The organism is Flavobacterium defluvii (genome assembly GCF_900129555.1).
Classification (GTDB): Bacteria; Bacteroidota; Bacteroidia; order Flavobacteriales; family Flavobacteriaceae; genus Flavobacterium; species Flavobacterium defluvii.
On record NZ_FQWC01000006.1, the window covers coordinates 173,015 to 288,357 of the forward strand.

Annotated in this window: 95 protein-coding genes, 2 tRNA genes and 1 pseudogene (2 of these 98 running past the window's edge); 75 read left to right on the forward strand and 23 right to left on the reverse strand. The window is 33.4% G+C overall.

Annotated features, from left to right (window positions below; translation table 11 throughout):
• From BUC29_RS14380 to tnpA, 6 genes are all read right to left on the reverse strand, one after another.
• Positions 1-726, reverse strand: partial view of an MFS transporter gene (locus BUC29_RS14380; protein ID WP_244160832.1) — the 5' portion only. It extends 411 nt beyond the left edge of the window; only the first 726 of its 1,137 coding nucleotides appear in the window; it begins with the start codon at positions 724-726; its stop codon lies off the left edge, out of view.
• Positions 727-930: 204 nt separating this feature from the next.
• Positions 931-1,278 (reverse strand): cupin domain-containing protein, encoded by a 348-nt coding sequence (locus BUC29_RS14385; protein ID WP_073416871.1) that lies wholly within the window; start codon positions 1,276-1,278, stop codon positions 931-933.
• Between the two features lie 49 nt (positions 1,279-1,327).
• Entirely contained in the window at positions 1,328-2,197 is an 870-nt protein-coding gene (locus tag BUC29_RS14390) for a sugar phosphate isomerase/epimerase family protein (protein ID WP_073416872.1), read from the reverse strand.
• A gap of 29 nt (positions 2,198-2,226) precedes the next feature.
• Positions 2,227-2,757 carry an NADPH-dependent FMN reductase gene (locus tag BUC29_RS14395; protein ID WP_073416873.1) on the reverse strand — a complete coding sequence of 177 codons (531 nt, stop codon included), beginning with the start codon at positions 2,755-2,757 and terminating at the stop codon, positions 2,227-2,229.
• 1 nt (position 2,758) lies between these two features.
• The gene (locus tag BUC29_RS14400) at positions 2,759-3,658 is read right to left on the reverse strand and encodes an archaemetzincin (RefSeq protein ID WP_073416874.1); all 900 of its coding nucleotides are present in this window, start codon (positions 3,656-3,658) and stop codon (positions 2,759-2,761) included.
• A gap of 21 nt (positions 3,659-3,679) precedes the next feature.
• On the reverse strand, positions 3,680-4,141 hold the full coding sequence (gene tnpA, locus BUC29_RS14405; RefSeq protein WP_073416875.1) for an IS200/IS605 family transposase: 462 nt from the start codon (positions 4,139-4,141) through the stop codon (positions 3,680-3,682).
• A gap of 730 nt (positions 4,142-4,871) precedes the next feature.
• Here tnpA and trmD point away from each other — a divergent pair.
• From trmD to uvrB, 13 genes are all read left to right on the forward strand, one after another.
• Positions 4,872-5,552: a tRNA (guanosine(37)-N1)-methyltransferase TrmD gene (gene trmD, locus BUC29_RS14410; RefSeq protein WP_073416876.1), complete on the forward strand. Its 681-nt coding sequence runs from the start codon at positions 4,872-4,874 to the stop codon at positions 5,550-5,552.
• Positions 5,553-5,767: 215 nt separating this feature from the next.
• Positions 5,768-6,118: a 50S ribosomal protein L19 gene (gene rplS / locus BUC29_RS14415; protein WP_073416877.1), complete on the forward strand. Its 351-nt coding sequence runs from the start codon at positions 5,768-5,770 to the stop codon at positions 6,116-6,118.
• A 286-nt stretch (positions 6,119-6,404) separates the two neighbouring features.
• On the forward strand, positions 6,405-8,627 hold the full coding sequence (locus BUC29_RS14420; protein WP_073416878.1) for an NADP-dependent isocitrate dehydrogenase: 2,223 nt from the start codon (positions 6,405-6,407) through the stop codon (positions 8,625-8,627).
• A 134-nt stretch (positions 8,628-8,761) separates the two neighbouring features.
• Positions 8,762-11,143 (forward strand): TonB-dependent receptor, encoded by a 2,382-nt coding sequence (locus tag BUC29_RS14425; protein WP_073416879.1) that lies wholly within the window; start codon positions 8,762-8,764, stop codon positions 11,141-11,143.
• A 35-nt stretch (positions 11,144-11,178) separates the two neighbouring features.
• Positions 11,179-12,000 (forward strand): DUF4249 domain-containing protein, encoded by an 822-nt coding sequence (locus BUC29_RS14430; RefSeq protein ID WP_073416880.1) that lies wholly within the window; start codon positions 11,179-11,181, stop codon positions 11,998-12,000.
• A 9-nt stretch (positions 12,001-12,009) separates the two neighbouring features.
• Positions 12,010-12,492: a GyrI-like domain-containing protein gene (locus tag BUC29_RS14435; protein WP_073416881.1), complete on the forward strand. Its 483-nt coding sequence runs from the start codon at positions 12,010-12,012 to the stop codon at positions 12,490-12,492.
• 45 nt (positions 12,493-12,537) lie between these two features.
• On the forward strand, positions 12,538-12,984 hold the full coding sequence (locus BUC29_RS14440; RefSeq protein WP_073416882.1) for a DinB family protein: 447 nt from the start codon (positions 12,538-12,540) through the stop codon (positions 12,982-12,984).
• A gap of 94 nt (positions 12,985-13,078) precedes the next feature.
• A complete protein-coding gene (locus BUC29_RS14445; RefSeq protein WP_073416883.1) occupies positions 13,079-13,741 on the forward strand; it encodes a thiamine diphosphokinase in 663 nt (220 codons plus the stop codon).
• Positions 13,742-13,847: 106 nt separating this feature from the next.
• Positions 13,848-14,798, forward strand: coding sequence for a 23S rRNA (adenine(1618)-N(6))-methyltransferase RlmF (gene rlmF / locus BUC29_RS14450; protein WP_073416884.1), 951 nt, complete (start codon positions 13,848-13,850; stop codon positions 14,796-14,798).
• A gap of 176 nt (positions 14,799-14,974) precedes the next feature.
• Entirely contained in the window at positions 14,975-15,634 is a 660-nt protein-coding gene (locus tag BUC29_RS14455; RefSeq protein ID WP_073416885.1) for a DUF3800 domain-containing protein, read from the forward strand.
• 126 nt (positions 15,635-15,760) lie between these two features.
• On the forward strand, positions 15,761-15,991 hold the full coding sequence (locus BUC29_RS14460) for a uroporphyrinogen decarboxylase (protein WP_073416886.1): 231 nt from the start codon (positions 15,761-15,763) through the stop codon (positions 15,989-15,991).
• An 87-nt stretch (positions 15,992-16,078) separates the two neighbouring features.
• On the forward strand, positions 16,079-17,020 hold the full coding sequence (locus tag BUC29_RS14465) for an alpha/beta fold hydrolase (protein ID WP_073416887.1): 942 nt from the start codon (positions 16,079-16,081) through the stop codon (positions 17,018-17,020).
• A gap of 261 nt (positions 17,021-17,281) precedes the next feature.
• Complete coding sequence (uvrB, locus tag BUC29_RS14470) at positions 17,282-19,273, forward strand: excinuclease ABC subunit UvrB (protein WP_073416888.1); 1,992 nt, start codon at positions 17,282-17,284, stop codon at positions 19,271-19,273.
• On the opposite strand, the gene BUC29_RS14475 is transcribed toward uvrB, so the two are convergent.
• Positions 19,270-19,671 carry an excinuclease ABC subunit B gene (locus tag BUC29_RS14475; RefSeq protein WP_073416889.1) on the reverse strand — a complete coding sequence of 134 codons (402 nt, stop codon included), beginning with the start codon at positions 19,669-19,671 and terminating at the stop codon, positions 19,270-19,272. The genes uvrB and BUC29_RS14475 overlap by 4 nt on opposite strands.
• Before the next feature lie 52 nt (positions 19,672-19,723).
• On the opposite strand from BUC29_RS14475, the gene BUC29_RS14480 reads away from it, so the two are divergent.
• Genes BUC29_RS14480 through BUC29_RS14490 form a run of 3 tightly spaced genes read left to right on the forward strand, consistent with a single transcriptional unit; the run spans position 19,724 to position 22,050 of the window.
• Positions 19,724-20,518, forward strand: a complete 795-nt coding sequence (locus BUC29_RS14480) for an alpha/beta hydrolase (RefSeq protein ID WP_073416890.1) — start codon at positions 19,724-19,726, stop codon at positions 20,516-20,518.
• Between the two features lie 14 nt (positions 20,519-20,532).
• Positions 20,533-21,543: a dipeptide epimerase gene (locus tag BUC29_RS14485; RefSeq protein WP_073416987.1), complete on the forward strand. Its 1,011-nt coding sequence runs from the start codon at positions 20,533-20,535 to the stop codon at positions 21,541-21,543.
• Between the two features lie 42 nt (positions 21,544-21,585).
• Positions 21,586-22,050 (forward strand): DUF1456 family protein, encoded by a 465-nt coding sequence (locus BUC29_RS14490; RefSeq protein WP_073416891.1) that lies wholly within the window; start codon positions 21,586-21,588, stop codon positions 22,048-22,050.
• A 344-nt stretch (positions 22,051-22,394) separates the two neighbouring features.
• Here the strand turns inward: BUC29_RS14490 and sucC are convergent, their stop codons facing one another.
• A complete protein-coding gene (sucC, locus tag BUC29_RS14495; protein WP_073416988.1) occupies positions 22,395-23,588 on the reverse strand; it encodes an ADP-forming succinate--CoA ligase subunit beta in 1,194 nt (397 codons plus the stop codon).
• Between the two features lie 415 nt (positions 23,589-24,003).
• Here sucC and gltB point away from each other — a divergent pair, with 415 nt between their 5' ends.
• The 15 genes and pseudogenes from gltB (at position 24,004) to abc-f (ending at position 41,155) form a co-directional block, all read left to right on the forward strand.
• Positions 24,004-28,521, forward strand: a complete 4,518-nt coding sequence (gltB, locus tag BUC29_RS14500) for a glutamate synthase large subunit (RefSeq protein WP_073416989.1) — start codon at positions 24,004-24,006, stop codon at positions 28,519-28,521.
• Positions 28,522-28,692: 171 nt separating this feature from the next.
• On the forward strand, positions 28,693-30,147 hold the full coding sequence (locus tag BUC29_RS14505; protein ID WP_073416892.1) for a glutamate synthase subunit beta: 1,455 nt from the start codon (positions 28,693-28,695) through the stop codon (positions 30,145-30,147).
• Between the two features lie 368 nt (positions 30,148-30,515).
• Positions 30,516-31,742, forward strand: a pseudogene (gene lysA / locus BUC29_RS14510) (diaminopimelate decarboxylase); the annotation flags it as partial.
• A gap of 277 nt (positions 31,743-32,019) precedes the next feature.
• Positions 32,020-32,334, forward strand: a complete 315-nt coding sequence (locus BUC29_RS14515; RefSeq protein WP_073416894.1) for a GIY-YIG nuclease family protein — start codon at positions 32,020-32,022, stop codon at positions 32,332-32,334.
• Between the two features lie 194 nt (positions 32,335-32,528).
• Positions 32,529-33,158, forward strand: a complete 630-nt coding sequence (locus BUC29_RS14520; protein ID WP_073416895.1) for a hypothetical protein — start codon at positions 32,529-32,531, stop codon at positions 33,156-33,158.
• 202 nt (positions 33,159-33,360) lie between these two features.
• Positions 33,361-33,744 (forward strand): hypothetical protein, encoded by a 384-nt coding sequence (locus BUC29_RS14525; protein WP_073416896.1) that lies wholly within the window; start codon positions 33,361-33,363, stop codon positions 33,742-33,744.
• A 78-nt stretch (positions 33,745-33,822) separates the two neighbouring features.
• Entirely contained in the window at positions 33,823-34,182 is a 360-nt protein-coding gene (locus BUC29_RS14530) for a hypothetical protein (RefSeq protein ID WP_073416897.1), read from the forward strand.
• 456 nt (positions 34,183-34,638) lie between these two features.
• Entirely contained in the window at positions 34,639-35,088 is a 450-nt protein-coding gene (locus tag BUC29_RS14535; RefSeq protein WP_073416990.1) for a hypothetical protein, read from the forward strand.
• A 211-nt stretch (positions 35,089-35,299) separates the two neighbouring features.
• Positions 35,300-36,487: a hypothetical protein gene (locus tag BUC29_RS14540; RefSeq protein ID WP_073416898.1), complete on the forward strand. Its 1,188-nt coding sequence runs from the start codon at positions 35,300-35,302 to the stop codon at positions 36,485-36,487.
• A 137-nt stretch (positions 36,488-36,624) separates the two neighbouring features.
• Positions 36,625-36,951, forward strand: coding sequence for an ArsR/SmtB family transcription factor (locus tag BUC29_RS14545; RefSeq protein WP_073416899.1), 327 nt, complete (start codon positions 36,625-36,627; stop codon positions 36,949-36,951).
• Positions 36,941-37,441, forward strand: coding sequence for an SRPBCC family protein (locus BUC29_RS14550; protein ID WP_073416900.1), 501 nt, complete (start codon positions 36,941-36,943; stop codon positions 37,439-37,441). Before BUC29_RS14545 ends, BUC29_RS14550 begins: the two co-directional genes overlap by 11 nt.
• A 28-nt stretch (positions 37,442-37,469) precedes the next feature.
• Entirely contained in the window at positions 37,470-37,973 is a 504-nt protein-coding gene (locus BUC29_RS14555) for an SRPBCC family protein (protein WP_073416901.1), read from the forward strand.
• Positions 37,974-38,057: 84 nt separating this feature from the next.
• A complete protein-coding gene (locus tag BUC29_RS14560; RefSeq protein ID WP_073416902.1) occupies positions 38,058-38,927 on the forward strand; it encodes an alpha/beta hydrolase in 870 nt (289 codons plus the stop codon).
• Positions 38,928-39,368 (forward strand): hypothetical protein, encoded by a 441-nt coding sequence (locus tag BUC29_RS14565; protein ID WP_073416903.1) that lies wholly within the window; start codon positions 38,928-38,930, stop codon positions 39,366-39,368.
• A gap of 197 nt (positions 39,369-39,565) precedes the next feature.
• Positions 39,566-41,155: a ribosomal protection-like ABC-F family protein gene (gene abc-f / locus BUC29_RS14570; RefSeq protein ID WP_073416904.1), complete on the forward strand. Its 1,590-nt coding sequence runs from the start codon at positions 39,566-39,568 to the stop codon at positions 41,153-41,155.
• A 107-nt stretch (positions 41,156-41,262) separates the two neighbouring features.
• On the opposite strand, the gene BUC29_RS14575 is transcribed toward abc-f, so the two are convergent.
• Both BUC29_RS14575 and BUC29_RS14580 read right to left on the reverse strand, forming a co-directional pair.
• The gene (locus BUC29_RS14575) at positions 41,263-42,798 is read right to left on the reverse strand and encodes a YifB family Mg chelatase-like AAA ATPase (protein WP_073416905.1); all 1,536 of its coding nucleotides are present in this window, start codon (positions 42,796-42,798) and stop codon (positions 41,263-41,265) included.
• A 78-nt stretch (positions 42,799-42,876) separates the two neighbouring features.
• Entirely contained in the window at positions 42,877-43,851 is a 975-nt protein-coding gene (locus tag BUC29_RS14580) for a Gfo/Idh/MocA family protein (protein WP_073416906.1), read from the reverse strand.
• A gap of 317 nt (positions 43,852-44,168) precedes the next feature.
• On the opposite strand from BUC29_RS14580, the gene BUC29_RS14585 reads away from it, so the two are divergent.
• Positions 44,169-45,485 carry an ammonium transporter gene (locus tag BUC29_RS14585; RefSeq protein ID WP_073416907.1) on the forward strand — a complete coding sequence of 439 codons (1,317 nt, stop codon included), beginning with the start codon at positions 44,169-44,171 and terminating at the stop codon, positions 45,483-45,485.
• 333 nt (positions 45,486-45,818) lie between these two features.
• Here the strand turns inward: BUC29_RS14585 and BUC29_RS14590 are convergent, their stop codons facing one another.
• The 3 genes from BUC29_RS14590 to BUC29_RS14600 all read right to left on the reverse strand — a co-directional run bounded on the left by BUC29_RS14590 (position 45,819) and on the right by BUC29_RS14600 (position 50,735).
• On the reverse strand, positions 45,819-47,906 hold the full coding sequence (locus BUC29_RS14590) for a protein-disulfide reductase DsbD family protein (protein ID WP_208610049.1): 2,088 nt from the start codon (positions 47,904-47,906) through the stop codon (positions 45,819-45,821).
• Complete coding sequence (gene tilS, locus BUC29_RS14595; protein WP_073416908.1) at positions 47,906-49,216, reverse strand: tRNA lysidine(34) synthetase TilS; 1,311 nt, start codon at positions 49,214-49,216, stop codon at positions 47,906-47,908. Before tilS ends, BUC29_RS14590 begins: the two co-directional genes overlap by 1 nt.
• A 232-nt stretch (positions 49,217-49,448) precedes the next feature.
• A complete protein-coding gene (locus tag BUC29_RS14600; protein WP_073416909.1) occupies positions 49,449-50,735 on the reverse strand; it encodes an anthranilate synthase component I family protein in 1,287 nt (428 codons plus the stop codon).
• A 172-nt stretch (positions 50,736-50,907) separates the two neighbouring features.
• Between BUC29_RS14600 and BUC29_RS14605 the strand changes: the two genes are divergently transcribed.
• Both BUC29_RS14605 and BUC29_RS14610 read left to right on the forward strand, forming a co-directional pair.
• Positions 50,908-51,801: a DUF4349 domain-containing protein gene (locus tag BUC29_RS14605; protein WP_073416910.1), complete on the forward strand. Its 894-nt coding sequence runs from the start codon at positions 50,908-50,910 to the stop codon at positions 51,799-51,801.
• Between the two features lie 206 nt (positions 51,802-52,007).
• Complete coding sequence (locus BUC29_RS14610; protein WP_073416911.1) at positions 52,008-52,382, forward strand: DoxX family membrane protein; 375 nt, start codon at positions 52,008-52,010, stop codon at positions 52,380-52,382.
• A gap of 50 nt (positions 52,383-52,432) precedes the next feature.
• Here BUC29_RS14610 and BUC29_RS14615 read toward each other — a convergent pair whose 3' ends face one another.
• The 3 genes from BUC29_RS14615 to BUC29_RS14625 form a co-directional block, all read right to left on the reverse strand.
• Positions 52,433-52,975, reverse strand: coding sequence for a lipocalin family protein (locus BUC29_RS14615; RefSeq protein WP_073416912.1), 543 nt, complete (start codon positions 52,973-52,975; stop codon positions 52,433-52,435).
• A gap of 162 nt (positions 52,976-53,137) precedes the next feature.
• On the reverse strand, positions 53,138-54,541 hold the full coding sequence (gene lpdA / locus BUC29_RS14620) for a dihydrolipoyl dehydrogenase (protein ID WP_073416913.1): 1,404 nt from the start codon (positions 54,539-54,541) through the stop codon (positions 53,138-53,140).
• A gap of 396 nt (positions 54,542-54,937) precedes the next feature.
• Positions 54,938-55,396 (reverse strand): Lrp/AsnC family transcriptional regulator, encoded by a 459-nt coding sequence (locus BUC29_RS14625; RefSeq protein ID WP_073416914.1) that lies wholly within the window; start codon positions 55,394-55,396, stop codon positions 54,938-54,940.
• Positions 55,397-55,732: 336 nt separating this feature from the next.
• On the opposite strand from BUC29_RS14625, the gene BUC29_RS14630 reads away from it, so the two are divergent.
• On the forward strand, positions 55,733-56,977 hold the full coding sequence (locus BUC29_RS14630; protein ID WP_073416915.1) for an aminotransferase class I/II-fold pyridoxal phosphate-dependent enzyme: 1,245 nt from the start codon (positions 55,733-55,735) through the stop codon (positions 56,975-56,977).
• A 283-nt stretch (positions 56,978-57,260) separates the two neighbouring features.
• On the opposite strand, the gene BUC29_RS14635 is transcribed toward BUC29_RS14630, so the two are convergent.
• Together BUC29_RS14635 and BUC29_RS14640 are read right to left on the reverse strand one after the other, a co-directional pair.
• Positions 57,261-57,713 (reverse strand): hypothetical protein, encoded by a 453-nt coding sequence (locus BUC29_RS14635; RefSeq protein WP_139260518.1) that lies wholly within the window; start codon positions 57,711-57,713, stop codon positions 57,261-57,263.
• A gap of 48 nt (positions 57,714-57,761) precedes the next feature.
• Positions 57,762-59,693: an amino acid permease gene (locus BUC29_RS14640; protein WP_073416917.1), complete on the reverse strand. Its 1,932-nt coding sequence runs from the start codon at positions 59,691-59,693 to the stop codon at positions 57,762-57,764.
• Positions 59,694-60,096: 403 nt separating this feature from the next.
• Between BUC29_RS14640 and BUC29_RS14645 the strand changes: the two genes are divergently transcribed.
• Entirely contained in the window at positions 60,097-61,257 is a 1,161-nt protein-coding gene (locus BUC29_RS14645) for a Gfo/Idh/MocA family protein (protein WP_073416918.1), read from the forward strand.
• Between the two features lie 125 nt (positions 61,258-61,382).
• On the opposite strand, the gene BUC29_RS14650 is transcribed toward BUC29_RS14645, so the two are convergent.
• The gene (locus BUC29_RS14650; RefSeq protein ID WP_073416919.1) at positions 61,383-64,292 is read right to left on the reverse strand and encodes an FAD-binding and (Fe-S)-binding domain-containing protein; all 2,910 of its coding nucleotides are present in this window, start codon (positions 64,290-64,292) and stop codon (positions 61,383-61,385) included.
• 198 nt (positions 64,293-64,490) lie between these two features.
• On the opposite strand from BUC29_RS14650, the gene BUC29_RS14655 reads away from it, so the two are divergent.
• Complete coding sequence (locus BUC29_RS14655; RefSeq protein WP_073416920.1) at positions 64,491-65,303, forward strand: mechanosensitive ion channel family protein; 813 nt, start codon at positions 64,491-64,493, stop codon at positions 65,301-65,303.
• 387 nt (positions 65,304-65,690) lie between these two features.
• A complete protein-coding gene (locus BUC29_RS14660; RefSeq protein WP_073416921.1) occupies positions 65,691-65,924 on the forward strand; it encodes a hypothetical protein in 234 nt (77 codons plus the stop codon).
• 105 nt (positions 65,925-66,029) lie between these two features.
• Here BUC29_RS14660 and BUC29_RS14665 read toward each other — a convergent pair whose 3' ends face one another.
• The 3 genes from BUC29_RS14665 to BUC29_RS14675 all read right to left on the reverse strand — a co-directional run bounded on the left by BUC29_RS14665 (position 66,030) and on the right by BUC29_RS14675 (position 68,148).
• Positions 66,030-66,485, reverse strand: a complete 456-nt coding sequence (locus BUC29_RS14665) for a hypothetical protein (protein WP_073416922.1) — start codon at positions 66,483-66,485, stop codon at positions 66,030-66,032.
• Between the two features lie 149 nt (positions 66,486-66,634).
• Positions 66,635-67,591: a DUF3137 domain-containing protein gene (locus BUC29_RS14670; RefSeq protein WP_073416923.1), complete on the reverse strand. Its 957-nt coding sequence runs from the start codon at positions 67,589-67,591 to the stop codon at positions 66,635-66,637.
• Complete coding sequence (locus BUC29_RS14675) at positions 67,591-68,148, reverse strand: LemA family protein (RefSeq protein ID WP_073416924.1); 558 nt, start codon at positions 68,146-68,148, stop codon at positions 67,591-67,593. The genes BUC29_RS14670 and BUC29_RS14675 overlap by 1 nt, the downstream gene beginning before the upstream one ends.
• Before the next feature lie 205 nt (positions 68,149-68,353).
• Between BUC29_RS14675 and BUC29_RS14680 the strand changes: the two genes are divergently transcribed.
• From BUC29_RS14680 to BUC29_RS14770, 19 genes are all read left to right on the forward strand, one after another.
• Positions 68,354-69,562: an anhydro-N-acetylmuramic acid kinase gene (locus BUC29_RS14680; RefSeq protein WP_073416925.1), complete on the forward strand. Its 1,209-nt coding sequence runs from the start codon at positions 68,354-68,356 to the stop codon at positions 69,560-69,562.
• 127 nt (positions 69,563-69,689) lie between these two features.
• A complete protein-coding gene (locus BUC29_RS14685) occupies positions 69,690-71,261 on the forward strand; it encodes a glycoside hydrolase family 10-like protein (RefSeq protein ID WP_073416926.1) in 1,572 nt (523 codons plus the stop codon).
• Positions 71,248-72,573, forward strand: a complete 1,326-nt coding sequence (locus BUC29_RS14690) for an MFS transporter (RefSeq protein WP_073416927.1) — start codon at positions 71,248-71,250, stop codon at positions 72,571-72,573. The genes BUC29_RS14685 and BUC29_RS14690 overlap by 14 nt, the downstream gene beginning before the upstream one ends.
• Positions 72,574-72,594: 21 nt before the next feature.
• Positions 72,595-72,936 carry a tetratricopeptide repeat protein gene (locus BUC29_RS14695; RefSeq protein ID WP_056203709.1) on the forward strand — a complete coding sequence of 114 codons (342 nt, stop codon included), beginning with the start codon at positions 72,595-72,597 and terminating at the stop codon, positions 72,934-72,936.
• A gap of 29 nt (positions 72,937-72,965) precedes the next feature.
• Positions 72,966-73,853, forward strand: coding sequence for a hypothetical protein (locus BUC29_RS14700; RefSeq protein ID WP_139260520.1), 888 nt, complete (start codon positions 72,966-72,968; stop codon positions 73,851-73,853).
• Positions 73,854-73,879: 26 nt separating this feature from the next.
• The gene (locus tag BUC29_RS14705; RefSeq protein WP_073416929.1) at positions 73,880-74,329 is read left to right on the forward strand and encodes a GNAT family N-acetyltransferase; all 450 of its coding nucleotides are present in this window, start codon (positions 73,880-73,882) and stop codon (positions 74,327-74,329) included.
• 2 nt (positions 74,330-74,331) lie between these two features.
• Positions 74,332-75,945: a glycoside hydrolase family 3 protein gene (locus BUC29_RS14710; RefSeq protein WP_073416930.1), complete on the forward strand. Its 1,614-nt coding sequence runs from the start codon at positions 74,332-74,334 to the stop codon at positions 75,943-75,945.
• A gap of 123 nt (positions 75,946-76,068) precedes the next feature.
• On the forward strand, positions 76,069-76,707 hold the full coding sequence (locus tag BUC29_RS14715; protein WP_073416931.1) for a peroxiredoxin: 639 nt from the start codon (positions 76,069-76,071) through the stop codon (positions 76,705-76,707).
• Positions 76,708-76,956: 249 nt separating this feature from the next.
• Positions 76,957-77,265 carry a thioredoxin family protein gene (locus tag BUC29_RS14720; protein WP_007805605.1) on the forward strand — a complete coding sequence of 103 codons (309 nt, stop codon included), beginning with the start codon at positions 76,957-76,959 and terminating at the stop codon, positions 77,263-77,265.
• A 108-nt stretch (positions 77,266-77,373) separates the two neighbouring features.
• Positions 77,374-77,631, forward strand: a complete 258-nt coding sequence (locus tag BUC29_RS14725; RefSeq protein ID WP_008462029.1) for a DUF6952 family protein — start codon at positions 77,374-77,376, stop codon at positions 77,629-77,631.
• A gap of 386 nt (positions 77,632-78,017) precedes the next feature.
• The gene (gene tpx / locus BUC29_RS14730) at positions 78,018-78,515 is read left to right on the forward strand and encodes a thiol peroxidase (RefSeq protein WP_073416932.1); all 498 of its coding nucleotides are present in this window, start codon (positions 78,018-78,020) and stop codon (positions 78,513-78,515) included.
• Positions 78,516-78,528: 13 nt separating this feature from the next.
• The gene (locus BUC29_RS14735) at positions 78,529-78,903 is read left to right on the forward strand and encodes a diacylglycerol kinase family protein (protein WP_073416933.1); all 375 of its coding nucleotides are present in this window, start codon (positions 78,529-78,531) and stop codon (positions 78,901-78,903) included.
• Positions 78,904-78,916: 13 nt separating this feature from the next.
• A complete protein-coding gene (locus tag BUC29_RS14740; RefSeq protein ID WP_073416934.1) occupies positions 78,917-81,367 on the forward strand; it encodes a DNA translocase FtsK in 2,451 nt (816 codons plus the stop codon).
• A gap of 7 nt (positions 81,368-81,374) precedes the next feature.
• Positions 81,375-82,067: an outer membrane lipoprotein periplasmic chaperone LolA1 gene (locus tag BUC29_RS14745; protein WP_073416992.1), complete on the forward strand. Its 693-nt coding sequence runs from the start codon at positions 81,375-81,377 to the stop codon at positions 82,065-82,067.
• 8 nt (positions 82,068-82,075) lie between these two features.
• Positions 82,076-83,533, forward strand: a complete 1,458-nt coding sequence (locus tag BUC29_RS14750; RefSeq protein WP_073416935.1) for an LptF/LptG family permease — start codon at positions 82,076-82,078, stop codon at positions 83,531-83,533.
• Positions 83,534-83,535: 2 nt separating this feature from the next.
• Entirely contained in the window at positions 83,536-84,666 is a 1,131-nt protein-coding gene (gene ribB, locus BUC29_RS14755; protein ID WP_073416936.1) for a 3,4-dihydroxy-2-butanone-4-phosphate synthase, read from the forward strand.
• A 1-nt stretch (position 84,667) separates the two neighbouring features.
• Positions 84,668-85,066: an acyl-CoA thioesterase gene (locus tag BUC29_RS14760; protein WP_073416937.1), complete on the forward strand. Its 399-nt coding sequence runs from the start codon at positions 84,668-84,670 to the stop codon at positions 85,064-85,066.
• Positions 85,067-85,217: 151 nt separating this feature from the next.
• Positions 85,218-85,302: transfer RNA gene (locus BUC29_RS14765), tRNA-Ser, on the forward strand.
• 141 nt (positions 85,303-85,443) lie between these two features.
• Positions 85,444-85,528: transfer RNA gene (locus BUC29_RS14770), tRNA-Ser, on the forward strand.
• A 181-nt stretch (positions 85,529-85,709) separates the two neighbouring features.
• Here the strand turns inward: BUC29_RS14770 and BUC29_RS14775 are convergent.
• Positions 85,710-86,393 (reverse strand): S24 family peptidase, encoded by a 684-nt coding sequence (locus BUC29_RS14775; protein ID WP_073416938.1) that lies wholly within the window; start codon positions 86,391-86,393, stop codon positions 85,710-85,712.
• Between the two features lie 264 nt (positions 86,394-86,657).
• On the opposite strand from BUC29_RS14775, the gene BUC29_RS21560 reads away from it, so the two are divergent.
• The 18 genes from BUC29_RS21560 to BUC29_RS14860 all read left to right on the forward strand — a co-directional run.
• The gene (locus BUC29_RS21560; protein WP_167369540.1) at positions 86,658-86,795 is read left to right on the forward strand and encodes a hypothetical protein; all 138 of its coding nucleotides are present in this window, start codon (positions 86,658-86,660) and stop codon (positions 86,793-86,795) included.
• Entirely contained in the window at positions 86,788-87,066 is a 279-nt protein-coding gene (locus BUC29_RS14780; RefSeq protein WP_073416939.1) for a hypothetical protein, read from the forward strand. The genes BUC29_RS21560 and BUC29_RS14780 overlap by 8 nt, the downstream gene beginning before the upstream one ends.
• Positions 87,067-87,093: 27 nt before the next feature.
• Positions 87,094-87,810 carry a DUF3164 family protein gene (locus tag BUC29_RS14785; RefSeq protein ID WP_073416940.1) on the forward strand — a complete coding sequence of 239 codons (717 nt, stop codon included), beginning with the start codon at positions 87,094-87,096 and terminating at the stop codon, positions 87,808-87,810.
• Between the two features lie 122 nt (positions 87,811-87,932).
• Positions 87,933-88,133 carry a hypothetical protein gene (locus BUC29_RS14790; RefSeq protein WP_073416941.1) on the forward strand — a complete coding sequence of 67 codons (201 nt, stop codon included), beginning with the start codon at positions 87,933-87,935 and terminating at the stop codon, positions 88,131-88,133.
• Positions 88,134-88,532: 399 nt separating this feature from the next.
• Complete coding sequence (locus tag BUC29_RS14795) at positions 88,533-88,778, forward strand: hypothetical protein (protein ID WP_073416942.1); 246 nt, start codon at positions 88,533-88,535, stop codon at positions 88,776-88,778.
• Between the two features lie 318 nt (positions 88,779-89,096).
• Positions 89,097-89,384, forward strand: coding sequence for a methyl-accepting chemotaxis protein (locus BUC29_RS14800; RefSeq protein ID WP_073416943.1), 288 nt, complete (start codon positions 89,097-89,099; stop codon positions 89,382-89,384).
• The gene (locus BUC29_RS14805) at positions 89,381-89,839 is read left to right on the forward strand and encodes a CHAP domain-containing protein (protein WP_073416944.1); all 459 of its coding nucleotides are present in this window, start codon (positions 89,381-89,383) and stop codon (positions 89,837-89,839) included. The genes BUC29_RS14800 and BUC29_RS14805 overlap by 4 nt, the downstream gene beginning before the upstream one ends.
• Before the next feature lie 20 nt (positions 89,840-89,859).
• Positions 89,860-90,357 (forward strand): hypothetical protein, encoded by a 498-nt coding sequence (locus BUC29_RS14810; RefSeq protein ID WP_073416945.1) that lies wholly within the window; start codon positions 89,860-89,862, stop codon positions 90,355-90,357.
• A gap of 28 nt (positions 90,358-90,385) precedes the next feature.
• On the forward strand, positions 90,386-92,545 hold the full coding sequence (locus BUC29_RS14815; RefSeq protein WP_073416946.1) for a hypothetical protein: 2,160 nt from the start codon (positions 90,386-90,388) through the stop codon (positions 92,543-92,545).
• The gene (locus BUC29_RS14820; RefSeq protein WP_073416947.1) at positions 92,545-96,063 is read left to right on the forward strand and encodes a hypothetical protein; all 3,519 of its coding nucleotides are present in this window, start codon (positions 92,545-92,547) and stop codon (positions 96,061-96,063) included. Before BUC29_RS14815 ends, BUC29_RS14820 begins: the two co-directional genes overlap by 1 nt.
• A gap of 18 nt (positions 96,064-96,081) precedes the next feature.
• Positions 96,082-96,606, forward strand: a complete 525-nt coding sequence (locus BUC29_RS14825; RefSeq protein ID WP_073416948.1) for a hypothetical protein — start codon at positions 96,082-96,084, stop codon at positions 96,604-96,606.
• Between the two features lie 420 nt (positions 96,607-97,026).
• On the forward strand, positions 97,027-98,061 hold the full coding sequence (locus tag BUC29_RS14830; protein ID WP_073416949.1) for a hypothetical protein: 1,035 nt from the start codon (positions 97,027-97,029) through the stop codon (positions 98,059-98,061).
• 486 nt (positions 98,062-98,547) lie between these two features.
• On the forward strand, positions 98,548-105,906 hold the full coding sequence (locus BUC29_RS14835) for a hypothetical protein (RefSeq protein ID WP_073416950.1): 7,359 nt from the start codon (positions 98,548-98,550) through the stop codon (positions 105,904-105,906).
• A 14-nt stretch (positions 105,907-105,920) separates the two neighbouring features.
• Positions 105,921-111,695 (forward strand): vWA domain-containing protein, encoded by a 5,775-nt coding sequence (locus tag BUC29_RS14840; RefSeq protein WP_073416951.1) that lies wholly within the window; start codon positions 105,921-105,923, stop codon positions 111,693-111,695.
• 85 nt (positions 111,696-111,780) lie between these two features.
• On the forward strand, positions 111,781-112,932 hold the full coding sequence (locus tag BUC29_RS14845; protein ID WP_073416952.1) for a gp53-like domain-containing protein: 1,152 nt from the start codon (positions 111,781-111,783) through the stop codon (positions 112,930-112,932).
• Positions 112,933-112,955: 23 nt separating this feature from the next.
• Positions 112,956-113,324: a phage tail assembly chaperone gene (locus BUC29_RS21185; RefSeq protein ID WP_084538658.1), complete on the forward strand. Its 369-nt coding sequence runs from the start codon at positions 112,956-112,958 to the stop codon at positions 113,322-113,324.
• A gap of 54 nt (positions 113,325-113,378) precedes the next feature.
• Positions 113,379-114,245 carry a DUF5977 domain-containing protein gene (locus tag BUC29_RS14855; RefSeq protein ID WP_073416953.1) on the forward strand — a complete coding sequence of 289 codons (867 nt, stop codon included), beginning with the start codon at positions 113,379-113,381 and terminating at the stop codon, positions 114,243-114,245.
• A 4-nt stretch (positions 114,246-114,249) separates the two neighbouring features.
• Positions 114,250-115,343 carry the 5' portion of a DUF5977 domain-containing protein gene (locus BUC29_RS14860; protein ID WP_073416954.1) on the forward strand. It continues 58 nt past the right edge of the window, so only the first 1,094 of its 1,152 coding nucleotides appear in the window; the start codon lies at positions 114,250-114,252; its stop codon lies off the right edge, out of view.

The following is a 115,343-nucleotide window of genomic DNA, read 5'->3' on the forward strand; positions in this document are numbered from 1 at the left end:
ACCAACAATTCCGAACAAACCAATTGTAGCACTATTAAAATGAAAAGGTTCTCCGGAAAGCAGTAAAACCATTGTGGTCCAGAAAGCTCCAAACTGAGCGAAGCTGAAAACATTGATTGCCGTGGCTTCGCGTAAAACAGGCTGTGTTTTTATAAGAGTAAAAAGAGATTGAATTAACTGTCCGTAAGTTCCCTGAAATTGAGGTTTATTTACGGGGAATTTACTCTGAATTACAAAAAAGATTAAAAGACAAATCCCGGCAGCGATATAAAACATTGATCTCCAGCCAAGAACTTCTCCAATAAATCCGCTTAAAGTTCGCGAAAGCAAAATTCCAACTAAAAGACCACTCATAATAGTTCCTACAACTTTTCCGCGTTGTTCAGGCGCGCTCAACGAAGCAGCCAAAGGCAGAATAAGCTGCGGAACAATCGAAGTAACTCCAATAAGCAGTGAAGCAATTTGTAAAACAAGAAAACTTTTTGCTGTAGCTGCAATTAACAATGCAATTACTGTAGCAAAAGTGGTCATTAAAATTTGTTTTTTTCGCTCTATTTTATCGCCAAGCGGCACCATAAAAAACAATCCGATTGCATAACCGGCCTGAGTTAAGTATGTTATGGTTCCGGCGCTAGCTTCGGGAATTTTAAATTCGTTGGCAATTAAAACAATCAAAGGCTGGCAGTAATAAAGATTTGCAACTATAAGACCAGTGCAAACTGCCATAAACAGGACGTTGGTTTTAGATAAATTCATTTTGCAAAAATACCATCAATATTTAATCTAAACTTATAATTTAAGTAATTTTTTCAATGAAATCCGTATAAATCCGCGTCTTCGCAATAGCGAATCCGTTTAATCAGCGTCAATTTTAGAACGCGGGTGACGCAGATTCGCTATTGCGAAGACGCGGATATTTACTGATTTTATTTATTTTAAGAAATCTTCTCTTGCCGGACTAAAAACATCTGTCAGCATACCCTCTTCTAAACAGACAACACCATGAATGGCGTGAGGCGGAATGTAAAAACTATCGCCTTCTTTTAAAGTTTGCGTAACACCGCTTATCGTTACATCAAATTTTCCGCTTGCAATATACGTTACCTGAGAATGATAATGTTCGTGTAAAACGCCAATTCCCCCTTTTTCAAAATAAACATTTACAAGCATGATTTTATCATCAAAGGCAAGGATTTTTCGTTTAATTCCTTCTCCAACAATTTCCCATTCGATTTCGTTTCCTTTAATAAATTCTTTACTTGTTTTAATATTCTGCATGACTTTAAAATTGATTTTTACAAAAATAAGATATTATGATGATTCTGTTTTAGATCAGGTTTTTTGAAATAAAATCAGCACTTGTTTTTATGGATTCAAAAGAATTTCCAGCATAATTATTTTCCTGTTCTACAAAAAAGTGAACCATTCCCGATTGTTTAATTTCTTTGAAAAAAGGCTTAAAATCAATTAATCCTGCACCTATTTCTGTATTTAAAGCCTGATTTGATTTGTCCATATCTTTTACGTGCCACATTTTAAAACGCCCCGGATTTTCTTTAAATAATTTTAGCGGATCATTTCCTGAACGTACAACCCAGTATAAATCTAATTCAAAATAAACGAGATTTTTATCGGTTTCATTTAATAAAATTTCATAACCGGTAATTCCCTCCTGGTTTTTAAATTCGAAATCGTGATTATGATAAGCCAGTTTTAATCCCGCTTCTTTGCACATTTTTGCTGCCTGATTTAATCGAGAAGCAATCACTTTAAAATTTTCGATACTTCTAAAAGGTTCATCGACCCACGGAACTGTTAAAAATTCATGTTTTAGAATCTTTGCTGCTTCAATTGCCGCAATAAGTTCAACAGTGTTTCCGTCATATAAAAAGCTCCCTAAATTATAATGTCCGCTTACCGCTTTTAAATTGTTTTCGTCTAAAATCTTTTTCAATTGAACCGGAGACAATCCCCAAAACTGATCTTTTATAGAAAAACCATACGTCTCAACATTTGTATATCCTGATGCAGCAACTTTTTCTAAAGTCTGTTTTACATTTTTCGGAAGTTCCTCGCGTAATGTATACAACTGCAAACCTATTTCTTTTTTATTCATAGAAAATGCTAATGATGGTAAAGCCAAAACAGCCGTCGCCACCAGACTTGTGTTTATAATAAAGTTTCTTCTTGTAACCATTTGATCTGAATTTTAGAAAAGTAAATCTACTATAAAAATTGATCCTCAAAATTATTAATGAAATTTTGAAGCGCAATTTCTGTTTCTTCGTTTATAATATTTCCGTCAGCATCTATTTTTCCGCGAATACCCTGAATTAAAAGCTGTGTATTATCGTCAAACTTTGCTTCAAGGGTTTTCATAATCAGCAAAAGCTGCTCGTGTCCCATTTCTCCAGAAGCCGAAGCAGTAATTAATCCAGTTTTTTTATTTGAAAATATTGTTGTTGAAACGCACCATTCTAAAGCATTTTTCAAACTTCCCGGCAGGCTGAAAACATATTCCGGCGTACAGATTATAATTCCGTCGGCTTCTATTATTTTATTTCTGAATAAAGTTATTTCTTTCGGAGGATTTTCTGTGTCTAAATCAGGATTAAAATGTGGAATTTTATCTAAATCTTCAAAAATTTCAACTTCAAAATCCGATTTTATATATTGTGAAATATGTTTCAGAATCTTAAAATTACTCGATTTTTTTCTTGTACTGCCTGTTATGGCAAATATTTTTATCGCTTTCATTTTATTGAATAACTGAAATATCTTTTTTCATTGAATCAAATTCTTCGATTAGGTTATTTCTTTTAAAAAAATTCTCTAAATCTGTCAATCTCTTTTTATTATCATATTGTATGCAGGAATTTAATTTTCTTTGGCATACAGAACATAATCTTATTGTACTTCTATCCGTTTCAGATAAACTGTTGGTTCCATTCATTACACAATCAGCGTTAATACAATGATGCAGACCAAACATGTGCCCAATTTCGTGAGAACTTGTTTTAAGCAATCTGGATAAACATAAATTGAAATTTTCGGCAGTTAGTTCACCATCCTGAAATCTGTAAATTGAACTTACTCCTACTTTATCTCTATAAGATGCTAAACCAAAAACATAATTCCATTCTGGTTTAGGATATAAATCCAATTCAGAAAGTCCCATTAAAGCAATTCTGTTTTGAGGATTTTCTTCTTTCAAAACATCGTTTAAAAGATATCCGGCTAATAATTGTTCATGTCCTTCTGTAGACATTCTTCTTGCTGAATTTGGCACTATATCATTAGAAATAGGTTCCAATGTTTTTGTTTTTAATTGGAAAAAGAGCTCTAAATATTCATTAACAAGCTGAATTTGTTTCTTTTGAAGAGCATTAAAATTTCCAATTGGTTTTATGTAAATAATATTCTCCTCTTTAGTCGGAACAATGTGTTTAGATCTATAATATTGTTCAAAAGTCTGCTCGTTTTCTTTATGCGAAAACAACCAATCTCCATACGTTGGCTCTCCTAATTTTGCATCATTAATTTTAATTTGCTTAAAATAGGATGCTTCTTCTGGAATTGTTTTTGGTGGTTCTTTCGTTTTTTCTTTGTTACAGGAACAGAATAATATAAGGATTAGAATCGTGGTTATTTTTTTCATTTATTTTTGGAAGTACAATAGTTAAATTAATTCCTTAAAAATAAACTTTTCATCATAATCAACTTCAAATTTTTCGAGAAAGTTGATATATTCTTCTTTAAAGGTTTTCTTTTTATGATGTTCTTCCTGATTATCTATATAACCAGCAACTGCGCTTAATTGAGATTTACTGTATGAAAATGCACCATATCCTTCCTGCCATTCAAAATGAATTTTAGTTAACTTATTTTCGTTTATCCATTTCGATGAATTTTGCTTTATACTTTTCATCAATTCAGATATTGATTGTACGGGTCTTATTCCAATCAAAATATGAACGTGGTCAGAAACACCGTTGATCGCTAAAACCTTATGATTATTGTTTTTGATAATTCCGGAGATGTATTTATATAAATCATTTTTCCAGTTTGTGTCTATAGATGCTTGTCTATATTTTACTGCAAAAACAAAATGTATATGAATTTGCGTGTAGGTGTTTGCCATGATTGTATGTAGTCCCTACGGGACATTTTTTCTTGAATATTAATTTATTTTTCTATCGATATTTTATTCCTAACGGAATATCTTTTGATCGTTTTCAAATATATCAAAAAGAAAGAATATTCTTTCTTTTTTTTAAATAGAATTGTATAGTCCCTAACGGGACATTATGAACGTTGATCTACTTTTTTCTACCGATATATTATCCCTAACGGGATATTATCTTATTGATTTTAATTGGAATTTATTAAAATGGAATCACGGCAGAAAGTTCCGTTAGGGAACATAATATCGGTAGCAATATTTTATTCAAACACATTATTTGTCCGCTAGGGACTATACTATAGATTTGAAATAAAAATTTCGATTTACAATTTTACCAAATCAAAAAATTGTTCCGCTAGGAACAAAATATCGGTAGAAAAGATTTCTGACCAAATTTATTTGTCCCATAGGGACTACAATAACAAAAAATGCATTTCACGATTCATCAAAACAAAAAGTTCCGCAGGAACAAAATATCGGTAGAAAAATTTTGACCAAATTTATTTGTCCCGTAGGGGCTACAATAACAAAAAATGCATTTCACGATTCATCAAAACAAAAAGTTCCGCTAGGAACAAAATATCGGTAGAAAAATTTTGACCGCGCAGATTTTTTGTCCCGTAGGGACTATACATTTTACATCTTCATTTTTAACTTTGTATCTTTGCACCAAATTATTGAAGAAAAAATGCGAATTGACATTATTACACTTTTACCGGAATTACTAAGAAGCCCTTTTGAAGCATCAATTATGAAACGTGCCATTGACAAAGGATTAGTAGAAGTACATTTTCATAACCTGCGTGATTATAGCACAAACAGACAAAAAAGTGTAGATGATTATCCGTTTGGCGGCGGCGCCGGAATGGTGATGACAATTCAGCCTATTGATGATTGTATTACGCACTTAAAAAGTCAGCGTGAATATGACGAAATCATATATATGTCTCCTGACGGTGAAACTTTAAACCAAAAAATGGCCAACAAAATGTCGATGTATGAAAACATTATTATTTTATGCGGACATTATAAAGGTGTTGATCAGCGTGTGAGAGATCATTTTATTACTAAAGAAATTTCGATTGGCGATTATGTTTTATCAGGAGGAGAATTAGGCGCTTTAGTGCTATCTGATGCTTTAATTCGTTTAATTCCTGGTGTTTTAAGTGACGAGACCTCAGCATTAACCGATAGTTTTCAGGACAATTTACTTTCAGGACCTATATATACAAGACCTGCAGACTACAAAGGATGGAAAGTTCCCGAAGTTTTAACCAGCGGACACGCTGCCAAAATTGATAAATGGCGTGAGGATGCCGCATACGAACATACAAAAAACAGACGTCCGGATTTACTGGAAGGACAATAAAATTTTGTTTCAAGTTTAAAGTTATTTTTGTTTCAAGTTAAAACTCTCGATAGCAACAACTTTAAACCTGAAACTTGAAACAAAACAAACCAAAAATAATTTTCAATTTATAATTCATAATTTATAATTATTTTTTACATTTGCACCCGAATTAGACCAACCTCTGGCGAAATACGTGAATGTTGCTCTAAATAAACTATAATCATAAAATTATCATGGCAGATTTATTAAAGTTCGTTCAAAACGAATTCGTTGCTAAAAAAGATTTCCCAGATTTCGGAGCTGGAGACACTATCACGGTTTTCTACGAAATTAAAGAGGGTGAAAAAACAAGAACTCAGTTCTTTAAAGGAGTTGTTATCCAAAGAAGAGGTTCTGGAACAACAGAAACTTTCACAATTCGTAAAATGTCTGGAGCAGTTGGTGTAGAGCGTATCTTCCCAGTTAACTTACCAGCTTTACAAAAAATTGAAATCAATAAGAAAGGTGCTGTACGTAGAGCTAGAATTTTCTACTTCAGAGAACTTACTGGTAAAAAAGCTAAGATTAAAGATAAAAGAAGATAATCATTTATCTAATTGTTACAAAAAACTCGTTTCATACCATTTGAAACGAGTTTTTTTTATGCCTTTTTTGTTCAGAGTATTAAAACTGTAATTTTTTAATAGCAAAATCATCGATTTGACAATTTAAAGAGCACGAAATAACAATCTGATAATTCATTCATTTAAAAGTAAAACTACACCGTTTTCGGACTGTTTTTATTATATTTGCTCCGCTCTTTTTTTGAGCTCACAAATACCTTTTACATCGCCATTCTTGTGACGACACGATTATAAAAAAAAAGAAAAAATGACACAGAATTCAAAAATTTTTTACACCTTAACTGATGAGGCGCCATTATTAGCGACTTATTCTCTATTACCTATTGTTCAAGCTTTTACTTCTACAGCTGGTATTGCTATCGAAACCAGAGACATCTCTTTAGCAGGAAGAATTTTATCTAACTTTCCTGAGTCTTTAACAGATGCTCAAAAAACAGGCGATGCTTTGGCAGAACTTGGTCAATTAGCAACTCAGCCAGAAGCTAACATTATCAAATTACCAAACATTTCAGCATCTGTACCGCAATTAAAAGCTGCTATTGCTGAATTACAATCTCATGGTTATAATGTTCCAAATTATCCTGAAGATCCGCAAAACGATGTTGAAAAGGAAATTAAAGCAAAATATGCAAAAGTATTAGGTTCTGCTGTAAACCCGGTTTTACGTGAAGGAAACTCTGACCGTAGAGCGCCAAGGGCTGTTAAAAACTTTGCAAAAGCTAATCCACACTCAATGGGTGCATGGTCTGCTGACTCAAAAACTAAGGTGGCTTCTATGTCAGGCGGTGATTTCTACGGAAGTGAAAAATCACTTACTGTTGCTGAAGCAAATGATGTAAAAATTGAATTCGTTGCTAAAGACGGAACTACAACTGTCTTAAAAGCAAGTACTCCGCTTAAAGCAGGCGAAATTATCGATAGTTCTGTTTTAAGTGTAAATAAATTAAAAGCTTTCGCTGCTGATGTTATTGCAGAAGCTAAAGCTGCAGGAGTTTTACTTTCTGTACACTTAAAAGCTACAATGATGAAAGTTTCTGATCCAATTATCTTTGGCGCTATCGTTGAAGTATACTTTGCAGATGTTTTCAAAAAATACGCATCTTTATTCGCTGAATTAAACGTTGATACCAGAAACGGTTTAGGCGATATCTACGCTAAAATTGCCGGAAGACCTGAGCAGGCAGAAGTTGAAGCTGCTATCGATCAGGCAATCGCAAACGGACCAGCTTTGGCAATGGTTAATTCTGATAAGGGAATTACAAACTTACACGTTCCTTCAGACGTAATTGTTGATGCTTCTATGCCGGCAATGATTCGTACTTCTGGTCAAATGTGGAACAAAGAAGGAAAAGCTCAAGATACATTCGCAGTTATTCCAGATAGATCTTATGCCGGAGTTTATACAGCAACTATCGATTTCTGTAAAAAACACGGTGCTTTTGATCCTAAAACAATGGGAAGTGTTCCTAACGTTGGATTAATGGCTCAAAAAGCAGAAGAATACGGATCTCACGACAAAACTTTCCAAATGAAAGCTGACGGAGTTGTTCGTGTTGTTGATACAAACGGAAATGTTTTAATGGAACAAAACGTTGAAGCAAACGATATTTTCAGAATGTGTCAGGCAAAAGACGCTCCTATTCAGGACTGGGTTAAACTAGCTGTAAACAGAGCTCGTTTATCTGATACTCCTGCAGTTTTCTGGTTAGACGAAAACAGAGCGCACGACAGAGAATTGATCGTAAAAGTTCAAAAATACCTTAAAGACTACGATACTACAAACTTAGATATCCGCATCTTAAATCCAATTGCTGCAACTGAATTTACTTTAGACAGAATTATCAAAGGTTTAGATACTATCTCTGTAACTGGAAACGTTTTACGTGATTACTTAACAGATTTATTCCCAATTTTAGAGTTAGGAACTTCTGCAAAAATGTTATCTATCGTTCCGTTAATGAACGGTGGTGGATTGTTCGAAACTGGTGCTGGAGGTTCTGCTCCTAAACACGTTGAGCAATTTACAGAAGAAGGTTATTTACGTTGGGATTCATTAGGAGAATTTTTAGCTCTTGGTGCTTCATTAGAACATTTAGGACAAACTTTAAACAACTCTAAAGCAATTGTTTTATCTGAGACTTTAGATCAGGCAAACGATAAATTCTTAGCAAACGATAAATCTCCTGCTCGTAAAGTGGGTCAAATTGACAACCGTGGATCTCATTTCTATTTAGCTTTCTATTGGGCTCAGGCTCTTGCTGCTCAAACTAAAGATGCTGAATTAAAAGCGATCTTTACTCCAATAGCTGCAGAGTTTGAAGCAAACGAAGCTAAAATCGATGCTGAATTAATTGGTGCGCAAGGAAAAGCTCAAAACATTGGCGGATACTATCAGCCAACACCAGAGCTAGTAAGCAAAGCAATGCGTCCTAGTGAAACATTTAATTCTATTATTGCTAAAATCAAATAACGCATAGCGTTTTTATAAATATGAAAAGGACAACTCACAAGGTTGTCCTTTTTTTATTCTTAACTTATGTTTAACAAAAGTTCGCCCGTAATATTTAGCAAGAATTAGTATCTATGTATATCAAAACCAGCACGATGATTCTAAAAAAAATCAGTTTTTTTCTAATTATTATCTTTACGACTTTAAATTCTTTTTCTCAGGAAAAATTTACGCTAAGCGGTACCATAAAAGATTCTAAAAATAATGAAACCTTAATTGGTGTCAACATTTATATGCCGACATTAAAAATCGGAACTACAACAAACGAATACGGTTTTTATTCTATTACGCTTCCAAAAGGCGAACATCAAATTGAAATCAGTTATGTTGGTTATCAAACTATTCAGCAAACTATTTTTTTAAATCAAAACACCAAGAATAATTTTTCTATCAGCGAAAGCGGTGAAGAACTTCAGGAAGTTGTGATTACAGATAATAAAGGAAAAATAAATATCAAATCGCCCGAAATGAGCGTGAACAAACTCTCTATTTCAACCATTAAAAAAATGCCCGTAGTTTTAGGTGAAGTCGATGTTTTAAAATCAATATTATTACTTCCGGGAGTTACGAATGCTGGCGAAGGCGCATCGGGATTTAATGTTCGCGGCGGCGGCGCAGACCAAAATTTAATTTTGTTAGACGAAGCAACAATTTTTAATTCATCGCACGTTTTTGGTTTTTTCTCGGTTTTTAACCCGGATGCCATCAAAGATTTAAAATTGTATAAAGGCGGAATTCCGGCACGTTTTGGAGGAAGGGCATCTTCGGTTTTGGATATTTACCAAAAAGACGGAAGCAGTAAAGATTTTCATGTAAACGGTGGAATTGGTTTGGTTTCGAGCCGACTTTTGATTGAAGGTCCAATTGTAAAAGACAAAGGTTCTTTTTTAATTGGTGGAAGAGGATCTTATGCCCATTTATTTTTAAAACTATCCGAAAAAAACAAAGATAACTCGGCGTATTTCTATGATTTGAACGCAAAATTGAGTTATAAATTAAATGACAATAACAATTTGTATTTATCGGGATATTTTGGCCGTGACGTTTTTAGCTTAAATAAAAGTTTTACCAATATTTACGGAAATTCCACTTTAAACCTGCGTTGGAATCACCTGTATTCTGATAAACTTTTCTCCAATTTATCTCTGATTTACAGCGATTATTATTATGGCCTCGACTTGGATTATGTTGGTTTTAAATGGGATTCGGGAATTCAAAACTATAATATCAAATACGATTTCAAACATTATATTTCAGATAAATTTAAACTTAATTATGGTGTAAACGGAATATACTACGATTTTAATCCGGGAACCATTATACCTAGTAATAATGAATCAGGAATTAATCCGGATCAATTAGACAAAAAATACGCATTTGAACCTTCAGTTTATTTAGATGCCGAAAATCAGCTTTCGAAAAGAATAACACTCGCTTATGGATTACGATACAGTTTATTTTATCGTTTAGGTTCTTCGACCATAAATTATTACGACAATAATAGTCCGGTTATTTTTAATACCGATATGCAGATTTATGAAAAAGGAACACCAACTTCAACAAAATATTTTGGCAAAAACAAAGTAATTCAGGATTATAATAATCTCGAACCCAGACTTTCTGTTTCTTACCAATTAAATAACGATCAGTCTATAAAAGCGAGTTATAATCGAATGGCGCAGTATCTGCAGTTAATTTCAAACACCTCATCTCCTACTCCGCTTGATGTCTGGATGCCGAGTGATAATTACATTAAACCACAAATTGCAGATCAGGTGGCGCTGGGATATTTCAGAAATATTAAAGATGGTGCCTATTCTCTTGAAGTTGAAAGTTTTTACAAAAAAATTCAAAACAGACTCGATTATATTGACGGGGCTGATTTAATTGCCAATAATGCCATCGAACAAGTTATTTTAAACGGAAGAATGCGCGCTTATGGTTTAGAAATTATGCTTAAGAAAAACGAAGGCAAATTTAACGGCTGGGTTTCATACACGTTATCAAAATCGGAACAGCAGACTCCGGGAAGAACTCCTGAAGAAACCGGAATCAACAACGGAGAATGGTACAGTTCTGCTTACGACAAAACACATAATTTAGCCATAACATCGGCTTATAATTTAAACGAAAAATGGTCTTTTGGAGCTAACTTCGCTTTGCAGTCAGGTCAGCCGGTTACATATCCAAACGGACAATATGAGTATTTAGGAATCACGGTTCCGAGTTATGGTCTGCGAAATGAAAATCGTCTTCCTGCTTATCATCATTTAGATGTTTCTGCAACTTTAACACCAAGAAATAATAAAGACCGAAAGTGGAAAGCTGAATGGGTTTTTAGTATTTACAATTTATACAACCGCAGCAATGCAGCCTCAATTAATTTTAGACAAAATGCTGATACAGGATTAAATGAAGCCGTTCGATTATCAATCTTCGGAATCGTGCCTGCCGTTAGTTATAATTTCAAATTTTAAAATTCATTTCTGTAAAGAAAATAAAAAGATATATCATGAAAAAAGCAATCGCATTAATGGTTTTATTTATATCGGTTTTCTCCACAAGTTGTGAAGATGTTGTTGATGTTGATTTGGATACTGCTCCTCCAAAATTGGTTATAGAAGCAGCTATAAGCTGGCAAAAAGGTACTACCGGAAAACAGCAATCTATAAAGTTAACTACCACAACAGGTTATTTTCAGGAAAAAATTCCAACTGTTTCCGGAGCTGTAATATATATTCGAAATAGCGAAAACCAACAATTTAATTTTACCGAAGTTCAAAAAACAGGACGCTACATCTGCAATAATTTTGTACCAAAAATTGACGAAACCTACACTTTAACAGTAGTGAGCGGCGGAAATACTTATACAGCAGTCGAAACTTTAAAATCTGTTGCACCGATTACACGAATTGAACAAAATAACGAAGGTGGATTTACCGGAGAAGATATAGAAGTAAGGGCTTATTATAATGATCCAGCCGATGCAGATAATTACTATTTGTATAAATATGTTTACTCAAATAAAGTAACATCAAATTTTTATGCCGATGAAGATAAGTTTTTCCAGGGAAATGAATTCTTTAGTGTTTCTGACGATGATGAATTGAAACCCGGAGATGAAATAGAAATAACACATTATGGAATTTCAAAACAATACTACAACTATATGAATATTTTAGTAAGTATTGCCGGAAGTAATGTTGGCGGACCTTTTCAATCGCCGCCGGCAACTGTAAGAGGAAATATCATCAATACAACTGATAAAGCAAATTATCCGCTTGGTTATTTTTCGCTTAGCGAAAGTGTGACTCAAAAATTTAAAATTCAATAAATTAAAAAAATGGAAGCCAGAATTGAAACTTTAGCAGAGAAAAAACTAATAGGAAAATATATTGAAATGTCTTTTACAGAAAACAAAACATTTCAGCTATGGAGCGGTTTTATGCCAAAACGCAAAGTGATTCGAAATACAGTTAATGATAATTTGTATTCGCTGGAAGTTTTCTCTAATGGGCATTTTGATAATTTCGATCCAAATAAAACATTTCAAAAATGGGCTGCTGTAGAAGTGCAGAATTACGAAGATGTGCCAGATGAAATGGAAACTTTACTTATTCCTGATGGTTTATATGCAGTTTTTATACATTACGGCCCTGCATCAGAAGGACATAAAACCTATCATACAATTTTTGCAGAATGGCTTCCTAATTCGAAATATACTGTTGATGACAGGCCGCATTTTGCGGTAATGGATCATAAATATAAAAAAGACGATCCTGATTCTGAAGAAGAAATCTGGATTCCGATAAAAAATAGAGATTAATTCCCTCCCGCGCAATATTCTTCTTAACTTACAGCTAAAAAAACAATGGTAATCGAAACCTTAAAAACGCTTTTAAACAGGGATTTAAATAAACTTAAATTTGAAATCGAATCATACGAATTTGAAAAACAAATTTGGGCAGTTGATAAAAACATTTCAAATTCTGCAGGAAACCTCTGTCTTCATTTAATTGGAAATCTGAATACTTATATTGGCGCAGAAATTGGAAAAACAGGATATATCCGAAATCGTCCTTTAGAATTTTCTCTAAAAGATATTTCAAAATCAGAATTAATCGAGAAGATTGAAAACACCATTATTGTTGTAAATAATGCACTTAACACTTTAAAAGAAGAAGATCTTAATGCTATATATCCGCAAATTGTTTTCGAAAAAGAAATGACAACTGGATTTTTCTTAATTCATCTTTCTACTCATTTAGCTTATCATCTAGGACAAATCAATTATCATAGAAGACTATTAGATTTTTAGTTTAAAGATTCCCAAAAAATCTAAAATCAGAAATCTAAAATCTAAAATCTACAATGGTAAACCGTACCTTTGCACAACATTCAAAAAAACTCACATGTCATCACACCATATAGTTCGCGACGATCAGGAACCCGCTTTAATAATTGCAAACGGAGCAGCTTGTGATCCTGAATTATTAGGACAGTTATTAGAATGGTCGCCGCTGGTAATTGTATTAGATTCGGCTATAGAAAGAGTTATTGAACTGGGTATTAAAGTCGATGTTTTATTAGGAGATTTTGACAGAGGTTTTGATCCCGAAATCTATAAAACTTCACAATATCCTCTAGAAATTGTTCACACACCAGATCAGGACAAAACTGATTTAGAAAAAGCTTTTGATTATTTAGTCGATAGAAAAATTCCTGCCGTAAACGTAGTTTGGGCAACCGGAAAACGTGCCGATCATACGATTACCAATCTTACCAATATTGTTCGTTACCGCGATTTACTTAAAATTGTAATTCTCGACGATCATTCAAAAATATTTTTACTGCCAACGAAATTCGAAAAATGGTATACGGCAAAAACGCCAATTTCTTTAATTCCAATTGGTGTTGTAAACGGAATTTATTCTACCAATTTAAAATATCCTTTGCAAAATGATACCTTAACAATGGGCTACAGAACCGGAAGTAGTAATTCTGTAGAAAATGATGGTTTGGTAACCATTAACCATAGAAACGGTGATTTGTTATTAATGGAATGTTTTGATTAAAGAGCTATAAGCTTGGTTTATATTGTAGAACCGGATTTCAATCCGGTTTACGCAAAGATTTATTTCCAAAAATGGAATAACTATCTTTGCACAGAAATTAATAAAAATGAAAGCAGAAAACAATTCCCAAAAAGACAATTTACATCCAAGAAATCTTCATCGTTCCCGATATGATTTTGAACTTCTTATATCAAATTGTCCAGATTTAAAAGCTTTTATTTCCATCAATAAATACGGAGTCGAAACCATTGATTTCAGTAATCCGCTTGCTGTAAAAACTTTAAACAAAGCTTTATTGCAGACTTATTACGACATTCAAAACTGGGATATTCCCAAAAATTATCTTTGTCCGCCAATTCCAGGACGTGCAGATTATATCCATTATATAGCTGATTTATTAGCAGAAACAAACAACAATCAAATTCCGAAAGGAAATTCTGTTATGGGATTAGATATCGGAACAGGTTCAAATTTGATTTATCCGATATTAGGAAATTCAATTTATAAATGGACTTTTGTTGGAACTGATATTGACAAAAAAGCAATTGAAAACTGCAGCAAAATTATTGAAGCCAATTCGAAATTAACCGATGCAATCAGTTTACAACAACAGACAGAACCTCGTTTTATTTTCAAAAACATCATAATTCCTGAAGACCGATTTGCATTTACAATATGTAATCCGCCTTTTCATGCATTGGCAGAAGAAGCTAATAAAGGCACTTCCAGAAAAGTTTCGAATTTAAATCCAAAGGAAAAGAAAACTTCAAATCCGGTTTTAAACTTTGGAGGACAAAATACTGAATTGTGGTGCAATGGCGGTGAAATTGGCTTCATTACACAAATGATTTACGAAAGTGTAAAATATGCTTCACAGGTTTTGTGGTTTACAACTTTAGTTTCTAAAAAAGAAAATCTTTCTTCGATTTATAAAACATTGAAAAAAGTAAATGCTGTTGAAGTTAAAACAATAGAAATGTCACAAGGACAGAAAAACAGCCGTATTGTGGCGTGGAGTTTTTTAGATAAAGTGCAGCAAAAATCTTTTAAAATTTAATAATAATCTTACAAAATTAAATTTATTAATTTTTATTCTTATATTTGCACCATTAGATAGGTAATTCCTGAGTCAACGTGGCGGTGAAACATCTACCATAAATGTATTTTGAATACATCGTTTTTAGGGGCTATTTTTAAAATACCAAAGGGCTTCTTAGCCCTTTTTTTTATGGCATGAAAATATATATTGATGAAAGTGGTGATTTAGGCTGGAAGCTAGATAAACCAAACAGACATGGCGGCTCAAGTAAATTTATCACTATTACAGCTCTCATTATCTCTAATGAAGATGAAAAATATATTTCTCGCTTTCTCTCTGATATTTACAAAAAATATAATCTGACTCCCAATATTGAAAAAAAAGGAGCAAACTTTATTCCTGAACATTGTGCCTTTATTACTTCGCAAATAACGAATAAGATAATTTCAAAGAGTAATTCCTTTAAAATAATTTCAATTACAGTAAATAAATTAAAAGTTTTTGATTCGTTAAGAAAGGATAAAAATATCTTTTACAATTATGTCCTTGGATTGCTGCTTAAGCCTGAAATTATTCAATATGATAATGTAGAAATTGTTTTAGATAAAAGAACTATAAAGGTTAGTCATGGCCACAGTTTCCCAGATTACATAAAAACAGAAATCTGGGGAAGTGGAATAAATATAGATATTTCGTGTGAATTTGTAGAAAGTACACATAATAAAATGATATGGTTTGCTGATTGGTATGCAAATTTTATATGGAGACATCATGAAGACAATGAATCCAGTGCTTATGATATTCTGATAAATTTTGCGAAAGAGAGATTTTTAGAAAAGAAATTATATTTCTAAAGAACATTTATCATTTTCTACAAAAAAAAGAAATCAAGGCAATCCATATCACTGATTTTCTTTACAGTTCTTGATTTTATTATCTCGTTTTGCTACATTTAATATAAACTATTAAATATCAAGATCATGGCAGAATATATTGGTTATCTCGCATCTGTTTTTATTGTTGGAGGTTTTTTGTTGAAAGACCTTAAAACAATACGACTCATAAACTTATTCGGCTGCGTTTGTTTTGTAGTTTACGGCATCTTTTTGAAAGATTACAGAGATTTCAATCAATGGCTTTTACCGATTATAATTCCAAATGCAATTTTGTCTTTTGTTCAGATCTATCATTTGACTTCAAAAAAACCATAATATTATAATTATGATATTTTAAACCAAAATTTTGATAATTACTTGATTTACTATAATCGTAACTTTAAGCTTCAAAATTAGATTACGATGTTAAAATTATACTCCAGATTAGTTATTATTTTGTTCTTAGCTGCAAGCTGCTCTTCAACCAAAAAAGTGAAATTTGAAGATTATGTTTTTAAAACCAAAACTGAAGAACAAAAATATCAAACCGCTTACAACAAAGCTTTAAAACTTTGGGATATTCCTTATACCGAGGAAAATGTAAAAACAAGCTTCGGAACTGCGCATGTTATTATTGCCGGGCCAAAAAACGGAAAAGATTTAGTTTTACTGCACGGAATGGACGCCAGTTCTACAATGTGGTATCCCAATATAAAAACCTTAGCAAAAAATCATCGTATTTATGCCATTGATTTTATAATGGAACCCAACAAATCTAACTTAACAGCAAAACCACTTTCGTCTGAGGAAATTGTGGTTTGGTACAACGAAATTTTCGATCATTATAAATTAAAGAAATTCGATATAATTGGCGCTTCCCGCGGGGGCTGGATTGCAACATTATTGGCGACGCAAAAATCAAATCCTATTGATAAAATGGTTTTATTAAGTCCGGCGCAGACATTTAAATTTATTGATAAACCCAGAAAAACATCAGCTGCTTTAATGTTAAAACTTTTTCCTAGCGAAAAGAAATTCAGCAAAACATTAAAAGCATTTTCTACGCATCCGGAAAAAATAAGTCCTGTCTATAACAGACAATTTTATTTGGCTAATAAATATGCTAAATCAAATTCGAGTATGCTAAAAATGACGCCTTTTTCAGATAAAGAATTAGAATCTATAAAAAATCCCGTTTTGGTTTTAATTGGAGATAAAGATGTTATTAATTCAGAAGAAAGTTTAGAACGGGCAAAAAAACATTTAGCAAACAGCAAAACCCAAATCGTAAAAGATGCAGGGCATTTTTTAACCATCGATCAGCCAAAAATCACGAATGACGCTGTTATTAATTTTTTAGAATAACAGGAATGTATAGTCCCTACGGGACAATTTTAAAATATAACAACAATTGTTTTCTACCAATATTTAATCTCTACGAGATAACTTTCTTTAAGGAATAGCCAATGACTAGAAATATCTCGTAGAGATTAAATATTGGTAGAAAACAAAATATCGTCGCCTACAAATTGTCCCGTAGGGACTATACAAATCAACGTCTATTTTATCTTTTTTATAGCACTCAAACTTTGTATCTTTACAAAACCAACTTTTCATCAGTAAAAAATGAATTTCCAAGTAGCCTCAGAATATAGTCCAAAAGGAGACCAGCCGCAAGCCATACAAAAACTCGCACAAGGTGTAGTCGACGGAGAAAAATATCAAACATTATTAGGAGTTACAGGATCTGGAAAAACATTTACTGTCGCCAATGTAATTCAGGAAGTACAGCGCCCTACTTTGGTTTTGGCACATAACAAAACGCTGGCAGCTCAGTTGTATTCAGAATTCAAACAGTTTTTCCCAAACAATGCAGTTGAATATTTCGTTTCTTACTACGACTATTATCAGCCGGAAGCTTTTATGCCTGTAACAGGGGTTTTTATCGAAAAAGATTTATCTATCAATGAAGAGCTTGAAAAGATGCGTTTAAGCACTACTTCTTCCCTTCTTTCCGGGCGTCGTGATGTTTTGGTTGTAGCATCAGTTTCCTGCTTATACGGTATTGGAAACCCTGTAGAATTCAAAAAGAACGTAATTGAAGTAACCCGGGATCAGGTTATTTCGAGAACAAAACTTCTTCATAGTCTGGTGCAGAGTTTATATGCGAGAACAGAAGCCGATTTTAATCCGGGAACATTCAGGATTAAAGGCGATACGGTTGAAGTATATCCGAGTTATGCTGACGATGCGTACAGAATACATTTTTTTGGAGATGAAATAGAAGAAATAGAATCTTTTGATGCTAAGACCTCTCAAGTCATTGAAAAATTTAAAAGATTAACAATTTATCCGGCCAATATGTTTGTGACTTCTCCCGAAGTTTTACAAGGCGCAATTTGGGAAATCCAGCAGGATTTGGTTAAACAAGTTGATTATTTTAAAGAAATAGGCAAACATTTAGAAGCCAAACGTTTGGAAGAAAGAACCAATTTCGATTTAGAAATGATTCGCGAATTGGGTTATTGCTCTGGAATTGAAAATTATTCACGTTATCTCGACGGAAGACAAGCCGGAACTAGACCTTTCTGTTTATTGGATTATTTCCCAAGTGATTATTTAATGGTTGTAGATGAAAGCCACGTAACAGTTTCTCAGGTTCACGCTATGTACGGAGGCGACCGCAGCCGTAAAGAAAATCTGGTTGAATATGGCTTCAGATTACCAGCTGCAATGGATAACCGACCTTTGAAATTTGAAGAGTTTGAAGCTTTGCAAAATCAGGTTATTTATGTTTCGGCAACTCCGGCTGATTATGAATTACAGAAATCGGATGGAATTTATGTCGAACAGATTATTCGTCCAACAGGATTATTAGATCCAGTTATTGAAGTACGCCAAAGTTTAAATCAGATTGATGATTTAATCGAAGAAATTCAGGTTCGATGCGAATTAGACGAAAGAGTTTTAGTAACAACTTTGACCAAAAGAATGGCCGAAGAATTAGCCAAATATTTAACCAAAGTAAGTATTCGATGCCGTTATATTCACTCTGAAGTAGATACTCTGGAACGTATCGAAATTATGCAGGATTTACGAAAAGGTATTTTTGATGTTTTAATTGGAGTAAACTTACTTCGTGAAGGTTTAGATTTACCCGAAGTTTCTCTTGTTGCTATTTTGGATGCAGATAAAGAAGGTTTTTTAAGAAATCATCGTTCTTTAACTCAAACTATCGGGCGTGCCGCGAGAAATTTAAACGGAAAAGCCATTATGTATGCTGACAAAATTACGGCAAGTATGCAGCGTACAATCGACGAAACCAATTATCGAAGAACAAAGCAAATCAATTTTAACGTTGAAAATAATATAACCCCACAGGCATTAAACAAAAAAATAGAAAGTGCCTTTACTAAAAATCCGTTGGTAGAATACGAGTTAGGACATACTATACCTGCAGCAGCAGAACCGGAAACGGCTTATATGTCAAAAACTGAAGTGGAAAAATTGATTAAAGAAAAACGAAAATCAATGGAAAAAGCGGCAAAAGAACTTGATTTTATGCAGGCTGCAAAACTTCGTGATGATATTAAAAAACTACAGGAACAATTACCTTAGTTATGTTGTTCCTGAAAAACTCTTAATAAAACTTTAGGTTCAATCATTGCATTTGGTGCTTTTTTCATTAAATCCAAAATGCGTTTTACTGCACTCGGGTTTAAACCCATTTCAATAGCAATCTGCTGGATAGCTTTTGATTCTTTTTCGTGCAAAATTCCGTCGCAATGCATAATTAAAGCCAATCTGTAAAATTGCTGGATACGTTGAAACTCTGATTTAATAATTACAGGTTTGGTTTCCTGATGAAATAAATCGCGAAAAGTATCCAAATCAATATTTAATTCTTGTGCTACATACCACAAAAAATCATACTCTCTTTTATGCAATTGCCCATCAACTGTAGAAAAGGCAATCAATTCTAAAAGTAAACTTTTCTTTTGTGCTTCGGTATTCATCAATTTGTTATTTTTAGCTAAAATATTGCTTTAAACTTAAAACACAAAATCAATGATTCGGGGATTTTTCATAATTATATTTCTTTGGATGATTTCCGGAAATGCACAAAGTACGGCTTCAAAAAACGTTTCAACTTTTATAATTGAGGCACCTCAGCTTAAAACCACAAAAAAAATCTGGATTTATGTTCCTGAAAATTATTCGGTCTCGACCAAAAAATACAGCGTGATTTATATGCACGATGCTCAAAATTTGTTTGATTCTAAAACTTCTTTTGTAGGCGAATGGAATGTCGACGAAAAACTGGATAGTTTAAAAGCGCAGGTAATTGTTGTTGGAATCGAACATGGAAATGAAAAACGTATTGAAGAATTAACTCCTTTTAAAAACGAAAAATACGGCGGAGGAAATGCCGACAATTATTTAGAATTTATCGTAAAAACGCTTAAACCTCATATCGATAAAAATTACAGAACGAAACCAAAAGCAAAAAATACCATTATTTTCGGAAGTTCGCTAGGAGGTTTAGTTTCTTATTACGGCGCTCTAAAATATCCTGAAGTTTTTGGAAAAGCCGGAGTTTTTTCGCCTTCATTTTGGTACACAAAAGACATTTATACTTTTACCGAACAGAAGCCTAAAATTAAAACCAAATTTTACTTTTTATGCGGAGATAAAGAAGATGATGAAATGGTGAAAGATATGACCAGAATGGAAAAACTTTTAGACACAAAACGCTGTTACTGCCTTCATCTCACAAAATCTAAAATTGTAAAAGGAGGCGAACACAATGAAAAATTATGGCGCGATAATTTTGTCGAAGCTGTAAAATGGCTGGGTTATTAATTCTATTTAATTTTATGAAACTTACTTTAAGAGCTTACGATTTAAAACTCAAACATACGTTTCGCATTTCAAGAAAAACGATCGATTTTCAGCCTTCTTTAATTGTAGAATTAGAAGAAAATGGAATTTCTGGATATGGAGAAGCAACTTCAAATCCATATTATAATATTACAATTGAAATTCTACAAAATGATATTGAACAAATCCGAGCGTTGATTGAAGAAACATCAAATGAAACCCCAGAAGAATTTTGGTCGAAAATTGCTCCGTTTTTAAAAAATAATCCTTTCGCTTTATGTGCGCTCGATAACGCTTATAATGACTTATACGCTCGTAAAAAAGGTAAAAAATTATATGAATTATGGAATTACGATATTAGCCATAATCCGTTGACAAATTACACTATCGGAATTGACACGATTGAAAATATGGTCAAAAAAATGGAAGAACTTCCGTGGCCGATTTATAAAATCAAACTCGGAACTCCAAATGATATTGCTATTGTAACCGAATTACGAAAACATACAAATGCTATTTTTAGAGTTGATGCCAATTGCGCCTGGACGGTTGAAGAAACTCTTGAAAATGCAAAAGCGTTTAAAAATTTGAACGTTGAGTTTATTGAACAACCCTTAAAAGCTGATAATTGGAAAGGTCATCGCGAAGTTTATCAAAATTCCGTTTTGCCTATAATTGCCGATGAAAGCTGTATTAAAGAAGAAGATGTTGCAAAATGTTACAATCATTTTCATGGTGTAAATATTAAATTGATGAAATGCGGCGGCATAACTCCGGGAAGAAGAATGATTGCCGAAGCTAAAAAACTGGAGTTAAAAACAATGGTGGGCTGTATGACAGAATCATCGGTTGGAATTTCTGCCATTGCACATTTACTTCCTGAACTGGATTATATTGATATGGATGGTGCATTGCTTTTGGCAGAAGATATTGCAAGCGGTGTTACAATTAAATATGGAGAAACTATTTATCCTGAAAGAACCGGAATTGGAGTAATTTTATTCTAAAATTTCCTTTTAAAATAACGTACCTTTGTAAAAAATAAAGAAATGACAAACAACGATATATTAAAGAAACTTCGCGTAGCATTAATGCTCCGTGACGACCAAATAGTTGAAATTTTAGAATTGGTAGATTTTAGAATTTCAAAATCAGAATTGGGAGCTTTTTTCAGAGCCGAAGATCATCCTAATTATATGGAATGCGGCGATCAGGTTTTGAGAAACTTCTTAAACGGATTGGTTATTCACTTAAGAGGAACTAAAGAAAATCCTAAAAATCCAAATGACGTCTTAGCAAAACATAAAGCAGAAATTCCGAAGAAAGAAACTTCTAAAGAAAGACCAGAATTTAAAGCTGCTCCAAAGGATTCAGAAAAATACAGAGGCGATAAAAGTCCTTCAAAATCAGGTTCAGCAGCTGGAAAACCTAAAAAGAAATCATTCCCAAAAGGAAATGGAAAACCGGCTGTTGTAGAAAAAGTAGTTTTCAAAAACGGAAAGAATAAGAAGTAATTTATTTAACCGCAAAGAGCGCTAAGAATTACACAAGGTTCGCAAAGTTTTTTTAGCCACGAATTCACGAATTTTATTATCAAAATAATTCGTGAATTCGTGGCTATTATTTTTCGCTATAAAACATCTTAATTATAATCCAATTTTCAAATATAGCCCGTGGTTGAAACCACCGGCTATGCTGAAATAAAACTCGTAAAAATTTATTGATTTAGCTTTGCGAACTTTGCGTTTGTATTCACAATCCTTAGCAAAAAAAACTTTGCGTCCTTTGCGGTTAAATCACAAAAAAAATCCACTCCTTTCGGAATGGATTTTCTATATAAATTGATTTCTTATTGTAATTAAGAAAGAGCAGCTTTAACTTGGTCAGCAGCTTCCTGGAATTGAACTGCAGATAAAATTGGCATACCAGAGTTGTCAATTAATTCTTTTGCAATTTCAGCATTTGTTCCTTGCAAACGAACGATAATTGGCACTTTAATAGCATCACCCATATTTTTGTAAGCATCAACAACACCTTGAGCAACACGGTCACAACGAACGATTCCTCCAAAGATGTTAATTAAGATAGCTTTTACGTTTGGATCTTTCAAGATAATTCTGAAAGCTGTTTCAACACGTTTTGCATCAGCAGTTCCTCCTACGTCAAGGAAGTTAGCAGGCTCAAAACCAGCGTATTTAATTAAATCCATAGTTGCCATTGCAAGACCAGCTCCGTTTACCATACATCCTACAGTACCGTCAAGGTCAACATAGTTAAGACCAACTTCTTTAGCTTCAACTTCGATTGGATTCTCCTCACGGATATCTCTCATTTCAGCATATTTAGGTTGTCTGTATAAAGCGTTATCGTCGATGTTAACTTTAGCGTCAACAGCTAAGATTTTGTTATCAGAAGTTTTAAGAACTGGGTTGATTTCAAACATAGAAGCATCAGAACCAATGTAAGCATTGTAAAGTGCATCGATGAATTTCACCATTTCTTTGAAAGCGTTTCCAGAAAGACCTAAATTGAAAGCAATTCTTCTAGCCTGGAAACCTTGTAATCCTACAGAAGGATCAATTTCTTCAGTAAAGATTAAGTGTGGAGTGTGCTCAGCAACTTCTTCAATATCCATTCCACCTTCAGTAGAATACATAATCATGTTGCGTCCTGTACCTCTATTCAATAAAACAGAAACATAAAATTCAGAAGTTTCGCTTTCACCTGGATAGTAAACGTCTTCTGCAACTAAAACTTTGTTAACTTTTTTACCTTCAGCCGGAGTCTGAGGCGTAATTAACTGCATTCCGATGATTTGTTCTGCTAACTCTTCAACTTGCTGTAAGTTTTTTGCCAGCTTAACTCCACCACCTTTTCCACGACCACCTGCGTGAATTTGTGCTTTTATTACGTGCCATCCTGTACCAGTTTCGGCAGTTAATTGTTTTGCAGCAGCTACAGCTTCAACCGCATTGTTAGCCACAATTCCGCGTTGTACGCGTACTCCGTAACTCGCTAAAATTTCTTTTCCTTGATATTCGTGTATGTTCATAATATTGAATTTGTCTGGTTCTGAATTTATTTCAGAATAAAAGTGCGACAAAAGTAACAAAATACAACTTAATAGTAAAATCTTTTTCTATTAAAAAACGACACTTACAGCTATTAACCGTTTATTATTTTTCAATGCAAAGAAATAGTTAACGAAACGATTTGCAAATATTAACTCAAAACCGCTAAAACGTTTGATATTTAACAAAAACTTCATTGGTTTTATTAGCCTTGCGACGATTTTTCTTAATATATTTTAATTCAGATTATCATTTTATCATTTCGCAATGCTTAATATAATATTATTATCAATTAAGAAGCCTTTTTCTAATATTACGACAAAAATGTAAGCGAAATTACATTTTCAATACATTATGTTTAACGAAATCTTTATTTTTGTAAAAAAAATATCAAGAATGAAAGTTAAAGAACAAGGGCTTTATCTGCCTGAATTTGAACACGACAATTGTGGTGCGGGATTTATTTGTAATTTGAATGGTATTAAGTCAAATGATATCATTCACAAAGCATTAGACATCTTAATTAAATTGGAACATCGTGGTGCCGTAAGTTCTGATGGAAGAACTGGTGACGGAGCCGGAATTTTATTCGACATTCCTCATGATTTTTTTAAGAAAGTTTGTGATTTTGAAATCCCAGAAGCGCGTGAGTATGCAGTAGGAATGGTTTTTTTACCAAAAAGCAAAAACCAGGTTTCTTTTTGTATTAATGCATTCGAAGCAACTATTAAAGATCAAAACTTAAAGATCTTAGGTTGGAGAGATGTACCTGTTGACGTTGAAAATTTAGGTGAAATCGCCGCAGAAAAAGAACCAACAATTAAACAAGTTTTCGTTTCTAAAAACGGACAGGATTTAACTGAACAAGAATTTAATGCAAAACTTTTTGCAGCTAGAAAAATTGCTGAACATGCCGTAAGAGGATCTAAAACCTCAGAAAGCCACATGTTTTATTTTACTAGTTTATCGACAACTACTATAATATATAAAGGTCTATTGATGCCGGAAGACATCAGCCGTTATTATATAGATTTGAAAGATCCGGACCTGGTGACGCGTTTAGCGCTTGTACACCAGCGTTTCTCTACCAATACATTCCCATCTTGGGACTTAGCGCAGCCGTTTAGATACATGTGTCATAATGGTGAGATCAATACACTTCGTGGAAACGTAAGCCGTATGCGTGCTCGTGAAGAGCTTATGCAAAGCAAAGTTTTTGGCGATGATATCAAAAAATTATTCCCAATTATCTTAGAAGGAAAATCTGATTCTGCTTCTATGGATATGGTGATTGAACTTTTATTAATGACTGGGCGTTCTCTTCCAGAGGCAATGATGATGGTTGTTCCTGAAGCTTGGGAAAAACACCAGACAATGTCTCCAGAAAAAAGAGCTTTCTATGAGTTCAACGCTTGTATCATGGAGCCTTGGGATGGTCCTGCTTCAATTCCGTTTACAGATGGAAACGTAATTGGTGCATTATTAGACAGAAACGGATTGCGTCCTTCTCGTTATACATTAACACATAGCGGATTCGTAATTATGTCATCTGAAATTGGTGTTCTTGACATCGATCCGGAAGATGTAATCCAACACGGACGTTTAGAGCCAGGAAAAATGTTCTTGGTTGATATGAACGAAGGCCGTATCATCGAAGACGAAGAAGTTAAAAAAGCGATCGTTACAAAACGTCCATACAAACAATGGGTTGAAGAAAACTTATTGCCATTGGCTAAAGTTCCTTACACAAATAACCCTACTCCTGTTGAAAAATTAGATTTCGTAACAAGACAAAAATTATTTGGCTATACTATTGAAGATTTAAAAACAATCATCAACCCAATGGGAAGTGACGGAGCTGAAGCAATCAGTTCTATGGGTAACGATACACCTTTGGCAGTTCTTTCAGACCAGCCTCAGTTGTTGTACAATTACTTCAAACAATTGTTTGCTCAGGTTACTAACCCGCCTTTGGATGGTATTCGTGAAGAAATCATTACGGATATCAGTTTAGCGATCGGAGGAGATTTCAATATTTTCGAAATCGAATCAAAACAATGTAAAAAATTAAAAATCCAAAATCCAGTTATCTCTAACGAGGATTTGGATAAAATCAGAAATATCGATCACGCAGATTTCAAATCGGCTACCATTTCTACTTTATACAAAATAGAAAAAGGAGTTAACGGTTTAGAGCGTGCACTTGAAAAATGTGTTCAGGCAACTTTTAAAGCAGTTGAAGAAGGATGTAACATCATTATCTTATCAGATAGAGGTGTGAGCGAAGAATTAGCTCCAATTCCGATGTTATTGGCTTGTTCTTACATTCACCACTCTTTGAACATTTTACAGGTTCGTTCTAAATTCGGAATCATCATCGAATCTGCTGAACCACGCGAACCTCATCATTTTGCTTTATTGTTCGGGTACGGTGCAAGTGCGATCAACCCTTACATGGTAAATGAAATCATTCACGATCAGGTTGAAAAAGGTTTCATTACTAAAGTAAAAGCGGATTATGCAGTTGTAAACTACAACAAAGCAATTGCAAAAGGAATCGTGAAAATCATGAACAAAATTGGTATCTCTACTTTACATTCATACAGAGCTGCTCAGATTTTCGAGATTTTAGGTTTAAACAAAACATTTACATCTAAATACTTCCCTTACACTCCATCAAGAATTGAAGGAATTGGTTTAATGGAAGTTGAAAAAGAGGTTAAAAAACGTTTCCAAAAAGCTTTCCCAAATTCAAAAATTGCAAACTTGCTTTCTCTTGAAATTGGAGGTATTTACAGATGGAGACGTGGCGGCGAAAAACACATGTTTAACCCAACTACGATTTCTAAATTACAACAAGCAGTTCGTTTAAACAGCCCGGAAAGCTATAAAGAATATGCTAATGCTGTAAACGAGCAAAGCTCAAACTTAATGACAATTAGAGGTTTATTTGAATTCAACAATTTGGATCCAATTTCTATTGATGAAGTAGAACCTTGGACAGAAATTGTGAAGAAATTCAAAACCGGAGCAATGTCTTATGGTTCTATCAGCCAGGAAGCGCACGAGAACTTAGCGATTGCGATGAACAGAATTGGCGGAAAAAGTAACTCTGGAGAAGGTGGAGAAGATCCAAGACGTTTCCAGAAAGAAATTAACGGAGATTCTAGAAATTCTGCCATCAAACAAGTTGCATCTGGACGTTTTGGAGTTTCGATCAACTATTTGACAAACGCCAGAGAAATCCAAATCAAAATGGCTCAGGGAGCAAAACCTGGTGAAGGTGGACAGTTACCTGGAGAAAAAGTAGTGCCTTGGATTGCTGAAACTAGAAACTCTACGCCTTATGTAGGTTTGATTTCGCCTCCTCCTCACCACGATATCTACTCTATTGAAGATTTATCTCAGTTGATTTACGATTTGAAAAACGCAAACCGTGAAGCTCGTATCAACGTGAAATTGGTTTCTGAAGTTGGAGTTGGAACCATCGCTGCCGGTGTTGCTAAAGCCAAAGCTGACGTTATCCTGATTTCAGGTTATGACGGAGGAACGGGAGCTGCTCCATTAACATCTTTACAGCACACAGGTATTCCATGGGAACTTGGTTTAGCTGAAGCACAGCAAACACTTATCTTAAACGACTTAAGAAGCCGTGTAGTTTTAGAATGTGACGGACAGTTGAAAACTGGTCGTGACGTTGCTATTGCAGCTTTATTAGGTGCGGAAGAATTCGGATTTGCAACTGCTCCTCTTGTAGCTTCCGGATGTATCATGATGAGAGCTTGTCACTTAAATACTTGCCCAGTTGGTATCGCAACTCAGGATCCTGAATTGAGAAAGAATTTCAAAGGAACTCCAGAGCACGTAATCAACTTCATGTATTTCATCGCTGAAGAGTTAAGAGAAATTATGGCGCAGTTAGGTTTCAGAACTTTAAAAGAAATGGTAGGTCAGTCTCAAAAATTAAACGTAGACAAAGCGATCAAACATTATAAAGCAAACGGATTAGATTTATCAACTATTCTATACAAACCGGAGAAAGCGAAAACAGTTCCAAATCACAACACAACAACTCAGGATCACGCTCTTGAAAACGTATTGGATTTTGACATCATCAAAGAAGCAATTCCGTCTATCTATAGAAAAGAGAAAACGAGAGTTACTTTCAAAATCAAAAATACAGACCGTTCTGTAGGTGCGATTTTGAGTAACGAAATCTCAAAAATTTATGGCGCACAAGGATTACCAGATGACACTATTTTAGTTGATTTTGAAGGTTCTGCCGGACAAAGTTTTGGTGCATTCGCAACAAACGGATTGTCATTTAAAATTCACGGAAACTGTAATGATTACTTAGGAAAAGGTCTTTCTGGAGGAAAACTAATTGTAAAAGTACCTCCTACTGCGACTTTCAAACCTGAAGACAACATCATTATCGGAAACGTTGCCCTTTACGGAGCTATTACCGGAGAGGCTTATATTAATGGTATCGCAGGAGAGCGTTTCTGTGTGAGAAACTCTGGAGCAACAGCAGTTGTTGAAGGAATTGGGGATCACGGATGCGAGTACATGACTGGTGGTACAGTAGTAGTTTTAGGAAAAACAGGAAGAAACTTCGCGGCTGGTATGAGCGGTGGTGTGGCTTATGTTTACGATCCGAATAAGAAATTTGATTCTACAGTTTGTAACATGGAAATGGTTGCATTCGATCCAATGGAAGAAGAAGATCTTACAAAACTAAGAAAACTGATCAAAAACCATTCGTTGTACACAAGCAGTCCATTAGCAAAAAGAATTTTAGCAGACTGGGAAAACCAACAACAGCACTTCGTAAAAGTAATGCCTACGGATTACAAAAAAGCATTAAAACGAATTGCAGAAGAAAAACAAATAGAAGAATTAATAGCGGGATAAATGATTTTAGAATTCAGATTTTAGATTTTAGATTGAAGTTAACCTCAAAGCTTTGCGAACTTAAAACACTCCAAAAAGCAAAACAAAAACCTTGCGTTCTTTGCGGTTAAAAAAATTGGAATTTGGAATTTAATAATTGGAATTTGATCATTTACATTTAATAAAAATGTCATGGGTAAAATAGGCGGATTTAAAGAATATAACAGAGCCGACGAAAGTAATCTAGCAGTTGCAGAACGTGTTTCGAACTACAACGAATTTACTATTCCGGTACCAAAAGATAAATTAAAAGAACAAGGATCAAGATGTATGGACTGTGGAATTCCTTTTTGCCACAGTGGTTGTCCGTTAGGAAATTTAATTCCTGACTTCAACGACATGGTGCATCAGGAAGAATGGCAAAGTGCATTAGAAATTTTACAATCTACTAATAACTTCCCTGAATTTACAGGTCGTTTATGCCCTGCTCCATGTGAGAAATCATGTGTATTAGGAATCATCAAAGATCCGGTTTCTATCGAAAACATCGAAAAAAGCATCGTAGAAAGAGGTTTCGCTGAAGGATGGATTAAACCTCAGCCACCAAAATCAAGAACTGGAAAAACAGTTGCTGTTATTGGTTCAGGACCTGCAGGTCTTGCTGCTGCTCAACAATTAAACAGAGCGGGTCACACCGTTACTGTTTTTGAAAGAGACAACGCAATTGGAGGTTTATTACGTTACGGAATTCCAAATTTCAAATTAGAAAAAGGAATTATCGACCGTCGTGTAGCTATTTTGGAAGCAGAAGGAATCACTTTCAAAACGAATGTAAATGTTGGTGTAAACTTCAGCGTTGAAGAATTAAACCAATTCGATTCTATCGTTTTATGCGGTGGAGCAACTGAAAGAAGAAGCTTGCCAACTAAAGGAATCGAAAGCAAAGGTGTTGTTCAGGCAATGGATTTCTTAACGCAGCAAACTAAAGTTTTATACGGAGAATCAATTCCAGACCAAGTTAAAGCTACTGGTAAAGATGTGATCGTTATTGGTGGTGGAGATACAGGTTCTGACTGTATTGGAACTTCTAACAGACACGGAGCGAAATCGGTTACTAACTTTGAGATTTTACCAAAACCTCCAGTTGGAAGAAGCGAATCAACTCCATGGCCTTTCTGGCCGTTGCAGTTAAAAACATCTTCTTCTCACGAAGAAGGCTGTGACAGAAACTGGTTGATCAACACTAAAGAATTCATTTCTAACGATAAAGGTGAATTAACTGGATTAAAAACGGTTGAAGTACAATGGAAAATGACTCCAGGTCAGCGTCCAGAATTAATCGAAAAAGAAGGTTCTGAGAAAATCTGGCCTTGCGATTTAGCTTTATTAGCTCTTGGATTTACAGGTCCTGAGAAAACTTTAAGTGAACAATTAGGAATTGAAATTGACGCAAGAAACAACTATAAAGCGCATAATTATCAAACAAACGTTCCTCACATCTTCACCGCAGGTGATATGAGAAGAGGTCAATCATTAATCGTGTGGGCTATTTCAGAAGGTCGAGAAGCAGCAAGAGAGGTAGATTTATTCCTTATGGGATCTACTAACCTGCCTACTAAAGGAAAAGGAGATTTACCGAGCTTATAATCTTTAAGGCTCTGAGATACTAAGGTGCTAAGGTTCTAAGTTTTTTTTCCTTGCATTTTATTTAATCTTTATTCCTATAAACAACATAACAACTAACAAACCCTTGAATTTATATTCAGGGGTTTTGTTTTTTCCGCCACGAATTCACGAATTATTCCAATTTATATTTTTAATTTTTCTTAATTCGTGAATTCGTAGCAAACCTTTGTACCTTTGAACCTATCCCTCTTTGAACCTCATCGTACGTTACAAAATTCCAAAACAAGCGACTTTTTGTTTAAAAACAAACAATTTGTTACAATTTGTTATTTTTCTGTAAATTATTTGTCAGTAGATAAAAGTGTAATAACTTTGCCCAAAATGATTTAAAAATGCAAGCAAAAGATTTACTGCAGTTAGCAGACCAATTTGGAACTCCATTGTATGTTTACGATGCTGAAAAAATCCAATCTCAGTACAACAGATTAACTAAAGCTTTCTCAAAGGTAGAAAACTTAAGAGTTAATTACGCCATGAAGGCATTGTCTAACATTGCGATTCTACAGTTATTAAAGAACATGGGGTCTGGCCTAGATACTGTATCAATTCAGGAAGTTTTATTAGGACTTCATGCTGGCTATGAACCCGAAAGAATTTTCTTTACACCAAACGGCGTTTCTCTGGAAGAGATTGAAGAAGTAGCCGCAATGGGTGTACAAATCAATATCGACAATTTATCTATTCTGGAGCAATTCGGAACAAAACATCCTCATATTCCGGTATGTATTCGTATCAATCCGCACGTAATGGCAGGCGGAAACGCTAACATTTCTGTTGGACACATCGATAGTAAATTCGGAATCTCTGTTCACCAGATTCCGCATATCTTGCGAATTGTTGAAAACACAAAAATGAGCATTGTGGGAATTCACATGCACACAGGATCTGATATTTTAGATATCGAAGTATTCTTGTATGCTGCTGAAATCTTATTCGATACGGCTAAACATTTCAAAGATTTACAATTCTTAGATTTCGGAAGCGGATTCAAAGTTCCTTACAAAAAAGACGATATCGAGACAGATATCGAAGAATTAGGTAAAAAATTATCTAAAAGATTCAACGCTTTCTGTGCTGAATATGGCAGGGATTTAACTTTAATTTTCGAACCAGGAAAATTCCTTGTAAGTGAAGCAGGTCATTTCTTGGTAAAAGTAAACGTAGTAAAACAAACAACGTCAACAGTTTTCGCTGGAATCGACAGTGGTTTTAACCACTTAATCCGTCCTATGTTTTACGGTTCACAGCATTATATCGAAAACATCTCAAATCCAAAAGGGAAAGAGCGTTTTTACTCAGTTGTAGGATACATTTGCGAGACAGATACTTTTGCCAACAATCGTAGAATTCCAGAAATTACCGAAGGCGATATTTTAGCTTTCAGAAATGCCGGAGCATACTGTTTCTCAATGTCTTCAAACTATAACTCAAGATACAAACCAGCCGAAGTTCTTTGGAAAGACGGAAAAGGAATCTTGATTCGTGCACATGAAACTTTTGAAGATTTACTTAAAAATCAAATTCCGTTGCCAGAAGAGGTTTCTGCTACAGTTTAACAATAGAAAAAAAAGGAATATCACCTAAGTCCCGTTTCTTAATTGAGGCGGGATTTTTTTTGTTGCAGATTTTTAAACATCTTAGATTTTAGATTACTTAGATTTAGCCAAAACCGATTATCAGGCTGAGCGAAGCCGAAGCCCACGCAAAGTAACCACACAGTTTTGTCATTTCGACGAAGGAGAAATCTTCGCAAGCAGCTCTACAAAGAATATCAAAAAAGGCAATAAAAAGAAAGAAAAATCCTAAACAAATATTTATCTTTAGCACTAAAAAATGCTAAAGCAAGAAGGCTATCACACGTATTACATATACATACTAACAAATAAATACAAAACCGTTTTCTATACGGGAGTGACAAATAATTTAAAAATTCGTTTGAGTCAGCATAAAGAAAATAAAACTATTGGAAATAAAACTTTTACGTCAAAATACAATACAACTTATTTATTATACTACGAGAAATTCAAATGGATTCAAGAAGCCATAGCTCGCGAAAAGGAAGTAAAAGATTGGCGCAGAGAAAAGAAAATTGAACTGATAAAAACTATTAATCCTGATTTGGATTTTCTTAATTATTTATTTGAATAACATTTCCAATCTTTGTAGAGTTATTTGCGAAGATTTCTCCTTCGTCGAAATGACAAGATTGTGGGTAATTGGAATTTGAGGTATAAATTCAAAAAATAATTAAAGATTTATACTACAAATATATACATTTGTAATCTTAAAATCATCAATCTTGTTAATGTCCGCATCATACATTTAAATTCAAACTAAACATTATGGAAACTGATTATTCTAGAATAATTAATAAAATAGCAAAAGAAAAACTTCGCCCTTATGGCATTATTCAAAAAGGAAAATCGAGATTATGGTTAGATGATCAAGGTTGGTATATTATTTTAATAGAATTTCAACCATATTCAGGAAGAAGAGGATCTACATTAAATGTAGGTGCCAATTTTAATTGGTATAACCAAAATTATTTTTCTTTTGATATCGGATATAGACAAAATGTAGAATTTGCAGAATACAAAAATGAAGATCAGTTTTCTCAACAAATAGAATTGTATTGCGATAAAGCAATTGAAATTGTTTTAGATTATAGAAACAAACTTGATAATAATCACAGAAAGAATTTCATTTTAAACCATGCATTTACAAGCGAAAGTTTGTGGGGAAATTATCATAAAGGAACAATTCTTGGAATAATTGGAGAAGCTGATGAAATGAAAAAATATTATTCAGCTATTTTAGATGAAGAAAATCAATTTGATTGGATAAACGATTTGCAGTCAAAAGTAAGGTTTTTAATTGAAAGTAAAGATTTTATAATGGAGATTAGAAAAACTATATACGAATCAAGGAAATTAAAAAAACTGCCTGAAAGTGAAATCAATTTATTAGTTTAAAATACAGCTTATTCTCTTCTATAGCGAGCGTCGCGTCCTTGAATAAAATCTTAGTAAAAAAACAAAACTTAATGGTCACGAGCGAGACGCTCGCGCTAGCAATTAAGCCTGAACAATAAAAATTCTGTAAAAGCACAAATATCTTATGATTTTGTGCTTTTTATGTTTTAGAAAAGACAAAACATTATTAAACTTTAAATTAATGAAATTAAAACAACGTTTTCTTGTCTATTTATTACTAGCAATTTTATACTTTTTTGCAACATCATTACTTATAATTCTTGATGAGAAATTAAAAATAAATGATGCATTTATTACAGTTCCCTGTGGTTTTGTTTTAATAAACATTGCATATACTTTTTTGTTTTTAAAACTTAACCCTTTACTAAATATTCTAAGCGCATCAATTATTCCTTTTTTGAGCTTATTCCTGGCTTTAAAATTTAGTGATTTACATTTATTTTCTCGCTATGATGCTTATGATATAGGTACAGCAATAATAGCAAATGCCATTTTTCCAATCATCTTTTGGGAAATTATATATCAGATAAAAAATATTTATAGCTTGAAGAGCGTAATAAAATGAAGTATTTCCAACTTCATTCAGTATTCATCTTTTAATAGTATCTTCGTATTTAAAATCTTCATAATAAACAAATACAAAATGAAACCACAAATACGAATCCTTTTATATTCCATTCTATTCTTTTTATACCTAACCTCTACCCCGCTTATATTATCATTGGGCGAAAAATTAAAAACAGATCCTTATATCACTTTAGGCTGCGGTTTTGCTGTTTTTAATCTTATTTATGCATTTTTAGCATTAAAATGGAAACCTTTATTAAATATACTTTTCGCAGTTGCAATCGCAACTTTATCATTATTCTTGGCTCTAAAATTTACTAATTTACATCTTCTAATAAATTATGATCCGTATCAGGTTAAAACTGCCATATTTGCCAATGCAGTTTTTTCAATTATTTTTTGGGAGATTGTTTATCAGGTGAAGATTAGAATATGAGTAATGAAAATTAAAGAAATATATCTGAGGTTCTTTTTACTTAATACTTCAAGAACTGGAACGAAACCTACAAGGGGATTTTCTAGTCTTGAATCAGGTTTTATATTGCTAATTTGTACTATTTTAAAGAAAATTATATTTCCTGATTTACACATCTCATTACTTTTACTTTTTCAATTTTTCTTATTCTTTGCCTCACATTTGAGTATTTCAATAACAAAATTTATAAAAGAAAAAACAAAATCCTTACAATAGAATGGGAAAGAAAAACAGAGAAAAATAAAATAATATATGTAATTTATAATCTCATATCTATAATTATTGTTTTCTCAATTTGTTTCTATGCTTTAAACTATTTGGATAATCAATCTTAAGTTTAAAAATATTATTTTAGCTTATTACAAATTGGAAAAATCTCCAAAATTTTACTCCCATAATCCAAACCCAAAAAAACCTATGAAAATTACAATTTCCCTATTAACATTATTCCTATTATTTACCACTAATATATTCAGCCAGACAATTGCTGATTTAAAATTAAAACCAAAAGAAATTCCAAAAGGCTATATTCCTAACGACGGAAATATTTGTGTTACTCCCCAGGCTTGCAATTTTTATACCGATATTGAAACCTACAGCAATATTGTGGGAACTGTAAAAAGCAAAGCCATTCAAAGTTTTAGAAACAAAACAGACCGCGGATCGATAATGTATTTTGAATTCGACCACGTATTTAAAGGAGATCGTTTTCTGCAAGGTTTGCTTTGGGGAAAAGATGGACAGCCAACTGACGAACATCCGGAAGAATATGTTGTAAAAGGTAAATTCTTAGTCATTTGGAGTTTTCGTGCCGACAGTCCTATTAAAGAAAAATCAGAAAACAAAATTGAATCCATTTTACCATAAATAAAAAACATAAATTATCTAAAAATTATTCTTCTCGCTTAGCCCCGATAGAGCCGATATCCTTTTGTGGCGGTGTTCGACACAAAAGATAAAGGTGAAAGCGGGACTAATGTTCTTGTGTAGACCTCTTTTCTGCTCCTTAAAATAATTTAAAAAAGGCATAGTTGTTGAAAGTTAAAAAAGATATATTTACACCTTCAAAAGAAATACTATGCAAAAAACTACTTTACTATTTTCTATATTCTTTTTGGTTCTTTCTTCATGCGGAGTTAAGACAACTCAGGCTCTTATAAGTGACGGAAATTATGATGGAGCTATTGATCGTGCGGTAGAAGCTTTGAGAACCAATAAAGATTCTAAAGGAAAACAAGATTATGTGTATTTGCTTGAAGAAGCTTTTGCAAAAGCAAAAGACAGGGATTTACGCGATCTTGATATGCTGTCAAAAGAAGGAAATCCGGCAAATGCTGAACGTATTTACAATACTTATTTACAGCTCAATAATCGTCAGGAAAAAATTAGACCTTTGCTTCCGCTGAAATTATTAAAACAAGGGAAAAATGCCAATTTTACCTTTGACAATTATTCTGATCAAATTGTAAACAGTAAAAATGCACTTTCGAAGTATTTATACGAAAATGCTTCTGCGCTTTTAAAATCAAATAACAAGCTTGATTTTAGAAAAGCATATGACGACTTTTTTTATTTAGAAAGTATAAATCCGAATTACAAAAACACAAAAAAATTGATGGACGATGCACAGTTTAAAGGAACTGATTTTGTCGACGTTTATGCAAAAAACGAAACCAATATGGTAATTCCGAAAATGCTTCAAGATGATTTATTGGATTTTAAAACCTACGGATTAAACGATAAATGGACAATTTATCATAATGCAAGGCAAAAAAATATTAATTATGATTATAGTTTAATTATCAATTTCAGACAAATTGTAATCTCACCTGAACAAATAAAAGAAAAGGAATTCATCAAAGAAAAACAGGTGAAAGATGGCTTAAAAACACTTCTTGACAGCCGAGGAAGACCAGTAAAAGACAGCCTTGGAAAAGAAATTAAAGTTGATAATTACAAAATGCTTCGTGCTAATATTTACGAATTCAGACAATTTAAATCTTGTCAGGTAACGGCAAAAATTGATTATATAGATTTAAGGACAAATCAACTAATCCAGACTTTTCCGGTAACCAGCGAATTTGTTTTTGAGAATATTTATTCGACTTACAAAGGCGACAGAAATGCCTGCGACGACAGCTACATTTCATATTTTAGTAAACGCGCTGTTCCGTTTCCGAATAATGAACAAATGGTTTATGATACGGGCGAAGATCTAAAAGCAAGATTGAAAGATATTATTGTTCGGAATAAATTTAGAAATTAAAACTTCAGAAAAGGCGCATTTCATGCGTCTTTTTTTTATATAAATATCTCAAAATAAAAAAAATTATGTAAAAACAATTGTGCAACCAAAAAGTTGCTTATATTTGCAACTGATTAGTTGCGTAATTTATATTAAAAATGAAACGAGATATATTTCAGGCCATTGCCGATCCTACTAGAAGAGCAATTTTAGTTTTGGTTTCTGCTAATGCATTAACACCAAATGCAATTGCAGAACAATTTAATACAACACGCCAAGCGGTTTCGAAACACATCAAAATTTTAAATGAATGTGAGTTACTAGATGAAAAAAAAGTGGGCAGAGAAATTTATTATCAGCTCAAAATTGAAAAAATGAAAGAAGTTGATCAATGGCTGGAACAATTCAAAAAGATTTGGGAAAGCCGATTTAATCAATTAGATCAAGTATTAATTAATCTTAAATCTAAAAAAAATGAAATCTAATCTATTAATGAATTTTGAAGTTGACAAAGAAAATAAAACCGTATATATAAAACGTGAATTTGATGCATCACTTTCTGATGTGTGGTCAGCATGGACAGAACCTGAAATTCTAGACCAATGGTGGGCACCGGCACCGTTTAAATCTGAAACCACAAGCATGGAATTTAAAGAAGGCGGAAAAAGATTATATGCCATGGTTACTCCGGAAGGTGAAAAACGCTGGAGTATTTTTGAATATACTTCAATTTCTCCAAAAACAAACTTTAAACATTCTACAACTTTTTGCGATGCCGAAGGAAATCCAAATTCAGTTTTTGGGAGTTCGTATTGGGATTTAACTTTTTCTGAAAACGGAGATTTAACTGTTGTCGATATTGCAATTAAACGAGACAGCTTGGAAGAATTAGAAAAAATAATCGAAATGGGCTTTAAAGAAGGAATTACAGCTACAATGCAAACTCTCGATAAAATCTTTGAATCAAGAAAATAAGCAATAACGAATTTAAAATCTAAAGAATATGAAATCAAATCTTTTAATGAATTTTACTGTAGATAAAGAAAATAGTACCGTAAATGTAAAACGTGAATTTGATGCATCATTATCAAATGTTTGGTCTGCCTGGACAGAACCTGAAATTTTAGATCAGTGGTGGGCACCGGCTCCGTGGAAATCCAAAACTAAGAGTATGGATTTTAAAGAAGGGGGACGAAGAATATATGCTATGATTGGCCCTCAAGGCGAAGAACATTGGGCAATTGCTGATTTTACTTCAATCACTCCGAAAAGTAATTTTAAATATCTGGATGCCTTTAGCGACAGCGAAGGAAATTTAAATACTGATTTTCCGAGATCAGATTGGAATGTAAATTTTTCTGAAGAAGGAAATTCAACTATTGTTGACATTGCTATTAAACACGAAAATTTATCTGATTTGGAGAAAATAATCGAAATGGGGTTCAAAGAAGGTTTCACAATTGCAATGGAAGGTTTGGACAAGATTTTTGCTGAGAAAGCAAAATAAATCTCTTCAATTTGTAAAAAGACGAAAGTTCAAAAAATAAAAATTGTAACTTTCGTCTTTTTACAAATCATTTTTACTTCTATAATGAACAAATTTTTTACTCTCACTTTTTTATTTCTTTTCACCACAATACTTTTTAGCCAAAACAATAAATCAAAAGCTCCAGAAATCAATAAACCTTTTGTTTTAGGTGTTATAGATGAAATTCAATCTAAAGAATTAGGCGAAAACAGAATTTTAAACATCTATCTTCCTGAAGGTTACAATCCTAAAAATCAGGAAAAATATCCAGTAATTTATTTGTTAGACGGTTCTGCCGATGAAGATTTTATTCATATTTCAGGTTTAGTTCAGTTTAATAGTTTTGAATGGATCAATCAGGTTCCAAAATCGATTGTTGTAGGTATTGCAACTGTAGACAGAAAAAGGGATTTTACCTTCCCAACAACTCTTGAAAACGATAAGAAGAAATATCCAACAACCGGACATTCAGATAAGTTTATCGCTTTTATCGAAAAAGAATTACAGCCTTTTATTGATAAAAAATACAAAACAACAGATTCTAAAACTATTATTGGACAATCTTTGGGCGGGTTACTGGAAACCGAAATTTTATTCAAAAAACCTTCACTTTTTAATAGATATGTTATTGTAAGCCCAAGTTTATGGTGGGATAATGGTTCTATTTTAAATCAGGATTCTGAAATTTTTAAAGAAAATTTCAAACAAAATATTGAAATTTATATCGCGGTAGGCAAAGAAGGTTTAACGCCAACAGAAATCCCGAGGGTTATGGAAGTGGATGCTAATTTATTAGAAGAAAAAATAAAAGCATCAAAAAGTAAAAGCATTAAAGTTTATTTTGATTATTTCCCTGCAGAAAATCACGGTACTATTTTACATCCGGCAGTTGCGAATTCTTTTAAATTCTTTTACCCGAAAAGCAAGGAATAAATGAAGTTTCCAAAAACAGCCGAAGATATAAAAAATGAACTTTTAAATTCCATTGATAAAATTAATGTGATAGGTGATTTACGCATTCGACAGTTAATCCAAATTTTATCTAAAATTGAAGATCGAATAATAGTAGAAGGTATTATTCAGGTTTTTGAGAATGAAGACAGGATTGATTCGATTTATATTGATCAAAAGTATGCCGGAATAATTTTAAAAAAGTTAAATCCAAAAACAAATGAAAATATTGAATTATTGATTATTCGAACATTAAAAAACTGGAATAAAAGTTTAGAAGAATTACCTTTTTGGTTTAAAGATAATTATGGAATTGAAATTGTAAAAAAAGTTTTCGACGAAATTGAAAATAAAGGCATATCTAAAATAGAGTCTGACAAATTAACTACAATGAAGTGGTTTTTAGGAATAAAAAACTCCTAATTTACAGCTAGACCATAGCGATCTTATTCGCAATATTCATAAATAAAAAGTCGAAAAAAATAAAAATTTATTTTTTATATCTTTGCAATTCTAATTAAACCGCACAAATCTATATGTGAATAAAAATTTCTTTCGGACAATTATAAGGTAAGCCGCAACGGACTTACCCATTTGTTTATTACTTAAAGAAAGAAATTATGGTTATTTTACAGAATATCTCATACCTGCATTCAAACAAAGATTTATTGTTTGATAATATTACATTTACAGTTAATCCTCATGAAAAGATTGCTTTAATTGGCAATAACGGTGTTGGAAAATCAACATTATTAAAAATTATTGCCAGCGAATTGGAACCTGAAAACGGTTTATTAAAAACCGATTCTATACCCTATTATCTTCCGCAGATTTTTGGACAGTTTAATCATTTGACAATTGCACAAGCACTTAAGGTTGATGATAAACTGAATGCGCTTCAGGAAATTCTTAACGGAAATGTTTCTGAAGAAAATCTCAATACATTAAATGACGACTGGACAATTGAAGATCGCTGCAATGAAGCATTACAATATTGGCAATTACAGGATTTTGATTTGAATCAGAAACTGGAAACACTGAGCGGCGGGCAAAAAACAAAAGTTTTTCTGGCTGGAATTTTAGTTCATGAGCCTGAACTTGTTCTTCTTGATGAACCGAGTAATCATTTGGATATTACTGGAAGAGAATTGTTATACAATTTTATTAAAAGTACTTCTTCGACTTTAATAATAGTAAGCCACGATCGAAAATTACTAAATTTATTAAGTTCTGTTTACGAATTATCAAAACACGGAATTACGGTTTACGGGGGAAACTATGATTTTTATGCAGAACAAAAACAAATCGAAAATAATGCTTTAAGTCAGGATATTCAGAGCAAAGAAAAAGCTTTGCGTAAAGCGAAAGAAAAAGAACGTGAAACTCTGGAACGCCAGAACAAACTGGATTCGCGCGGAGAAAAGAAACAAAAAAAAGCCGGAGTTTCGAGAATTATGATGAACACTTTGCGAAACAATGCCGAAAACAGTACAGCAAAAACGAAAGGTGTTCATACTGAAAAGATTGGCGGAATTTCCAAAGATTTACAAGAATTACGTTCGTCTTTACCAGATATTGATCAGATGAAATTTGGTTTTGATAAAACCGATCTTCATAAAGGCAAAATACTTTTTACAGCAACAGAAATTAATCATGGGTACGAAGATCAATTGTTGTGGAAAAATCCGCTTAGTTTTCAAATTTTAAGTGGTCAGCGAATTGGTTTGAAAGGCTTAAACGGTTCAGGAAAAACAACTTTGATAAAAATAATCATGGGCGAATTACAACCCAAAACAGGAAAAATTTACAAAGCCGATTCGAAAATTATTTATATCGATCAGGATTATTCGCTTATAGAAAATGGAATTTCGGTATATGAGCAGGCGCAGAAATTTAATACTACAGGTTTGCAGGAACATGATATTAAAATGAAACTGAATAAGTTTTTGTTTTCTCAAAATGACTGGAACAAACCTTGTTCTGCTTTAAGCGGAGGAGAAAAAATGCGTTTGATGCTTTGCTGTTTAACCATTAATAATCAGGCGCCGGATATTATCATTCTCGATGAACCAACTAATAATCTGGATATTCAAAATATTGAAATCTTAACTGCAGCAATTAATGAATATACAGGAACTTTAATTGTAGTTTCGCATGACTTTCATTTTTTAGAAGATATATATATTGAGGATTTTATAGAATTGCGTTAGGTTTCTGAAGAACGAGGAATGACAAAATTGCGCAGAACTTTGTCAAAGTTTCAAACTTTGACAAAGTTTTTAAGCACAAAGTATTCCAATCTAAAATCTAAAATCAATTACCCAAGCCATCCTTCTCTATCTAAACTTCTGTATTGAATTGCTTCGGCAATATGCTGCGAAATTACATTTTCTGAATTGTCTAAATCGGCAATTGTACGGGCAACTTTTAAAATTCGGTCATACGCTCGTGCGGAAAGGTTTAAACGCTCCATCGCATTTTTCAAAAGCTCTTTTGATTGTTCGTCTAAGGCACAAAACTCACGAATTAGTTTACTGCTCATTTGTGCATTATAATGAATGTTGTCAATCTCAGCAAAACGTTTGGTTTGAATTTCTCTAGCGGCGGTTACACGTTTACGAATTTCTACACTGCTTTCGGCTTTACGATCGTCAGACAATTTATCAAACGGAACCGGTGTGACTTCTATATGAATGTCAATTCGGTCCAAAAGCGGGCCCGAAATTTTACTCATATAACGCTGCATTTCGTGTGGCGAAGAAGTATTCGGCATACTTGGATCATTAAAAAATCCGCTCGGACTTGGGTTCATACTTGCCACAAGCATAAAAGATGATGGATAAGTTACTGTAAATTTAGCACGCGAAATCGTGACTTCGCGATCTTCCAGCGGCTGACGCATTACTTCCAGAACATCCCGTTTAAATTCTGGTAATTCATCGAGAAATAAAACACCATTATGAGCCATCGAAATTTCTCCAGGCTGCGGATAACTTCCACCGCCAACCAAAGCTACATTTGAAATTGTATGATGCGGACTTCTAAACGGGCGTTGATTCATAAGACCAACTTCTTTTAATTTTCCGGCAACACTATGAATTTTAGTCGTTTCAAGAGCTTCTCGCAATGTCATGGGCGGTAAAATACTCGGAACACGTTTGGCAAGCATTGTTTTTCCTGCACCGGGCGGGCCAATCAAAATTATGTTATGTCCGCCCGCTGCTGCGATTTCCATACAACGTTTAATGCTTTCTTGCCCGCGAACATCTGAAAAATCGTGTTCGGGAAAATCGAGAGTTTTATAAAACTCAGCGCGAGTATCAATTACTGTTGGCTGCAGCGTTCCTTTTCCTGCAAAAAAATCAATTATTTCCTGTAAGTTAGAAACGCCATAGACATCTAATCCTGCTACAATTGCAGCTTCTTTTACATTTTGAATCGGGAGAAAAAAACCTTTATAGCCTTCTTCTTTTGCTTTTATGGCAATTGGCAAAGCTCCCCGAATAGGCTGCAAACTTCCGTCAAGAGAAAGTTCACCCATAATAATATACTGTTCAATTTCAGGCGCTTTTATCTGGTCAGAACCTACTAAAATTCCCATTGCGAGTGGCAAATCATAAGCAGAACCTTCTTTTCGAAGATCGGCGGGCGCCATATTTATAGTGATTTTTTTCCCCGGCAGACTTAATCCGTTATTTTTAAGTGCGGCAGCAATTCTGTAACTGCTTTCTTTTATGGCATTATCCGGCAGTCCAACTAAATGATAACCAATTCCTTTGTCCATGTGCACTTCCATTGTAATGGTTGTGGCTTCGACTCCGAAAACGGCACTTCCGTAAACTTTTACTAACATAATATTTCTTTCATTAATTGGTTTTAAAACTAATGAAAAAATATTAAATTGTAAATATTTTATTACAAATGTAAAACTTTAAAATGGGAGGTTGATTTGCGTTTTAATCTCCTCAACAATCTTACTCAAATCCAGACTATTTTGATGTGACCAAAGTTTACTTTCTATTTCATTATTGCGAATACAATGGCTGCATTCGATGATTTCATGAGAATATCCTTTTCCTAAAGTTGATAAAGTAAATGTGGCTTCTTTTTCTTCATTACTAAATAAAGAATAACCTTGCGGAGCAAACCACGGAGAATTTAATTCGATTCTGCCTTTTGTTCCGCTAATAAGTGCTTTCATATCAGATTCTGAAACTATAGAAGAATGTAAAACTGCCTGTGCCTTTTCATAATGCAAAATCATAGATGTCTGCAAATCAATTCCATTTTTATGTTTTATCGCTTTCGCTAAAATCTCTTTTGGCTTCCCTAATACTATATAAGACAGAAATAAAGGATAAACACCAATATCAAATAAAGCTCCTCCGCCCAATTCTTTATCAAAAAGTCTTTTATTTTCTGTTTCACTTCCGTGAAAGGCAAAATCGGCTTTTATATAATTTACTTCTCCTATTATTCCATGGTTAATTTTCTGCAAAACATCCTGAACCGATGGAATAAATCGTGTCCAAAAAGCTTCCATAAAAAATTTATTATGCTTTTTAGAAGCATTAATCATTCTTTCCGCATCCTTATACGATAACGACATAGGTTTTTCGCATAAAACATGTTTTCCGTTTTCTAACGCTTTTATCGACAATTCGGCATGGGAATTATGAGGAGTAGCAATATAAACGATTTCGACTTCAGGATCTTCAAAAAGTAAATCATAAGAATTGTAAATTCTTGAAGCATTAAATTTTCCTCCAAATTCCTCAGCTTTAGAAAAATCTCTGGAAGCAACAGCAGTTAACTCAGTATTTTCAATCAACAATAAATCCGAAGCAAACTGAGCCGCAATATTTCCAAGACCAACAATTCCCCATTTAATTTTTTTATTTTCCATCCTTAAATTATAATCATCAAATTTGTTAAAAAGATTAAAAAACCTTCTTTGTTATAAAAACTTCAGATATTTTTAAACAACAAATATGCAATATCTTACAAAAAACAGCAATCAATTACCCCAAAAATTATTAAAACTAATAGTTAGTTGAAAAAAAATGTTGCTAAATTGTAAATTTTAAGTTTGTTTTAAGAAATTCATGCAAAATGACAGGGGTTAAATTTTAAATTTAACAAAAATTAAACATTGAACCCTATTTTTTTATGGGGTATTAAATCATTTTATACTTTTATCAAAAATTTTAAAACTAAATAACTATGCGAAAAATTATTTTAAGTGTGATTCTTATCACTATTTTGGTACTAACCTTTATATCGAATTTCATCATCGCCGATAACCCAATTCCGGCAGAAGCAGTAAAATTTGATACAGGAGATACAGCTTGGATGATCGTTGCAACTGCTTTTGTATTGTTGATGACTCCAGGTTTAGGATTTTTCTACGGAGGAATGGTAGGTAAGAAAAACGTTATCAGTACTATGCTTCAAAGTTTTATGGCAATGGTAATTGTTACAATTTTATGGGTTGTTGTTGCTTTTGGATTGGCTTTTGGTCCTACAATTGGAGGAATCATCGGAAATCCATCTACTAATTTATTCTTTGAAGGAGTTGGAACAAGCACAGCCTGGAGTTTAGCCCCAACAATTCCATTTATGTTATTCGCATTATTTCAGGCAAAATTCGCTATCATTACTCCTGCATTAATTACAGGTGCTTTTGCAGAACGTATTCGTTTCTGGGCTTATTTGTTATTCATGGTTTTATTTATCATTATTATATATGCTCCTTTAGCTCACATGACATGGCATCCTGATGGAGTTTTCTTTAAGATGGGAGTTCTTGACTTCGCTGGTGGAACTGTAGTACACATGAGCGCTGGATGGGCTGCATTGGCTGGAGCAATTTTCTTAGGAAAAAGAAAAATTCAAAAAGTTAATCCTGCCAGAATTACGTATGTATTATTAGGAACAGGTTTACTATGGTTTGGATGGTTTGGTTTTAACGCAGGATCTGCTTTAGGATCAAACGGATTAGCTGTACAAGCTTTAGGAACAACTACAGTTGCTGCTGCTGCTGCTGCAATGGCTTGGGTTTTCCTTGATAAAATTTTAGGTCACAAATTATCTGCACTTGGTGCTTGTATTGGAGCTGTTGTAGGTCTTGTAGCTATTACTCCTGCTGCTGGTTTCGTAAGCATCTCTCATGCAATCTTTATTGGTTTATTTGCTGCAATTGTGAGTAACCTTGTAGTAAGCAAATTCCCTAAAGGAAAAATCGACGATGCTCTTGATGTATTTGCTTGTCACGGTGTTGGTGGTATGGTAGGTATGCTTTTAACTGGAGTTTTTGCTTCAAAAGCTATTAACCCTGCTGTTGGTGACAACCAAGGTTTAATCTTCGGAACTCCTACATTGTTTATTAACCAATTAACTGCTTTAGTTGTTGTATCTATCTTCGCTTTTATTGGTTCATATATTTTATTTTTCATTGTAAATAAAATTACTCCTCTAAGAGTTACTGAAGAAAAAGAAGAATTAGGATTAGATATCTCTCAACATGGAGAATTCTTATAAGAAAAAATTAATTTTTACTAGTTGCTGATAAAAAAAGCCCTCTAAGTTATATTAGAGGGCTTTTTGTTTGAATTAACCTTTTTATATTTTAGATTTTAGAGTGTAAATTGTAGATTATAATGTGTATGCTATTTAAAAATCAATACACAAATTGCCTAAACAAAGCCAGTTATTTCAACTAATGTAGTACAATCAACATCATATTTCTATTCTATTTTTTATACGTTCCTTTGGTTCAAACCACAAGGCTATGTTTTTGAAGGTGTTGATATTATGAATTATTAAAAATTAAGAATTAGAATATCTCTTAATTCCTCACTCATAACTCATAAATTACTTAAAATTTGCAATTCCTTCTTTTAACCATTTTAAATATTCTGCTGCACTTACATAGCTAATTGTTGGTTTAGAAGCATTTAGATTATTTCCTTCTAAATCTGTAATGACGTATAAAGGCTGAGTATTGGTTTTGTATTTAGAAATCATAAAATCTGTCCATTTATCGCCTGCAGTAATAATTTTATCACCTGCAGCTGTAACAAATTGCTCCTCTTTTGGCAATTCGCGTTTATCATCAACATAAAGGGAAATCAAAACAACATCATTTTTTAAGATTGGCAGAATCGTTGGCTCAGACCAAACATTATTTTCCATCTTTCTGCAGTTTACGCAGGCATAACCTGTAAAATCGAGCATAATTGGTTTTTTAATTTCTTTGGCATAAGCTAAACCATCTTCGTAATCATGGAAAACCATAATGCCGTGTGGACCTAATTCAGCCCCTTCCGGAAGACCTTTTACTTCTGAATTTAAACCTGAATTGGCCGAACCTCCCACTCCAAAAGGACTTTCACTATAGGTCGGCGGCGGCGGAAATGCACTTATCAGTTTCAACGGCGCACCCCAAAGACCCGGAATTAAATACATAGTAAATACCAGAGTTAATAATCCTAAATATAGTCTTCCAACTGAAATATGCTGTAACGGACTATCGTGAGGCAATGTAATTTTTCCAAATAAATATAAAGTCAAAGCTCCAAAAATAGCAATCCAGATCGCTATAAAAACTTCTCTTTCTAAGAAATGCAGCTGAAGAACTAAATCGGCATTTGATAAAAATTTAAAGGCTAATGCTAATTCTAAGAATCCTAAAACAACTTTTACGGTATTTAACCATCCGCCAGATTTTGGTAAAGAATTTAACCAGCCCGGGAACATTGCAAATAACATAAACGGAAGTGCTAATGCAGATGAAAAACCAAGCATTCCAACAATTGGAGCAATTCCTCCGTTTGAAGCTGCTTCAACTAATAAGGTTCCAACAATTGGACCTGTACAAGAAAAAGACACAATGGCAAGTGCCAAAGCCATAAATAAAATTCCAACTATTCCGCCTTTATCAGCCTGCTGATCAGCTTTATTTGCCCATGAATTTGGAAGCATAATTTCAAAAGCTCCCAAAAATGAAGTAGCAAAAATGATTAAAATCAAAAAGAAAATCAAGTTAAACCAAACATCTGTAGATAAAGCATTTAATGCATCGGCACCAAATATTTTAGTTACAATAAGACCTAAAATTACATAAATAGCAATGATTGAAAGTCCATAAATAATGGCATTTCTAATTCCTTTTGCCCTGCTTTTGCTTTGTTTTGTAAAGAAACTTACCGTCATCGGGATCATTGGAAAAACACAAGGTGTCAACAAGGCTGCAAATCCTGATAAAAATGCCACAAAAAAGATCGACCATAAACTTCTAGAAGGTGCAGGAGCCGGAATTTCTTCTTTTACAGCAATTTCTTTTTCAACATTAGAAGTCTTGTCTACAGCAGTTTCGGTTGTTTTGTTAATAGTATCAACCGCTAATCCAACTCTTTTTGTTTCATCTAATTTTGCTTCTGTAATAACAGGAATTTCATCCATTTTAAAGTTTGAAGGAACTGCAATAGAAAATTTCTTATTTGAGTTGATACAAACTTCTTTACAAACCTGAAAATCAAAATCAACATCTACCGTTTTTAAATTCGGGTTAATGATTTTTATTTCCTGCTCAATATGTGCTTTACCTTCAAAAAAAGTTTCATTTACACCAAAAACATCGTTAAAAGCCGTTCTGGTTTTACCTTCTTTAGCTTTTCCAATTAGTTCATAGTTTCCTTTTTGGTTTTTAAATGAAATTTCCAGTGCTAGTGGTCCGCCTTCTGGTGTGAATTGCGAGTACATATGCCAGTCTTTTTCGATCGTTCCATCAAAAATTAAAATAGCGTTATTTCCTTTTTTTTCAATTTTTGAAGTCCATTTTACCGGCTCTAAAATTTGCGCATTAGTTGTTAATGCAAAAAAGAAAAACAGAAAAAAGACAGTGATTTTATTCCAGATACTTTTAGAAAATATCTTTTTATGGTTTTGATTAAAGTTCATTATTGCAATTCTATTTTAAGTATTTTATTTGTTGTGTTTTTTATTCTAAAACGTTCGTCCTGTCTAATTCCAACAATCCAAACAATTTGATTATCAGATGTCAAAATCCATGTTTTTTCTTTTTCGATCAACGATAATTTTTCGTCTTTAAAAAGTTTGCTTACTTTTTTCGACTTTCCGTTCATACCAAAAGGCTGAAAAACATCTCCTTCATTCCATCTACGCAAAATTAGAGGAAAACGGATTTTTTCGGCGTCCACAAATATAGTTCTATTTGAATCTATTGTAATGTCGTCTACCTGACAAAGCTTCAAATTTAAGGGAAAATTAACTTCTGTTTCGTTTTCGTGAATTTGAAATTCTTCTTTTTCTGATATTTCCGAAACCGGGCTTAAAATCAGGGTTTCACGATTCTTCAATAACCTAAATTCTTCTGAAAGAACTTGTTTTCCTGATTGTCCTTCGACCAAATCATAAATGTCATTCCATGCCGAAAAACCAAATTCGTTGAGCCATTGGTACAAATAGGATTTGTAATTTGGAAGTTTTTTAAGCTGATTTAAATCAAAATGAATATCCTCTCCTGCTTCTTTTGCCACTTGCTGATACACCATAATCGATGCATCTTCGACCATTTCTTTGGATTCCTGAAGATAGGATTGTGTTTTCTCAAAAGCATTTAAAAAATTTGGATTGATTTCTTTTAAAACAGGAACTAAATCGTGGCGAATTTTATTTCGAAGATACTTATTTGAAGCATTACTGCTGTCTTCACGCCATTTGATTGTATTTTCTTCGGCATATTTCAAAATTTCTTCTCTTGAAAATGGCAAAAGCGGACGTATAATTTTATCGTTTTGCTCCGGAATTCCTGTTAATCCGTCTAAACCAGTTCCGCGGGTTAAGTTGATTATAAAAGTTTCGAGATTATCATCGGCGTGATGTGCCGTTAAAATATAATCGAAGTTTTTTTCTTCTAAAAGTTCATAAAACCAGCTGTAGCGAAGTTCTCTTGCAGCAACTTGTGTTGAAAGTTTATAATCTCTTGCAAAAGCTTCGGTATCAAACTGAGTTATAAAAACCTGAATATTATTGTGAAGGCAATATTCCTGAATAAATTTTTGATCTTCAAAACTTTCTAAACCGCGAAGCTGAAAATTACAATGCAAAACGGCTATTTCATAAGGTAATTGTTCTAGCAAATGCAGCAAAACCATACTGTCTAAACCACCGCTAACAGCCAGAAAAAGCTTTTTTCCGGATAAAAATGGAAATCGGGATATGATATGATTTTGAAATTTTAAAAGCATCTGATAAAAGTAACAAATTAAATTTTATCTATTTTTAAATGAAATGTTAAGCAGTGATTTTTTTGTCTGCCACGAATTCACGAATTATTTTTAACGCAGATTTTGCAGATTGAACAGGTTTTTTGCCCCAGATTAAAAATTTTATTTATTTCTAAATTTAAATTAAATCTGCAAATCTGCGTGAAACAAAAATCCTTTAATCCTTATAATCTGTGGCTTTAACTTTAAAATTTTACTGCAAAACTTCATGCATTGCTTTAGCTTTTAATAGACATTCCTCGTATTCTTTTTCAGGAATTGAAAGTGATGTAATGGCACTTCCTACCGAAAATGAAACATATTTTTTTTGTTCGTTGTATAAAATACTTCTAATAACAACATTAAAATCAAAATCGCCTTCGGGTGTAAAGTAGCCAACCGCGCCGCTGTAAAGTCCGCGTTTGGTTTCTTCCAGATTTTCGATAATATTCATAACCGAAATTTTTGGAGCGCCCGTCATACTTCCCATCGGAAAAGTTGTTTTTAAAACATCTACTGCAGAATATTGAGCATCAAGTTTTGATGTAATCGTTGAAATCATTTGGTGAACCTGAAGAAAAGAATAGATTTTACAAAGTTCTGTAACCTCAACAGAACCTTTTTCGGCCGTATGGGATAAATCATTTCGAACTAAATCTGTAATCATTATATTTTCAGCACGTTCTTTTTCATCAGATTCTAAATATTCTTTTGATTTTTGGTCTTCTACCGGATCTGAAAAACGCTTAGAGGTTCCTTTTATTGGCTGGGAAATAATTTTATTTCCTGTTTTTTTTAAATAACGTTCTGGAGATGCTGAAAGTAAATATTGTTTGTGATTTTTAAAGAAAACCGAAAACGGAGCTTGTGAAATTCCATTTAATCTCTGAAATTTTTCAAACGGACTAATTACAGCATTTTCAGCAAAAAATTCCATACAGAAATTCGCTTCATACATATCACCTTTATGGATATGTTCCAGCATTTTGGTAACTTTTTCTATATATGAATCTTTAGAAATACGCTGTTGAATCTTTAAAGACACTTCATTTTCGAGTTTCGAGTTTCGAGTTTCGATTATCTCATTAAAATCATCTTCAATTTCGTCATCACAAAAAAGTAAATATTGAATTTCAAGCTGATTTTCTTTCAGCATAAATATTTTTTTTGGTTGAAAGAAAAACAAATCAGGAAAATCTAATCCGTCAAAATTATTTGATTTTAAATCCTCAATGTCGTTTTTTAAATCATAAGATAAATAACCTAAAAGCCAGTCTTTTGTAGTTTGCTGGTATTGTTTTAAGTCTTCAAAAGCATTATAATAATCTGTTTTTAAAGAAGTAAAAGCGTCTACAGCCAATAAACAATCAAAACTTGAATATTCCTGCGGATATGAATTACTGTCTAAAAAAACGACTTCCCGAAATTGCTGTGCCCAGTTCAAAAGCTGTTGTTTAAACTGCTCCGGGTTTAAAATAGATTTGGTGATAGAAACTCTCAAAAATGAATGAATTTTTAAATTCCAAAATTACAACAAAAAAAAGCGAATGTTTAAAAATTATTGGCACGCTTTTTAGTATATCGAATTTGTATTAATTCACGCGCGTTTTAACAATACAACCTATTTTATCAAAACAAAAAAATCAATTTTCTAACCATTTTTTTAAAAATTTATGAAAACAATTCACAAATTAGGATTAACCTCCTTGATCGTAATTACATTATTATTTTCCTGCAAAAAAGCTAATTATGCTTCTGGAGAAACTACAGATTCAAGAATGGCGGCAGATAGTACTGAAATTTCATCTTCTGCAGCTGTCGAACAAAAAGACAGTAAACAAAAATTTATTCGAACTGCTGATATTAAATTCAAAGTTAAAAACGTCGTAAAATCTACTTATGCTATTGAAAACGCTGTTCAAAAATTTGGTGGTTTTGTTACTTATACCAACTTACAAAGTAATATACATGAGCAGATTAAAACTAAAATAAGCTTAGACAGTACACTGGAAACTACTAAATATTCTGTAGAAAATAATATTACGATTCGGGTTCCTAATACACAGCTTGATACTGTAATTAAAACCATTGCAAAACAGATTGACTTTTTAGATTACAGAGTAATAAAGGCCGATGATGTTTCTTTAAAAATACTGGCTAATCAGCTTTCGCAAAAAAGAGGCACTGTAAACCAAAAAAGAGTTGAACAGGCAATTGACTCAAAAGGCAAAAAAATAAATGATGTTATTGAGGCCGAAAATAATCTGGCAAACCAAAAAGAAGATAATGACAACAAGATTGTAGAAAATCTGTCATTGCAGGACCAAATTAACTTTAGTACGGTTACATTACAGCTTTATCAAAATGAAACAACGAGACAGGAAATAACGGCAAGTGAAAAAGACAGTACTTCTTATCAGCCAAATTTAGGCATTCAGATTTTTGATGCTTTAAAGAGCGGATGGAATATATTACAAGCCATTTTGGTTTTTCTACTTAATATCTGGCCAATTATTTTATTAGCATTTGGCGGATGGTTTCTTTATAAAAGATACAGCAAGAAATAATAAAAGTGTTAACAAAATAGCAATTTGATAAGAAAAAATTCGTTATATTTGATATAGCATTAAACTAATCCCAAAATAGAATATTTTTGATTGTTAAATTCTCAATAAAATGATAGTAAAACTAAATTTCCATTTTTTAGAGAATATTGATTTGCATTTTCAGCACACTAATTATATCATTTTAACCTATTAAAATTCTAAGTATTATGAAAATTGCTACTATTATTGTCCGCGTTTTGATCGGCCTTTTATTACTGTTTGCCTCTATTTCGTTCTTTTTTAAACTTGCGCCGGAACCAGAAACAACAGGTAATTTTAAGGCATTCAATATGGGTTTAGTTGCTTCAACTTATTTATTGCCCCTTGCAAAAACAGTTGAACTTCTTTGTGGAGTTTCATTTGTAACAGGTCGTTTTGTTACTTTGGCAAACATCCTGATTTTACCAATCACTATTAACATTTTGTTTATCAATTATTTTCTGGCCCCAGAAGGATTACCAATTGCTGCATTATTATTTCTGGGTAATTTATTTTTGATTTACAGATATTGGGATAATTATAAAACAGTTTTTACACCTTGATTTTTCATCAGTATAATAAAAGAGCCGACATCAAAATGTCGGCTCTTTTATTAATTTGTTTTATCGTGTTTTACCCAAACCAAATCAGATATATTATATCCAATTTCCTGAGCTTTAATTAAAAAATCTGCTTTAACGCTTTCAGGCATCGTAGTTTCTCTCGAAAGTATCCACATGTATTTTAGGCTTTCGCCGGCAACAAGGGCATATTTGTAATCGCTGTCTACTGCAATGATATTATATCCAGAATAAAAAGGACCAAAAAATGAAACCTTAAGCATACCAATGTTGTCTTTTTTGACAAGTTTAGCTTTCCCGATGCTCTCCTCCCATTTGTCTTTTTTGACATTATAGCCCTTATTATCAACTTTTATGGTTCCGTCTTCATTCAAAGAATATTCAGCAGAAACGTTATCTAAGTGCCTTTCCCATTTATAATCTAATCTTGCGATTTCGTACCATTTCCCTAAATACTTTGCTTTATTAAAATTGGTAATAGCAGTTGCTTTTTTAGGAATCGTAGAACCACAGGAATAAAGTAAAAATGCAATTCCTGCTCCTAGTAAAACAGGAGCAATATATTTATTTTTCATGATGCAATCTTTTTATTATCATAAAGATACCATCAGAATTCTACATCTAATTTACAAAATTTTTCTTGAAGTTTATATTTTTTAGTGCTAAAATTTAGAGCAAAATAAAAACCCGTGTCGTTAAAAAACGAGACGGGTTTAAATATGAATTTACGAAAATCTTTATACGTGTAAGGCTCTGTTTTCAGTTGCTGCCAATGCTGCTTCTTTTACCGCTTCCGCAAAAGTTGGATGCGCATGGCTCATTCTTGAAATATCTTCAGCAGAAGCTTTGAATTCCATTGCAGTAACCGCTTCAGCAATTAAATCTGCTGTACGGGCACCAATCATGTGAACTCCTAAAACCTCATCTGTTTTTTCGTCAGCAAGGATTTTTACAAATCCGTCTAAATCAGCACTTGCTCTTGCACGCCCTAAAGCTTTAAATGGGAAACTTCCAGATTTGTAAGCAACTCCTGCCGCTTTCAATTGCTCTTCAGTTTGTCCGACTGCAGCAACTTCCGGCCAAGTATAAACTACACCAGGAATTAAGTTATAATCGATATGAGGTTTTTGACCTGCTAAAATCTCTGCAACCATAACTCCTTCTTCCTCTGCTTTGTGCGCCAACATTGCTCCACGAACAACGTCTCCAATTGCATAGATATTTGGAATATTAGTTTGCAAATGATCGTTTACTTCAACTTGTCCTCTGTCAGAAATTTTAACTCCAGCTTTGTCAGCGTTTAATCCGTCTGTGTACGGACGACGACCTACAGAAACTAATGAATAATCTCCTTCAAGAGTGATAGTTTCTCCTTTTGCATTTTCAGCCTGAACTACAACAGCATCGCCATTTCTTTCAACCGATTTTACTTTGTGAGAAACGTAGAATTTCATTCCTTGTTTTTTCAACACTTTTGTTAATTCTTTAGAAAGCGCACCGTCCATTCCAGGAATGATTCTGTCCATGAATTCAACTACAGAAACCTGAGCTCCAAGACGAAGATAAACTTGTCCAAGCTCGATTCCGATAACTCCTCCACCAATAATTACTAAGTGTTTTGGAACTTCTTTTAAAGCCAAAGCTTCAGTAGAAGTGATGATTCTTTCTTTATCGATTTTGATGAATGGTAAAGAAGATGGTTTTGATCCTGTAGCGATTACAGTATATTTAGCTTCGATAGTTTCAGAAGTTCCGTCTGCTTTTGCAACAGCAATATGAGTTGCATCTACGAAAGAACCTAAACCATTGAAAACAGTAATTTTATTTTTTTCCATTAAGTAGTTAATACCACCTACAGTTTGATCAACAACAGCTTGTTTGCGTGCGATCATTTTCTCTAAATTGATTTTTACATCGCCGGAAACTTCGATTCCGTGATCTGCAAAATGAGCAATTTCTGAATAATGATGTGAAGAAGATAATAATGCTTTTGAAGGAATACAACCTACGTTAAGGCAAGTTCCGCCTAATGAATTATATTTTTCTACAATTGCAGTTTTGAAACCTAATTGTGCGCAACGAATTGCTGATACATATCCACCAGGACCTGAACCTATAACGACTACGTCAAATGAACTCATAGTATTTGTTTTTATTTTAGCGGTTACAAAATTAAGCAATAAAGTTTTGTTTGAAGTTTAATTTTCAATGTTTTTTGCGTGAAATTTTGGGTTGGAGTTTTACCGCAAAGAGCGCTAAGAATTACGCAAAGGCTCGCAAAGTTTTTGTTTTAATCTCGCAAAGATGCAGAGTCGCAAAGATTTTTAAAAATTAAGATTGAATAGCGTCCAGCTTTAGCTGGATGGAAAATTATTGTCAAAGTTAGGGCTTTAGCCAAACTAACACAGATTTGGCTAAAGCCTCTATTATACAATTCTAAAACCTCCAGCTAAAGCTGGAGGCAATTCAATAAAAACTTTGCGACTCTGCGTCTTTGCGAGATTAAAAAAACCTTAGCACCTCAGAACCTCAGCATCTTAGAAAGAAATCACCGTCGAATTCTTTACTTCACTAATCATAAACATGCTTTGCGTGCTTCCAATGTGTTGTAAACTTGTAAGTTTTGTAACCAAAAATTCGCGATAAGCTTCCATATCTTTTACTAAGACTTTTAAAATATAATCGTAATCACCACTTACATGATGGCATTCTAAAACTTCGTTGAGTTTGATAACTTCACTTTCAAATTTCGTCAGGAATTCTTTTGTGTGCTGAATCAACTTTAAATGACAAAAAACTACAAATCCTTTTTCGATTTTAGATTTATCGACTAAAGCTGCATAGTTTTTAATTATTCCTTCTCTTTCTAATTTTTTAATTCGTTCGTATACAGCCGTAACCGAAAGATCTAGTTTTAAAGATAATTCTTTGGTTGTTTTTTTACTGTCGGTTTGTAGTAAAACCAAGAGTTTTTTATCTGTGGCGTCTAAAGTCATTTTTGTTGGTTTTAAGAGATGAAAGAAAATCTATTAATTGAATTTTCTTAATTCAAATTTAGATTAAAATTCACAATAAATACATTTTAATAGTTTTAAAATCTAAATATTCAATTTATAGTTGATTAATTTTCTAATTAGATCTTATTTTGGATAGAATTTCTTTTGAAAACGAGAGCCCTAGCCCTGATAGAAGTGGAAATCCTTTTGTGTCTCGTTTCTTTAACGAGACATAAAAGATTGCAACGGATAGCAGGATTAGCTCCAAATAATTAATACTAGTTTCAATCAACTTGAAACCTGAAACTTGAAACAAAACAAACAAAAACTATCTATATGAAAAACTTCAATCCAGCAGACAAAATTCAGGATTTGCAATACTTTGGCGAATTTGGCGGCGTAAATCCGTCGATTTCTGATTCATCGACTTATACTTTTCTTTCAGCTAAAACCATGTTTGATACTTTTGAAGGCAACATGGAAGGCTGTTATTTGTATTCCCGTCATTCATCGCCAAGTAACCTTTATTTAGATCAGGCTTTGGCAGCGATGGAAGGAACGGAAACTGCAAATGTTTCAGCTTCGGGAATGGGAGCCATTACACCTACTCTATTACAATTGTGCGGAGCTGGAGATCACATCGTTTCAAGCAGAACAATTTATGGCGGAACTTATGCTTTCCTAAAAAATTTCACACCAAGATTCGGAATCGAAACAAGCTTCGTCGATATCACAAAACTCGATGTTGTTGAAGCAGCAATTACAGCTAAAACAAAAGTTTTGTATTGCGAGACTGTTAGTAATCCGTTATTAGAAGTTGCTGATATTGCTGGCTTGGCAAAAATTGCTAAAAAACATAATTTAAAATTGGTAGTCGACAATACATTTTCGCCTTTATCAGTTTCGCCTGCAAAATTAGGAGCTGATATTGTAATACATAGTTTAACGAAATATATTAACGGAAGCAGCGATACAGTTGGCGGCGTAACTTGCGCTTCCAAAGAATTTATCAATTCGTTGAAAAATGTAAATTCCGGAGCAAGTATGCTTTTGGGACCAACAATGGATAGTTTACGTTCGGCAAGTGTGATGAAAAATCTTCGTACGCTTCATATCAGAATCAAACAACACAGTCACAATGCGCATTTTCTGGCTGATATGTTTGAAAAAGATGGTTTAAAAACAGTTTATCCGGGATTAAAAAGCCACCCGAGTCACGAATTGTACAAAACGATGATTAATCCGGAATATGGTTTTGGCGGAATGCTGACAATTGATGTTGGAACTTTGGAAAAAGCCAATGAATTGATGGAATTAATGCAACAAAGAAATTTAGGTTATCTGGCTGTAAGTTTAGGTTTTTATAAAACGTTATTCAGCGCGCCGGGAACTTCGACTTCAAGTGAAATTCCGTTGGAAGAGCAGAAAGAAATGGGACTAACAGATGGTTTGATTCGTTTTTCTATTGGTTTGGATAATGATATTGATCGTACTTATGAAATGATGAAACAATGTATGATTGAAGTTGGAGTTTTGAATTCCACAGAGATTCGCAAAGAAAATTTCGCAGAGATTCGCTAAGATATCTCTCTCGCAGATTTGGCTGATTATGCTGATGTCATAGAAACCTATAAAAAATCTGTAAGATCTGCACAATCTGCGCGAGAAAATTTATGCGGATTTTATATAAAAAAGCCGTTCTGAAATCAATCACAGAACGGCTTTTTTAACTTATATTTTTATTAACGTTCGGACGCTAAACGAAGTTTGGAATTAAATATATGCCAATTGTCCAAGCACAAAACTATCTTTAAATTCAGCCGAAAACCCATATCTCGTTTAACGGCGGTTAGTGGTAGCGCATTTATCTATCTCTCAATTCAGGATTCATTATTTCTTGGCATTGGTTAAAACTTGCTTTATATTTTAATATATTTATTATTTCAGCATTGTCAATATTGATTTTATTATTCAGTACAACAATTCTAGAAAGAAGTTTAGTTGCTTCTCCGTTATTTTCTTTTGGAATATTTTTATTCACCCAATTTTCTATTTTCTGGTTATTTATATTTTCTTCATAAAATACAAACTCACGTAATTTATTATTTTCGTTTGCTATTGAAGAGAGTTTTTCAATTTTATTTTTCATTTCAATAAAATCCTCACTAGCAACGTATTTATCATAAAGAATTATCGCCCTTTTAAATTCAACTTGTGTTAAAGTCCTTCCATCAGAAGAATCATCCTCTACATCAGCCATTATCTGAGCATGAAGGAAATTTGTAAAAAAAAGGATAAAATAAAATATAATTTTCATTTTCATATTTTAGAGAAATGTTTATTTGCGTTACTACTAACTCTTAACTTATAACTTAACTACATTAAGTTTGCTATTTTTTCTACTATAAGTAAAATAAATCAATAGCCCAATAATTAACCAGATCGTGAAATAAATCCAGTTCCAAACGCTTAATTCGGCCATCATGTAAAGGCAGCAGATTAATCCTAAAAGCGGAATTAAAGACAGATTTTTTCTGAAAGCCCAAACCGCTAATCCAACCAAAACAAATAAGAATATCCACATTGGGATTTTGTGTTTGAATAAACTAAAACCTGATTCATATTTTGCAGAATCAGCAATTGGTAAACCTTTTACAACCTCAGCATATTTTACTTCGTCGTCCTGATATTGTCCTAATAAATGCTCTAAATCTGAAGTTTCTGACGTTTTATTGTTTACTTCAATACTTTCTAAATATTTGAAAACTTTTTCAGATTCTGATTTATCTAAAGAAGTTACGATTGAAGTTGCATCGTAAATCTGCGGTTCGTTATTGATGAAAGCCATTGTTGCTTTATTGTTGAAAGCAAAAGCATAATATAATCCGGCAATCATTAAAACCGGCAGAATAAATTTTGAATTGATATAAGGCGTTTTGAATTTTCCTCTTGGAATTTCAGGTTTGTTCTGTAATACTAAAACTCCTGCACAAACCAATACAAAGGCGAATAAAGTTCCGATACTGCATAAATCGGTTACCATTGTCAGGTTTAAGAATAATGCTGGAATTGCCACAACAAATCCTGTTACAATTGTTGCGAAAGATGGTGTTTTGAATTTTGGGTGAACGGTTGAGAATTTCTTTGGCAATAAACCATCACGGCTCATACTCATCCAGATACGAGGCTGTCCCATTTGGAAAACCAATAAAACGCTCGCCATTGCCACTACAGCACTAACGGCAATAATTCCCGACATCCATTTTAAGTCTAATTTATCGAATACAAATGCCAAAGGATCTCCCACATTTAATTCGTGATATTTTACCATTCCGGTTAAAACCAAAGCAATAGCAATATATAAAAGTGTACAGATAATAATTGCCCACATCATTCCGCGTGGTAAATCGCGCTGCGGATTTTTACATTCTTCGGCTGTTGTCGAAATCGCATCAAAACCAATATAAGCGAAGAAAACGGCTGAAACTCCTTTTAAAACCCCACTAACTCCATTTGGCGCAAACGGACTCCAGTTTGCAGTATCTACATAAAATACACCAACTGCAATTACTAAAAGTACTACACAAAGCTTTACCACAACCATTAAGTTACTTGCGTTACGAGATTCTTTCATCCCTCTGTAAACCAAAGCTGTAATCAAAATAATGATGAACAATGCCGGTATATCAGTCACAAAATGGAAAGATCCAATTGTTGGCGCAGTTGTCCACGCTGTATGTGCCTGTTGCAAAGCAACACTTAAATTTTCAAATGATTTTCCACCTCGCATTAAGGCTTCAGCATCGTTAAAACCGTTTGAAGCGGTTAAATAATCCATCTGAATCCATTGCGGTAAATGAATTCCGCCGCTCTGGAGCAGTCCTGTAAAATAATCACTCCACGATATGGCAACGGTTATATTTCCCACGGCATATTCCATAATCAGTGCCCAGCCAATAATCCAGGCAATTAATTCCCCAAAAGCAACATACGAATAGGTATAAGCACTTCCTGAAACCGGAACCATCGAAGCAAATTCCGCGTAAGCAAAAGCAGCAAAACTACAAGCCAAAGCGGTAAATAAGAATAAGAAGATAACGGCTGGTCCACCGTCTGCGCTGGCTTTTCCAATTGTACTAAAAATTCCCGCTCCAACAATAGCCGCAATTCCAAAAGCAGTTAAGTCTTTGGTGGTCAAATGTTTTCCTAGTGCATTATGACCGTCTGATTCGTTCTGAGCAACCTGCTTTAGAATATCCTGTACTGTTTTCTTTCGGAATAAACTTGAAAATGCCATATATGTTTTGCTGTTATAAATTAATTTAATTCAGTCGTTTTTGTTTTATTTTGCAAATAATGCAAAAATTATCTTTATTTCAAATATATAAAACGATTTTGTTTTTACAGATGTTTTTTTCTGCCACGAATTCACGAATTATTTTTTCAAATCTTTAAATTTTCCCTCGCAGATTGAGCAGATTTATTTTTTGTTTTAATCATTAAAATCTGCGTAAATCTTTTAGCAGAATAAAAATCCGCGTTATCTGCTAAATCTGCGAGAAACAAAAAAACTTTGCGAAACCCTGCGTAATTCTTTGCTCCCGATAGCTATCGGGATTGCGGTTAAATAATTACAAATGTAACATTTCTCAAAATGAGCTTACTAATACAAGTAGTATTTAATTTAAAGAATCATTTTTATGGAAAAAATTTCAAGACGTTCTTTTGTAAACAAATTTGGGCTTGGCGTTGGAGCTTCGGTTGTGATGACTTCACTTCCTTCTTTTATGACCGAAACTGAAAGTAAGCAATTCTCTTACACCGGAAAAAAATTAAATATTGCTTTATGCGGTTTAGGAAACTACGCTTCACTGCTTGCCGAAGGACTTCAGGTTTCTGAATACTGCCAGCTTGCAGGAATCGTGACCGGAACACCATCTAAGGCTGAAACATGGAAAAAGAAATATAATATTCCTGAGAAAAATATTTACAACTACGAAAATTTCGATGAGATTGTAAAAAACAAAGATATTGATTTAGTGTACGTTGTAACGCCAAATGCATTACATAAAGAATTTACTGTTCGTGCAGCAAAAGCAGGAAAACATGTTATTGTCGAAAAACCAATGGCAATTACTCCCGAAGATTGCGAAGAAATGATCAAAGTCTGCAATGACAATAACGTACAATTGGCAATGGGTTATCGCTTGCATTACGAACCTAATCATCTAGAAATAAAACGTCTCGGACAAGAAAAAGTTATGGGACAAGTTCGTTATATTGAAACTGGTCTGGGTTATAGTACTTACGATGTTCGTGACATAAATAAACCTGTTGATCTAAACGCCCGCAATCAATGGAGACTGACAAAAAAATGGGCCGGCGGCGGTTGTTTGATTAATTTAGGAATTTATTGCATTCAGGTTTCGCGTTATGTTTTAGGCGAAGAACCAATTGCCGTTACCGCACAATTTGGACATGTCAATAACAAAAATATGTTTTCTCAGGTTGAAGAAAATATCACTTGGCAAATGGAATTCCCGAGCGGTGCAGTTGCGAATTGCAGTAGTTCTTGTGGCTTTGGCATCGATCGATTTTACGCTGCTGCCGATGAAGGTTTCTTTGAGATGAGCCCTGCTGTAAGTTATGGGCCTTTTATTGGTAAAAGATCGGATGGAAAACCGTTTAATTTTCCGGTTATCAACCAACAGCAAACCCAAATGGATGAGATTTCTAAAGTTATTTTAGCCAACAAAAAACTTCCAAATCATATTACGGGCGAAGAAGGAATTAAAGATGTTAGAATTATCAACGCAATCTATAAAGCCGCTGAAACTGGAAAAAAAATAAGTTTGTTATAGTTTTATTTTTCACGCAGATTAGGCAGATTTTAGCAGATTTAATTTAAAAATAAAAATCTGCGAATATCTGCTTAAATCATTTTAAATCTGCGTGAAACAAAAATCTAAAATCTACAGTCTAAAATCTAAAATTTAAGACAGCTTCTCAAAATGCTAACCGGATGCTGAGCTTCACGTTTAGTTCCATCATAAATTTGATGGCGGCAGCTCGTTCCTGCGGCGGCTATTTTCACATTTTCGGCAGTGTTACGCACTTTTGGAAAAAGCGTATCCTCTCCCATTTGCATACTCACTTTATAATGTTCTTTTTCGTAACCAAAAGAACCCGCCATTCCGCAGCAGCCTGAATTGTATATTGTAACCGTATTATTTTTAGGCAGATTCAGCATGGCAAAAGTCGCTTCAACAGAGCTTAAAGATTTCTGATGACAATGTCCGTGAATTTTAATTTCTTTCGTTTCTTCTGAAAAAGAATCGGCTGTAATTTTTCCGTCGATGATTTCTTTTTTGAAGAATTCTTCAATCGTAAATGCATTTCGGGATAAATTTTCTGCAGCTTCTTTGTCATCGGCTAAACGAAGATATTCATCTCTAAAAGTCAAAATCGCCGAAGGTTCAATTCCGATTAAAGGCGCATTGGCTAAAACCAAATCTTTAAAAATGTTTACGTTGTGATTGGCGATTTTCTTCGCTTCTTCTAAAAATCCTTTCGAAAGATACGTTCTACCGCTTTCTTCATGATCGACAACCAAAACCTGATAACCCAATTTAGTCAATAATTCGAAAGCATCGATTCCAATATTTACGTCGTAATAATTCGTGAATTCATCCACAAACAAATACAATCTTCCGTTTGGAAAATCAGTTGCTGCAGGTTTATTATTTTGATACCATTTTCTAAAAGTTATTTTCGCCAAAAGCGGAACTTGTCTTTCAGGAGCAATTCCCATTGTTTTTTTAACCAAAGACTGATTCGAAATAAAATTCGTAATCGACGGGAATTTGCTTCCCATTTTATTCAATTTAGCATTATTAGCAAAAATTTTATTTCGGGTCGAAAATCCGTTTGCTTTTTGGTATTGGTATAAAAACTCCGCTTTTAAAGTCGCAACGTCAACATTACTAGGACATTCGCTCGCGCAGGCTTTACAGCTCACACACAACTCAAAAACTTCGTATAATTCTTTCTGGTCAAATTTGTTTTCTTTTTCAGAATACGTCAAATATTCACGCAAAGCATTTGCTCTCGCACGAGTTGTTTCTTTTTCATTTCTGGTTGCACGATAACTCGGACACATCGCTCCCCCTGCCGATGGCATTTTTCGGCAATCGCCAGAACCATTACATTTTTCGGCAGCGCGTAAAATTCCTAAACTGTCTGAGAAATCCTGAAACGTTTTAATATCCGGTTCCACTCGGCCCGAAACTACACGATGATTTTCGTCCATTTTCAAAGCATTAACAATCTTCCCGATATTTAAAACCGAATTCGGGTCAAATGCCAATTTGATTCTTTTCAGCAATTCGTAATTTTTATCGCCAATCATAAACGGAATAAACTCGCCACGCACGATTCCGTCGCCGTGTTCACCGCTTAAAGAACCTCTGTATTTTTTCACCAAATGCGCCACTTCTGTCGCAATGGTTCTGAATAATTTTAAATCAGATGTTTTCTTCAAATTTAAAACCGGACGCAAATGCAGTTCTCCCGCACCGGCATGCGCATAATAAATCGCTTCTTGTCCGTGACGCAACATCATCGCCGAAAATTCTGCAATATAAGCTGGTAAATCGCTTAATTCTACTGCGGTATCTTCAATAGAATCGGCTGCTTTATCATCGCCTACAATACTTCCTAAAAGTCCGAGACCGGCTTTTCTAAGTTCGTTGGCTTTATCAATATCAGCTCCGAATAATTTAACACTGGCGTATCCAAAATTATGTTTCTCTAAATCGGCAATTAAAGCGTCAGCTTGTTTTTCGGCATCTTCCAGATTGTGCGAAGCCACTTCAAAAAGCATAATCGCTTTTGGCTCTCCAACCAAAAAGAAACGGTTTTTAATGTGTTCACGATTCGTTTTGGTACAATCTAAAATCGTGTCGTCGATCATTTCGCAAGTGTACAAATGATGTTTCATCGCCACGACAACAGATTCCAAAGATTCCTGAATCGTGTGATAATGTGCCACAACCATAATACTGTAAGGTGGCGGTAAATCGTCAACTTTTAAAGTTACTTCGGTTGTAAAAGCGAGAGTTCCTTCACTTCCGCAAAGCAGTTTTCCTATATTTATTGTGGGTTCAGTTCCGCCAAATAATTCTGATCTTAACAGAATATCAACGGCGTAACCTGTATTTCGTCTGTGAATTTCCGGTTTCGGAAACTCTTTTATAATTTCTTCCTGATTTTCTTTAACCGAAAGTTCGTCGTAAACGCTTTTATATATTTTATTTTCTAAAGAATCGCCTTTGGTTTTCTCGATAAATTCTGCCGAAGTCAATTCGCCAAAAGCAACTTCAGTACCATCACTCAAAATTGCTTTTACCTCAGCAATTTTATCACGCGTAACACCATAACGAATTGAAGTTGTTCCAGATGAATTATTTCCCACCATTCCGCCAATCATCGCACGGTTTGATGTTGATGTAATTGGCGCAAAGAAAACGCCGTGAGGTTTCAAAAACAAATTCAGTTCATCGCGAATAACGCCCGGCTGAACCGTAACCGTTTTTTTCTCGGCATCATAACCTAATATTTTGGTAAAATGTTTCGAAACATCAATCACAAGTCCGTCGCCAACAGCTTGTCCGGCAAGTGAAGTTCCGGCCGTTCTTGGCGTAACCGAAATATTATGTTCTGCTGCAAAGCGAATTAACCTGCTGATATCTGCTGTAGATTTAGGCAAAGCCACCGCATTTGGCCGAATCCGATACACCGATGCGTCTGTCGAATAAAGTGTTTTATGAAGATCATCGTATAAAAGTGTGCCTTCGAGTTCGCTGGCTAATTGCTCTAAATGAGATTGGGTCAACATGTTAAATGGTGCTTTTCTTAAAAAAATAATTCCTCAAAACCGAGATAGCAAATATAAAAATATAGCAGGTTAAAATGGTATTAATTGAGAATTTATCTCCGTATACATTATATTTTATAAAATTAAAACCGAATTCTATAAACCACCCAAATACCGAAATCGTAATTTTAAGATTTTACATTTTTACGCCTTATTATTATGGAAAATTTCGTTCAGGATGTCTTTAAACATTTAGAAAACTATTATTACAGCATTGTCGATCTTACGCCAAAATTTATTCTGGCTGTTGTCGTCATTCTTGTTTCGTGGTTTCTTGCAACGCGAATTGGACTTTTTGCCGGAAACCGACTAAAAGCCAGAATGCACGACCGACTTCTGGCGACTTTCATTGCCCGTTTAATTAAATCGGTTCTGATTATTATTGGGGTTTTGTTCATGTTCAAGATTATTGGTCTTGACGGCGTTGCCCAAAGTATGCTTGCCGGAGCCGGAATCTCAGCTTTTGTAATTGGTTTTGCGCTTAAAGATATTGGAGAAAATTTCCTTGCCGGAATTCTGCTAGCTTTCAAACGTCCGTTTTCTATTGGTGATATTATCGAAAGCAACGGTGTAAAAGGTGAAGTCATCAACCTCAACCTGCGCGATACCGAAGTAAAAAGCGATTCGAAAATCATTTATATTCCAAACGCGCTTCTTATAAAAAACACTTTAATTAATTACAACAGCGAAGGTTTTCTGCTCCAGACTTTCACAGTCGGACTCGAATATGGTTCTGATTATACCCGCGCCATCGAACTCGTAAAAGAAGTTCTGGGCAACAGCGAAGAAGTAACCGAAAAAGACCACGAAAACTCCGCCGTTATTACCGATGTCATTGCTGGAGGGATTATTCAGCTTAATGTTCGCTATTGGGTTAAAACCGCATCAACGATTCAAAATTCTGAATGCCGTTCTAAAATTATTGCTGCAGTTTTGAAGAAGCTGAAAGAAAATGAGTTTGTGCTTAAATAAGGTCCTAAGGTACTGAGACGCTAAGATTCTGAGGTTTCTTCTCTACACGTTTGTCATCCTGAGCGAAGTCGAAGGCTTTATGAAACCAAAAATTGACGCAACTAATTCCTCACTCTTGTCATTTCAACCTAAGGGAGAAATCCTCGCACGCTGAGCACGCATTGTTGTGGAGTTTCGTGCGGAGATTTCTCCTCCGTCGAAATGACAAACTGTATGGGAATTTAAATGAGTTTATTTTTTTACCACAATAAATATATTATTTTTCTTACTTTAAATTATTTTTTTTTGATACTTTTACGATTCTTAAACTACGACATACAGAATTTAATAATCTTTGCTATTGATGGATATTGAACAAAAATCCAACACTGGCTAAAATGTCTAGTTATGATTAAAAACACACTTTCTAAAGAAACCGAAATCAAGCTTTTGAATTTTTTCAACGACAGAATTGATCCTGTTGAAATGGCTAGAACATTAAGGCAGGTAAATTTCACACTCGCTTTATGTGTTTTGAGCGAACATGAAACATTTCAAAGCGAAATCATCAGATTAAGAGACAGTTTTTATTGGCTCAATGAATTAGCAGAAACTTTAAATCCTTATTTGGATTTGGAGTAATCGTTAAAAAAAGAAAGCCCTCGGTTTTTAATCGAGGGTTTTATTTTATGTCCTAATTTGTATTTGTTAATTATCAATCCAGTAACAAATCTTCAATCCTTTAATTTATATTTGATCAAATAAATCAATTAGAGCTAATATTGTACAAAGCGTATGCGCAGGTCTTTCTGAATCTTTAAAATCACCATCAACAACCGAAAACCTTAAAATTTCGGCGTTATTATTATTAAAAACAGATAAGATCTTAATAAAATTTAAAATTTCAGGCTTAATATAATGTTCGTATGCTTTTGGCAATTTTTGTTCGTCAACTTCCCATTTATAAGTATAATGATTATATTTTGAATCATTTATGTCATCGTAATAATCTTCTCTTATTTTTTTTATAATATCTAAATCATTTTCTACATCTAATTTAATTTTAACTCTGCCATATCTTTCTGCAGTTATTTTATATATTTCTTTTTCTCCAAATAAAGGCAATTTCGATACATCTATTTTTTTTAATAATTTATCACTTATTTTAGAGTAAACACTTCTTGGAATAATTTCAATATCCATAATCCTAAATTTATATTTATGCTTTATAAAAAAATTTCCGAGTTAATATTTATAGTTGAATCGAGCTTGTAAAAGCAAAGGCATTTTAAAATAAAAACCGCTTAAATCAAAATCTATGAAACGGCTTAAAATATTTTATAAAAAACAAACTACTCCTTCCCCCAAATTCTTGTATTTAAATCCAGTTCATTAACAATATCATGCATAAACTTAACGATGGAAATATCAGAAGTTAACAGATCTGGAACTAATAGCGACGAATGAATAGGCGCTTCAAAATAATTGTGAGACAAAGGAAAAGCGATATACATTTTAGAATGGATAAAAGAAATCGAAATGGTTTCTTCAGACTTGCTGTTTAAATCGAGAATCCTTTCCATCATGGCGGGCGTTAAAATGTATCGCGCCTCAATTTGGTTTCTAGAATAAGTTACAAACTTATTATCAAATTCAGTATTTTCTAACTGTACAACTTCGGTGTTTCCAAAACTAAAAACATTTTTAGAAAACCACGCTCCAAGATTAGCGCCAAAACTTTTTGGGCGTACAACTGTCGAAACTTCAAAGTTTTTATTGAAATCAGCTACAAAAATAATTCCTTCAAAGATGGTATGCCATTCCGTTCTTGTCCCGTTTTTAGTTTGAGTTTCTGTTTTATATTCGGCGTTGACTTCGGCAAACCAAAAAGACGTTTTATCGGCTATTCCACTTACTAAATCCTCAGTATTGTAACGATCAGGTCTCGTAGTAAAAAGTTCTGAACTAATAAATTCATATTCTGGAACTCCACTTTGTGGCGCAAAAGTTAAATTTCCGTCAAAATTTTTGAATGCCGAAGCTAAAACTTTTGTTTTATAATCTACTTGGTATTTTATTGCTTCATCGTTTATTTTAAAATACATTACAATTCCAACAATTAAAGGAATTATTCCTAAAATTACTGCAAAACCACCTAATCCTATAAATATACTTACAGCTATAATTAATGCCGCAAGACCAAATAATATATAGCTGGTTTTATAAGTTTCAGCTATTTTTTTCCTATCAACTTCTAAGGCATTCAAAACCTCTTGCAAGGCTGTATTCGAATTTATTTCTGAATCCATTAATTATTAAATAGTTCTTTTGCATTAATATTTTTACGCTCTTCTTCTGGCGTTTCGAGTACACCAATTTTAGTGTAACCAAGCATTCCTGTAAACATATTGCCTGGAAACATCATAATAGCATTATTATAATCGGTCACTACTGCATTGTATGTTCTTCTTGCAGCTGCAATTTGTTCTTCACTTTCTGTCCATGTCGTCTGTAAGTTTAAGAAATTTGTATTGGCTTTCAAATCTGGATAATTTTCAACTGTTATCATCAAACCTTTTACCGCCGAACTTAATTTGGTATCTAAACTCGCTTTCTCTTCATCGGTCAAAGTTCCCGAAGTTGCTTTTGCACGGAGCTCAACGATTTTAGTTAAAGTACTTTGTTCGTAATTGGTGTATTGTTTTACGACTTCAACTAGATTGGGAATCAAATCGAAACGCTTTTTCAGCATTACATCAATTGCAGAGAAAGCATTTGTAACCTGATTTCTTTTTCCGATAAGTGAATTATAGATTACGATTCCGATAATAAAAAGGAAAACAAAAAGTCCAATAATTACTAACATGATTTTATTTTTTTAAATTGGTTATTTGGGCAAATATATAGAAAAGATAGTTAGTTTGAATTTTATTATTTAGGATTTTTACCACAAATTATTATTTCATAATAATGAATTGAAAAATAAAAATTGTCTAAAATCTATAGCTTTATATCCAAAATAATCCCATTTTAGCGTTTCCAAATTAATTGCGTTTTTAAGATTACTCGAAATGAATAAAAATATAAAAGCTCTCTACGAAATTGCTCAAAAAGAGACTCGAAAAATATTAGGCTTAATGTCAGGAACTTCACTTGACGGACTCGATATTGCTCTTTGCGAAGTTTCGGGCGAAGGCGGAAATACGGTTATCAAAATCCAGCAGTTTGAAACCATTGATTACAATGACGATATTAAAACCGAAATCAGAAAAGTATTTGCGCAGAAAACAATCGATTTTCAGCATTTGGTTTTATTAAACGAATGGATTGCAAACCTCCACGCAGGAATGATCAACGATTGTCTTTCAAAATGGAATATTCCCGCAAGTGAAGTTGATTTAATCGCTTCGCACGGACAAACGGTTCTGCACACGCCAAAGTTTTTGCATCAGCAGGAAAAATTTCCAAACGCCACTTTGCAAATTGGCGACGGGGATCATATTGCGGTAAAAACAGGAATTATAACTCTTTCTGATTTCAGGCAAAAACATGTTGCTGCTGGTGGCGAAGGAGCGCCTCTTGCGGTTTACGGCGATTATTTATTATTCAGTAAAAAAGGCGAAAACCGAATTATGCTCAACATGGGCGGAATCGCCAATTTTACTTATTTGCCCGCTTCTCAAAACGCCGAGGAAGTTTTTGTAACCGATACCGGAACAGCAAATACTTTAATTGATATTTTCACTAAACAATTTTTTCCTGAAAAAAGCTTCGATAAAGATGCCGAAATCGCTAAAAGCGGAACTGTAAATCAGGGACTTTTAAGCGAATTAAAAAGTAATGCTTTCTTTCAAAAAAGCTTCCCAAAAACAATTGGTCAGGAATTATTCAATCATGATTTTGTGAATTCTGCTTTGGTAAAATTAGGTTTACAAAACATTTCGGCACCAGATTTGCTTGCGACTTTAACACGCCTTAGTGCCGAAACGATTGCCGAAGCGATTTTGTTTGTAGTAAAAAACACTAAAACTGCAATTGAAGAGTTTACAATATATATGTCTGGCGGAGGCGCACGAAATCCTTTATTAGTAAGCTGGTTAAAAGAATTGCTTTCATGCAGATTTGAAACCAGCGACGTTCTCGGAATTTCGGGCGATGCTAAAGAAGCAGTTTTATTTGCTGTTTTGGCCAATGAAACCGTGGCGGGAGGAAATTATAATTTTGGTTCAAAAAAAGGAATTCCATCGGTAACAATGGGGAAAATTTCTTTTCCAGATTAAAATAAATAAGGTAGCCGCAAATTCACGAATTATTTTTTTTTAATACTTTAAGAAAATAAAATTCGTGAATTCGTGGCAGAAAAAAAATTAAGCCTATTTTTGGTTCTTGTTAAAATTAAAGATTAAAATGCATAAAAATCAGCACTTACTATACTCTATCATATTCTTATTTTTCTTTGGATGGCAATCAAATTCTCAAGAAAAAACGATGCATCCTAAAAATGAATTTAGAGGTGTCTGGATTGCGACGGTAGTAAATATTGACTGGCCAAAAACGGCTGCTGATATGGTCGAAAAAGAAAAAGCTGATTATCTTGAGATTTTAAATACCTATAAAAAACTAAACTACAACGCTGTTATTGTTCAAATTAGAAGTGTTGGCGATGCTTTTTATCCATCTGAATTTGCTCCATGGTCACGATTTTTAACCGGAAAAGAAGGTGCTGCCCCAAATCCGTATTACGATGCATTGGCATGGATGATTGAAGAAGCACATAACAGAGGTTTTGAGTTTCACGCCTGGCTGAATCCGTATCGTGCCACTTTCGACTTAAACAAACAGCAATTAAGTCCAAATCACGACATTTTTAAACATCCTGAATGGATGATCGAATACGGCGGAAAATATTATTACGATCCTGCATTACCGGAAGTTCAGGCACATTTAACTAAAGTTGTAAAAGAAGTTGTAGACAAATACGATATCGATGCCATTCATTTTGATGATTATTTTTATCCGTATGCCGTTCCCGGAAAAGTATTTAACGATACGGCATCTTACAAAAAATATGGTTCAGGTTTAAGCCTTGCCGATTGGCGTCGTGCTAATGTGAGCAACTTTGTACGCAACATTTCTACAACAATAAAAGCAAGTAAACCTTGGGTTCAGTTCGGAATAAGTCCGTTTGGGGTTTGGCGAAATAAATCTCAGGATCCGAGAGGTTCTGAAACGCAGTCGACTTCAAACTACGATGATTTATATGCGGATCCGGTTTTATGGATGGACCAGAAATGGATAGATTATATACTTCCTCAATTGTATTGGAGTATGAATAATCCCAGAGCTTCTTATTCTAAATTGGTAAAATGGTGGTCTGAAAATTCCAACAACACAGCAGTTTACATCGGGCATGCTTCTTACAAAATCAGAGGCGACGCAGATAAAAGCTGGAATTTTGCTTATGAAATTCCAAACCAAATTGATTTTGCGAGAAGCTTTAAAAATGTTTCAGGAAGTGCTTATTTCAGTGCCAAATGGTTCATGGATAAAAACTTTGATATTGTACGTATTTTAGAAGAAAACCAATATAAATACCCGGCGCTTCCGGCTGCGGTGCCAAATTTAAAACGTATTATTATCGATAATCCGGTTATTACAGAATTTGCAAAAGATACTTTAAAATACACGTTTAGCATTAAAAGTCCGCTTAATACAAAAGTGCGTTATATTGTGATTTATGGCGGAGAACACATTTCAAAAGTCAACACAACCGACGCCACAAAAATTATTGACAAAGTTCGGGCTGTTGAAAAAGATGGTGTAATATCATTTTCTATCCCATCAGAAAAAATCAATATGTACAAAGCTTGTGCAGTAACATTTATTGATTATTTTGCAAACGAAAGTTCACCTGCATACGCGGACATAAAAAATAATTTTAAAATTTATTCCCCAGCTCAGCCTAATGAAAACAGATAACAAACCGTGGTTTTGGATTCCGCTTCTTAATTTTGCTTCCGGATTGCCCTACGCCGTAATTATTTCGGTTTCGGTAATTATGTACAAAAACCTAGGAATTTCAAATGAAGATATTGGAGTTTACACCAGTTTGTTATATCTGCCTTGGGTTATAAAACCACTTTGGAGTCCGTTTATTGAATTAACCGGAACCAAAAGAAAATGGTTTTTATCCATGCAGTTATTAATTTCGATTGCCTTTTTATTAGTCGGATTTACAATCCCTGTTAATGGATTTTTCATGATGACGCTGGCTATTTTCTGGGTGGCCGCTTTTGCTTCGGCTTCAAACGATATTGCGAGCGATGGTTTTTATTTATTGGTTTTACCAAAAGAACAGCAGTCTTTTTTCCTCGGAATCAGAAGTACTTTTTACAGACTTTCGATGTTAGCCGGAAACGGATTAATTGTACTTTTTGCCGGATATTTAGAACATAAATATGGTGATAATACAAAAGCCTGGTCATACACAATGATTATTGTGGGGCTTTTAATGACTTTTATCACACTTTATAATTTTGTTTTTACACCAAAAAATGAAATAAATGCAGCCGAAAATAAAGATTCACATCATCATCATCAAAGTTTTGCAACGATATTTGTAAGTTTCTTCAAGAAAAAACAAATTGGATTAATTCTGGCTTTTATTTTGGTTTTCAGATTAGGAGAATCACAATTACTTAAAATGTTAAGTCCGTTTTTGCTTGACAAAAAAGAATTAGGCGGAATGGGATTAGATACCGAATCTGTTGGAATTATCTACGGAACATTGGGGATTTTTGCTTTAACTATTGGCGGAATTTTAGGTGGAATGGCTATTTCAAAACACGGACTTACAAAATGGATGCTGCCTATGTTTTTAGCGATGCATCTGCCAATCCTTGGTTTTATTGGATTAGCTCATTTTCAGCCGCAAGAACTTTTTCATCTTCATATAAATTTATACTTTTTTGAAATAAATTCGCCATTAAATCTTTATACTTGCATTACCGTTATTCTTGAACAATTTGGTTACGGTTTTGGATTTACAGGTTTTATGATGTATTTGATTCATGTTGCCGAAGGAGAATCAAAAACAGCGCATTATGCACTTGCAACCGGTTTTATGGCATTAGGAATGATGCTTCCGGGAATGTTAAGCGGTTTTATACAACAATTTTTAGGCTATCAAAATTTCTTTATTTGGGTTTTTATAGCGACAATTCCAGGTCTTATTTTATCACGTTTTTTAATTTTCCCGAAAGATTTTGGGAAAAAATCAGAAGAAGTTTAACCCCAAATCAAACTCTTACTTATGGAAATCAATGAAAATCTGCAGGCCGAACGCAACCTAAAAGGTGCTGAGTTCGAAAAAACAGGAAATCTTGAAAAAGCAATTGAATTATATGAGGAAAATGTCGCGGAAAGCTTTAAAGGAAATCATCCTTACGATCGATTAGCAACAATTTACAAAAACCAAAACGATCTCGATAACGAAATCAGGGTTTTAGAAAAAGCTATTGTAGTTTACGAAGAAATTACAATTGAAGACCGACTGGAAGGTTTACCAAAACTTTTCCGTTTTAAAAACCGATTGGAAAAAGCAATTGAAACAAAAAAACAATTGGCAAAGCAAAAGAAAGCTAAACTGAAATAAAAACCCAATCTAAAATATTTCGTAAAAGGATGAAAACAAAGATTTACATAACAACATTGATCATGATGTTGCTATTATCTTGTGGACAAACTAATGAGAATAAAAATAAACTGACCAATAAAAAACAACCTGTTTCAAAAACATTTGAGCAAAGAGAAAAAGAACGCTTAGAAAAAAAAGCTGAAATTGAAAAACAGGAAAAAATAGATAGTTTAAAATTAGATAAAGTTTTATCTGATGCTTTGAAAATCGCGTCTCTGGAAATCAAACAAAAAAAATTTCAAAAGAAATATATAGTTAGACCTGATAAAGAATACGATGTTCAAGTTGAAATAAATATAGATGATTTTTTTACAAAAAACAATCCGCAACTTATTATCCGAAGATTAGAACCTAATCATGTACATATCGATATTTATTCGAAAGATCGAAATAGATTTAAAAAAGTTCTTTCTCATAAAGAATGGTCTATGACTTATGTCAATGACACAATTAGAGACATTAATGGAGACGGTTTGAAAGATTTTGTTGTTAATTGGTATGGTGCAACTGGATGTTGCTTAAAAGCTTTCAGCGATATTTATTTGCTTAGAAAAGATAAAAAAGAATTCTCAAAAGGCTTTGAATTTATTAATCCTACTTTCTCTCCCGAAGAAAAAGTAATCAGAGGTGTTCAATATGGGCATCCAGGACAAACTGAAATTTATAAATTTAAATGGAACGGAGAGGCAATCGACACTTTAGAATACCTTTATTACGATACCGATGAAGAGGGTAAAAAAACTGGCAAAATAATTATTTCAAAAAAGAGATCCTACAGCAAAAATAAAAAAGACATAAAAACATTAAATTCAATACCTGCTGAATATACAAAAATTGAAGGTTTTGATTGGTTTACAGGAAAAGGTTATGAGTAAGAAAATTATAAACACGAACCTATGTCATGGCTAATTTAAAAAGAACAAACTCAGATGATCCCGATTTTATAAATCTGGTTGCTTTATTAGATCAGGATTTAGCGATTAGAGACGGAGATGATCATGCGTTTTACAATCAGTTTAATAAAACGGATAAAATAAAACACACGATTGTTTATTATGAAAATGATGTTCCTGTTGGCTGCGGTGCTTTTCGCGAAAAAGAAACCGACAAAACCGAAATCAAAAGAATGTATGTTCATCCTGATTATCGAAAAAGAGGAATTGCTTCAAAAGTTTTAGCCGAATTAGAAATTTGGGCTAAAGAAGTTGGTTATACTTATACGATTCTCGAAACTGGAAAAAACCAGCCGGAAGCCATAAATTTGTATCAAAAATTAGGTTATACAATAACTCCAAATTATCCGCCTTATGAAAAGATGGATAACAGCGTTTGCATGAAAAAGACTTTATAATAATGAAAATTACTGCCGAAGCATTACGACAAAGAATAGGACAATTCTTTTTTCCTGCCGTTTTTATTAACGATACGGAAGAAAATATTCAGAAAACAGAACGCCTTATTAGAGAACACAATATTGGCGGATTGACTTTTTTCCATAGTCGCGCAAGCGCTGCAACAAATTATGAAAGCAAGAAAAAAGTTGTTTTTAATGATGATAGTTACGAAAAAATTAAAGCTTTAATTGTACGGTACCAAAAAGCAGCTTCTACTCCTCTTTTAATTAGTATTGATGCCGAATGGGGATTGGCTATGCGTATTGAAAAAACGCCTCAATATCCGTATGCGATCACACTTGGGGCTTTGCCTGAAAACAAATCTGATTTGGTTTTTGAAGTTGGAAAACAAATTGGCTTAGACTTAAAAGCTGCCGGAATACAATATAATTTATCGCCTTTGGCAGACATCAACAACAATCCTAATAATCCCGTTATTGGGTATCGTTCTTTTGGTGCAAACAAAGAAAAAGTAGCCGATTTTGCTGTTGAATATTTAAAAGGAATGTCTGAAGTGGGTATTTTAGGTTGTCTGAAACATTTCCCGGGACATGGAAATACCAATGTCGATTCGCATTTAGGTTTACCAGTTTTAAAAGAAACTCTTGAAGAATTATTAGAAAACGAATTATATCCCTTTATTAAAGGAATTGAGAACAATGTCGATTCGATTATGATTGGCCATTTAGCTGTTCCGAGTTTGAATGACGGAAAAGTTACATCGGCAACTTTATCAAAAGGCATAATTCAGGATCTTTTGCGAGATAAATTAGGTTATGATGGTTTGGTAATTTCTGATGCCTTAAACATGCACAGCGTTTCTAAATTGTACGAAACCAAAGGACAATTAGAATGGGAAGCTTTTAATGCAGGAAATGATATTTTATGCTTCGCCGAAAATGTTCCGGAAGGAATTGAAGCAATTTATAAAAACGCTTCGCCAGATCGTATCGAAGAAAGCTTTAACCGAATTATGAAAGCCAAAGAAAAAGCTGGAATTCTTTCTGGAAATACCGCAGCTTCGGGCGAATTAAATTTTGAAAAAACATCTCAATTAAACCTGGAAATTGCTCAAAATACGATTACTGCCATTATCAATAATTCAGGTTCAGAAGTAGCTTTTGAAGCGCATAAAAACAACAAATTAGCGAAACTGAGTTTATATAAAAATACCGAAAACACTTTCTTCAAAACTTTAAATTCAGAATTAAAATCTCCTGAATTTGCTTTTGAAAACTTAGAAGTTTCGGATATTTCTTTAATCAAAAAAGAATTAGAAAATTTCGAATTGGTCTTGATTTCCTTATTTGTTCCAAAAGCAAAACCAGCTAATAATTTCGAAATTGATAATGAAGTTTTAGAGTTACTTTCTGAATTATTACAAACCAAAAAATGCATCATTTTTGTTTTCGGAAATCCGTATGCATTACCTTTAATTCCAAACTTAAAAAATGCTTTAGAATTAATTCAGGTATATCAGGATTTTGAAGAATTTCAAAAAACGGCAGGAATTCAATTTTTAGATAAAATTACTTTAAAAGGCAATCTTCCTGTAAGCATTGAAATTCAATAAGTTAAAACATTAAATAGTCAAAATTTATCAACTTATAAATTTTTATAATCACATCTTATTGTAAGAATCTGTACTTATGCCCTACTTTTGCAGCAAATAAATTTTTAACGTAAAACGAAAAATATGTCTTTAGTAGGAAAAAAATTCCCAAGTATTGCAGTAGATGCTATCTCAGAAATGGGTGACAACTTAAAAATCAACATTTTTGAAGAAGCAGTAAACAACAATAAAAAAGTACTTTTATTTTGGTACCCAAAAGATTTTACTTTTGTATGTCCAACTGAATTACACGCCTTTCAAGCTGCATTACCAGAATTTGAAAAAAGAAATACTATCGTAATTGGTGCTTCTTGTGATACAAACGAAGTTCACTTTGCTTGGTTAAATACTCCAAAAAACAATGGTGGAATCGAAGGTGTTACTTACCCAATCTTAGCAGATACAAACCGTAACTTAGCTAACATTTTAGGTATTCTTGATATCGAATCTACAAGCTACAGCGAAGATACTGATTCAGTTATCATCGAAGGTTCTAACGTAACTTACAGAGCTACTTACTTAATTGACGAAACTGGAAAAATCTTCCACGAAAGTGTAAACGATATGCCATTAGGACGTAACGTAAACGAATACTTAAGAATGGTAGACGCTTACACTCACATCCAGACTAAAGGTGAAGTTTGTCCTGCAAACTGGGAAGCTGGTAAAGAAGCTATGACTGCTGACAGAAACAGTACTGCTGAATACTTAAGCGCTAACTAAGCTGCTTTTTTTAAGGTTCTGAGGTTCTAAGGTACTGAGGCACTAAGTTTTTTTACTGAACTTTTAAATCTTAAATAAAATTCTACAATACAGTTATCAGGTTCTAAGATTAACACTTAGAATCTTAGAACCCTGATAGCTTTAGATCTCAAAAAATAATTTTAACGTTAAGTCATTTTTATGGACTAAGGGCTAAAAAACTTAGAACCTTAGCACCTCAGCGACTTAGCACCTCAAAAAATAAAAACTATGTTAATCGACTTAAACGAAGATACATTAGCAGATTTAGTTGCTAAAAACGAAAAAGTTGTAGTACAATATTCAGCTTCATGGTGTGGAAATTGCCGTATTATGAAACCAAAATTCAAAAAATTAGCGACAGAAAATGAAGCTATCACTTTTGTTTTGGTTGATGCAGAAAATTCTCCTGAATCAAGAAAACTAGCTAATGTAAGTAACCTGCCAACCTTTGCAACTTTTGTAAACGGACAATTGGTTGGAGAAACCCAAACTAATAAACAAGAAGTTTTAATCGATCTTGTAAACGCAATTGCTTAATTTTAGATCGTTAGACTGGCTTAGATTTTTAGACTTCTTAGATGTTGTCTAAATTTTTAAAAAAGTCTAAGAAGTCTAAGCAAGTCTAAAAATCTAAGAAATCTCAACATGAAATTACCAGTAATAAAGCATTTAACGCAATTCATCGAAGAAAACGATCAGGATTATATCATTGAAACGATCGAAGTTCTTGAAGCCATGACCGAGATTCCTTCTCTAAAAGATGAAGAATTAGACGTAATTGGCGAATTGATTTCAAATATGTATGGTGCCCTTGAAGTACAAAAATTGGTTGCTCAGGGGACAGATAAAAAAGAAGCTTTAAATACGTTTATGAAACGTGTTCTAGGCTCTATCGATAAATAATATCGAGCCGTTTTTCAAATTAAAAAACAAAAAACATGACAAGGAGGCGTTTCTATTTTTAGGGACGCTTTTTTTAGTTTGCAGTTTTCGGTTACAGTTTTCAGTCTCAATTTTGACGCAATCTTTGTCAGGCTGAGCGAAGTCGAAGCCCGCGTAAAGTATATCCACAAAGATTAGCAATTTAGATTACGGAACTACTTGTGTGGGCTTCGACTTCGCTCAGCCTGACAAAAAATAAGAATAAAATCCGTGTCATCTGCGTGCCATTATACACAAACCAATATAGATAAAACCTCAACCTTAATCTCAGCTTAAACCCACAACAAATACTTTTAGATTCAAATATTAATCCTTACTTTTGAGCCTCATTAATTTAAACAAAAATCATGGCTACAATAACTTTAGGAGGAAATCCGGTTCATACATCTGGCGAATTACCAGCAGTTGGTTCAAAATTAGCTGACTTCAAATTGGTACAAAACGATTTATCTGTTGCTTCATTAAGTAACTTCGCTGGTAAAAAATTAGTTTTAAACATTTTTCCAAGTGTTGACACAGGAACCTGCGCTGCATCTGTTAGAAAATTTAACCAAAGTGCAAGCGGATTAGAAAACACAACTGTTTTATGTATTTCCAGAGATTTACCTTTTGCTCAAAAACGTTTTTGCGGTGCTGAAGGTTTAGAAAATGTAGTTAATTTATCAGATTTTCAAACTGGTGCTTTTGGTAAAGCAAATGGCTTAGAACTTGTTGACGGACCATTGGCTGGCTTACACTCAAGAGTTATTATTGTTGTAGATGCAGACGGAACAATTAAACATACAGAACAAGTTGCTGAAATTGCAAACGAACCAAATTACGAAGCAGCTTTAGCAGCACTATAATATTTTCCACTAAATGGAGTTTCAAAAAGATAATACATTTGTTACAGGTCGATTAAAAAGTATGACTTATGCTTTTAACGGGGCTGTAAAATTGATAAAAACAGAACACAGCATCATGGTTCAATTCTCATCAGGAATTATCATGACGATTGCCGGATTCTATTTTCATATTTCTCAAACTGAATGGCTTTGCCAGACATTAGCCATTGGTTTGGTTTTAAGCATTGAAGGATTAAATACTGCTGTTGAAAAAATAGCCGATTTTATTCACCCCGATTACAGCAGAAGAATCGGATTTATTAAAGATATTGCTGCAGGAGCGGTATTTTTTGCCGCCATGACAGCAATAGCAATTGGTTTGATTATTTATATTCCAAAATTTATATAGGCGGAACGCAAGAATGGCAAAAACAAAAAAAGAAACTGTAGACAAAAAAACCGAATCAAAAGCTGCCAGCATCAGATCCTGGCAATTAACCAAACAGCAAAAGTTTGTTTTGGGATGTCTTTTGATACTCTTTTCTATTGCATTATTAGTTGCATTTATTTCTTTTTATGTCAACGGACAATGGCAGACAGACCAAAGTGCAGTTAGCCAGATTGGAGATCGTGACGAAGTTGTACAAAACTGGCTCGGAAAATTCGGGGCTTATCTTGCTGATTTGATTGTTTACAGAGGTTTTGGTCTTGCTTCTTTTATAATTGTCCGCTTATTCTTTTTAACCGGATTGTTTCTGGCATTAGAACTTTCGACCAAAAAATTAAAGAACACCTGGTTCTGGGATATTTTTGCTATCATTATTGTTTCGATTCTATTCGGTTTTTTTGCTACTTCGGCGCCCGAATTAGGCGGAACTATTGGTTATGAACTGAATCTTTTTCTTCAGGATTATATAGGAAAAACGGGAACTTTATTGACTTTGCTTTTTGGACTTATTGTTTATTTGATTTTCAAAATAAAAGTTTCTCCAGAGAAAATTCAGTCGTATTTTGATTCAACTAAAAATGAATTTAAATCCGAATTAGATTCAATCAAAAAACCTCAAATTCAGGAACAAGAGCCTGAAAGTGCTTATAATTTAGAAGAATTTGCCATTGAAGAAGATCCTGAACTGGATAATATTCATCTAAAAACTGATGATTCTAAATTTGAAATTAATAAAGAAGCATTAAAACCGACAATCGATCATCCATCTGAAATTGAGCTAAATCCGGTTTTAAAACCAATTCAGCCTGCTGCGCAGCATATAACTGCTACTCCAGATGAAGCATTTGTGATTGAAAAAGCTGAAGAAGAAGATATAATTGAAGAAAATCTTGCTTCTCGCTTAGTTGCTGATTTCGGATTATTTGATCCAACTTTGGATTTATCCAATTATAAATTCCCTACCATCGATTTATTAAAAGAATATTCGACTGGAGGAATTACGATTAATCAGGAAGAATTAGAAGAAAATAAAAATAAAATTGTAGATACACTTCGTAACTACAAAATCGAAATTGCACAAATTAAAGCAACCGTTGGTCCATCGGTAACTTTATATGAAATTGTACCCGAAGCCGGAATTAGAATTTCTAAAATTAAAAGTTTAGAAGACGATATTGCCTTGTCTTTATCGGCTTTAGGAATTCGTATTATTGCGCCAATTCCAGGAAAAGGAACAATTGGTATCGAAGTTCCAAATAAGACTCCAACTATGGTTTCGATGAAAAGCGTTATTGGAGCTGCTAAATTTCAGGAAGCCGAAATGGAACTGCCAATTGCTTTAGGAAAAACTATTTCAAACGAAACTTTTGTTGTCGATCTTGCTAAAATGCCTCACTTATTAATGGCAGGAGCAACTGGACAAGGAAAGTCTGTTGGATTAAATGCGGTTTTAACTTCGCTTTTATACAAAAAACATCCGGCAGAAGTAAAATTCGTTTTAGTCGATCCGAAAAAAGTAGAACTTACGCTTTTCAACAAAATAGAAAGACATTATTTAGCTAAACTTCCAGATACGGAAGATGCTATTATTACTGATAACGCAAAAGTTGTCAATACTTTGAATTCTCTTTGTACCGAAATGGACAATCGTTATTCTTTATTAAAAGATGCGATGGTTCGTAATATTAAAGAATACAACGAAAAATTCAAATCAAGAAAATTAAATCCTGAAGCCGGTCACCGATTTTTACCTTACATTGTTTTGGTTGTCGACGAGTTTGCTGATTTAATTATGACCGCAGGAAAAGAAGTAGAAGTTCCGATCGCTCGTCTTGCTCAGCTTGCCCGTGCAATTGGTATTCACTTAATTATCGCTACACAAAGACCATCGGTAAACGTTATTACAGGTTTAATTAAGGCGAATTTCCCTGCGAGAATTGCCTTTAGAGTAACTTCAAAAATTGACTCAAGAACAATTTTGGACACTCAGGGAGCAGATCAATTGATTGGACGAGGAGATTTATTGTACACAAATGGAAACGACGTAATACGTGTTCAGTGTGCATTTATTGACACGCCTGAAGTTGAAAAAATTACAGATTTTATTGGTTCACAAAAAGCGTATGCCACAGCTTATTTACTTCCAGAGTTTGTTGGAGAAGAAACTGGCATTAATCTTGATATGGATATTTCCGAAAGAGATGCCTTATTTAGAGAAGCTGCAGAGATTATTGTCAACGCACAACAAGGATCTGCTTCGTTATTGCAAAGAAAACTAAAATTGGGTTACAACAGAGCCGGTCGTTTGATTGATCAGCTGGAAGCAGCAGGAATTGTTGGGCCGTTTGAAGGCAGTAAAGCAAGAAGCGTAAATATTTTAGACTTAAGTGCTCTTGATCAATTTTTTAATAATGAACAAAATTAATCCAATCATGAGAACAAACATTCAGGAAATCAAAAACAATTCTATCTTAAACATGACTAAAAAGTGTCTTCAAATTGCAGTTATTTTGCTTTTGAGCTTCACTTCTATTCAGGCTCAGGATAAAAAAGCAAAAGATTTATTGAACGAAGTAACTGCAAAAATAAAAAGCTACGATAATATTGTTATCGATTTTAAATACTCTTTGAATAACGCCAAAGAAAATATTAATCAGGACAGCAAAGGAAACGTAACCATGAAGGGAAATCAATATGTGTTGAATTTTATGGGCGTTACTAAAATTTTTGACGGGCAAAAAACATATACAATTGTTCCTGAAGACGAAGAAGTTACGGTTTCTAAAGTAAATGAAAAAGACGATAATGCTATTACACCTTCAAAAATGCTGACGTTCTTTAATTCTGGTTACAAATACACAATGGATATTGTACAAAATGTAAAAGGCAGAAAAATCCAGTATATTAAATTAGTCCCAACTACAGGAAAAGATCAGAGAAAAGAAATTTTGTTAGGCATTGACGTTCAGACAAAACATATTTACAATTTGATTGAAACTGGAAAAAACGGAACAAAAACAACTTTAACCGTTAATTCTTTTAAAACCAATCAGCCATTATCAAAAAATCAATTTACCTTTGTAGCGAGTAAATACCCGAAATACTACATCAATAAATTAGATTAATCAGAAGGTTGAAAATTCTAGACAAATACTTATTAAAAACATTCTTATTTACATTTGCTACGGTATTTGTAATTCTATTTTTCATATTCATACTGCAGACAGTATGGCTATTTATATCAGAACTAGCAGGTAAAGATCTCGACTTAATACTGGTCGTGAAATTCCTGCTTTTTTCTATGCCTCGTATTATACCGTTGGTTTTACCGCTTTCGGTTCTTTTGGCTTCGATTATGACTTTCGGGAATTTAGCCGAAAATTATGAATTCGCCGCCATGAAATCATCCGGAATATCACTTCAGAGAGCGATGCGGGTTTTAATTATTTTTATCTTCCTTTTAAGTATTGTAGCATTTTGGTTTGCCAATAATGTTATTCCGTATGCTGAATATAAGTTCGTAAACTTCCGTAAAAATATTGCTCAGGCGAAACCTGCCATGGCAATTGCCGAAGGTCAGTTTAATGATGTTGGAACTTACAATATCAAAGTCAATAAAAAATCTGGTGAAAACGGAAATATTTTAACCGGCGTTACTATTCACGAGAAAGCCAATAATGTTGGGGAAAACAAAACTGTTATTAAAGCCAAAGACGGTGAATTAATCAGTAACGAAAAATCCAGCATTTTAAAACTGGTTTTAAATGATGGATATTACTATCAGGATGTTACACCAAAAAAATACGAAGACCGCGCTAAACTTCCTTTTATAAAAGGCGCATTCAAAAAGCATATTATCAACATCGATTTATCTGAATTAAACAAAGTTGATGACAGTAAAGAAAGTATTGCCGGAACAAACGCAATGCTGAATGTTAATGAATTACGTTATACTTTAGATTCATTAAACAAAAACCTCGATAATGAAATTATTTCATTTTCTGAGAATATAAATCAGCGTGTTGGAATTCGAAAATCAAGTGCTTTGGTTGTTGATAAGAAAAAAAACAAAAAGACATTACCTAACGATCTTTTGTCATTATACAACAACAAACAGAAAATTGATGTTATTAAAATGGCATCAAGCAACGTTACGAGCAATATGTACTCAATTGAATCTACTCAAAAAGATTTAAAAGACAAACAGCGAGAGATCAATAAACATTTAACTGCATTGTACGAGAAATTCGTTATCGCTTTTGCATGTTTTTTAATGTTCTTTATTGGCGCGCCTCTTGGAGCAATTATTAGAAAAGGCGGACTTGGACTGCCAATTGTTTTTGCGGTATTAATTTTTATTACTTTTCATTTCATCAATACTTTTGGAAAAAGATTATCACAAGAAGGCGGAATGACTCCTTTTATGGGATCATGGATGTCGTCGTTTATTCTTTCGCCATTAGCAATATTATTAACATATCGTGCCACAAACGATAACGGATTGATTAATTTTGATGCAATAACAACCCCAATATCACAACTATTTCAAAAAATTTCTGAGCGGTTCTTACCTTCTCAAAACAAAGAATAATTATGTCAACAAAAATTCAACTGAATACCATTGAGGAAGCTATAGAAGATATTCGTCAAGGGAAAGTAATCATTGTAGTCGATGATGAAGATCGTGAAAATGAAGGTGATTTTTTGGCTGCTGCCGAAAAAGTAACTCCTGAAATGATCAATTTTATGGCGACACATGGCCGCGGATTAATTTGTACACCTCTTACAGAAAGCCGATGCAAAGAGCTTGATTTAAGAGCAATGGTTACCAACAATACAGATCACATGGAAACTGCTTTTACAGTTTCTGTTGATTTAAAAGGAAATGGAGTTACAACCGGAATTTCTGCCGCTGACCGATCAAAAACGGTACAATCATTAGTTGATCCCAATACAAAACCACATGATTTAGCACGTCCCGGACATATTTTTCCTCTAATAGCAAAACAAGGTGGTGTTTTAAGAAGAACAGGCCATACAGAGGCTGCTATTGATTTTGCAAGATTAGCCGGATTTAAACCAGCCGGTGTTATCTGTGAAATTTTAAACGAAGACGGAACAATGTCGCGTTTACCAGAATTGATAAAAGTGGCAAAAAAGTTTGATTTGAAATTAGTTTCTATTGAAGATTTGGTTGCTTACAGAATGCAGCATGACAGTTTGATTGTTAAAAAAGAGGATTTTGATATTGAAACGCGTTTTGGAACTTTTAGATTAAGAGCTTACGAACAAACCACAAATAAACAGATTCATATCGCGTTGACAAAAGGAACCTGGAATGCAGGTGAACCAATATTGACAAGAATTCACTCTTCTCAGGTAAACAATGATTTGCTGGGCACATTGACCAATAATGCTGAACAACAGTTAGACGATATGTTTAAAGTAATTAATGAAAACGGAAAAGGCGCCGTTATTTTTATTAATCAGGATATGACGGCTGTCAATCTTTTAAATAGAATTTCTGAGCTTAAATCATTACAAGCTAACGGAACTTTAAAAGCACCAAAAGTTATTATCGATAGTAAAGATTACGGAATTGGAGCTCAAATTCTTCACGATATTGATATTTCTAAGATTAGATTAGTTTCAAATACAGAGCAAACAAAACGCGTTGGAATGATTGGATATGGTCTTGAAATTACAGAATACGTTAATTACTAATATGGGAACAGTAGAAGAAAGAATTTTAAAATCGGAAACACGTATTTTTAAAGCCGTTTTCCCTAGTACAACCAATCATTATGACACTTTATTTGGAGGAACTGCTCTTCATTTAATGGACGAAGTTGCTTTTATCTGTGCTACGCGTTTTAGCCGCAAAAAAGTAGTTACGATTTCTACAGGTCAAATTGATTTTAAAAAAGCAATTCCCGCAGGAACCTTAATTGAATTAGTAGCAAAAGTTATTAGTGTCGGAAAAACAAGCTGTAAAATCCACGTTGATATTTTTATGGAACAAATGTATTCTGAGCTTCGCGAAACGGTAGTTTCCGGAACTTTTTCTTTTGTTGCGGTAGACGAAAACAAGAAACCAACTCCAATTTTGGACAATCTGGATTAATTGTTTAAAAAAATATTTTTCGGAAATACTGATAATTAGACACTTGAAAATTATTTTAAAAAAGTTCTAAAAAAAGTCCAAAAAAAGTTTTGAGAACCGGAAAACCGTCTTATATTTGCACCCGCAATCAGGCAATGATAGCATACATACTGGAGAAATGGCAGAGCGGTCGAATGCGGCAGTCTTGAAAACTGTTGACTGTAACAGGTCCGGGGGTTCGAATCCCTCTTTCTCCGCTGAAATTAAAAACCCTTAACTTTTGTTAAGGGTTTCTTTTTTTACATCATTTTCTTTGTAAATAGTCTCAAAAAAATTTTCACAATCGAAAAAACACCTTATATTTGCACTCGCAATCAGCTAATGATGGCAGACATACTGGAGAAATGGCAGAGCGGTCGAATGCGGCAGTCTTGAAAACTGTTGACTGTAACAGGTCCGGGGGTTCGAATCCCTCTTTCTCCGCTGAAATTAAGAAAATACCTTCAACTTTGTTGAGGGTATTTTTTTACTGTCTCACCAACATTCCATCTATATTTCTCTTCTAAAAAACTTATATTTAATAAAAAAGCCTTTGAAAAACAATTTCAAAGGCTTTTTTTTATTTTTTTTCTATTTCAAGACCAAAAAATTCAACTAAATAGACTTACATCATCGTATTAATACGAATACTCGCTTTTATAAGCGCTAATGCAGATATTTTTGAAATATGAATATCTTTTGGCTGATGATGTGAATTCTGACTTACCAGTTTCACAAATTCATTTCCTTGTTCCGACTTCTGAACATACTTTACTGTAATATACTCTTCCCAATCATTCAACTTGACACTTAAAAGATACATTTCTCCAAAAAAGATATTTTCAAACTCTGTTTCTTTATACAAAATTATATCTCCCGATTTTAAAAGCGGATACATACTATCTCCTGTCACAGAAATCGCACCATCACATTTTGGCAGATTTGGAATTTTTATTGTATCCAAAACTCTTTGCGGCTTTCCACTGCTAAACAATTCTCGTAAACCAGCAACAGCTTCCAAATCATATAATGGTATTTCTTGGCTTACATGAAGCGAATCTGTCGTTTTTCTGTCATTATTCATAATTACAATATTCGTGTTATTTTCTTTTAACATTGGTCCATTTCCTGTCAAAAACCATTCTGAATTAATTTCCGGATAATAGTGTAAAATTTTACACGCCTTATCCGTTCCCATGTTACTACTATTATCTAAAAATTTATTAGAAAAACCTAAATCATTACAGAATTTATATTTAGTAATCCCTTTATAATCAAGGTATTCTCGCATTCTATCAGTTGATCCCATAAAAAGATGTATTTTTTTACGTTAAAAATTTGTTTTGATGTATTATTTTACATTATATTTGCAAAGTAAAGAAAAATAAAAATTAAAAACAACACAATTACTGAGAAATTTCAAGTCGTAAAACAAAGTAATCACATGATTTATAAGGCGAAACCACATTTAGCCCAAAATTAAAGCCTAAAAAAATTACAACGAGAAAAACATGTAGAAAACTACGACTCTAAAAATCTAATTTACTATTCACTAATAATTAAAAATTTAAAAATGGAAATATCACAAATCAAAGAAAAAATTCAGGAACTGGAAAATTGGCTGATTGAAAATCCAAACAGTTCCGAGAGGAACTTAATAGAATCTGACATAAAAAAATTACGAACCTTATTAGAAAAAAATCATGAGTAAAAATCAAATCGAAGCAAGAATTGCACAACTGTATCTGGCACTTCAATATTGTTCTGAAAGATCTAAAACTTTTACAGCCGGAGAAAGAATCTGCATAAATCAGGAACGTTTTCAATGGATGCACATTCTTGAAGATGAAACAGCTTCTCCCCGTCCCGTTTCACAAACTATTGAAAATAAAATAAAAGAGGTGTCGAGACTTGTACTTCTGCACAATTTCAAACCCTATTATGGTGATCCTTTTAAAGAAGAAATTTTATTACAGAACTAAAATATTATAACTTAAAAATTGATTATTATGAACGCTGCATTAACAAACTCAATTAAACCATCATTAGACTTATCTCAATTTTCTGCACAAGAATTAAAAGAAGCATTAAACAGAATCGAAAACAAAAAAAATGAAGAAAGAGACGCATATAAAAAACTGGTAGCCGAAACGATTCCGAAAGCACTTTCAAGATTACACGAAACATCTGAAATGATGCGAAATGCTAAAACCGAAACTTTTCAATTGTTTGAAACTATTTTGGATTTAAAAAATCAGGTTTATGGTTTTAAAGAAAAACAAATGTCGCATACTTTTTCTAATGATAAGGAAGAAATCACGATTGGATATCGTATCAATGAAGGCTGGGACGATACGGTTACAATTGGTATTGAAAAAGTTCAGAATTACATTTCATCTTTATCTACAAGTAAAGAAACAGCATCATTGGTGAAAATTGTTTTCAATTTACTTAAAAAAGATGCCAAAGGAAACTTAAAAGGTTCACGCGTTTTAGAACTTCAAAAACTAACTAAAGAATTCAATAATGAAGAATTTACTGATGGTGTTGAAATCATTGCTTCTTCATTTAAACCAATTCGTTCAAGCTGGTTTATTGAAGCGAGCAGAATTGATGAAAATGGCGTGAGAACTAATATTCCGTTATCAATGTCTTCTGTAGATTTTTTACAAGGATATGCTTTTAATTTCTTTAATCAGCAAAACGAACAAAATCATGCAGCCTAATAATGATATTTATGCTTCGGTCCTTTTAGCAATTCTTCTTATTGCAACCAACTTAAAACCAATCTTGTTATTCCGTGAATGGTTTTATTTCAGAATCAGAATAATTTTTAAACAATACTTAAATGAGCGTAAAAATAAAGCCAATTACTGATCACGAAAGTTATAAAGTAAACAATCATATTATATTTAAAGACGGTCTGGGAAACTGGAATTGCGACAATGATTTATCACTTAAAGAACGGCAGGCTTTTAACCAATACGAAAGCATTGTGATAAAAAATCCAAGATTTAAAAAACATGCCAAAGCCATTTATAAAGGCTAAAAATTACCCAATATCTGTATTTCAGATATAAAAAATGGTTCCTGTTTTACTTCCTAAATGAAGAAAACAGGAACCGGAAAACGGACCATATTTCAGCCCCAAATGATAAGCAGCCAAGAAACATTCTTTCTAATGGAATCCAAACCTTTACGGTTAACGGAAACAGGATTGTCAAGCGAAGTCTGCTGACCTTTATTGTTAAAAAAACTTAACAAATACTACCTCAGAACGAGGTTTACAAATGGCATTAGGAGTAAAAACCATCACTGAGAAAAAGATCAAATGGTTTGGCTGCGTAAAAAAATTATGTCATCATTATTATTCAAATAATTAGAATTAAAAACTTCTTTCTTCTTTTAAAATCTTTCATTATTACTTCAATATAAATACCTTACTCTCATGCCTATATCTGCAAACAGAAGCCTTGGAATTCAAAAAAATAAATTAATGCGTTACAAACTCATCAAAGAATTGTATCAAAAACACAAAACAGAAGATATTCCTACTACCGTTGTATGGCGTAAATATGTATATCCTGTTTATCCTATTTCTAGAACTACTTTGTATGAAATTCTTTGTACGCCTATTACTTCAGAATTAAAAAAAATCGAAGAACTTATGAGCAGTCAGCAAAAGTCTTCCTGATCACTATAAAAAATAAAACTGAACATTTTTAACTCATAAAAAGTATTCTTTTTATGATGCAAAGATGTGTCTTTTACTTCTCTTAAACTGCGCTTTGTTCGCTTTCCTTACAACCTTGTAAAGCCCTAGAATACAAATGTTCATGCACCTTGCAGCCGTTTTTTTCAGGGCTTTTTTCTCCCAATCTTTGCAATCTCAAAAGGGTACAAATGCTCGATTCTGCCTTACATTTTGAGATTATTTTTCTTTACAAAAACAGCTTTTCAGTTGTTCTCAAAAAAACATTTTTTAACCTAACATTCAAACATTAATACATCAATGGAACAGTTTCTATACCCATCTCTAACCGCATTCTTTGCCGCTTTTGTTACCTGGTTTTTTTCTATGCGAAAATCACTGGCCGAAGACAGAGCTGCCGAACTCGACAACGCCGTGAGCGCCGTAAAATATTACCGTGATCTTCTTGATGATATCACTGCTCGCCTAACTGCAGCTACAGAAACCATAAAAAAAATGGAAGTACAGCACAAAGAACTCATGCTTATTAATCAACAATTAGTTGATGAATTACAAAAATTTAAACAGTTAAACGGAAAAAATTCATGACACTAACCCAAAAAACCCTAGAAATCGCCACGGCACAAATTGGTGTCGAAGAAATTCCCAGAAACAGCAACTCAGGCCCCGAAGTCGAGATTTATTTACGAAGCGTCGGACTCAATAAAGGATATTCCTGGTGCATGGCTTTTGTTTACTGGTGTACACAAAATGCTGCTATGCAGATGAATGCAAAAAATCCTTTAAAGAAAACCGGAGGTGTTTTGGATCAGTATAATTCGAGACCGCTTTTAGTAAAAAAAACACCTCAGCCGGGGGACATCTTTATTATGGATTTCAACAATGGTTCCGGACATACCGGATTTGTCGAAAAAGTTACTGGCAGCACTATTTACACAATTGAAGGTAACACAAATGATCTTGGCGGACGCGAAGGCTATAAAGTAGCTAGAAGAAAACGTGATGCAAAAAGTATAAAAGGCTTTTTACGTCTGCAAAACTAAACCTAAAACTAATTCTATTTATGACTAAAAAACTAAAATATGCAGCTTTTTCGCTTTTCATTATTCTGATTGTGATTTCATGCCGAAGTTCGAAACCAGTTGAAAACGAAAATAAAGTTCAAACTATTACTATTACAGAAACACTGCACGATACAGTTTTTAAAATTGCCAAAGACAGCAGTTCTTATAATGCATTACTTGACTGTATTAACGGAAAAGTAGTTCTCAAAAATGTTACTCAGGCCGAACCAGGGCGTACATTAAAAAGCCCAAGGGTTCGACTTGATAACAATAAACTAAGCGTTGATTGTGACCTGAAAGAACAACAACTCTATGCTTTCTGGAAATCGAAACAAATTAAAGATGTCCAAGAGAAAACGATCACGATTACCAAGTTTGTCAATTACTTAACTTTTTGGCAAAAAGTACAAATTTGGCTGGGCAGAATTCTTCTTATCATTCTGATTTTCCTACTCCTAAGATTCGTCTACAAAATCTATAAGCCTTTGATGGTTTAAAATTAACTTTTAAATAATTCATTTAAATATGTCTTCACAATCTCATTTTTTCGTGGAGTCAGGAGGCTTTACGCAAAGCCAGCAGCAAGCTTTTGGTCCTCAATCGAGTACCGAGTTTAACCTGACTTCCAAATTTACTTTAGATACTCCCAAAAAGGCTTATGCTATATGCAAAGGAGTTGTATTGGTACAGCCGCAAACAGGGAGCACTGACAAAGTAAATCTTATTTTACGCCCCTACAAACAACCATTTCCGGGATTAAATATCAAATATTTTATTTACAGAGGGTTGCAAAGAGGTGATTTTTTCACAACGGATTCCAATCCCAAAATAATTCAGAAAACAGTTCAAACGTCTGATTTTATCAATAAAATAAATGATGATTTTGATGCTTTTCACGGTAATCGAAAAGATGCTCAAAATAATCCTATTCCAAAACCAAATTTTGTTGCTAAATATATTGGTTACAATGAAGAGGTTACAGACTTAACAATTCCGCTTTCAAGTTTCTTTTTTAAAGAATCAGAGTTTGTTGAAGCGAATAATACTTTCGACGAAACAGACGACTTCGAACTTCCGATGATTGATATGGGAAAATCATTAGGAAAATTTGATCAGGGAGAAGGCGGAATTGACGTTGTTCTAAATTACGGCGATTACAAACATGATTTTAATAATGGCGAGTTTGATTTTAATTTAGAATATGCCCGTAAAGCCTTCGCTTCTATTTTAGTTACAGGTGATACTCCTTACAAACAAAAATTACAACGCGAGCAAAGCGTACAGTTTATTGACATTGCGGCCTTTTATGGTTTGTTTGTTCCAGAATACGCTGTAGATATTGTAAGCGCAGGAACTCAAACTACTAAAAGAGGTGTAGAAATTTTTAATAGTATTATCAATAATTTTTTCACTAAAAACAGTTGGTACATCTATATTCAGAGTGATCGAACAAGAAGTTATGATTTTTATGGAAATTATAAAATTGAGGATACTTCAGAAAATCTAAAAACAGGTTTATTGGCCAATTCAGAAGGAATTGTTCCTATGACTGCCGTAACTTATGGAACTGATGGCTGGCCGGTTTTAATTGATAAACAAGAACAGGCTAATACTGTTACTACAAATAATCTTTATCTGCAATTTACTACGGATAACAATAACAATACTGCTTTTTACGGACAGATTGCTACAGTTGCCAATGCACAAAAAGATAGTTTCATTAATGCAGATGGATTGCGAATACCTCCAGATGAAGAAGGAAATTACTCTGATTTAACGACACAAATTCAGCTTACAACTCCTGCTGTCCAAGGAAAAAATATTGCTGCGCTTACTATTTTGTTATATCAGGGAAAAATTAACACTTATATCGCTAGAGAAGTTCTGGACGAAGAAGGAAATCCTGCAGTCATAAATGGAGTTGCCAACTACTTTGATGATGTATTTAGTTTAATAAAAGCAGAGCCTTTGCTAAAATTAAATGGTGATGATAGTTATTCGAGAATTACTTCTGAAAAACTAAATCTTATCAATGAATTTTATGATAAAAAACAGCAGGGGATTTCAATTGTACAAACACTTACTGTAAACGATGTTATCGAAACCGGAGTTGAAGAAACACCTACAATTGAACGCGTAACCTATCTAACGGAAGCTGGAGATGTGATGAACAATGCTGTCTCTGCAGTTGGAAGTATAACTCCAGATACAAAAACTACAGCCTCAGCAAGCGGTGCCGTTACAAAAAACAAAACATATCAATTACCAGATCCGTATTACTACAATTTGAAACTGTTTACAGACAGCACTCAAACTATTACCGGACTGGAATTAAAAACTTTGGACGGCTCTACTCCTAATAAAATTATTCTGGGATTAACGAAAGAAGAAAATGATACTATAAAAGCATTAATTACTGATAACATAAAAAATCCTCGTTTGTTTTTGATTGATCTTTTTGAGGATGACAATGATCTAATTTCTCCAGAAAATATCATCTATCAGAAATACAAAGTTGCGATTGTGGCTGAAAATGAAAATGGTGATACTGAATTATTTGAACCTATAAATGATGTTTTTGTTTACTCACTTGATATAAACTATCATTTTAGTAAAGGGTATAGTGAATATGTAAAAGAAGATTCAAAAAAAGAATTAATGTTAGATTTAGATTTATCTGTATAATGGAACAAGCAGCAATATTAAAATCAGGAGAAGTTATTAAAATAACTGGTTTACTTAACCCAAAATATAGTATATATGGCTTTTTAAATTCGTTTGAAGCTAATGTTAATGGAGTTACGAAAAAATTTAGAGAAACGGTAAAGGAAGATTTCAGGGATGTAGATCTTGTTGGACAAGTAGATAAAGATGTTATAGGTGGTTTTTATGAAGAAGATTTTTTTCTAGAATATCTTATCGATAAAAATAAACTCTATGAACTAAAACATCATAAGTACCCTTTTAAACCAGCATCTGTTGACGATGAAATTATTGTTAAGAAACTAAAAGTGGTAGCTCCGTATACTGATTTCTGTAAAATTGAAACTTATAAATGGTCACATCAACCTAATACACAAATTGTTGATTATGGAACTTGGCAGATTAAAATTCCTACTGGAGTTTTTCCGGATCCTATAGAAGGGGGAAACGTTCAATTGAATAATACCGCCATGCAATTTTACAATCATAAGATTGGATTATTTGTCACGCCACTTACCGATGTAGATGATAAACAGGCAAAAGCGTTTTTGATCGCAAAGATTGCTATTCAAATCAACTCAATAGAAAGTATATTTAATTCCATTGAATTAGGAACAAGTAGTGATTTCGGTCAATATATAAACAGTCAAAAATCTGAATGGAGTACTCAACCAATATTTGTAAATCCAACTGTTCAGATATTAGAGGATTATATGAGAAATTTAACTAGTTTCTATGAAGGTTTTTATGCAAATCAAATTTCTATCAAAAAAGCTCCTAAAAAAGAGCAATTTTACTGGTTAGCAAGATGTCTGTCCGCCGAAGCTTTGGCAACTGTTCCAACGAATGATAAAATCGAGTTATTAAAAAATATAAGTTATTATGAAAAAAAGTTGACAGAAAAAAATGGTGGAGAATCATTGGTGTTAAAAATTGTCGAATCTTTTACTTTTAACTCTGTTTCTGCTGCTGAAAGAAATGATTTTCTTTTTATACTAATGGAAATTCAAGTATATCAGGTTTTGGGAACTCACAACCGAGAATATACTGCAGACACAAAACAAACCCTTTTCGAAATATTATACTCAAAAATTGATGATAATAGGATTGGTAGATACACTTATGGTCTGCTAAATAGTTATGATAATAGAAAAAATTTTATTTTTCTATTATATAAAGTCTGGGAATTATCAAAATATAATCCCAAGTACGGAGATCCATCATATACACAACCTAAAAATGCTTTTGGAATTTATCCTGAATCATATTATATGAAATTAATAACAGCCAACGGAAGTTCAATAGCCTTAACTGCTTATTATGATTCAGAAACTTCACCTGCATTTATATATTATGATTCAAGAGAAAATACAAGTAGACAAACAGATACCGCTTTAATCTCAAATACAGTTCAATATACCTTAGGAGATATTGAAGGAAAAAAAATAAAAATTCATAAAGAAATAACAACAACGGTAACGAATTTTAAATCTACAAAAGAAAACAGTCAGACTATTTCCAACTTTAAATCATTATATGGCACCTACGATATATATCAACCTATTTCAATTATAGGTTTTAAACCAGATCTAAATTTAGTAGAAAGCCTAAATGGTTTAAAAATTAATAGTGAATCACAAGAATACACCCCTATTATTCCTGTTTTTTTATTATACTATATGCAAGATTATAGCGATTTAAAGAAAATTGATTTTGGAATAATGCTTACTGCCGAAATTGCAATGAATCTAACTGGTGCGGGGGCATTGTCTGATCTAAAATATATTGGTTATCTATCTAAAATGAGACCAATTTGGGCAGCGGAAACTGCTGCTGGGTCTAGTGATGCAGTTTTAGCATGGAGTGCTGTCAATGGAGTTACAAATGCTGTAGAATTTACTGCATTTAACGCTATGTCAATCAACAACTATGTTGCTAATACAACTACTGATTCTGAAACAAAAGAAGTTGCTGAAAAGATGAATAGCTTTCTAATGTGGACAACTATTACAAGTCAATTTGTTAGACCATACACAAAATCAAAAGTTATTGAATCAGCTTTTGAATTAGATAATACGGTTGCAAAGTTTAATCAGCAAAATATTTCAATCTATAGAGATATGACATCTACTCAAATTCAAGAGCTAGATCAGGCTCTTGACGTTGTTAAAAATATAGCGGGAAATAAAGAATTAGTTATTAACACAGTAATACAAAAACTTACTGAACAGGGCACAGAATCAGATAAAATTTTACAAAAATACGGGCAGATTACAAGTACTGCAGAAAAATACGCATTTTATGTTGATTTAGGTTTTTTTGAAGATCCTGCAATAAGGAAGATTTTTAATACCAATGATGCTAAAGCTATTGATAACTGGAGATTATGCTATGCAAATAATATAACTAAGGAGAGGAAATATATTAATATCCTAACAAATGATAAATATGTAAATGGTTTAGTGCGTTTTTATAGAGAAGAGGAATTGGGTGATATCTTAGAAACACTTGAAATTGCTAAAGAAGAAAAGTTTTTAGATACTTTTTCCAATATAAGTGACACACATTTCGCTAACTTTGTAGAGAATCCTAATTTGATAAAAGAATGGGAAAAATATTCTTTTGTAAGTAGAGGAAATGATTTATCTATACTTTCAACAGAACAAAAATTTAAATTTTTAAAAAGTTATGAAAATAGTCCTAAAACAGTAGTCGATAGAATAAAAAATGGAGGATTGATTAAATATTATAAAATTGTTGATGAAAATCCTTTAAATGCCATAGTTCATAATTCTCATATAAAGAATGTAGATTTTCTTGAGGATCTACGTAATACTTTTACAGTAAAAAAACAATACCCGGTTGATCATGTACATCATCCAGGTTTACAGGAAACAATAGCAAATCATGTAAAAGGATCTCCTGTAATGCTTAACCATAACGGTAGTGATTACATCATTGGTTTTACAGGTATGCATGCTGATTATGCTATTACAGAACCTAATCCTATTACTTTAATAGAAGCTACATTACCTGGGGGTAAAAAATACTATCCTGGCCCTTTGCCTACTGTAAATGCAAATATACAAACAGCCATAATAGATGGAACAGAAATTGCGGGTGTAGGAGTAAAAGATTGTGAAGTATGGATGTGGGGTTATGTTACAAAAAAAGTAGATGGCATAGAAAGCCTTTATCTAGATACTAATAGAAACCCTATAAAAACATGGGTTAAAAAATCTAATTCGAATAAAACAACTATTTTTACGGGGATAAATGAAGATAAGGCTCTTATTGAAATAACGTATGCCAGACACAATTTAACTTTGAGTGACTGGATTCCACATCGTAGTCCTGGAAGACCTTCAAATACATGGCGAGGCTGGAGTAGTGAAGGAGTAGAACTTCATATTTGTATAGGTACAGAACTAATGAATCCTCCAACAATAATGCCTAGTCGAAAATTACCTTACGGAACAGTAATTCCAAAAAATAATTAAACATTTAAACAATATATTATGATATATGAATATCAAATACTCGTAACAAACTATTCAATAAATAGAGCAGTAATGATTGGAGTAAGTACTTCAGATTTAAATCAGGCATCAGCTTTATCAGATATGAATTTAAGCCATATAACAGAAACTTTAGGCGAATTAAATGCGGTTATTGCAGGACAGTTAGATTATTTGAATTGGGGTACAGATTTATTTTATGTATCTTCTGATACTACAATATCTCGGTACGGAGACTTTGACAAAGTAGAAAGATACGAAGTGCCTACCTTAGGCTTGAGAGATTTTTTAATAGAGCTAAAGAATTTTAAAGAACAATGTCATGCAGGGGATTATTATAAAACCATAATTGGTCAGGCTTTTACCGCAATAAAAGCCAATCCTCTACAATATAAAAGATGGCCAACATCAGATATATACTATTTAATTACCTTGAATAATATAACATTTACTTTGGTATTAGAACCTAATGATTTCAATTTAACAGAAAGTCAATATGTTGCTCAATTAAAAAGTGAATTTTAACTCCGCTCCCGCTGGCGAGGGCGTCCCGCTCGTGAACATAAAGTATAAAAAGCTCAAAGACAAAAAGTCTTTGAGCTCTCTTAAAAAAATCATTTTTCCTTCCCAGAAAGTGATAATCTAAAAAATTCAAAAAATCACATTTTAAAACCCAATCAGGAACTTAAAAATTAAGTTCCCTAACTCTTTATTGTCTTTTCTGAAAGTCAATAATTATCTAAAAATATTTTACAAAATCTGTAAAATAAAACTATTGTGACGCCACTAACACAATTTTTAAAACAATCCATTCTGGCTGAAAATTGCTGAGAGCTACAAATAAACATTTCTCTCAAAACTAATCAGCCAGAATAAATTACGGTAACCCCCATAATCCTAATTAAAAGCCTATAAATTTTATAAACCCGTAATAATTAATTAAAAATGAGTACAAATCACAACAGAATCAAAGTGGCAGATTTAGAAAGAAATCAAGCTAACAAAACCTTAATAACGAATCGAGATGGCGAATTAGAATTTTGCCATATCAACACTTTGAAACCTGAATCTTACAATGCCCTCGATTATACATCTGAAGGAAGAGCATTAGACGCCAGACAAGGAAAAGTATTAAAAGATATGATTGATAACAAACAAGTCGATCTGGCATCTGATTTAGAAACCCAAATCGATAATGCAGTTCCAGAAGATAAAAAAGTAATAAGCCGATTGAAATTATTTAACTGGTGGACATGGATTAAGTCTCAGACTCAAACTATTTCCGCAACTTGGAATTTCAAATCTGCATTGCTATTTGGGAATTCAGGGTATTTTACTTCAGACAGTATTAGATTTTACATGCGTGCGTCTACAGGAAAAAGACTTCAAATTGGAGTAGATGGAACTCCTAATGATGCAATTTCTATTGATTCTAGCGGTATTTTGCTTCGCGACAAACTCACTTTAAATACTGCTAATACAACAACACCTGCACTTATTTTGCCAAATAGTACGCTTACCTCTACACCACAAAACGGGTCTATCGAACGTGATCAAAATGGAATTTTATGGGAAACACACGCAGGTATCAGAAGTCAAATTATGACTAAAGATACTATTTCGTCAATATCTAGCTCCGACACATATCTTCCTTCGTTAGATAATATTTTAAATTTTACAGGTGCAACACTCTTAAATGCCAATTACACAAAAATTGGGAATACAGTAAGTGTTAAAATTGCTTTAACAGGAACCCCAAAAGCTCTAGGTTCAGATACTGAAATAGGTATTTCATTGCCTATTAACAGAAATTCATCTACAGAATTACTGTCCGGAATTTGTGTAGGATCTACTGTAGACGGTGTTAATTTCTCAGCTCTTGTTTATATTACTGGTTCTTCAACAGCTAGTATAAAATACAAACTCAACACTCGTGGTACTTCAAATATAGTTGCAGATTTTAGTTACGCTATAAATTAATTCTAAAAAAGAATTTCTCTAGCAACTATCAAAATCAAAGCTCAGAGACTTTTGTCCTTGAGCTTCTAAAAACATTATGCATTTGTCCTAAACATAATAAGCAAACTACTTTTTTAAATCTCAATTTCAAAAATTAAAACTGCAACTTTTCTACTCTTTATTAATTTTTTATAAAAAGCCTGCTTCGATTTCTTCCACTCCCTTTACAACTCTGTAAAGCCCCAGAACATTCATGTTCAAACACTAAGCAGCTGTTTTTTAAACCTCTTTTTTAGGCTGATCTTTACACTATCAAAAGGAAAATACTGCAAAAAAAATCAATTTTTCAGCTGCTTTTTTCGAGGCATTATCTAAATCAAAAAATACTGTAAACCTGAGAAATCAAATAATGGATTCATTATTTGAATGGTCTCTTTTGTTTATCAAAACAAAAATTTAATCATGCAAAAACACGAACGAAAATTAAAGTCAAAAACAAATTAGAATATGCCAACTAATCCAATTCCAGCGACTCCAATTCCTACGGCAAGGTATTACCCTCGATTATCTGAGGTAATAACCGTAGATGACTTACCGGAGTTTTTATCGTTTGTTGAAAATGGTCTAAATGATATTTTCAATAAAATTCATTATAAAAACTTACAATATTCAAAAGGATATCGCGGCGATTCTGCTTTTTACAGTTTAGATATTGTAACAAGCGAAAAACTCGCTATTCCACTGCCATTTGGCTTGGGACTTGTACTTAATCCGGATCTTGACGGAGATTCGTCTATTTCCTCTTTCCCTATTACTTTAGAATATCAGTGGGAGATTTTAGCTTTCCTAAAAACTTTTAGTTCAAGCAATTTTTCTTTTTCAATAGAAGATTTTTATTCTGTTGGTCTTCAGGTTTTCCGTATCAGCGAAGAACAAGTTGTGGCTCACATGCTCAATATTTTTGTTGAAGCTGAAGAAGGCAAAACAAAATTTGAACAGCTCTTAGAAGACATTAATGATCTTAAAGGACTAACTGGACAAGAAAAATTAGCACTTCCAGAAGGAACTGAACAATCTATTAATGCTGTAATTACGCTTATTAAAAACAATCCGGCTATTACAGAAACTGTTTCGCTATTATTGTTTGCAACTTACATCTTAAAAGCAGATTTAAGCGAAACGAAACAAAGATTACAGGTTTTCTATAATATTATTGTTCCAGATGGTATCGAAGCTCATATTAAACGAATCATCACACCAAAAGCCAAAGCAACTTTAGCTTTAAGTGCCGGTATTGAATTTCCCAGAAATATCTTAAAGCCCGTTACTTCTACTGGTGATGATTTTGGTAATGGAACTGAAAAATCAATGTTTACATTCGGTCAGGCTCAATTGTATGCAGATACTCAAGAAGGTATTGGTTATCAATTAGAACTTGGCGGATCTTTACAACCCTCTCAATATGCCATGATTGGCAATACAGGTTTAATCCTTCAATTAGATACTTTAAAAGTAGATTTAAGCAAGAAAACCAATATTCCAGAAGCCGATGCCGATGGTCGTCCAAACGATTTCGTTGGAGTGTATGCGCGTGCCGTTTCGGTTACACTGCCTTCAAAATGGTTTAATACAATTCCTGAAACTCCAGGAAGTGTAACTCCAACATTACAAATTGGCGCTACAGATTTATTAATAGGTTCTGGTGGTCTTTCCGGAAATATTTATCTGGAAACAGTTCCTAGCACAAATGGAGCTTTTAATTATTTCAACGATAAATTCAATTTTAATTACCCAATCACGATGTTCGAAAAAGACGAACAAAGTGGTGTGTCTAATAAAAAAGAAATCGCTGATTATGTTTCTTTACTTACTTTCTTACAACAATTAAACAGTAAAGGAACGCCTTATGCTTTTGATTATCCTTTATCGTTAACAACGCTTCCTTCAGTCGTTTCACAAACTATTGATGCTTCTACAACTTATATTTTTACAGAGGCAAAAGATTATCAAAACTTCTTACAGGAGTTATACGATAATACACTTTGGAAAACAATTGGATCATCAAACAAAGGCTTCAAAATCGGCTTTAATAAGTTTGATATTTCATTCAAACAAAATAAAGTAATTGGTTCTAACATTAAGGGACAAATAGAAATTGAAAAATTCAAAATCAAAAAAGAAGATGGATCAAAAGTTCCTTTTAATGTACAATTAGAAGGTCACTTGCAAGATGATGGCGACTTCAATCTTACCGCTTCTTTCCCAAAAGAAAATAAGCCGAAAGCCAATTTATTTAATCTGGTAGAGTTAGATTTCAACAGTTTAGAACTAGGAAAAGAAGATGAAGATTTTTACATCGGAACTTCATGTCATATTTCATTTCCTGAAGGTTCTTTAATCGGAAACCTTATGAAAGGCCAAGGCTTTGACGTCGAAAAACTTCGTATTTACAGCGATGGGAATATTGAAGTTGAAGGAGGTTCAATTCCTATTCCTATCAGTCTAGGTATAAATCTTGGTCCCGTTCAAATGGCGGTTACCAACATCAGTTTTGGTTCAACCCAAATTAACGGCCGTAAATATAATTTCTGGGGCTTTGACGGAGCCATAAGTATCAACCCGCTTGGAGTTGATGCTCGCGGAGAAGGTGTGAAATTTTACTATCCTACGGATGGCGATGATGAAGATGATCGTAAAGCAAAATCTTTTCTAAGAATTCAAACTATTGAGGTTGATTTAGTTATTCCGGGAACTGCAACAGAAGCTTCTGCAATGGCCATTATCAATGGTATGGTTTCGCTTCCTGAACCAGGAAAATCTCAAGAGTTTATTGGAGAGGTTTCTTTAAAACTGCCAAAAGCAAAAATTTCCGGTGGTGTTGGAATGCGTTTTATGCCAAAATATCCAGCGTTCTTAATCGATGCTCATATTGAGCTCCCTACTCCTATTCCACTTGGGTTTCTTGCTATTTCAGCATTTAGAGGTTTATTAGGTTTTAGATATGTGGCTACAAAGGAAGCTGCAGGGTTGAAAAAAGACAACTCCTGGTATGAGTTTTATAAAACTCCAAAACCGGGTATTAATATTAGAAAATTCAGCGGACCACCGGATTCTATGCAATACAATTCTCCGTTCTCTATTGGAGCCGGAGCTACTTTTGGAACCGTTGCAGATGGCGGACATGTCTTATCTCTAAGAGCAATGCTTTTATTGTCTCTGCCTACTTTGTTTTATATCGAAGCAGGATTAAATGTTATTGCAGGCAAACTAGGTCTTATCGAAGATGATCCAAGTAATCCTCCATTCTTTGCAATGGTTGCATTTGGCGATAATTCATTGGAACTGGCAGCCGGAGCCGATTTTAGTATTCCTAAAGACAGCGGACAAATCTTTAAACTTCATGCCTTATTAGAAGCTGGATTCTTCTTTAAGAACCAAAAACCATGGTATGTAAATATCGGATCCAGAAAAGACCCAATTACTGCAGAAATCTTAACATTATTTACTGCTAAAGCTTTTATTATGCTTTCGGCTCAGGGAATTGAAGCCGGAGCCAGATTAGATTTCAAATTACAGCAAAGCTTTGGCCCTGCTAAAGTCAAATTATGGGCTTATCTGGAATTGGGTGGAAAAATTTCATTCAAACGTCCGCAAATGGGCGGCTATATTATGGCCGGTGGAGGTATTCAAATTAAACTTTGGATTATTAATGTGGAGATTGTTTTAGATACTATTTTCTCTGTAGAATCCTTTAAGCCATTCTTAATTTATGCCAAACTGGAGCTAAGTGTTCGTGTAAAAATTGCCTTTGTAAAAGTCCGTAAAAACTTTGTGGTCGAACTTCAGTGGGATATTAACAGAATTGTCGATCGTACTCCTTACAGTCCGCTGCCAATGGGAACTCATGGTGATGGAGAAGATAACAGAACTCTAGAAAATGTAAAAGGGGTTCACATGCTTACCAATCAAGCTTTTGCACTTGATTATTTCAGTACAGTTCCAGACGGAAATGAAATTACACAAATAATTCCTTTAGATACTTATATCGATATTAAAATGGCGAAAGGTGTATTACCAAATCCTGAATTGTCTCAAAAAATTGGAGGTTATACCGGCGATGCCAAAAATTATACCGATATGATGCCGCCAGTGAGTACTCAGGCAGGAAGAAAATTACGTCAGGTTAAACATCAATATGCTATTAAATCTATCGGTATAAAATCATGGAATGGCTCAGCTTGGGAAGATTATCACCCATTTGAAGCAGTTAAAGATAAAAATGCATCCCAAGATTTAAGTAATCTACCTTGGGCACAATGGCAAAAAGCAATTGACCAGTATGACAGTATTCGTGTATTAGGAACCAATCCGTTTTCATTTTTAAGTGCAGCTGAGCCTGGATGGCATGTGCCGGAACAATTTGGAATCACATCTTCTAAATTATTCTGTGTTTCTCCTCAACTTGAACCGCAACATACTGATTTCCTTAATAAACAAATTGGACAGCGTTATTATGTTCCATCACAATATGAAGCAGATAAAATTAACGGCTTGTTTTTTAAATTGATTGGAGATCTTTCAGAAGTCACTGAAGATAATACAATTGAAGGTACCGATTTTATGAGTATTTCGGGAGAAACAAACCCGCATGGCTTCAATAAATCTTTGTCTTTCAAAAATAATAATCAGTTAGAAGTTATTTTTCCGGAATCAGCAATTGAGCCTACTTTTCAGATAACTACTCAAGCTAAAGAAGTTCTCATAAAAGCTTTTACAGCTGTTACTGAAGATAATTCAAAATTCATTTCATACGAACCAATTAAACTTAAGAAAACTATAGATGCAACAGCCGACTATGATTTAACTTATACGAAAGCTGAATTGTTAAGCAGTATAAAATTATTAAGTGAAGAAACTGAAGCAATCTCTAAAACTAAAATTTCTAAAATTGTTATCATTCCTTTATCTACTAATGCAAAACGCATTTATGAAATTAGAAATGAAATAGCAGCTTTGTTTACAGAAACATATAGTACCGAAACGGGTGAAGTTTCTATCTCATTGCCTGGCTCTATGACAGAATATAATGCCTTATTAGCTGAATTAGCAATCTTAAAGGCTGAAGCTGGAAATGATAATCCATCTGCTGAAATGCCAGGTAAATTGACTTTTACAAATTATTACGGATATAAAGGAAAAGATACTTATGCATTTGAGAAAGTAATCAAATTCAACGATACATATATCATCACTTTCCATCCTAAAGCAGATAAAACGGTTCTTTTACAAGTGGATTCAAAAGGAGTTATTTTAAGAGAACGTTTGTTGAATGGAGTTGTTACTTCGATGCAGGTTACAAATGATAAGTTACTGGTAACTCAGTCACTAAATGCGAACCAATGCAAAGGAATTGGAGAAGCTATTATTGATCTTGATTTTATTGTTGGATGTGAATCTCCTATCGCTGCAATGGCTGTTTCTGAACTTGATAATGAACTGAATTTAAGTTCAGGAGTACAATATTTAAACAGTTATTCTTTAGGATTTAATAAAGTATTACCGCTTGCAAATAACGAATTGCTTTGGATTAATGCATTAGAGACTGAAACACAGATTAATTGGGTTAACGGAACTGATCGCGCTCTTATCAAGCGTGCGAAAATCAATGCAAATGCAATAAAAGTTCTTCAGCATTCTGGTACTGAATTTAGTTTGATTACGAAAGACAAAAAGATTATTTATTTTAATCTTAATACCAGTACAAATGCGATTTCTGTAACAGATACAAAAGTTATTTCTGATGCTTCTGTATCCGAAATTATTGATGCCGTGATTGCTAATGGAAAAATTTTAGTTACGGTTAAGTTCTCTGATGGAAAATTCGGTTTAGCTCAAATTACAGGAAATTCATTAGATATTGTAAAACAAGATGCGGTTTTCGATTCTGCAATTTACTTATCAAATAATGCTCTGGCAGATAATTCGACTCTAGCGTATAATGAGAAATATTTGTTTGTATTCAGTTCAACATTAGCACTTACAAGATTAATTAAGAGAAATAATGGGTTGGAAAAAGCGTCGATTATTCATATTCAAAATGAACCTTCTGAAAATGAAATTTTGATGCTTTCCTCTAAACCAAAAGAAAAAGGAATTTATTTTTCATTGTTTACAGACCAGTTTGATAATTGTTCTTTACATCCGGCAGAAACAGTTACGATAACAACTTCTGCATCTGCTTTAACAACTGTAGTTACAAATTTAGCAACAGCTGCTTTGGCTGCAAATGTGAATTATACAAGAACACCTAAAAACTCAAAATTAATTTCAGTTAATGAGATGATTTGTTCTAACGGAAATTCTGAGGAAGATCCTGAATTAGGTTACACAACATCTGTACAAAGGATTGATTGGTTAAGTAAAGAAGATTATTTCCATAATTCAACTATTCCTCAAATTGAAGCTGTAGAAGAAGATCGCGAGGCAATGAAAGCGGCAGTTGAAAATACAGTTCACCCAATCTGGAGGCCAAATACAACGTATTGTTTAGACTTTACTTTAACTGATACAGTCGATGATAAAGACACAACAGATTTTAATTATTTCTATGGATTTAAAACTTTAGGCCCAATAGGACATTATCCTGTTGCTGATAAACCAGTAGCTCCTAATGAACAGCCGCCTGTTAAAAACGAATTGACAGAATTGTCAAAATCGCCATTGACTTCATTAAGACAATATTTAGATTACAACCGTTCTTATCCAAATGCTGATGGAAGTTTATTACAGTCGAAACCTTCTTTTTATGGAAATCAACAATGCAAAGTTTCTTTGTTTTTTACAAATCCTTATGCCTATCACATGTTTAAAGATTGGGGACCATACAATCAAGATAAAGTACCTGAAATTAAAGGAAAATTAAATCTTTTTATTAAAGATCCGCTGACTGATTTGCTTATCGAATATCCTTTTAAAAACGAAGAGATTGCATATCCTAAACCAAATGAAGAAGTTCTCGAATGGAAAGACGATAACGATCCTAGAATTCCATTAGGCATACAATTGATAAACAATATTCTTACGGATAAATCAGCAATGCGATGCTCTTTAGAATGGGTAGAACCTATAAAACCAAAATCATATAGATATGAGGTAGAATTAACCAATTTAAAACCTTCAAAACTGTATACTGTTCTGGTAAATAATTTCTTTGATGATACCCAACATGGCACTACAAGTTTAAGTAAAAACATATTAGTGCACCAATTTGGTTTCCAAACTTCTAAATACAAAAATTTTGAAGAACAAATTCAAAGTTATTACCTAAATGAAGATAAGTCGCATAGTGCTTTATATGATGTTAATCTTGATTTAGTTCAGGACCAAATTGATGCTTTACATGATGTAATTGCTCTTGAACAAAACGATTTAAGTGATGGATTGGTAACAAAATATCAGCATTCATTTGACCGTGTTATCGAAGGAATCTTAAAAATGTCTCCTCTAGATCCGGCACAAAATACTGAGGTTAATAAAATTATTGATACCAATACCGGCAATGTCATTGCTCTTTTAGTTCGCAACCCGGAGCCATTTAACATTCCTAAAATGCCTTTAGAAGAAATCAAAGATTCAATTGTTGTAGTTGATGCATTGGGAAACACTAAAGCTGATTACAAAGTATTGCATTCAAAAGATTATTCACAGGCTATAATCATGCACAACAGTAAAATGATTTCAGAAGAGAATTTAACTATTCAGTTTGATTACAGAATGTGGAAAAATGGTGGAACTGAATTAACAGAATCAATTGACAAACAAACCATTGAGGTACAATTATCAGAATTAGAAAATACAAATCTTTAAAAAACAAGAAAAAAATGAGTTCTATAAATCTTCAGGAAAGCCAACTCTCTGGCTGCGAAAAATATATAGCAATCGTTGTTGACGAATCTGGTTCGATTAACACCAATGAAGCGCAGCAAATTAGAGACGGGCTGACTTCATTTATCAATTCTCAGGCTCAAAGCAACATCACACTTTCATTAATCGGAATGTCTAACAGCGATACTGCTGTTAGACCCGATAATGTTATCCAGAAAAGAATTGCAGATAACCCACAGGATTTTTTAAACTGGATTAATTTGTTTGGAAACGGAAGAGCCTACATTCAATCTGATTATTGGGCTTCTGGGTTAAATGCTGTTAAAAATCTGGCTGTTACTCCTGATATTGTTTTTGTTGTAACAGATGGTCTTCAGGTAAATAATTCTCAATTCTTAAAAGACCTGTTCACAGAGCTAAATCAAAAATCACAGGTTTTTGTTTATGGTGTTACTAGTGAAACAGGAGACCTAAGCGAATTAACTACGCCTTTAAATACTTTCTTAGGAAGAACACCAAAATTAAAAGACAGCAGAACTTCTGCCTTAGAATCAGATTATCTTAGAGTTTCTGATTTCAGCACTTTAGGAACAGAATTAAATAATCTTATTACTGATTTATCTACGGCTCAAACTGGCTGTATTCCGAATGTAAGTATTATTGAAAATAAAATTTTTTATCCGGTTTTAAAGAAAGGTGTAAAAGTAAAAGAAACTGCCGGAAGTTTAGTTTTCAGAAACAAAAGCCGTGTTCCACTTACTTTAAGTGCCGGAACAAGAATTCATGATAAAAGCAGTCTAAATGGTTTAATTTTTAAACTTCAAAATGCGGTTACAATTCCAGGATCGGCTCAAATTGAAGTTCCAATTCGAATTGAAGGCAAAGCGGGAAGTCTTGGTAGTTTTTCTGCTCCAATTTCTTTAAACAATATTAAAAATCCGTTAGGATTCAGCATTAACTTTAATGTTGGTAAAGAATCAGCTGTAATTGATATTGATTCGTCAAAAACAAATTTACAGTCTACTTATTTGCAAATTGCGGCTGCAGGTTCGAGAGGAGTTGACAGTACAAAAGGAATTCATCTTCGCTGGATGCTTGCTGGCAAATTAGGAGAAAAACATCTTCCAAAAGGAGATTTATATACTGGCGAAATATCTAATTTCAATAAACCTGATGACTTCGTAAAAGTTTACAGAGCTCCTTATGTTAAGAAAACTCATGTTCTGGATTTAAGCCAAAACCCAAATGTTGTTGATAATCAAAAAGGATTATGGATTTATAAAGCTGCAAATTCAACAAGATCAATTTATGTTACTTTTCATGATTTAAAAAAATATAAATCGGTTAAACTTGGTATAGATCCGCTGGTTAATCCTGCAGATTTTATTGAAGCTTACGGAAATAATCTGATCGAAATTGAAAACAAATCTGAATTGTTTTTTGCTGCCGAATTAAACTTTTCATCTGTAAACACTTCGAGCAATGTAAGATTAGAAACTTTATCAGTTGCCGAAAACAGTTTTATTTCTCCAAAAAGAGTTTCTAACCGTAAAACATACTCTTCATCTCAGGCAAACAATATTCGTGTAGTTGCAGAAAACGGAAGAAGTATTCGATTTAAAGCAAGTAACTGTCTTTTAAATTCAATCCATTTTGAGTTTTATTCAGATTTTATCACGCAGGCCAATACAAATGGAGACTGGACTTTTAAAGGTAAGTATGCATTAAGTGACAATGATTCTAAAGTTTTTGAACAATTAGAACCAAAGCTAAATGCAGTTCATGGAAAATGGCTAAAATACAATGACGGCGACTATGTAAATATTGCCAATTATAAAGATAAATGGAACAGACCAACAGTTGGAACAGATAAAAGTGACAAAAACATTAAAGAAATTGTCAGTCAATATCTCGATTTAAGTGCTCAGCCAAATAATCCAACCGCTTCAGAAATAATCAATTTTGGAGATCTTGATGCTGGAAAAACTCCAACAGAAGAGCAATTGGAAGATGAAAGATTTACACAAATATCTTATCTGGACCTTTTAAACATTGCTGCAAATGATTATCATATTGCCCGTATGTTAGGTTTGGGATGCATAGATATGGATGATGAAGTGCTATCCGGAGAATTTGTTTATCTAACAGAATATACAACTTTGGGCGATTTGGATGGTACAGGAGCAACTGAAAGACAGCACCTTTCTATGAGTATTCCAACATCTTTAAATACAGAACGCCAGTCACTTCCTGTACAATTAAATAAAATTGTTCCGGGATTAAATATGGATTCTGATGAAAGTCAGACCTCAACAATTACAAATCCTGAAGGTTACAGTTTTGATGGAAAGAAACGATTTGTAAGTTTATTTATGGATGATGTCATGGATTATGACATTAGTAAAGACTATAAAGATTTCTTTAAATCTACAACAGAATATGACGGAAGTACTTTTACATTTCCACTTTATGTGGGTGTTGATTTTAAACTTTCTGAAGATACAGAATGGAGAAAACCTGAATTATCACATGATTTAGGATACAAGAATGTCAATAAAAATCTTGGAGAAGCAAATTATGAATCAGTTCCAATTATTATTCCTGAATCTGGAAAATCAATTATAAATATCCGTCAGGAAGAAGTAGGTAAAAAAACGTATGTCTATCAGGGATACGGTATTAATATTTTTTCAAGAGCAACAGCAGGAAAACAATTAAGCATTGAATCGGATATTAAACCAGCGAACAATTTAATGCCGCCAAGTAATATTAATTCGCTTCTTATTACAGAAGAAAGTCCGTTGATGTTTACTTCAGCCACTGAACAAACTCTTTTAAATAATATTACAGGAGATGACAAAACATTAGTTAGAATTTTGTTTGATTATTATTCAGCTCAGGAATTAATAAATTATACGGTTCCTGCAGACATGTCTGCTCAAACAGCTGAAGAAGACAAAACCAGCATTTATCCTGATACTGACGAAGTATTTGCAGATCATTTTAAACTGTATTATAAAGATGGACTTCCTGAAGTAGAATATGCCAAAATCCAAAGTATTGAGGATAGCATTGATGATAATTTAACTTCAATTGTAAAAATTATTGGTTATAAAGTTTTAAGCAGCGGACAAGAGATAAAAGTCTCCTTGACAGAAGATAACAAAGATAGATTTGCCGGAGGAATTCTAACTATTGATGACCAAAACTATATTATTCAGGATATTGAGGTTTTCACGAAATTAAAAGAAGATTCTAACGACGAGTATGAATTTGCCTATGCTAATGTAAAAGTTCTTAAGAAAGAAGTCAGCGACAGTGTTCATGCTGATGGAGATGCAACAATAGATTCTGATCAAATTAAAGCTATTGAAATTCCGGAAAACAAATTATGTACTCTGGTGCAGAATATGCAGACAATTTCGAACTGGCATTCGCCTCAAATTAATTTTACAGTAGAATATCCAGCTGCTTTAAATGAGATTCATCGTGAAGTGATCCAGCCGAAAAGCGATAATACAAATAATTTACAACTGGAAAAAACCAGAGGAATCTGGAAACCTGCTGTAATTGAAAGGGTTTTGGAAAATTCTTATGAAATGAATGCTGATGGTTCGTATAAATTAGATGAAAACGAAGATGTTATTCCCTTAGCAGAAGAAGATAAGAAACACTTGGGGTTATACAAAATCACTTTTCCTGGTTTTAATTTGCCTCAACACCATCAATATAATTCTCAGAACCAAAACTCAGTAGAATGGTTTAATGGTATTGTTCGTTTGTTTAGAAAGAGTTCTGTAAAAGCCGGAACTACAGTTCCTGTAGAATCAAGAAAAGAATTTAAAGTTGTTAGAACCGAAAATATTGGTACAACAGGAGACTTAGTTTTATATATTAATGATACTGATTTCAGATTAGGAGACTATATTGAGCAATCTATGCATCCTGATTATAACGAAATCATTATTGGACCCCAAGATGTAAATTATTATCCAAGTTACCGAGTTTATTTGTATGCTGATGATGCTTCGGGAATTACTAAAGAAAACATCCAGCCAAGAGCAGATGAAAATACTCATTACTCTATTTTCGGTATCAGTTCACATGTTGTTAGACCAAATTTAGAATACAGTTCAAAGATTAGTATTCCTAGTCCGATGTATGCAGTTAAGATTGAGAAACCTGTAAAACCGGAAGAAATTAAATGCGACAGCTATTATGCCACAAGACCGGATTTTTACAACCGTTCGACTTTTACTTTTAAAACAAGATACAGTCAGGAGCGAAAACCTTATGGTGCATTGCATTATAAAGCAAATGAAGAAAATTTCTTTAATGTTTTATATGAAAGAGAAACTATAAATACGATTCGTGAGGAACTAAAAAAACTTGGCGGAAACGATGAAGTTAATTTTAAAGAAAGATGGAAAAACTTTTTAAACTTTAGTGAACTTGAAACAGAAGGTCATTATAAAATCTTCCCGGAAAATGATCCTGAAATTGGATTTGGTTTCCCATTACCAGATAATGAAGAATTAATAAAGCTGATTAATGATTTTATCAAATGGCATAATGATTCAATGCCCGGAACAATAAATGATGAAGAAGAAATCATATCGATATCAGCATTAAATCAAGTTATAATCTCTAAAGGAGTTGAAAATCCTGTTTTAGCTGTTCATTTTATCGAACAAGCTATTCAATCAGCTTTTGTTCCTTTGACGGAAGTACCTGTTATTTATGAATATATTAAAGGTTCGGGATATACTCCAACGAATAAAAAACAAACAATTAAAGATAAAAATGGTCATGCCTTAAAACCTACTGATACAGATTTTGATATTGCACCAATGATGAAAATCGTAAGTGAAACTGAAAATACAACGCAGTTTACTGATTTTAATCTTGATGGTAATTCGCAGAGTATTTATTTCTATGCTGTTCGCGAAATGGATATTAAAATGAATTTTAGCGAATTCAGTGATATTTTAGGTCCTGTTAAATTAGTTTCTTCAACTCCGCCTAAAATGCCGGAAATTAAAAGAATTATGCCAATCCTTGAAAATCAGGTTTTAGGAATTAAACCCGCTATTCAATTTGAATTGAATGCTTATCAATCGGAAAAAATCAAGAAAATTAATATTTATCGTGCCGATTCAATACTTAAAGCACAGTCAATCAGAACGATGACTCCGGTTAAAGAAGTTTTAATCAGCGAAGAGATTTTATCTAATGATTTTGATAATGTATGGATCGTATATGATGAATTTGAAGATTTAGAATCTGTTCCTTTCGGAGATGGTCTTTTTTACCGAGTTACGGTTTCGAAAGAAATTGAATATGCAGATCCAAGCTCAACTGAATTAAACCCAATCGTTAATATTGATTATGCGCCTTCACAGCCATCAAAAATTACGGCTACTATAATTGCTGATAATGTTTCGCCAGAATCTCCAGAATTAGAAGCTTCTGGAAATGCAACAGGAACAAATGGAGAACTCTTAAAACCAATAATTTTTAGCTGGGAAAAAACAGTTCACAATGGAAAATATCATTTATACAAAATGAATAATCAAGGCAACTGGGAAAAAATTCATGAAAAAGCATCTAATGATCTTAATGTGAACTTATCTCTACAGGAAACTAAACTGGCAGCAGATGAATTAGTTATTAAAAATGAAGATGGGGAAAGAATCTACCATCACTTCAAAATAATTTCTGAAAACTCGTCTGGCATGTTCAGCAGCGAAGAAAAAATCTTAACTCTTTAAACCAATAATACCAATGATTCAACTCATTGGTATTTAATTCAGGTTTTATCAAACAACATTAAAGCAAGAAATAAAATTAAATAACATGGCAACAAGCAGAATTAACATTGGCAGTAAATTCCAAAATGGGGATATTCCGTCACAAAATGATTTCGTCGAAATTTTTGACAGTTTTGTTCACAGAGACGAAGACAAAGCCGATTTTCAAATGGTCGAAACCGGAACATCTAATGAACATTATATTACTCCGGCGCTTTTAAGATCTGTTTTTCAAAATTCAGGAATTATTTCAGGGAACTGCTATTTTCCTTATAAAGAATATCGGGATGATTTTACTGGCTCATCAATCGAATTAGAAAATTCTCCAGTTGAAAACAGCTTGAAAATATTCAAAAACGGACAGCTTTTAGCTGAAAATGAAGATTATATATTAAACTATAATACTGCCGAAATTAGTTTCCCTGAAGGAATTGATGACAGAAATATTGAAATAGATTATTGGTATCAAAATCTAAACCCAGAACTGGAGAATTCTGATTCTATGTACGGAAAATCATCTATTCCATTTAAAGAAAGTTTTAGCGCCGATGAATTTAGCAGTGATACTATAACACTTCAAAATAAACCTCTAAAGTACAGCTTAAAAATTTACAAAAACGGACAGTTACTTAGAGAAGATAAAGATTATTCAATTGTTGATGGTACTAATGTAATTACGTTTTCTGAAGTAATTAGTAATCGTAATATTGAAGTTGATTATTGGTTTGCAAGCTCAATATCAATAATAGATCAAAAATTAAACTCAAAATATGTTGATCTAACAACCGATCAAACTATTGGTGGAAATAAAAATTTTACTGATTCAGTTGAAAGTCAAAGTTTCATCAAAACTGGAGGAACTTCTAACCAATATCTAATGGCCGATGGTTCTGTTTCTACCTCTACAGCATCTGATTATGATGCCGGACACTCACCGTATGTCAATGCTAGTCCTTTAATCAGCGGTTACCAAAAATTTAGCAATGGTTTAATATTACAATGGGCGTATTTAACTAGTGGCTCAACTAATTATAGTTTCCCTGTCACATGGCCTAACAAAGCATGCAGTGTCGTAGTATCTACCTATAGAAGCGATTCTGGAAATAAGGGTTTTAATCATGTCTTTAATGTTACTAATACATCATACAATGCAATTATTGATGGTAGTAACGGATACATGTTTGCAATTGGTTATTAACAATAAATTTTAAAAGTAAAATTATGTACAAAGGAACATATAACGAAAATGGAGAATATACAGGCTTTTATGTTGAAGGCATTCACGAAAATATTCCGCAGCCAAATATTGAATTAACCGAAGAGGAATGGCAGCAGGCTTTATCGAAAAATTATAAAGTTGTTAGTGGTAAACATACCTATTCTGTTTTTATTGAGAAGCAAGATAATATTCTGGAAAATTTAAGAACCAGCAGAAACACATTATTAACTGAAAGTGACTGGACTCAATTAGATGATTCTCCTCTTGATGAAGAAAAAAAAGCAGAATGGAAAATTTACAGACAGGCGCTGCGAGATCTAACTGATCTCGATGATTTAACATCTATTATTTGGCCTAAACAGCCATTGTAATAATATTAGGTTTTAGAAACAAAAACAACATCATTATTTACTAAAACATAATATATGGAAGAAAATACAACATATAAATCTTTTAATTATTTAGATAATTATACTCCGCCAGAAGGTATACAGGTTTATTATAATACAGAAAAAACGTTAACCGTAAAAAAGAATGATTGTTCTAAAGGAACAGCAGGAAATCTGGTCACTTTAACTGCCGGTGCAAATAAGTTTGTCTCAACAGAAAGCATTGCAGATGCAAATCAACAAGCTGAATCATGGCTTAGTGCAAATGTTCAGGCTTATGCTAATAATACTGGAACTTGCAGTATTAGAGAAACTGGATGGCGTGGTGCAAGTCCTTCATGTGTAATTGAGCCTTCAACTACATTACAGCCTTTTGATTATATGGTAATTAGATACAAATGGGCTTTGGGAGCAGGTCGCGATTTTGACACTTTTACAGGAATTGTCAGTACAGGAACTCCGTGGGATAACAAATATATGGGATATGGTCATGCTCAAGGAACTGAATTGCCAAACAATGGTTCAGCATCAACATCATATATAATGTTTGCCGGAGATAATCAACAAAATAATGGTGTTGAAGCCTGCTTGGTTAATTTTGACAAATTAGCTTCTGACTATACTTCTTTAAAATCGATCCCAATCAGAATGGCCGGAGCATGGTATGGCCAAATTGGAACAGGAAACATTGATATTGAAATAACAACCTTTTCAGGAGGGACTATGGAAAAATCAGGATACGATTTTATTAACGTAGACGGCTCTCAGATTCAACAACTTAATTTTTCTAAAAATATACCTTATCCGCCTAATTGGGTTAATGATGTAGATCAGGTTACGAACATTGGATATATAACTTATAACGTAGACTCTTCAACAGCAAAAGTCGTAATAACTTATTAAAAGCATGGCAAATACAGGATATAAATCTTTTACTTTATTAGAAAGATATTATAAAGATGATGGTACTTCAACAGGAGAAACCAAACCAAATGTGGTAACAGATCCGGATTATATTGCGCCTATTTTAGACACAACAAGCTGTCCTTCTGATGCACGATATTATAATAATCAGCAAACTAAAACGGTACCAAAAAATAATTGCTCTGCAGGAGAAGCCGGTACAGAGGTTACTCTTACTGCTTATACAAACCAGTTTGTATCTGAGATTAGTGTTACTGATGCAAATAATCAAGCTATTGCCTGGCTGGAAGAAAATGCACAAGTCTATGCCAATAATTTAGGCACATGTGTAATTAATATCCCTGCCATTGCAAGCAGTCTTTCAGAAGATGGAATGACTATAAACTTATCATGGTCCGTACCTCATAATAATATCGGAATTACCGGATATCAGCTATATAGAAAAGTTGGTTCTGGAGGTACATGGTCAGCATATAGATCAATAAATTATGGAGATATAACAACAACTTCAGACAATTTATTAACTCCTAACACTACTTATTACTATAAAATTTCGACAAGAAATGCAGCTAATCAGGAATCGGTTCCTAGTAATGAAACGCATCAAACTACTGGAGAAGGTTCGACTGGTGGATCTGGCGGCGGCAACTGTTTAGTAGAAGGTACATTGATTACATTACCAGATGGCTCCAGAAAAGCTATCGAAGAATTACATCTAGAACAGCTGCTTCTTTCTGCTGAAATTGAAACACTTATTGACACCAATAATGCAAATGAATTATATAAATGGTCTTCTGAATCTTTATCTGTAAAAAGAATCACATCACCAATTACAAAATTAACGCAGAAAGATGCTTATAAAACCATGATTATTAATGATGGTTTATTAGAAGCTACACCAACTCATTTACAATTGATTCAGCGTGATGGTTTCTGGAGATTTATTCCTCTTGAAGATATTAAAGTTGGTGATAATTTATATAGCATTGATAACGAAATTATTTCGGTTACTTCTGTTAAAGTCAATTTAGAAAAAAGGAGAATTTTTCCTTTAACATTAAATCCATTTCATACCTA

Bases quoted from the DNA above. Each gene is read 5' to 3' on its own strand.
- BUC29_RS14700 (WP_139260520.1), top strand. From the start codon at position 72,966: ATGAAAACAAAGATTTACATAACAACATTGATCATGATGTTGCTATTA.
- BUC29_RS14685 (WP_073416926.1), top strand. From the start codon at position 69,690: ATGCATAAAAATCAGCACTTACTATACTCTATCATATTCTTATTTTTC.
- sucC (WP_073416988.1), bottom strand. From the start codon at position 23,588: ATGAACATACACGAATATCAAGGAAAAGAAATTTTAGCGAGTTACGGA.
- BUC29_RS14675 (WP_073416924.1), bottom strand. From the start codon at position 68,148: ATGTTAGTAATTATTGGACTTTTTGTTTTCCTTTTTATTATCGGAATC.
- BUC29_RS14560 (WP_073416902.1), top strand. From the start codon at position 38,058: ATGAACAAATTTTTTACTCTCACTTTTTTATTTCTTTTCACCACAATA.
- BUC29_RS14455 (WP_073416885.1), top strand. From the start codon at position 14,975: ATGAAAATATATATTGATGAAAGTGGTGATTTAGGCTGGAAGCTAGAT.
- BUC29_RS14845 (WP_073416952.1), top strand. From the start codon at position 111,781: ATGGCAACAAGCAGAATTAACATTGGCAGTAAATTCCAAAATGGGGAT.
- BUC29_RS14390 (WP_073416872.1), bottom strand. From the start codon at position 2,197: ATGGTTACAAGAAGAAACTTTATTATAAACACAAGTCTGGTGGCGACG.
- BUC29_RS14430 (WP_073416880.1), top strand. From the start codon at position 11,179: ATGAAAAAAGCAATCGCATTAATGGTTTTATTTATATCGGTTTTCTCC.
- BUC29_RS14725 (WP_008462029.1), top strand. From the start codon at position 77,374: ATGAAATTACCAGTAATAAAGCATTTAACGCAATTCATCGAAGAAAAC.
- tilS (WP_073416908.1), bottom strand. From the start codon at position 49,216: ATGCTTTTAAAATTTCAAAATCATATCATATCCCGATTTCCATTTTTA.
- BUC29_RS14555 (WP_073416901.1), top strand. From the start codon at position 37,470: ATGAAATCAAATCTTTTAATGAATTTTACTGTAGATAAAGAAAATAGT.
- BUC29_RS14490 (WP_073416891.1), top strand. From the start codon at position 21,586: ATGACAAACAACGATATATTAAAGAAACTTCGCGTAGCATTAATGCTC.
- BUC29_RS14540 (WP_073416898.1), top strand. From the start codon at position 35,300: ATGCAAAAAACTACTTTACTATTTTCTATATTCTTTTTGGTTCTTTCT.
- BUC29_RS14830 (WP_073416949.1), top strand. From the start codon at position 97,027: ATGAGTACAAATCACAACAGAATCAAAGTGGCAGATTTAGAAAGAAAT.
- BUC29_RS14665 (WP_073416922.1), bottom strand. From the start codon at position 66,485: ATGGATATTGAAATTATTCCAAGAAGTGTTTACTCTAAAATAAGTGAT.
- tnpA (WP_073416875.1), bottom strand. From the start codon at position 4,141: ATGGCAAACACCTACACGCAAATTCATATACATTTTGTTTTTGCAGTA.
- BUC29_RS14485 (WP_073416987.1), top strand. From the start codon at position 20,533: ATGAAACTTACTTTAAGAGCTTACGATTTAAAACTCAAACATACGTTT.
- BUC29_RS21560 (WP_167369540.1), top strand. From the start codon at position 86,658: ATGGAAATATCACAAATCAAAGAAAAAATTCAGGAACTGGAAAATTGG.
- BUC29_RS14445 (WP_073416883.1), top strand. From the start codon at position 13,079: ATGTCATCACACCATATAGTTCGCGACGATCAGGAACCCGCTTTAATA.
- BUC29_RS14505 (WP_073416892.1), top strand. From the start codon at position 28,693: ATGGGTAAAATAGGCGGATTTAAAGAATATAACAGAGCCGACGAAAGT.
- rlmF (WP_073416884.1), top strand. From the start codon at position 13,848: ATGAAAGCAGAAAACAATTCCCAAAAAGACAATTTACATCCAAGAAAT.
- BUC29_RS14480 (WP_073416890.1), top strand. From the start codon at position 19,724: ATGATTCGGGGATTTTTCATAATTATATTTCTTTGGATGATTTCCGGA.
- BUC29_RS14815 (WP_073416946.1), top strand. From the start codon at position 90,386: ATGTCTTCACAATCTCATTTTTTCGTGGAGTCAGGAGGCTTTACGCAA.
- BUC29_RS14695 (WP_056203709.1), top strand. From the start codon at position 72,595: ATGGAAATCAATGAAAATCTGCAGGCCGAACGCAACCTAAAAGGTGCT.
- uvrB (WP_073416888.1), top strand. From the start codon at position 17,282: ATGAATTTCCAAGTAGCCTCAGAATATAGTCCAAAAGGAGACCAGCCG.
- abc-f (WP_073416904.1), top strand. From the start codon at position 39,566: ATGGTTATTTTACAGAATATCTCATACCTGCATTCAAACAAAGATTTA.
- tpx (WP_073416932.1), top strand. From the start codon at position 78,018: ATGGCTACAATAACTTTAGGAGGAAATCCGGTTCATACATCTGGCGAA.
- BUC29_RS14680 (WP_073416925.1), top strand. From the start codon at position 68,354: ATGAATAAAAATATAAAAGCTCTCTACGAAATTGCTCAAAAAGAGACT.
- BUC29_RS14465 (WP_073416887.1), top strand. From the start codon at position 16,079: ATGTTAAAATTATACTCCAGATTAGTTATTATTTTGTTCTTAGCTGCA.
- BUC29_RS14610 (WP_073416911.1), top strand. From the start codon at position 52,008: ATGAAAATTGCTACTATTATTGTCCGCGTTTTGATCGGCCTTTTATTA.
- trmD (WP_073416876.1), top strand. From the start codon at position 4,872: ATGCGAATTGACATTATTACACTTTTACCGGAATTACTAAGAAGCCCT.
- BUC29_RS14550 (WP_073416900.1), top strand. From the start codon at position 36,941: ATGAAATCTAATCTATTAATGAATTTTGAAGTTGACAAAGAAAATAAA.
- BUC29_RS14810 (WP_073416945.1), top strand. From the start codon at position 89,860: ATGACTAAAAAACTAAAATATGCAGCTTTTTCGCTTTTCATTATTCTG.
- BUC29_RS14800 (WP_073416943.1), top strand. From the start codon at position 89,097: ATGGAACAGTTTCTATACCCATCTCTAACCGCATTCTTTGCCGCTTTT.
- BUC29_RS14525 (WP_073416896.1), top strand. From the start codon at position 33,361: ATGAAATTAAAACAACGTTTTCTTGTCTATTTATTACTAGCAATTTTA.
- ribB (WP_073416936.1), top strand. From the start codon at position 83,536: ATGTCAACAAAAATTCAACTGAATACCATTGAGGAAGCTATAGAAGAT.
- BUC29_RS14775 (WP_073416938.1), bottom strand. From the start codon at position 86,393: ATGGGATCAACTGATAGAATGCGAGAATACCTTGATTATAAAGGGATT.
- gltB (WP_073416989.1), top strand. From the start codon at position 24,004: ATGAAAGTTAAAGAACAAGGGCTTTATCTGCCTGAATTTGAACACGAC.
- BUC29_RS14655 (WP_073416920.1), top strand. From the start codon at position 64,491: ATGGAAAATTTCGTTCAGGATGTCTTTAAACATTTAGAAAACTATTAT.
- BUC29_RS14635 (WP_139260518.1), bottom strand. From the start codon at position 57,713: ATGAAAATTATATTTTATTTTATCCTTTTTTTTACAAATTTCCTTCAT.
- BUC29_RS14580 (WP_073416906.1), bottom strand. From the start codon at position 43,851: ATGGAAAATAAAAAAATTAAATGGGGAATTGTTGGTCTTGGAAATATT.
- BUC29_RS14585 (WP_073416907.1), top strand. From the start codon at position 44,169: ATGCGAAAAATTATTTTAAGTGTGATTCTTATCACTATTTTGGTACTA.
- BUC29_RS14805 (WP_073416944.1), top strand. From the start codon at position 89,381: ATGACACTAACCCAAAAAACCCTAGAAATCGCCACGGCACAAATTGGT.
- BUC29_RS14710 (WP_073416930.1), top strand. From the start codon at position 74,332: ATGAAAATTACTGCCGAAGCATTACGACAAAGAATAGGACAATTCTTT.
- BUC29_RS14625 (WP_073416914.1), bottom strand. From the start codon at position 55,396: ATGACTTTAGACGCCACAGATAAAAAACTCTTGGTTTTACTACAAACC.
- BUC29_RS14760 (WP_073416937.1), top strand. From the start codon at position 84,668: ATGGGAACAGTAGAAGAAAGAATTTTAAAATCGGAAACACGTATTTTT.
- BUC29_RS14640 (WP_073416917.1), bottom strand. From the start codon at position 59,693: ATGGCATTTTCAAGTTTATTCCGAAAGAAAACAGTACAGGATATTCTA.
- BUC29_RS14545 (WP_073416899.1), top strand. From the start codon at position 36,625: ATGAAACGAGATATATTTCAGGCCATTGCCGATCCTACTAGAAGAGCA.
- BUC29_RS14825 (WP_073416948.1), top strand. From the start codon at position 96,082: ATGATATATGAATATCAAATACTCGTAACAAACTATTCAATAAATAGA.
- BUC29_RS14720 (WP_007805605.1), top strand. From the start codon at position 76,957: ATGTTAATCGACTTAAACGAAGATACATTAGCAGATTTAGTTGCTAAA.
- BUC29_RS14660 (WP_073416921.1), top strand. From the start codon at position 65,691: ATGATTAAAAACACACTTTCTAAAGAAACCGAAATCAAGCTTTTGAAT.
- BUC29_RS14780 (WP_073416939.1), top strand. From the start codon at position 86,788: ATGAGTAAAAATCAAATCGAAGCAAGAATTGCACAACTGTATCTGGCA.
- lpdA (WP_073416913.1), bottom strand. From the start codon at position 54,541: ATGAGTTCATTTGACGTAGTCGTTATAGGTTCAGGTCCTGGTGGATAT.
- BUC29_RS14515 (WP_073416894.1), top strand. From the start codon at position 32,020: ATGCTAAAGCAAGAAGGCTATCACACGTATTACATATACATACTAACA.
- BUC29_RS14535 (WP_073416990.1), top strand. From the start codon at position 34,639: ATGAAAATTACAATTTCCCTATTAACATTATTCCTATTATTTACCACT.
- BUC29_RS14400 (WP_073416874.1), bottom strand. From the start codon at position 3,658: ATGAAAAAAATAACCACGATTCTAATCCTTATATTATTCTGTTCCTGT.
- BUC29_RS14650 (WP_073416919.1), bottom strand. From the start codon at position 64,292: ATGTTGACCCAATCTCATTTAGAGCAATTAGCCAGCGAACTCGAAGGC.
- BUC29_RS14590 (WP_208610049.1), bottom strand. From the start codon at position 47,906: ATGAACTTTAATCAAAACCATAAAAAGATATTTTCTAAAAGTATCTGG.
- BUC29_RS14460 (WP_073416886.1), top strand. From the start codon at position 15,761: ATGGCAGAATATATTGGTTATCTCGCATCTGTTTTTATTGTTGGAGGT.
- BUC29_RS14385 (WP_073416871.1), bottom strand. From the start codon at position 1,278: ATGCAGAATATTAAAACAAGTAAAGAATTTATTAAAGGAAACGAAATC.
- BUC29_RS14440 (WP_073416882.1), top strand. From the start codon at position 12,538: ATGGTAATCGAAACCTTAAAAACGCTTTTAAACAGGGATTTAAATAAA.
- BUC29_RS14820 (WP_073416947.1), top strand. From the start codon at position 92,545: ATGGAACAAGCAGCAATATTAAAATCAGGAGAAGTTATTAAAATAACT.
- BUC29_RS14530 (WP_073416897.1), top strand. From the start codon at position 33,823: ATGAAACCACAAATACGAATCCTTTTATATTCCATTCTATTCTTTTTA.
- BUC29_RS14690 (WP_073416927.1), top strand. From the start codon at position 71,248: ATGAAAACAGATAACAAACCGTGGTTTTGGATTCCGCTTCTTAATTTT.
- BUC29_RS14835 (WP_073416950.1), top strand. From the start codon at position 98,548: ATGCCAACTAATCCAATTCCAGCGACTCCAATTCCTACGGCAAGGTAT.
- BUC29_RS14735 (WP_073416933.1), top strand. From the start codon at position 78,529: ATGGAGTTTCAAAAAGATAATACATTTGTTACAGGTCGATTAAAAAGT.
- BUC29_RS14520 (WP_073416895.1), top strand. From the start codon at position 32,529: ATGGAAACTGATTATTCTAGAATAATTAATAAAATAGCAAAAGAAAAA.
- BUC29_RS14785 (WP_073416940.1), top strand. From the start codon at position 87,094: ATGAACGCTGCATTAACAAACTCAATTAAACCATCATTAGACTTATCT.
- rplS (WP_073416877.1), top strand. From the start codon at position 5,768: ATGGCAGATTTATTAAAGTTCGTTCAAAACGAATTCGTTGCTAAAAAA.
- BUC29_RS14715 (WP_073416931.1), top strand. From the start codon at position 76,069: ATGTCTTTAGTAGGAAAAAAATTCCCAAGTATTGCAGTAGATGCTATC.
- BUC29_RS14425 (WP_073416879.1), top strand. From the start codon at position 8,762: ATGATTCTAAAAAAAATCAGTTTTTTTCTAATTATTATCTTTACGACT.
- BUC29_RS14855 (WP_073416953.1), top strand. From the start codon at position 113,379: ATGGAAGAAAATACAACATATAAATCTTTTAATTATTTAGATAATTAT.
- BUC29_RS14670 (WP_073416923.1), bottom strand. From the start codon at position 67,591: ATGGATTCAGAAATAAATTCGAATACAGCCTTGCAAGAGGTTTTGAAT.
- BUC29_RS14395 (WP_073416873.1), bottom strand. From the start codon at position 2,757: ATGAAAGCGATAAAAATATTTGCCATAACAGGCAGTACAAGAAAAAAA.
- BUC29_RS14575 (WP_073416905.1), bottom strand. From the start codon at position 42,798: ATGTTAGTAAAAGTTTACGGAAGTGCCGTTTTCGGAGTCGAAGCCACA.
- BUC29_RS14795 (WP_073416942.1), top strand. From the start codon at position 88,533: ATGCCTATATCTGCAAACAGAAGCCTTGGAATTCAAAAAAATAAATTA.
- BUC29_RS14790 (WP_073416941.1), top strand. From the start codon at position 87,933: ATGAGCGTAAAAATAAAGCCAATTACTGATCACGAAAGTTATAAAGTA.
- BUC29_RS14705 (WP_073416929.1), top strand. From the start codon at position 73,880: ATGGCTAATTTAAAAAGAACAAACTCAGATGATCCCGATTTTATAAAT.
- BUC29_RS14615 (WP_073416912.1), bottom strand. From the start codon at position 52,975: ATGAAAAATAAATATATTGCTCCTGTTTTACTAGGAGCAGGAATTGCA.
- BUC29_RS14645 (WP_073416918.1), top strand. From the start codon at position 60,097: ATGGAAAAAATTTCAAGACGTTCTTTTGTAAACAAATTTGGGCTTGGC.
- BUC29_RS14745 (WP_073416992.1), top strand. From the start codon at position 81,375: ATGAGAACAAACATTCAGGAAATCAAAAACAATTCTATCTTAAACATG.
- BUC29_RS21185 (WP_084538658.1), top strand. From the start codon at position 112,956: ATGTACAAAGGAACATATAACGAAAATGGAGAATATACAGGCTTTTAT.
- BUC29_RS14420 (WP_073416878.1), top strand. From the start codon at position 6,405: ATGACACAGAATTCAAAAATTTTTTACACCTTAACTGATGAGGCGCCA.
- BUC29_RS14605 (WP_073416910.1), top strand. From the start codon at position 50,908: ATGAAAACAATTCACAAATTAGGATTAACCTCCTTGATCGTAATTACA.
- BUC29_RS14630 (WP_073416915.1), top strand. From the start codon at position 55,733: ATGAAAAACTTCAATCCAGCAGACAAAATTCAGGATTTGCAATACTTT.
- BUC29_RS14565 (WP_073416903.1), top strand. From the start codon at position 38,928: ATGAAGTTTCCAAAAACAGCCGAAGATATAAAAAATGAACTTTTAAAT.
- BUC29_RS14435 (WP_073416881.1), top strand. From the start codon at position 12,010: ATGGAAGCCAGAATTGAAACTTTAGCAGAGAAAAAACTAATAGGAAAA.
- BUC29_RS14840 (WP_073416951.1), top strand. From the start codon at position 105,921: ATGAGTTCTATAAATCTTCAGGAAAGCCAACTCTCTGGCTGCGAAAAA.
- BUC29_RS14475 (WP_073416889.1), bottom strand. From the start codon at position 19,671: ATGAATACCGAAGCACAAAAGAAAAGTTTACTTTTAGAATTGATTGCC.
- BUC29_RS14740 (WP_073416934.1), top strand. From the start codon at position 78,917: ATGGCAAAAACAAAAAAAGAAACTGTAGACAAAAAAACCGAATCAAAA.